This is a genomic window from uncultured Lactobacillus sp. (assembly GCF_945290125.1).
GTDB lineage: Bacteria > Bacillota > Bacilli > Lactobacillales > Lactobacillaceae > Lactobacillus > Lactobacillus rizhaonensis.
On sequence record NZ_CALYQV010000002.1, the window covers coordinates 1 to 85,009 of the forward strand.

General features: G+C 36.6%; 77 protein-coding genes and 1 tRNA gene. 16 read left to right on the plus strand and 62 right to left on the minus strand.

The window, feature by feature from the left end; genetic code table 11:
* Window positions 1-197 precede the first annotated feature (197 nt).
* Genes Q0K80_RS00525 through Q0K80_RS00535 form a run of 3 tightly spaced genes read right to left on the minus strand, consistent with a single transcriptional unit; the run spans window position 198 to window position 2,195 of the window.
* Window positions 198-806, minus strand: coding sequence for a hypothetical protein (locus Q0K80_RS00525; RefSeq protein WP_294601724.1), 609 nt, complete (start codon window positions 804-806; stop codon window positions 198-200).
* A gap of 17 nt (window positions 807-823) precedes the next feature.
* On the minus strand, window positions 824-1,879 hold the full coding sequence (locus Q0K80_RS00530) for an AAA family ATPase (RefSeq protein WP_294601726.1): 1,056 nt from the start codon (window positions 1,877-1,879) through the stop codon (window positions 824-826).
* Between the two features lies 1 nt (window position 1,880).
* The gene (locus Q0K80_RS00535; RefSeq protein WP_220220430.1) at window positions 1,881-2,195 is read right to left on the minus strand and encodes a hypothetical protein; all 315 of its coding nucleotides are present in this window, start codon (window positions 2,193-2,195) and stop codon (window positions 1,881-1,883) included.
* A 152-nt stretch (window positions 2,196-2,347) separates the two neighbouring features.
* Between Q0K80_RS00535 and Q0K80_RS00540 the strand changes: the two genes are divergently transcribed.
* Complete coding sequence (locus Q0K80_RS00540; RefSeq protein WP_294601727.1) at window positions 2,348-3,397, plus strand: hypothetical protein; 1,050 nt, start codon at window positions 2,348-2,350, stop codon at window positions 3,395-3,397.
* Window positions 3,398-3,460: 63 nt separating this feature from the next.
* Here the strand turns inward: Q0K80_RS00540 and Q0K80_RS00545 are convergent, their stop codons facing one another.
* From Q0K80_RS00545 to Q0K80_RS00605, 13 genes are all read right to left on the minus strand, one after another.
* Window positions 3,461-3,970 carry a hypothetical protein gene (locus Q0K80_RS00545; protein ID WP_294601729.1) on the minus strand — a complete coding sequence of 170 codons (510 nt, stop codon included), beginning with the start codon at window positions 3,968-3,970 and terminating at the stop codon, window positions 3,461-3,463.
* A 116-nt stretch (window positions 3,971-4,086) separates the two neighbouring features.
* Entirely contained in the window at window positions 4,087-4,308 is a 222-nt protein-coding gene (locus tag Q0K80_RS00550; protein WP_294601731.1) for a hypothetical protein, read from the minus strand.
* Between the two features lie 78 nt (window positions 4,309-4,386).
* Window positions 4,387-4,575, minus strand: a complete 189-nt coding sequence (locus tag Q0K80_RS00555) for a hypothetical protein (protein ID WP_294601733.1) — start codon at window positions 4,573-4,575, stop codon at window positions 4,387-4,389.
* Between the two features lie 581 nt (window positions 4,576-5,156).
* A tRNA-Thr gene (locus Q0K80_RS00560) sits at window positions 5,157-5,229 on the minus strand.
* A 62-nt stretch (window positions 5,230-5,291) separates the two neighbouring features.
* Window positions 5,292-5,630 carry a heavy metal-binding domain-containing protein gene (locus Q0K80_RS00565; RefSeq protein WP_294601735.1) on the minus strand — a complete coding sequence of 113 codons (339 nt, stop codon included), beginning with the start codon at window positions 5,628-5,630 and terminating at the stop codon, window positions 5,292-5,294.
* Window positions 5,631-5,712: 82 nt separating this feature from the next.
* Window positions 5,713-6,108 (minus strand): NUDIX domain-containing protein, encoded by a 396-nt coding sequence (locus Q0K80_RS00570; protein ID WP_294601737.1) that lies wholly within the window; start codon window positions 6,106-6,108, stop codon window positions 5,713-5,715.
* A 110-nt stretch (window positions 6,109-6,218) separates the two neighbouring features.
* Window positions 6,219-7,484 carry a tyrosine--tRNA ligase gene (tyrS, locus tag Q0K80_RS00575; protein ID WP_294601739.1) on the minus strand — a complete coding sequence of 422 codons (1,266 nt, stop codon included), beginning with the start codon at window positions 7,482-7,484 and terminating at the stop codon, window positions 6,219-6,221.
* A 271-nt stretch (window positions 7,485-7,755) separates the two neighbouring features.
* On the minus strand, window positions 7,756-10,728 hold the full coding sequence (locus Q0K80_RS00580) for an LTA synthase family protein (protein ID WP_294601741.1): 2,973 nt from the start codon (window positions 10,726-10,728) through the stop codon (window positions 7,756-7,758).
* A gap of 21 nt (window positions 10,729-10,749) precedes the next feature.
* Window positions 10,750-11,382 carry a glycerol-3-phosphate acyltransferase gene (locus tag Q0K80_RS00585; protein ID WP_294601743.1) on the minus strand — a complete coding sequence of 211 codons (633 nt, stop codon included), beginning with the start codon at window positions 11,380-11,382 and terminating at the stop codon, window positions 10,750-10,752.
* On the minus strand, window positions 11,382-12,506 hold the full coding sequence (locus Q0K80_RS00590) for an LCP family protein (RefSeq protein ID WP_294601745.1): 1,125 nt from the start codon (window positions 12,504-12,506) through the stop codon (window positions 11,382-11,384). The genes Q0K80_RS00585 and Q0K80_RS00590 overlap by 1 nt, the downstream gene beginning before the upstream one ends.
* A gap of 103 nt (window positions 12,507-12,609) precedes the next feature.
* The gene (locus Q0K80_RS00595; RefSeq protein ID WP_294601747.1) at window positions 12,610-13,176 is read right to left on the minus strand and encodes an aldose epimerase; all 567 of its coding nucleotides are present in this window, start codon (window positions 13,174-13,176) and stop codon (window positions 12,610-12,612) included.
* A 262-nt stretch (window positions 13,177-13,438) separates the two neighbouring features.
* Window positions 13,439-13,726: a type II toxin-antitoxin system HicB family antitoxin gene (locus Q0K80_RS00600; RefSeq protein ID WP_294601749.1), complete on the minus strand. Its 288-nt coding sequence runs from the start codon at window positions 13,724-13,726 to the stop codon at window positions 13,439-13,441.
* A 136-nt stretch (window positions 13,727-13,862) separates the two neighbouring features.
* Complete coding sequence (locus tag Q0K80_RS00605) at window positions 13,863-15,299, minus strand: MFS transporter (RefSeq protein WP_294601751.1); 1,437 nt, start codon at window positions 15,297-15,299, stop codon at window positions 13,863-13,865.
* A 343-nt stretch (window positions 15,300-15,642) separates the two neighbouring features.
* Between Q0K80_RS00605 and hflX the strand changes: the two genes are divergently transcribed.
* Window positions 15,643-16,923, plus strand: coding sequence for a GTPase HflX (gene hflX, locus Q0K80_RS00610; RefSeq protein WP_294601754.1), 1,281 nt, complete (start codon window positions 15,643-15,645; stop codon window positions 16,921-16,923).
* Window positions 16,924-17,004: 81 nt separating this feature from the next.
* Here hflX and Q0K80_RS00615 read toward each other — a convergent pair whose 3' ends face one another.
* The 4 genes from Q0K80_RS00615 to Q0K80_RS00630 form a co-directional block, all read right to left on the minus strand.
* Window positions 17,005-17,928 carry a C40 family peptidase gene (locus Q0K80_RS00615; RefSeq protein WP_294601756.1) on the minus strand — a complete coding sequence of 308 codons (924 nt, stop codon included), beginning with the start codon at window positions 17,926-17,928 and terminating at the stop codon, window positions 17,005-17,007.
* 152 nt (window positions 17,929-18,080) lie between these two features.
* A complete protein-coding gene (locus Q0K80_RS00620; RefSeq protein WP_294601758.1) occupies window positions 18,081-18,800 on the minus strand; it encodes a C40 family peptidase in 720 nt (239 codons plus the stop codon).
* 210 nt (window positions 18,801-19,010) lie between these two features.
* On the minus strand, window positions 19,011-19,502 hold the full coding sequence (locus Q0K80_RS00625; RefSeq protein WP_294601760.1) for an NlpC/P60 family protein: 492 nt from the start codon (window positions 19,500-19,502) through the stop codon (window positions 19,011-19,013).
* A 181-nt stretch (window positions 19,503-19,683) separates the two neighbouring features.
* On the minus strand, window positions 19,684-20,229 hold the full coding sequence (locus Q0K80_RS00630) for an AAA family ATPase (RefSeq protein WP_294601762.1): 546 nt from the start codon (window positions 20,227-20,229) through the stop codon (window positions 19,684-19,686).
* A 94-nt stretch (window positions 20,230-20,323) separates the two neighbouring features.
* On the opposite strand from Q0K80_RS00630, the gene Q0K80_RS00635 reads away from it, so the two are divergent.
* A complete protein-coding gene (locus Q0K80_RS00635; protein WP_294601764.1) occupies window positions 20,324-20,638 on the plus strand; it encodes a DUF2187 domain-containing protein in 315 nt (104 codons plus the stop codon).
* 108 nt (window positions 20,639-20,746) lie between these two features.
* A complete protein-coding gene (locus tag Q0K80_RS00640) occupies window positions 20,747-22,270 on the plus strand; it encodes an O-antigen ligase family protein (RefSeq protein WP_294601766.1) in 1,524 nt (507 codons plus the stop codon).
* Between the two features lie 156 nt (window positions 22,271-22,426).
* On the opposite strand, the gene lacG is transcribed toward Q0K80_RS00640, so the two are convergent.
* The 6 genes from lacG to Q0K80_RS00670 all read right to left on the minus strand — a co-directional run bounded on the left by lacG (window position 22,427) and on the right by Q0K80_RS00670 (window position 28,296).
* Window positions 22,427-23,851, minus strand: coding sequence for a 6-phospho-beta-galactosidase (gene lacG / locus Q0K80_RS00645; RefSeq protein ID WP_294601768.1), 1,425 nt, complete (start codon window positions 23,849-23,851; stop codon window positions 22,427-22,429).
* A gap of 11 nt (window positions 23,852-23,862) precedes the next feature.
* The gene (locus tag Q0K80_RS00650) at window positions 23,863-25,608 is read right to left on the minus strand and encodes a PTS lactose transporter subunit IIBC (protein WP_294601770.1); all 1,746 of its coding nucleotides are present in this window, start codon (window positions 25,606-25,608) and stop codon (window positions 23,863-23,865) included.
* Between the two features lie 19 nt (window positions 25,609-25,627).
* Window positions 25,628-25,981, minus strand: coding sequence for a PTS lactose/cellobiose transporter subunit IIA (locus Q0K80_RS00655; protein WP_122026486.1), 354 nt, complete (start codon window positions 25,979-25,981; stop codon window positions 25,628-25,630).
* On the minus strand, window positions 25,971-26,849 hold the full coding sequence (locus tag Q0K80_RS00660) for a PRD domain-containing protein (protein ID WP_294601775.1): 879 nt from the start codon (window positions 26,847-26,849) through the stop codon (window positions 25,971-25,973). The genes Q0K80_RS00655 and Q0K80_RS00660 overlap by 11 nt, the downstream gene beginning before the upstream one ends.
* Before the next feature lie 179 nt (window positions 26,850-27,028).
* A complete protein-coding gene (locus Q0K80_RS00665) occupies window positions 27,029-27,649 on the minus strand; it encodes an LVIS_2131 family protein (RefSeq protein WP_294601777.1) in 621 nt (206 codons plus the stop codon).
* Window positions 27,650-27,750: 101 nt separating this feature from the next.
* Window positions 27,751-28,296 carry a hypothetical protein gene (locus Q0K80_RS00670; RefSeq protein ID WP_294601779.1) on the minus strand — a complete coding sequence of 182 codons (546 nt, stop codon included), beginning with the start codon at window positions 28,294-28,296 and terminating at the stop codon, window positions 27,751-27,753.
* 357 nt (window positions 28,297-28,653) lie between these two features.
* On the opposite strand from Q0K80_RS00670, the gene Q0K80_RS00675 reads away from it, so the two are divergent.
* Both Q0K80_RS00675 and Q0K80_RS00680 read left to right on the plus strand, forming a co-directional pair.
* Complete coding sequence (locus tag Q0K80_RS00675) at window positions 28,654-30,231, plus strand: multicopper oxidase domain-containing protein (RefSeq protein ID WP_294601781.1); 1,578 nt, start codon at window positions 28,654-28,656, stop codon at window positions 30,229-30,231.
* A gap of 99 nt (window positions 30,232-30,330) precedes the next feature.
* The gene (locus Q0K80_RS00680) at window positions 30,331-31,041 is read left to right on the plus strand and encodes a C39 family peptidase (protein ID WP_294601783.1); all 711 of its coding nucleotides are present in this window, start codon (window positions 30,331-30,333) and stop codon (window positions 31,039-31,041) included.
* Window positions 31,042-31,216: 175 nt separating this feature from the next.
* On the opposite strand, the gene Q0K80_RS00685 is transcribed toward Q0K80_RS00680, so the two are convergent.
* The 5 genes from Q0K80_RS00685 to Q0K80_RS00705 form a co-directional block, all read right to left on the minus strand.
* Window positions 31,217-31,693 (minus strand): threonine/serine exporter family protein, encoded by a 477-nt coding sequence (locus tag Q0K80_RS00685; RefSeq protein ID WP_294601785.1) that lies wholly within the window; start codon window positions 31,691-31,693, stop codon window positions 31,217-31,219.
* Between the two features lie 3 nt (window positions 31,694-31,696).
* Window positions 31,697-32,473: a threonine/serine exporter family protein gene (locus Q0K80_RS00690; RefSeq protein ID WP_294601787.1), complete on the minus strand. Its 777-nt coding sequence runs from the start codon at window positions 32,471-32,473 to the stop codon at window positions 31,697-31,699.
* 8 nt (window positions 32,474-32,481) lie between these two features.
* Window positions 32,482-34,029 carry an ABC-F family ATP-binding cassette domain-containing protein gene (locus Q0K80_RS00695; RefSeq protein ID WP_294601789.1) on the minus strand — a complete coding sequence of 516 codons (1,548 nt, stop codon included), beginning with the start codon at window positions 34,027-34,029 and terminating at the stop codon, window positions 32,482-32,484.
* A 115-nt stretch (window positions 34,030-34,144) separates the two neighbouring features.
* Entirely contained in the window at window positions 34,145-34,504 is a 360-nt protein-coding gene (locus Q0K80_RS00700; RefSeq protein ID WP_294601791.1) for a hypothetical protein, read from the minus strand.
* Between the two features lie 26 nt (window positions 34,505-34,530).
* On the minus strand, window positions 34,531-35,712 hold the full coding sequence (locus tag Q0K80_RS00705; protein WP_294601793.1) for an LCP family protein: 1,182 nt from the start codon (window positions 35,710-35,712) through the stop codon (window positions 34,531-34,533).
* 149 nt (window positions 35,713-35,861) lie between these two features.
* On the opposite strand from Q0K80_RS00705, the gene pepF reads away from it, so the two are divergent.
* Window positions 35,862-37,667, plus strand: coding sequence for an oligoendopeptidase F (gene pepF, locus Q0K80_RS00710; protein WP_294601795.1), 1,806 nt, complete (start codon window positions 35,862-35,864; stop codon window positions 37,665-37,667).
* Between the two features lie 169 nt (window positions 37,668-37,836).
* On the opposite strand, the gene Q0K80_RS00715 is transcribed toward pepF, so the two are convergent.
* From Q0K80_RS00715 to Q0K80_RS00795, 17 genes are all read right to left on the minus strand, one after another.
* Window positions 37,837-38,586 carry an amino acid ABC transporter ATP-binding protein gene (locus Q0K80_RS00715; RefSeq protein WP_294601798.1) on the minus strand — a complete coding sequence of 250 codons (750 nt, stop codon included), beginning with the start codon at window positions 38,584-38,586 and terminating at the stop codon, window positions 37,837-37,839.
* Window positions 38,579-40,072, minus strand: coding sequence for an ABC transporter substrate-binding protein/permease (locus tag Q0K80_RS00720; protein WP_294601800.1), 1,494 nt, complete (start codon window positions 40,070-40,072; stop codon window positions 38,579-38,581). The genes Q0K80_RS00715 and Q0K80_RS00720 overlap by 8 nt, the downstream gene beginning before the upstream one ends.
* Window positions 40,073-40,240: 168 nt before the next feature.
* A complete protein-coding gene (locus Q0K80_RS00725) occupies window positions 40,241-41,470 on the minus strand; it encodes an alpha-hydroxy-acid oxidizing protein (RefSeq protein ID WP_294601802.1) in 1,230 nt (409 codons plus the stop codon).
* Between the two features lie 160 nt (window positions 41,471-41,630).
* The gene (locus tag Q0K80_RS00730) at window positions 41,631-42,428 is read right to left on the minus strand and encodes a metal ABC transporter permease (RefSeq protein WP_294601804.1); all 798 of its coding nucleotides are present in this window, start codon (window positions 42,426-42,428) and stop codon (window positions 41,631-41,633) included.
* Window positions 42,428-43,048 carry an ATP-binding cassette domain-containing protein gene (locus Q0K80_RS00735; protein WP_294601870.1) on the minus strand — a complete coding sequence of 207 codons (621 nt, stop codon included), beginning with the start codon at window positions 43,046-43,048 and terminating at the stop codon, window positions 42,428-42,430. Before Q0K80_RS00735 ends, Q0K80_RS00730 begins: the two co-directional genes overlap by 1 nt.
* A 54-nt stretch (window positions 43,049-43,102) precedes the next feature.
* Window positions 43,103-44,254 (minus strand): SLAP domain-containing protein, encoded by a 1,152-nt coding sequence (locus Q0K80_RS00740; RefSeq protein ID WP_294601806.1) that lies wholly within the window; start codon window positions 44,252-44,254, stop codon window positions 43,103-43,105.
* Window positions 44,255-44,267: 13 nt separating this feature from the next.
* Window positions 44,268-45,167 (minus strand): zinc ABC transporter substrate-binding protein, encoded by a 900-nt coding sequence (locus Q0K80_RS00745; RefSeq protein WP_294601808.1) that lies wholly within the window; start codon window positions 45,165-45,167, stop codon window positions 44,268-44,270.
* A gap of 260 nt (window positions 45,168-45,427) precedes the next feature.
* Window positions 45,428-46,873, minus strand: coding sequence for a glycoside hydrolase family 1 protein (locus Q0K80_RS00750; RefSeq protein ID WP_294601810.1), 1,446 nt, complete (start codon window positions 46,871-46,873; stop codon window positions 45,428-45,430).
* A gap of 42 nt (window positions 46,874-46,915) precedes the next feature.
* Window positions 46,916-48,175: a PTS transporter subunit EIIC gene (locus Q0K80_RS00755; protein WP_294601813.1), complete on the minus strand. Its 1,260-nt coding sequence runs from the start codon at window positions 48,173-48,175 to the stop codon at window positions 46,916-46,918.
* Between the two features lie 284 nt (window positions 48,176-48,459).
* Window positions 48,460-49,185 (minus strand): LrgB family protein, encoded by a 726-nt coding sequence (locus tag Q0K80_RS00760; protein WP_294601815.1) that lies wholly within the window; start codon window positions 49,183-49,185, stop codon window positions 48,460-48,462.
* A gap of 3 nt (window positions 49,186-49,188) precedes the next feature.
* A complete protein-coding gene (locus Q0K80_RS00765; protein WP_294601817.1) occupies window positions 49,189-49,620 on the minus strand; it encodes a CidA/LrgA family protein in 432 nt (143 codons plus the stop codon).
* 155 nt (window positions 49,621-49,775) lie between these two features.
* A complete protein-coding gene (locus Q0K80_RS00770) occupies window positions 49,776-50,513 on the minus strand; it encodes a LytTR family transcriptional regulator DNA-binding domain-containing protein (RefSeq protein WP_294601819.1) in 738 nt (245 codons plus the stop codon).
* A gap of 27 nt (window positions 50,514-50,540) precedes the next feature.
* The gene (locus Q0K80_RS00775) at window positions 50,541-52,226 is read right to left on the minus strand and encodes a LytS/YhcK type 5TM receptor domain-containing protein (protein WP_365934709.1); all 1,686 of its coding nucleotides are present in this window, start codon (window positions 52,224-52,226) and stop codon (window positions 50,541-50,543) included.
* Window positions 52,227-52,512: 286 nt separating this feature from the next.
* Entirely contained in the window at window positions 52,513-54,483 is a 1,971-nt protein-coding gene (locus Q0K80_RS00780) for a fructose-specific PTS transporter subunit EIIC (protein ID WP_294601823.1), read from the minus strand.
* Between the two features lie 16 nt (window positions 54,484-54,499).
* Complete coding sequence (gene pfkB / locus Q0K80_RS00785; RefSeq protein ID WP_294601825.1) at window positions 54,500-55,414, minus strand: 1-phosphofructokinase; 915 nt, start codon at window positions 55,412-55,414, stop codon at window positions 54,500-54,502.
* Window positions 55,414-56,169: a DeoR/GlpR family DNA-binding transcription regulator gene (locus Q0K80_RS00790; RefSeq protein ID WP_294601827.1), complete on the minus strand. Its 756-nt coding sequence runs from the start codon at window positions 56,167-56,169 to the stop codon at window positions 55,414-55,416. The genes pfkB and Q0K80_RS00790 overlap by 1 nt, the downstream gene beginning before the upstream one ends.
* Window positions 56,170-56,330: 161 nt before the next feature.
* Window positions 56,331-57,494: a GNAT family N-acetyltransferase gene (locus Q0K80_RS00795; protein ID WP_294601829.1), complete on the minus strand. Its 1,164-nt coding sequence runs from the start codon at window positions 57,492-57,494 to the stop codon at window positions 56,331-56,333.
* A 313-nt stretch (window positions 57,495-57,807) separates the two neighbouring features.
* Between Q0K80_RS00795 and Q0K80_RS00800 the strand changes: the two genes are divergently transcribed.
* Together Q0K80_RS00800 and add are read left to right on the plus strand one after the other, a co-directional pair.
* Window positions 57,808-59,163: a threonine/serine exporter ThrE family protein gene (locus Q0K80_RS00800; RefSeq protein WP_294601832.1), complete on the plus strand. Its 1,356-nt coding sequence runs from the start codon at window positions 57,808-57,810 to the stop codon at window positions 59,161-59,163.
* Between the two features lie 179 nt (window positions 59,164-59,342).
* Entirely contained in the window at window positions 59,343-60,362 is a 1,020-nt protein-coding gene (add, locus tag Q0K80_RS00805) for an adenosine deaminase (protein ID WP_294601834.1), read from the plus strand.
* A 56-nt stretch (window positions 60,363-60,418) separates the two neighbouring features.
* On the opposite strand, the gene Q0K80_RS00810 is transcribed toward add, so the two are convergent.
* From Q0K80_RS00810 to Q0K80_RS00830, 5 genes are all read right to left on the minus strand, one after another.
* Window positions 60,419-60,589, minus strand: a complete 171-nt coding sequence (locus tag Q0K80_RS00810; protein ID WP_294601836.1) for a hypothetical protein — start codon at window positions 60,587-60,589, stop codon at window positions 60,419-60,421.
* A gap of 50 nt (window positions 60,590-60,639) precedes the next feature.
* Window positions 60,640-60,948: a hypothetical protein gene (locus Q0K80_RS00815; protein WP_294601837.1), complete on the minus strand. Its 309-nt coding sequence runs from the start codon at window positions 60,946-60,948 to the stop codon at window positions 60,640-60,642.
* Window positions 60,949-61,002: 54 nt separating this feature from the next.
* Entirely contained in the window at window positions 61,003-61,893 is an 891-nt protein-coding gene (locus Q0K80_RS00820) for a glycoside hydrolase family 43 protein (protein WP_294601839.1), read from the minus strand.
* A 27-nt stretch (window positions 61,894-61,920) separates the two neighbouring features.
* Entirely contained in the window at window positions 61,921-64,140 is a 2,220-nt protein-coding gene (gene bglX, locus Q0K80_RS00825) for a beta-glucosidase BglX (RefSeq protein ID WP_294601872.1), read from the minus strand.
* Between the two features lie 62 nt (window positions 64,141-64,202).
* Complete coding sequence (locus Q0K80_RS00830) at window positions 64,203-65,459, minus strand: PTS transporter subunit EIIC (RefSeq protein ID WP_294601841.1); 1,257 nt, start codon at window positions 65,457-65,459, stop codon at window positions 64,203-64,205.
* A gap of 136 nt (window positions 65,460-65,595) precedes the next feature.
* Between Q0K80_RS00830 and Q0K80_RS00835 the strand changes: the two genes are divergently transcribed.
* On the plus strand, window positions 65,596-66,432 hold the full coding sequence (locus Q0K80_RS00835) for a helix-turn-helix transcriptional regulator (protein ID WP_294601843.1): 837 nt from the start codon (window positions 65,596-65,598) through the stop codon (window positions 66,430-66,432).
* A 103-nt stretch (window positions 66,433-66,535) separates the two neighbouring features.
* Here Q0K80_RS00835 and Q0K80_RS00840 read toward each other — a convergent pair whose 3' ends face one another.
* The 6 genes from Q0K80_RS00840 to Q0K80_RS00865 all read right to left on the minus strand — a co-directional run bounded on the left by Q0K80_RS00840 (window position 66,536) and on the right by Q0K80_RS00865 (window position 75,749).
* Entirely contained in the window at window positions 66,536-67,981 is a 1,446-nt protein-coding gene (locus tag Q0K80_RS00840; protein WP_294601845.1) for an FAD-dependent oxidoreductase, read from the minus strand.
* A gap of 69 nt (window positions 67,982-68,050) precedes the next feature.
* The gene (locus tag Q0K80_RS00845; RefSeq protein WP_294601847.1) at window positions 68,051-69,916 is read right to left on the minus strand and encodes an FAD-dependent oxidoreductase; all 1,866 of its coding nucleotides are present in this window, start codon (window positions 69,914-69,916) and stop codon (window positions 68,051-68,053) included.
* 28 nt (window positions 69,917-69,944) lie between these two features.
* Window positions 69,945-71,171 carry an MFS transporter gene (locus tag Q0K80_RS00850; protein ID WP_294601849.1) on the minus strand — a complete coding sequence of 409 codons (1,227 nt, stop codon included), beginning with the start codon at window positions 71,169-71,171 and terminating at the stop codon, window positions 69,945-69,947.
* A 30-nt stretch (window positions 71,172-71,201) separates the two neighbouring features.
* A complete protein-coding gene (locus Q0K80_RS00855; protein WP_294601851.1) occupies window positions 71,202-72,686 on the minus strand; it encodes an FAD-dependent oxidoreductase in 1,485 nt (494 codons plus the stop codon).
* A 202-nt stretch (window positions 72,687-72,888) separates the two neighbouring features.
* Window positions 72,889-73,800 (minus strand): LysR family transcriptional regulator, encoded by a 912-nt coding sequence (locus tag Q0K80_RS00860; RefSeq protein WP_294601853.1) that lies wholly within the window; start codon window positions 73,798-73,800, stop codon window positions 72,889-72,891.
* 146 nt (window positions 73,801-73,946) lie between these two features.
* On the minus strand, window positions 73,947-75,749 hold the full coding sequence (locus tag Q0K80_RS00865; RefSeq protein ID WP_294601854.1) for an FAD-binding protein: 1,803 nt from the start codon (window positions 75,747-75,749) through the stop codon (window positions 73,947-73,949).
* A gap of 205 nt (window positions 75,750-75,954) precedes the next feature.
* Here Q0K80_RS00865 and Q0K80_RS00870 point away from each other — a divergent pair, with 205 nt between their 5' ends.
* The 5 genes from Q0K80_RS00870 to lepA all read left to right on the plus strand — a co-directional run bounded on the left by Q0K80_RS00870 (window position 75,955) and on the right by lepA (window position 80,442).
* Window positions 75,955-76,368, plus strand: a complete 414-nt coding sequence (locus Q0K80_RS00870; protein ID WP_294601857.1) for a cupin domain-containing protein — start codon at window positions 75,955-75,957, stop codon at window positions 76,366-76,368.
* A gap of 2 nt (window positions 76,369-76,370) precedes the next feature.
* Window positions 76,371-76,688 carry a carboxymuconolactone decarboxylase family protein gene (locus tag Q0K80_RS00875; RefSeq protein ID WP_294601859.1) on the plus strand — a complete coding sequence of 106 codons (318 nt, stop codon included), beginning with the start codon at window positions 76,371-76,373 and terminating at the stop codon, window positions 76,686-76,688.
* A gap of 192 nt (window positions 76,689-76,880) precedes the next feature.
* On the plus strand, window positions 76,881-77,849 hold the full coding sequence (locus Q0K80_RS00880) for an asparaginase (RefSeq protein ID WP_294601861.1): 969 nt from the start codon (window positions 76,881-76,883) through the stop codon (window positions 77,847-77,849).
* A 90-nt stretch (window positions 77,850-77,939) separates the two neighbouring features.
* The gene (locus Q0K80_RS00885; RefSeq protein WP_294601862.1) at window positions 77,940-78,626 is read left to right on the plus strand and encodes a TetR/AcrR family transcriptional regulator; all 687 of its coding nucleotides are present in this window, start codon (window positions 77,940-77,942) and stop codon (window positions 78,624-78,626) included.
* 1 nt (window position 78,627) lies between these two features.
* Window positions 78,628-80,442 carry a translation elongation factor 4 gene (gene lepA, locus Q0K80_RS00890; RefSeq protein ID WP_294601863.1) on the plus strand — a complete coding sequence of 605 codons (1,815 nt, stop codon included), beginning with the start codon at window positions 78,628-78,630 and terminating at the stop codon, window positions 80,440-80,442.
* A gap of 76 nt (window positions 80,443-80,518) precedes the next feature.
* Here lepA and Q0K80_RS00895 read toward each other — a convergent pair whose 3' ends face one another.
* The 3 genes from Q0K80_RS00895 to Q0K80_RS00905 form a co-directional block, all read right to left on the minus strand.
* A complete protein-coding gene (locus tag Q0K80_RS00895; RefSeq protein WP_294601865.1) occupies window positions 80,519-81,715 on the minus strand; it encodes a nitrate/nitrite transporter in 1,197 nt (398 codons plus the stop codon).
* A gap of 26 nt (window positions 81,716-81,741) precedes the next feature.
* Window positions 81,742-83,229: an FAD-binding protein gene (locus Q0K80_RS00900; protein ID WP_294601867.1), complete on the minus strand. Its 1,488-nt coding sequence runs from the start codon at window positions 83,227-83,229 to the stop codon at window positions 81,742-81,744.
* 200 nt (window positions 83,230-83,429) lie between these two features.
* Window positions 83,430-84,317, minus strand: a complete 888-nt coding sequence (locus Q0K80_RS00905) for a LysR family transcriptional regulator (RefSeq protein WP_294601868.1) — start codon at window positions 84,315-84,317, stop codon at window positions 83,430-83,432.
* A 422-nt stretch (window positions 84,318-84,739) separates the two neighbouring features.
* Here Q0K80_RS00905 and Q0K80_RS10350 point away from each other — a divergent pair.
* Window positions 84,740-85,009: helix-turn-helix domain-containing protein (locus Q0K80_RS10350; protein ID WP_365934705.1), on the plus strand; the 270-nt coding region annotated here is incomplete at its 3' end.

An 85,009-nucleotide genomic window follows, 5' to 3' on the forward strand; every position in this document is an offset into this window, starting at 1 on the left:
TCATTCACGTCACCTCCTTTCTATTGTCTGCACAGTTGCACACTTCGTGACATTTTAATAACGAGCCCGTTAAATGTCACGACTGATACGGGATCTATGCCTGTTACACAATTAAGGGCCTATTAACTCTTTCATGCCTATTGTGGCGCTTTGCTGCACCTTTGCTTGACGCAAAAGCAGCAGCGCCACATTGGCAGTTAATAGCGAGTTGCTTCTATCCTGTAGAAATTGCCAATTCTTTCGGCTGGTGAGAAAGTGAAATTCGGATTGTCTTGCCTGATCTTGTTTTCAATCGTTGGTAATTTTTGATCGAAAATCACTTGAGAATCTGATGAGACCGGCATTAGTAACCACACTGTTAGTGCATCAGTACAGACATCTACATACCAGCCTTTAACGGCTTCATCGAAAGCACGATCACTCGGGTCATTGACCTTTTTATTTTTCATAGTATCGCTTTCTTTAACTTGAATATATTTTGCTGGAATCTTAGCAAAATTACGTAAATCAAATGTCTGAAACCAACTTGTCCAATAATTGCGAAAGTTATTACTATGCTGATATATCATAGTCATTACCAGTATTACTAGCCACCCAATTGTTATAAAGAGCATCAGTCCAACTAGAACGGGCTTTAACATTTTTAAAATTACGCTCAATAATCTAAATAAAAATGAATGTTTAAGCCATCGGCAAAGATATGGTATAGCAATGATTAATAGCACTGAAGCTAATTCTGCCAAACTCATAAACGGTAGGTAGTAACTAGCCTTTAGGCCAACAGTGGGGTAATTTTTATTATTCATAAAATTTTTCCTTTCTATTAATAAGTAGGAGCCAGGAATGGCAGCACATTGTCGAAATGTTGATCATCAATAATCTGGATGATGCCAACACCAGGACCCTGGGGAATCACGATGCCACTAGGGTCAAGATCTGGGAACAAAAATTGCACATTCTTGGTCGTAATATGACCTAGTTCGATCAATACGTTCATCTGATCGCGAATAGCTGTTGGCATAACTGTATGGTCAAAGCGCTGCGATACAAGTATCAGGTGGACACTAGTTGCCCGCCCGAGTAGTGAAATTTGACTTAATAATGATAAGAACGCGTCCTTAACATTTCTGTTAACGCCTATGGTCAGAGCCGCCAACTCATCGATGACGATACTCAGTGATCGAAACCGTTCATTTACATTCTGGAAAAGCGCCTGTTGACGTTGGTAGATAGTAGTCAGAGCCGATTCTAAAGCGTCATTAACTGCCGAAACGAAGTCCGACTTTGATGAATTGGAGCTTGGCGTAATTGCTTTCTCAGTGTGGTCACGAGCCCAACGTGCTGGCATATCGAACTTCGGATCGATTATAACTATCTGAGAAATCTGCCTTAATGCAGAAAGAAAATAGGTCAGCAACATTGATTTCCCGCTACCTGTTGAGCCAGCTATGGCAATACTAGTAACTTTTCCATAATCGACATAATAATCCTGCATTAAAGGAATCAACATTTTTTCCCGATAATCTTTACGAGAATTGAAAAAATTATCAAGATCATCAATGTTAAGCCTAGTTGGTGTGCCTTTAAACCAGGGATAAAATAGGCCACGCTCAACGGAGAAGATATGATTACCTAATGGCACGAAATAGATGCTAGACTGTTTCAACACTGTGTACTCAGGGTAGACAGCCGCGGCTGCAATCTCATAAATACGTTGGTAGAGGCTTTCATTAAGAATAAAACCGGCAGGAAACCTCGGCACAAATATGAAGCCGTTAGGCTTGACTTCAATTTCAAAGCTATTATTATAGCTGGTTTCGTTGCTACCAGCATCTAGCGCCATGTCGATGCACCTGGTTAGATATTGTTTCATGTCCATATTATTTTATCTCCTTAATTGCTTGAGCCCGGAAGTACACGTTATTCCTGACTTCACATGCCTCAAGGTTGTCAAAACTTACTTTTGATAAGTAGGATGGCAGTTTTACTTTACTTTCGAATTTGACTGCAAAAGGTTCTAGTCCCTTTTGACTGAACCATGCGCGATAACCGGTAATTTCTTCGGTCGGTTCGTTATTTTGCCATTTATGTTGCGGTTCAAGTTCTACACTAAGATTGTGGACTGGTTGACTTTGATTGATATAAGCGGCTGCTATATCAGCGGAATAGCCGCCTTTTCTTAATTTAGTTCTCATGATAGAGATCCTTTCTGGGCATGGGCCCTTAAAAAATTTTATGAAGTTCTATTCACCAAACTTCATAATTTCATTGTAAAATTAGATAAGAACCTACGATCGCACACTTTAATTTTTTTAAAGTACTAAAAATTATAAAGAGGAGAATGATCATGACTAAATCCAAACAATGCATCATCGATTGTCCAAATGAACTGCCTAGGTTCATTAGTAACTACATAAAAAGTAATAGCCTTTCACAAAACGACCTAGACGAGCAAATTAATAAAGAAATTCAAAAAATTACTGGCGATAAAAACTTAACTTTAATTTCAATCCCAAAAGATTATTTAACTCCTTCAAAACCAAAGCTCAGTGCTAATTCAGCAATCAAAAAATGGTACAAAAAAAATCCGACGACTCGTCTGGCGGATTATAGAATTCGATTAGCCCTTTCAAGGATTCTGGGCATCACTTATTTAGAAACATTTTTTATCACTCATCAGCAAATACTAGATTACACTATGGAAGTCGTTTATAGACTAGCATTACTATTTTCACGGGTTGCTATTAGATCCACAGAAATCCCTTTGTTACTAAATAGATATAATATAGCTGCTTACTTAGCTGGCGATAAAGAAGACAAAAATTACTGGAATCTAAATGAATTAATTCAACAACTAACAATTACATATGAAGATGCTCAGGAATACTCCATTCTTAATGAAAAACGAAATAAGGGAGACAAAAGTATCGGTATTTCTTTTTCAGAACAACCAAAAACTTTTTTACTGTTTTCGTTGGAGAATATGTATGTTATTGACGAAAAATCAACAAAAGTGCCTCATGAAGCTTATGAAATGCTAATGACAATATCTTCAGAACTGAATTCACTACTACTTTTATTCCAAGCAATGATTTTAAAAAGTAAAAATGATACTTCATCATCTTTCAATTCAGACTTTATTTGGAATTATTTCAAAATCAAATTAATAGTCACTAACAAGAATGAGGCTTTAACTGTTTGCACAGTTGCAATAGACTTAATTATTCAATGGCTAAAAGAACTAGATAACCATTATATTAAATTGTTAGAAAAACTTAGAATTATGCCCGAACTGCATCTTTCGACTATGCTAAAAAACAATTTATTTCGAACGATACGCTTCATCTTTAACAATCTTTGTCTTAGAAATAACATTACTAAATCTAGGCATGTGTGATTCCTTTCATAATACTGAATAATACGACTTATTGAATTATGAATTATCTTCCGTTACTGATAATTAAAGGTCTAACTTTTTATCTTCTGGCTTAAACTTATGAGTCTTAGTAATCGTACCTAACCAATTGTAAGTAACCGTAGCTGGCTCGAATTGGTCTAAATCTTCGGTCTTGATGTAGCTGACTACTAATTCCCTGGATGGGTCATAGTTGTACAATGGGGAGTAATCTTCGTAAGTGCTAGTACCATCAACTCTGAAAGTAATTGGTGTTTTACCAATCCAGAACCCTTGGTTCTTACCAGTATTTTGACCATCTTCATCCAAAGTTACCGTAAAAGTACCATAATCGTGGTTACTATAAATAATATTTTCTTTAGTAAAAATACCATCAGCAACACCAGAACCGTAATCATCCGTATAACGTTTCATACCATTCCAAGCATTGGCTAATGATCCTATATAGTCATGAACAACCTTATGGTTCTTTTTGAACTTATAAGCATATGGTACTTGACAATATGCTGCTGGAATAAGAAACTTTTCTTTACCATCACCTTCTTTATTATTCATAATGAAATAACCAGTACCATTTATATTTTTAGTACCAATACATGGCTGATAGTCATCTTTACCACGATCAGTTTTTGCGCCTGTTAATTTATATGACTTAAAGTAGTAAGCAGCTTCTACATTATTACCAGGAACAAAGCCAGTATACCATTTCCTTGTTTTAATATAATAGTACCAGGCTGTTTGGATAACTTCTGTAATTTGTTATAATCTTTCGTAGTGGCAACCGGTAAAGCATTAGCCTTTACAGTGTTATTTGTATAAGCTAAAGTACCAATACTAGTAGATAATAAGGTCCCAATAATAATTGCTTTCGTTAATCTTTTCTTGTTTCTCATGATAAAAACTTCTTTCTATAAATTAATTTATAATTTGAACTAACTATTTGTTCCTAATTAACTAAATAGCCAGTTTTTTTATTTTGCTACTTTAGTAAATTGATTAAAGCCACCATGATATGAAAGAATCAATTTTTTCCCACTCATTTGTAAATAATTATCGTCACGAAATGGACCATGGCCTTTTAATACTGGTTGGCCATTTTGTTTAGCAACCAATTTAATTGTATGTTTTTTTCTATATATAGGGTGCTGGAATATAGCCAATAAAATGCCATCTAACTTTTTTAGCAGTTACCTTCATTTTCATTGCGGGAACAGCCATATTCTTCTTAATATGTTTTGTTTCGAACGCGTAGATTGGTTTTGATTTCCAAGTTCCACGCATTTTTTTGGAATTGTGATACTTGAAGCTTGTACCTGATTAGTAATATTATTTTTGCTATGAGTATGCGTAGCAAATAAACCAAATAATAAAATTGTAAAAGCTATACTAATTGTACTTATTACTACCTTTTTTTATTCTATTATTACTCATTTGATTCATTTCAAATTTACTTCCTTCTATTTTCAAGTAATTCTCTTATAATTCAGTATACTATTAGAAATTCTAATTTTAAAACAATAATACAATATCAGTTTTGTGCACACTTTTGCACACGTAAAAGTGGCTAATAAGGTTGATATACCAGCTTTTATTTCTATCCAAAAGTTTTTTCCCAGCACACGCAAATTTGCGTGTGCATTTCTGTGTGCATAATTATTTTTAATTAACTGAAATTAGTATAATTCATTCTGTATAAATCCTTGATTTATTAAGGTTAATTAATATCAATGAACTATATTTAAGCCACTTCCCAGATTTGAACTGAGGACCTCCTCCTTACCACGGCGGTGCTCTACCTTCTGAGCTAAAGTGGCGAATTAAATTCAACAAAAAAGTATTCACTTTCATAAAGCGAATACTTCAAATAATACTATATCTATTCGTTGTCTGCAATAAATCTCACAGCGGTGCCATAAGCAACCACTGACTGCATGTCGCCACTGATTGAACCAGAATCAAAGCGCATCATCACAATTGCATCTGCTCCCTTATCCTCTGCAGCTTGACGCAGTCTATCTAAGGCTTGATTGCGAGAATCTTCCAGCATCTTGGTATAACTGCGAATTTCGCCACCAACTACGGATTTTAATCCAGCACCAAAATTTTTAACAAAATTTTTGGACTGGGTAGTCAGACCAAAGACTTCTCCGATAATTTCGTATTTTTTACCAGGTATATTTTCTGTGGTTGTTATTAAAATCTCTCTTTGTGCCATTTTGGCCCTCCTATCGGTATCATTAACATAATATATTACTAAATAAATAGTATGAAATCCTAAAACTTTTTTGTCAAATTAGTCAAATCAGATTTATTATTTTACCAGCAACTTCAGGGGGCATTAACTTAGTCTTAGTTAGCTCTTTAACAGCTACCCAACTAGGCTGGTATACATTTAAATTATTTGAACGCTCTTTTTCTTCTCCACTAATTTCTGGCGTAGCTATAAAGGGCATTTCAGCGTAGAAGAAATGTTCATTTTCTTGATTTTTGTATTCAAATAGATAGGTCAAGTCAGCTGGTTTTAGCTGAACATTCAGTTCCTCATCAATTTCTCTAATTGCGGTTTCAACTGGAGTTTCATTCCCTTTAGCTCCACCTCCTGGAATTACCCAGTAGTCCCGACCATTTTTTAATCTATGAATTAATAAAATCGCATCATTATCAGAATTATAAAGTATTACACGTGCGCGCATATCAAACACTCCCGCAGAAAAAATAATATGGTGTTATTATACTCTTTTGCCAACCAAAAATTGTTTTTAACAAAAAATCTGTTGCTTCAAATGCAACAGATCTTTCTTAACTAGTCTTCAATTGTTACCAAAGTATATTTTCTTTTACCTTTTCTAATAATAACGTATTTACCGTCAAAGGCTTTAGCAGGATCGACTTCAAAGTCAACTGATTGCTCGCGCTCACCATTAACATAAATTGCTCCGTTAACAACATCTTCTCGTGCCTGACGCTTAGAAGGTTCAATCTTAGTATCAACTAAGAAATCTACGATATTTTGGCTTTGAGAAGGTGCTAAGGCTGCAGGAGCACTCTTAAGTCCCTGCTCAATCTGTTTAACCGACAAATCTTTAATATCGCCGGAAAACAGAGCGTCTGTGATCATCTCTGCCTCTTTTAATCCTGCTTCGCCGTGAACAAATTTGGTTACTTCCCTTGCAAGTGTCTTTTGTGCTGTCCTCTTCCATGGTTCAGTCTTTACTTGTTCAGCCAGATCATCAATTTCTTCATGACTTAGGAATGTAAAGTACTTCAAATACTTAACCACATCACGATCATCCTGATTAATCCAGAACTGGTAAAATTCGTAAGGGCTGGTTTTTTCAGGATCAAGCCAAACAGCTCCACCTGCTGATTTACCAAACTTGGTGCCATCAGCTTTTAGCATTAACGGAATTGTTAAACCGAATGCCTGTCTGTCTGATCCCATTAACTTGTGAATTAAATCAATGCCAGCTGTAATATTACCCCACTGATCGCTACCACCAATTTGCATTTGAACACCATAATTTTTATTTAACTGGTAAAAATCAATGGCTTGTAAAATTTGGTAGGAAAATTCAGTAAAGGAAATACCATTTTCCAAGCGACTGGCAACTACATCTTTATTAATCATGTTATTAACTTGGAAGTGCTTGCCATATTCACGCAAAAATTCAATTAAGCTTAATTTATCAAGCCATTCAGCGTTATTAACAATTTGAAAATTGTCGGTGCCAAACAGCTTTTCCATTTGTTTAGTCAGAGCCACTTCGTTTTCATGCAATTTTTCTGCACTAAGAAGAACCCTCTCTGATTTACGCCCAGAAGGATCGCCAATTGTTCCCGTACCACCACCTATAACAATCACAGGATGATAACCAGCCAATTGAAATCTTTTTAATATCATGAAAGGAATAAGATGCCCGATATGTAATGAATCACCCGTGGGATCAGTACCACAATAAAGAGCTAAATCATCGTGTTCTTGCAAATATTTAGTCAGTCCAGCTTCATCAGTTTGCTGGTTAATCGCTCCGCGCCACTTTAAATCTTCTAAAATATCAAAGTTTGCCATCTTTTTTCCTCCAATAAAAAAATCCCCAGATTCGTTTTTGAATCTAGGGACGACTAATTACTTTTTCAGCCGTGGTACCACCCACGTTTACACTTAAATTACAAGTGCCTTAACTATGGTCTTTACGGGAACCACCCAACTAGTATTTCGCTACTCTTGACCTGTCTAGCTCACACTAACCGCTAGTTCTCTGAACGCTGAATCAAGGTGCTACTTAAAATTATTATAAATGATAATACTCATTTTTTCTTAATAAGTCAATATAATTTTATTACTTATAGAAGCCTTTAACCTTTAAGCAATATGCTTTGCCAGCTGTCATATCATATTGAATAGCTTCATAGTCAGCTAAAATTTCTTGTTGCTTTTTAGTGAGATATTTTGGATCAATTACTTGTCCTTGACGGCCAATTAATTCGAAGCCTTTATCTCCTTTAAAGTTAATCGTAATTGCCGGCAGTTTCTTATGAACTTCAGTTAGCAGTGCTTGGTACGGAGTAACTTTCGAATCAGTCTGTTCTAGCATCATAGCAATAAAATCACTTGAGCTGACAAAATTATTAGCCCTACGCGGCAATCTAGTCTTTGCGCCATGTTGGCGAGCATACTTGTTTGAGTAAATAAAGTAGCGCGTTGAATGCATTTGTACCGGATACTTAGCAGTATAACTTTGAGAAATAATACTTGGATAGTGATCTCCATAAAAGACCAAAGTAATAGGCTTTTGAATTTTATCAATCTGCTTGATAAATTGCTTAACTGCCTTATCAGTATATTGTGTACCCTTGACATAGGTAGCCATTTGATCACGCACTGCTGGAGACTTGAACAACTCTCCTGAAATCTTACCCATGTATTCGTTGTTAGGATACCAGTTATTGTATGGCATATGGTTTTGAATTGAAATCAAGTTGATAAACTGACCGCCGTTACGTGAATTGATTTCTTTCAGTCCGTTTGCATAGGTAGTAAAGTCAGAGTTATAACCACTCTTTCCTAATTTCTTTTGGTCAATAACTTTATATTTTGAACCGACATAGATAAACTTATCAAACTTAAATCTATGGTAGTCTTCCTGGCGTGAGTAATACGTACCGATAAATGGGTGGACCGCAGATTTATAATCAAAGTTCATCCCTATTGTTGGGTAGAAATCATAATTTGGCACAATCTGAACGTAAGGGGTCAAAGTAGACTTGAACATACCCATGTTCAAACCGGTTAAAGTTTCCCATTCCATGTTGGCAGTACCACCACCATAACCAGCACTCAACATATTACCGTAAGTCGAACGTGATTTCATCGACTGGATAAATTTAACTGGATTTGGAACATCACGGTCGAACCTAATAGTAGGGAAAGTACTTGGATCAACAAAACTTTCGCTCAGATTAAAGACAATTGTTTGATTCTTCAAGTCATTTTTACGTTTCTTATTAATTCTGGCAGCAACCTTCTCATACTTGGTATTTAGTTGCTTAATGCTTGTTTCTGAATAACCTTCAGGTTGATCCATAATTTGCAAGTCAATGTAATTCAAGAAATTAAGCACTGGACCATTAACCTGAATATCTCGCTCTGGATTACGGAATCTTTGCCTGTTATCAAAGCCACGATTAATATGATAGATTACGCCACCATCATGGTTAAAACGTAGTGGTGTAACAAATAGTAGCAGACTTAAGAGTGCCCAAATACCACGCCTTTTCCATGATCCGCGCTTTTTAATTGGCCACTTTAATTCCAAGAATATGTCTAGCGCAATTATCACAACTAATGCAATTAAAATTACAATGACAGTTGTTTTACCAATCATTGGAATCAAAGTTCTCCAATTAACTATCTCACTTAATTCAGTGGGATAGATTGGTTCACCACGAAGTAAAAGCTTAATCTTATTGGCAATAGCCCAGCCGATAGCTATCAGACTTACCAGAATATTTGAAGTCCAGTAACGCGTTGTTACGAAATAAAATACAGAGAATAATGCATCTAGAAAAATGGTAGTCAGAATCATGGCAAAAAACTTAGTGCCAAGAAGATAAACTATCGCATTAATCGTTGAAGCTGTACTAATCTGAATTCGTAAGTTATCAGATTCAATTAGGAAAGAACCAAAACTTAAAATGTAGAACCAGGCCCAGGTAAGTAAATTAACCCTGTTTTTAATAACAAACCTGGTAAATACTGCCCAAACCTTTTCACAAACTTTGGCCAGATTAGGTTCATGATCTAAGTAATTGATGATCTTGGCAAATGGATTTATTTGAAATAAATAGCGCTCAAGCAATTGATACCAGAAAACCACAATTATTGTCATCACTATCAGCAAAATCAGCTTGTCAATAATGGATGATCCTGTAAAGCTAAAAGCTCTCATAAATCTGGGTGAAATAGGTGCATCCATGATCATGATTACTGGAATAAAGTAGCGCATCTGCTTTTTATTAAAAGTTAAGATTAACTTCTTAAACAATAAAAAGACGGCTACCACCAATAAAAACATAAATGGTGACGTAGGATTATTTAAGAATTCCCTATTCCAGTCGCCGCCACCATTACCGGAAATTATCTGAGACCAGTAAACAGCATCAAAGCCGGAAACGCCAATTACTACAATGAAGAAGGACAAAAAGCCACTGATTAAAGATAACGTCAGCAACTTATTATTGATGGGAACATTGGCTAGAAACATGCCCCAAGCAAAGAAAAGCACTAAGTACAAGCCATAAAGCGAGTATTGAAAAGATAAATTACCAGCACTTAAAGCAAAACCTAGTAAAGTCAGCAAACTTAGTACTAAGAGATTTTGCTTAACAGTTAATTTATGCAAAAAGTCATATAGGTGTGGCTGAATTAGCAAACAGAAAACCAGTCCGGAAAACAAAACTGAAGTACTGGTAATGATGGGAAACAGCATTCCCCAAACGCGCCACATATTAAAACGGGTTGGAACTATAAAGAAAAAGAAAATGTAGTAAACGATTAAAGTGACACTGGCTAACAGCCAATATTTAAAGCTTTCACTAACACTTTGCTTTTTCTTACTGTAAACAGCACCGAATACCATAGGCACTATCATTAAAGTCGCGTTGTGCAACATGTTAGGCATAAAATGAATAAATGAAAAGTGTGCTCTGGCAGCAAATCCTTTCAAATTAAACATTTGCACTAGCATAAACAGAGTTGCCACCAGTAGGAAAATTATCTGAATAGCTTTTAAAGATTTCTTATTTTTATTCATATTCCTAAGTTATATTCCTCACTAAAAATGATGCTGTTGACTATCATGTCTTATACCCAATTTTTTCTTAATTGAGTATAAAACATCAACCTTTTTTCCGTTGCCAGTAAAAAAGTCACGTAGGTCATATCTAAATTTGAAAGCCATGACCAGAGTCATTATTAATAATACGATTCCCGCTTCTCTAACTTTAAAAAGTTCATACAAACTGAACAATATTATAAAAATTATCGGCGGAATCGTCAAATTTTGTAATAGTATCAGTAGTATTAAAGCAACTAGAAGTGTCACCGCAGCAGCAGGAGTATCATACAGCGCCGCTACAATCACGGCTACCGTTACGCCTTTTCCCCCGTCAAAATCGTTCCAAAAGGGAAAGCAGTGCCCCAGCTCCAAGCCTAAGCCCGCATACAAAAGAGCAATATTGTCTGAGAAAAGATAGTGTACGATAAGAAGACAGATGAGAGTTTTTAACAAGTCACCAATACAAGTTAATATACCCCATTTTTTCCCAAACACTGCTCCAACATTTGCCGTTCCTGGATTGCCTGAGCCCACCTTTGTGGGATCTTCGTGTAAAGCAAAGCGGCAAATTAAAACCGCAGACAGCAAGCAGCCAAATCCATATCCGATAGTGATTGACCACAAACGCATTACCAATTGTCGCCTTCTTCCTGGTAACTTTGATCTTGATAATCCTCGTAAATATGATAGTCTTGATTTTCAGGATTTTTAAAATCAAACCCTTGAATTTTGTTACGTTTATTTTGGTAGGTTTCGTTATTGTCTACTGGTACAATAGACAAGCCTAATTCCGTTCGTAAATAATCTGATACTCTCTGCAATTCCTTAGTTGATTGCACTTGATAAGACGCACCGTTAATTGTCGCATTGTGTCCGTGAAGATAATCATTTTTGACGTTCTTAGTAGAATCACGGTAGTTAAACGCAATTTGACGCAGCGCATCAAAGGGTAAATTAGTTTTAATGTTGTTAGAAATTGCAGACAATACTGAATCTAACCTGGCTAAAGTATTGATTGACACTGACTTCTTTATAATAGTAGTTATCACTTGACGTTGGCGTTTTTGACGACCATAATCACCTTCCGGATCATCATAACGCATACGTGAGTAAGCCAGAGCTCCGCCGCCACCCATGTGTGTCAACTGGTTTTTCTTAAAAATATAACCACCATATTCAAAACTCAAAGTAGGTTTGATATTAATGCCACCGATATAACGAATTAGCCGCATAATACCTTTCATATTTACCAAAACATAATATTTGATTGGCACATTAACTAACTTGGACACACTTGCCATGGACATGGCTGCTCCGCCGACAGGATAAGCAGCATTAATTTTTTTAACTTGAAATTTTTCTGCTCCTATCATTTGGGCCATTGTGTCTCTTGGTACCGACATCAGTGAATAACGCTTTTTCTGAGGATTAATGACAGCAATAATTATAGTATCAGTATTACCTATTTTTTCTTTACGATCAAGTGCTCCCGTATCAGTGCCCATTAGCAATACAGCAAATTTTTTTTTGCCATCAAACTCGCCATTTTTGATCTGCACACTGTTTTGATCATCGTAGGCATTATCTACTGCATCTTTCGTGCGCAAATAAATATATGCGGAATATACACCAACTGCCACAGTTAACAGGATTGCAATGCTTAACACCCAAGCTAAAATCCGCTTTCTTCTGTGGTAGTCCTTTGCGTGTAATTCGACCCGACTCTTATGCGGGTGATTCTCGTTGTGATCCATAACTTTTTACTTACCTAAAATCTAGTTACAATGAGTATATTATAGCAAAAAAACAAACCGACGACGGTTTGTCAATTTTATCTTATTAAAAACATTAATTTGTTTAACTCAATGTTAAGGTCAATTTGAATTCTTCATCACTATCACTGGCAAGACTGTACTGATCTATACTGGCTTTAACTTGTTCGTAATCAGTCGTTAACCCAAAATCAGCAGAGGCTAAAGTCAAAGTAGTACCGTCCCTACTCAGCTCAAGTTCATTTGCATTGGTAGTGATTGACCATCCTGTAAAAACAGGCATTAAGAATTTTAACAAAAATGGCAAATCTTTATGCGAATTATTTTTCAAATAAAACTTGATATCAATTCTATTTCCCTCCAAGGCATATGTAAGAATTGCCTCAAAATGGTAAGGAAATTTTTTATAGCTTGAGTTGTCGTCAATTAACGCTAAGCTTACTCTGGAATCTCCTTTATCTACAACTGTCCATGGCAGGATTTCAGCCAGGTTTTCCCCTTGACCTGCTCCCTTTAAAATAATCTCTAATTGTTTTTGCGCATCTTCATCTTTAAAATAATCAGTCTGATTATTTTGGGCAATAAAGTTAACTAACTTAGCACCTTTTTCAGAGATAGAAATTCGCAAAACAGAACTTTCAATTGTTTGCATAATTTACTCCCACACTTTTTTTCTTCCTCAAAAATAGCACTCAAATAATGTTATTGTCAATTTGCATCGAATATCTAAAATACTTTTATATAATTTAATTAGGGACTTATTTGCAAGCACTTTTTAGTAAAACAAGCTAAAAGTATTAGCAAAATTTAGTTAGATATATTATAATAGACTTGTTCCCGAGAATTAAAAGAAAGTTTTTGGAACAAGTTAATAAAAAGAGCATCCCAAGAAATTGGGGTGCTTTTTTTGTAAATCAAATTTCATAATTAATACGATCGCGCGACGCCTCAGTTAAATCTGCAGAAACCGGTGCAACAAAGGAACCATCATCTGGCAACTTAATATCACTAGTTTTGCTAGCCTTCGGCAATACCGCTTTGTTGTATAAACGACTCGCAAGTGTATCAGCTGCCATTTTCATTGCTTCACGCAGACCCTGCCCTTCGGTTATTCCCCCTTTAACATCAGGGAAACTAATTACATATATATCATTTTCCAGTGGCTTAAAAATGGCTGGATACGTCACAACTTTATGGTTCATCCTAAACCTCCTCGTTTTGCACTTTCCCATTATAATAATATACCCAAATAAGTAAAAAGAAGAAATAATTATTAAAAAATTATTTTTTAAAGCAAAAAAGTGTTGAAAATTTTTATTTTCAGCACTTATTTACAGCTTATAATTTATTATTTTTAAATAGTCTCCAGCCGCTTAAGATAACAGTAACTAAACAAATTATCATTGAAATAATGAAAACTACATGCATACCATAAATAAAAATTTCAGGATGCTTCGGTAAATATGCGGTAACTCTGGCTCCTTTTGCTTTGCTCATTGCCGCAAATAATACAGTAGTTGCACTGGAAATACCAATAACCATACCAAGATTACGGGATAAAGAGTTAATACTGCCAGCAACACCTAAATCTTTTTGTTCAACGGAACCCATGACAAGTGAATTATTAGGAGAACTAAAAATGCCACTTCCCAATCCCATTAAAGCGATGCTGATAATGAACAACCAAATTGGTGAATTTAAGTTGCATAATGTGTAACCCACCTGACTGATTAACAGTAAAACCAAACCAATAAATGTGATTAGTTTAGGACCAATCTTGTCAGAAAGAGATCCTGCAACCGGAGCAGCAAACAGCTGAACTACAGGCAAAATCATTAATATGTAGCCAGTTAGACTCGGAGACAGGTGCCGCGCATTTTCCAAGTAAAAAGGTGTGACCACATTGAAGAAAAAGTTGGTAATAAAAATTAATAATGCACAAAGCAGACTAACTGAAAAATCCGGATTTTTAAACAACTTGAATTGCAGCAGTGGATTGGCAGCATGATTTTCAACATAAACAAACCAAATAAAGCTTAAAAGACCAATTATTAGCATTAATAAAACTGGTAAAGAACTGAAACCTAACTGTTGGCCTAAAAAAATGCCGCCAAATAGAGTAATCATGCCTAAAGCAAAGCTGAATGAGCCCATTTTATCTAAAGGAGCTTTGGTAAAAGTAATGTCTTTGGGTAAAAATTTGGCGCCAATTAATGCAGCAATGATTCCCACTGGCACATTAAGCCAAAAAATATAAGACCAGGACAGGTGACTTAATATTAATCCACCTAAACCAGGACCAGCAATTGAACCCAGAGCAACAAAGGAACCGATAGTTCCTAACGCTTTTCCTCTTTCTGTAGTGGGAAAAATTTCAGTAATAATACCATTATTAGTAGCCATGGTCATAGCGGCACCAAATGCTTGCAAGGCCCTGGCGCCTAGCAAAAACAATAGATTGATTCTAAAACCTGATAAAAGTGACCCGGCAATAAAAAAGATTGCGCCTAAGCGAAAAATTTTAATTTTGCCCAAGATATCACTTAACTTTCCAAAAAACAAAATAAAGCTGCAGACTACAATTAAGTAGAGCGAAACTACCCATTCGGACTGGCTCATTGGAATCTGCAAATCTTTACTGATTACTGGCAAAGCAATATTAACAATTGTGCCATCTAAAGTTGACATAAACGTAAAAAGTCCCACGGCAACCAGAATCCACCAGCGATTCTGTTGTACCTTTTGATTAGTTTGATAGCTTATTCTTTGTGTCATTTTTACAAATATCTCCGTTTCAAAATTAGTTAGGTACCTTAATAGATTGAATTATACTCCTTTTTTTCTCTCTGCCAAGTAATAAAAACTACTAGCAATAATTTTTGCAAAACTTATTAGATAAAAAGAGCTGGCGCTAAGATAAATGAATTGGGTCAGTTATCCTAAAAAGCTTTATTTTGCCACCAAAATTGGCGGACAATTAATCTTCTTTTTGGTAAAGAGACATAGATGTATTAAAATTAAACTAATAGCAAAACAAAAGAGGTATGAATCATGAGGATTAAAAAATATTAATTTATAAGATCACTATTAATAACTTCACATATAGAAAGAGAATTAAATGATTGAAAATACTCCCCATAAGACAAAAGCATTTATTGCAGGAGTTAATTTAAATGACACTAATTTTGATTATTACATGAGTGAACTTGTCAATCTTGCAGAAGCCGCAAACATGCAGGTTGTGGGACAGGCGCGACAAAATGAGGAACACATAATAGCTGGTACTTATTTTGGCCTGGGAAAAATAAATGAAATTAAAGATATGGCACAAGGCCTAAAAGCAAAAGTATTAGTACTTAATGATGAGCTAACACCTGTACAAATTCGTAATTTAGAAAAACTGACCAAGCTGCGGGTAGTTGATCGTACTGAACTAATCTTAGAAATATTTTCAAGCCGTGCACGGACTAAGCAAGCAAAATTACAAGTGCAGCTGGCGCAATTACAATATGAATTACCGCGCCTGCATCCTTCAGAAAATTCTTTGGATCAACAACGCGGTAATGGCGGTTCCACCGGTGGTGGTTTTGCCAACCGTGGGGCTGGTGAAACGAAACTGGAATTGAATCGGCGCACAATTGGTAAACAAATTTCTGTTATAAAAAGGGAATTACAAACTATTAGTAAACAAGAAGAAATTAAAGCCAAAAGACGCAATCAAAATCATATTCCTAAAGTAGCACTAGTCGGCTACACTAATGCCGGCAAATCAACTACTATGAATGGGTTATTAACAGAATTCTCCAAACACTGTGCCAAACAAGTTTTTGTCAAAAACATGCTGTTTGCTACATTGGATACAAATGTTCGTCGTATCGACTTAGATAATAATTTTAGCTTTATCCTTTCAGATACAGTTGGTTTTATTTCTAAATTGCCCCATAACCTGATTGAATCTTTTAAAGCTACACTGCAAGAAGTAAAAGATGCCGATTTATTAATTAACGTCGTTGATGCTTCTGATCCCAATATGATTCAGATGATCCGCACCACACAAAATGTTCTTGATGAAATTGGCGTCAAAAACACACCGATAATTACTGCCTATAACAAGGCTGACAAGTCAGAGCGTAATTATCCGCAAATTGAAGGTAATGGTATTCTATATTCTGCAATCGATGCTAAATCTATCGCAACCCTTGCTGATTTGATAACTAAGCATATTTTTAGCAGTTATAAAAAAATCAATTTGCTTTTACCCATGTCTGCCGGAAAAATTTTGTCTTACTTGCATGAAAATGCTCAAGTATTAAAAGAAAACTATCAAAATGATGGTATTCATGTTGTTGCACGTCTTTCCCCCCAAGAACAAGCGCGCTTTGCTAATTATATTAACTAGAAAAAAGATCCTCACATATTTATTATTGTGAGAATCTTTTTCATTTACTCAAAGTATCTTAACCTCAAAACTACCATTTTATTATTGAATAACGCGCTTTGCTACACAAGGATAAAAATATGAACTGATTGTCTGCAATACTACCCCCTGTTCAGGCGTTGCAGCACAAACATACTGATTATTACCAACATAAATCCCCACATGATAAGGTGCATTTTCTGATCCCCAAAATAAGAGATCGCCTGGCTGCAGCTGGTTCATCGTTACAGTTACTCCAACTTTTACTTGGTCAGTCGTTACGCGAGGCAATTGCACGCCACCGACTTGATTATAAACATACTGAACCAGTCCCGAGCAGTCATAATTATCTGGACCATTTCCACCCCAGGCATAACCTTTACCAATTTGACTCTCTGCTAAGTTCACCACGTCTTGTGCACGTTTAGAAACATTATCAGCAGAAACTTTATTACTTAAACGTGTTATTGGGATTACATTAGCCGCACTCTTCGTTTGGATCGCATTATTAAGCTTAGGTACAACTATCTTTTGCTCCTGCGCCTTTGGCTTAGCTGTCTTCTGCTTATCCGGTTCAACTGCTATTTTTTTAATTTTGCTTTTAGCCTTTTTGTTCTTCTTTTTGGTTACAGCTCTCTTAACTTGTTCGTGCACAGTTTGGGTATTAGAATCCTGCGTTAAATCTTGCGTGTAACGTGCTTCAATCCATTCACTGTCGCCAATCATGTACCATAATTTACCTTTGCGATCAACAGCCGTTTTGGCAACATTCCATTTACTTTTATTTTTTGCACGAAAACTGATCAGTTGTCCGCCATTATAATTTGTCCATATTTTCACACTCTTATTTGGCAGACAATTGATTTGTATTCTTTTTATAGGTGTCTTAAACGTAGCAGCATCTACAGCTTTTTGTGGTGAAGCAGCACCAATTCCGGTTAATGTCAATGCTGCAGCAAGACTTATTTTCCAAAAATTACGCTTCATCAAATCATTTCTCCTTTGGTAGCATAATGTGACCAAAAACTAGTATTTAACTTCATTTTAAACGCTTCAGATTTTTAATCAAGTTACACCAATCAAATGGTACTAAAAAACACTTAGAAGATTTTCTAAGTGTTTTAATTTTTAGTATATTCCTATTCAAGAACACGTTTTGCAACTGAGGGATAGAAGTATGAGCTTAAACTATCTTTAACAACACCTTGTGAAGGAGAAGCAGCATGAACATATTGGTTATTGCCAACATAAATACCAACATGATATGGAGCACTTGCTGATCCCCAAAACAGAAGATCGCCAGGCTTTAAGTCTTGTATCGAAACCTGTTTACCTTGTTTAACTTGTGAATAAGTACTACGACTCAGGTTCACGTCAGTAGCTTCACTAAATACATACTGAGCCAAACCTGAGCAGTCAAATCCTTGAGGTCCATTGCCACCCCAAGCATATGCTTTGCCCACTTCTGCATTAGCCAAATCCACAACTTTTTCGGCTTGCTTAACAGATTTTTTGGGTTTTATAGACTTTATTTTAACACCTGGTTTGACGGTGTAACGTGCTTGAATCCATTGACCTTCACCAATTTGATACCAGGTTCTACCTTTCTTATCAACGGCACTGCTTAAAACATTAACCGTTTTACCGTGTTTTATCCGTTGGCCGGTAAAAGTAGGATTTTCATAGTTATCCCAAATATTGATGCCATAACCGGGAACATAATTGATTTTTACTTTACTAGTGGCAGCTTTAACATTAGCAGTTGTCAAATTATTATTTGCTAAACCGGCAACACCTATACCAGTAATGGTTAGCGCCGCAGCAGTAGTAAATTTAACTAAGTTACTTTTAATCTTCAAAATCAAAATCCCCCCGTATTCGCATCAAACTATTTATATTAATAAGCTCTACTTCTATATTACAAAATCAATTTTACACGCTTACTATTACAAAAAGGTTACAGAAATAATACCGGTACGTAAAAAAGCCCTTTCACAAATTTGGCAGTAAAAGGACGCTTAAATTAATTTTATTGTTTAGCAAATTTGGGGAAAATTAGAAAAGAGTTCTTAATCTAAAATACGTTTAGCAGCGGAAGGATAAAAATAAGCACTAATTGACTGCTTTAAAACACCCTGGCTTGGCGTAGCAGCATGTACAAACTGGTTATCACCCACATAAATACCGACATGGTTTGGGGCAGCTGAAGATCCCCAGAAAAGTAAATCACCTTTCTTTAATTTTTTTAGTGAAACCTTTTTACCTTGTAAAACTTGTGAATATGTAGTTCTTGGTAAAATTTTATTTCCAGCTGTCTTGTAGACATATTGTACTAAACCGGAACAGTCAAAAGAATAAGGACCCTCAGCGCCATATACATAGCCTTTGCCAACTTGCTTTTTAGCTAAATTAGCTACAGCTGTACGTTTCTTGGTTACACTACTAGCACTAACATCATCGGCAGTAGCAGCACTAACTACCGTTACGCTAGCTGCACCAGTGAAAAAGAGGACAATAACAATTATTAACTTAATTAATCCTTTCGAGTGTCCGTGTTTCAAAATTAAACTCTTTTCTAAATATATTTATTAATTTTAGCAAGCAGAGTTAAAACTACTTATCTATTTCTTCCGACATTTTCTATCTTACTCATTTAATGTTACACATTCGTGTCAAACGAGCTACAAAATGTTAAGAATTTTAATTTGAAACCATTTTTACAAAAGTAATTGCCCAGACAAGTTACTTACTTAGTTCTTTAACAATATCGTTCAGTTCACGTTTAGTCTGATTCCAATCATCATTAACTAAGATATGCGCGTATTTTTGCAGAGAAAGCGGCAGGACATTTAGTTCATTGCCAGTTAACCGTTCTTTAATCTTATTTGGATCATCTCCGCGCTTTATTAAACGTTCAGCCAGCATCTTTTTAGAACTAGCAGTAACGTATAAAAAATAGACCTGTTTTTTTAACTCCGCTAGGTAAGATTGCGCCCCCTTAATGTCGACAATCAAAGATACTAGATCATGATCCAGCCAAGCCTGATCTAGAGCTTCTTTACTTGAACCATACTGGTAGGAACCGTATTTGACATGTTCAAAAAAATGCAATTTTTTAAAACTGGCAGCACTTTCAAAATGATATGATTCCTTTGAGCTTTCTCCCGGCCTCATTGGCCGGGTTGTGTGGGTCAATACCCTGGGAATGGCGAATGTATTTGCCAAGTATTCTGAAATAGTAGTTTTACCAGCACCACTGGGGCCAGCAATTAAAATTAATTTTTGCAAAATCCGAGCTTCCTTTACTTGAAAACTATTCGCTTTTATAATAATATCTTTCTATTATAATGAAACATGGCTAAGAGAGGAAGTAAAATTTATTATGAAAAAAGCTGACGTCAAAGCAGATGACATTCTCAGTGCCAAGTCTGAAGAAGAATTGACTAAACCATTTGTGGGCAAAGTAGAAAAAATTTATGAAAATTCTGTTCTGTTAAAAATAATCGATTATGATAAAGCTGATAAAACTGCAGTTAGTGACCTCAATCAAAAAATAGTTGTCAACTTTAAGAACTTAAAGAGCGTCTCTAAAAAGAAAATGAAGGAAATTCAGGCTTTAGCAAAAAGTGACGTTAAAGTAGAAAAGATTAAAAAATCTGCCAAAGAAAAAACGACTGCTGACACAAACAAAGAATAATAACTATTTTTTAATTAAGAAACAGTGATTAATGTTCACTGCTCTTTTTTTTTGCCTAATTTTTGCCTAAAATTAAACCATGAAAATATTTATGATATGGAGAAAAAAGTGAAAGAAAAAGCAAGAACCATTTTATTTTGGTTCATTCTAATACAACCGTTTCTAGATTTATATTGGTTCTATCATGGCACTTTGGCTAATATTTTACCATTTACACTGCCAACAATTATCCGTATTTTTGCAGTGGCGACTCTGGTTTGCTTTTACTTTAGCTCGAAAAGTTCTTGGCAGAAACTATCACAGGAAAAATTGTTGCTAATTTATATTGTTCTGTTAGTCATCTATTCAGCATTACATTTAATGCATGTGCAACATTTTACCAGTGTGAGTCCGAACAATTATGGTTATTCTCCTAGTGGAGAAATCTTCTATTTAATTAGAATGATATTGCCCTTAACCGTGCTATATTTGACTGATGAATTAGATTTTGGGCCCAAGCAATTGCAAATGGTGATTGAAGGCATTTCGGGGCTTTTTTCCGGCACTATTGTACTTTCCAACCTTTTCGTTATTTCCCTGAAATCATACGAAACAGGAACTATCAGCGCCAACATTTTTGAATGGTTCTTTAATCCCAATATTGGTTATTCTCACATGGCTTCTAAAGGTTTCTTCAATTTTACCAACATGATTTCGGCCGTTCTCTTTATGTTGTTGCCACTTATGCTCTACTATCTTTTCACCTCTTTTAACTGGCATACCATTTTATTAAATGTGGTGCAGGCTCTGGCAATGATTGAGATCGGCACCAAAGTTGCTGCTATCGGTCTGACTGGTGGAATAATAATTGGCCTCATCCTGTTTGGCATACATAAATATCTGATTAAAGATGTGAAAAAGGGTGGCAAGGCGTTCTTAGTTGCTGTCTTAATAGAAGCAGGATCCCTAGTGATATTGCCTTTCGGCCCTGCAATTCAGCGTTATAATTATGAAATTTATCTGGCTAAACAGTCTGACCATGATTTATCGGACGAAAAAAGGGAATTAGCAGCTGGTTTACAAAAATATCCTAATGGCGAAAAAAGAAAAGAGTTTTTGCGTTACTTCATTAAGAAAAATTATCAAGAATATGCGCTTAATCCCAAATTTGTATTTAAAAGCTATCCTTACCAATATGACCCTGAATTTTGGCTCAACATTATGAATGAACCGGGTCAGTCGCGAATGGAAAACCGTCATATTGAAAAGGCTATGCTTAATCAAGTAATCAAAACCAATAACAACAAACTAGACAAGCTTTTTGGTATTTCTTACATCCGAGAAAATAATATTTTTAATTTAGAACGGGACTTTACTGCCCAAATATATTCCTTAGGCTGGCTGGGAATGCTCTTGTATGTTGGACCATATTTGGCAGTGTTAATTTATGGTGCTTACAGGTGGCTCAGGTATAAAGCAGCACGGACTTATTTAGTCAGTTCCTTAATCGTTGCCAGTGGTTTCATCCTACTTGCTGCTTTCTCTTCCGGTAATGTGGTGGACTTTTTGACAGCCAGCTTTATCTTCGCCTTTATTGAAGGAAATCTATTAGTTCAAGTTCGTAAAAAAGAAACAATAGAGATTGCCAATTAATGTAAAATGTAGCTTTATCATAGTTTCAATTTTAGACAAGGGACTAACTGCCACAATCAGACTTGTTCCCCTTATTTTTCAAAAAATTTACTGACCATTGGAAAACCCCGAAATTTATCCAATTTCGGGGTTTAAACTAAGTTAGTTGCTTAAATTTTATTCTTTATTCATTGTATCTGCTAATTCTTTAAACCATAAAGCACTCCTTTTAACATAACGCTTCTGAGTTTTGAAATCTACATAAAATAGACCATAACGTTTGTTGTAGCCATTTGCCCAGGAAAATTGATCTTGCAAAGACCATACAAAGTAGCCTTGGACATTCACTCCTTCACTGCGAGCTTTTAAAAGGGCAGCGACATGTTGATCAATGAAATCAATTCTTGGAGTATCATCAATAATCTTATCTGGTCTGACAAATTTATCCTTATAACCTAAGCCATTTTCAGTCACATAAATTGTCTTGCAGTTAGGATAATCATGACTGATACGTTTTAATGTGTCATAGAGACCCTGTGGGAAAATATTCCAGTCCCAATCAGTTGTCGGTACCCCTGGCTTTTTGACAGTTTCTCCTACTCCCTTAAACTTAAAGGAAGAAGTACCCTTGTCACCAGTACCGTTAAAGTGGTTTTCACTTTCGCCATGATACGCTTTAATAAACTGATTTTGATAATAATTTAAACCAAAAATATCATTTTGTGATGCAGCTTTAGCGAGAATATCCAAGTCACCGTCTTGAATATCCAAATGAGCGTCATTTAACTGCAATATTTCATTAATTGATGCCATGGTATCGTCTGAGTAATAGCCTAAGAACGTCCCGTCAAGCAAAAATTTATTCAAAAACGCATCTTGCAATTTAGCTGCATGTTTATCTTCAGTGCTGGTTGATATTGGATATACTGGTTGAACAACATGAATTAGACCAATTCTACCTGGTAAACCCATCTCTTTATATAAATTAACCACTCTGGCGTGTGCCACTAACTCGTTATGTTCAGCCTGAATTGCACTAGTAACGTCAAAATGATGGTTTGGTGGAAAAGTACCGGCAATGTACTGTGAATATGCTAAAGAAATTAGTTCATTAATTGTAAACCAGTTTTTTACTTCTTTAAATTCATTAAAGCAAAACTTGGCATAGTCCACAAAGTAATCAATATTCTTACGGTTTAACCAGTCACCATTATCAAATAAAGTTTTAGGACTATCAAAATGATGTAGGCTAACGTAAGGTTCAATGCCATTATCAAGACATTCTTTGAACAATTTATGATAATATTCCACACCTTTTTGGTTTACTTGACCGTAACCCTTAGGAAAGATTCTGGTCCAAGCAATTGAAACGCGCACAGCATTTAAACCATATTTTTTGGCAAGCCCAATATCTTCTGGATACCGGTTGTAAAAGTCACTAGCAGGATCTGGTGAAAATCTGCCTTGCTTTTCAAGGTAATCATCCCACATCGTTTTGCCTTTACCATCAACTTGAGTGCTACCTTCAACTTGATAAGCGGCAGTGGCACCACCCCACACGAAATCGTGAGGTAATTTTTGTACTCTATTTAGTAAAGTCATTTTATTCTCCTTTATTCAGAAATGTTAGCAATTATCAGGTCCAGACACTTGTCAGCATGTTGTGTCATATCTATATATTGCTTACCAGTAGTCGTAATCATCTTTGCGTTATTCTTATCACATTCCTTTTTCAGTTCATCTTTCATCGCATTCATTTGCGGTGCCAAAATAACGATGTCCATTCCTGAAAGCAAATCGTGGTGAGCACCAAATGAAGTAGCAGCCACTGCTAAAGGTAAATTGTTTTCAGCAGCTAACTTGTTTAAGGCTTTGGCTAAAATACCACTGGTACCACCACCAGCACAAAGTACGAGAACATTCAGACTTTTACCATCTTTTGTTTTAGCTAGTGGAATTTTGCTTTCACTTGCAGTTTTATTAGTATTATTTTCAGAAACAGAAGCTGCTGGTTCAGTACTGGTATTAGTAGCAGTTGCATTAGTAGATTCGCTTGTGTCATTATTTACTTTTGCAGCTTCTTCAGTACATTTTTGCATGTCATATGCTTTAAAGAATGGGTAGTACATTACAACATCAACTACTAGAAGCAATATTGCCAAGATAATTGACCCAATCGAAAAACCGGTACCCATTATCAAGCCGAGTGTTCCTGGTGTAGTCCAAGGAAGATTATAAATAAAGCCAGGCATGTGGAAGACATCAACAAATATTTTAAAAAGCCAGACATTGGCAATTGGTGTCAAAATGAAAGGAATAAAGAAGACTGGGTTCAAAATTAATGGTGCACCAAATAAAATTGGCTCATTAACCCCAAATAAAACTGGAATTGATGCAGCACGACCTACTGCTTTTAATTCCTTTGATTTAGACATGAAAGCAAACATTAATGTAATTACTAAAGTAGCGCCAGTACCACCTAAAGTAGCAACAAAGTACTGTGTACCTTGAGCCAAAATTCTGTTGGCACCTGCAATGTTACCAGCTTTCCAAGCAGACAAGTTTAATTCAACATTGCTTAAATAGATAGCAGTAACTGCTGGTTCAACAATAGATGGTCCCTGAATTCCGATAAACCAGAAGAAAGCCATCGCACCATATACTATTGCCAGACCAAAATAACCGTCTGCTGCGGTAAACAACGGAGATAAAACTTGAATAATCCAAGCAGCTAAATTTGTCCCGGTCGCAGCTCTAAAAGCTAATGAAAAGATCCAGAAGAAAAACGTACTAAATGCAAAAGGAATAATGTTTTTAAAGGCTCCTGCAATATTTTGGGGTACAGCATCTGGCAATTTAATCGTAATATTATGTTTAAAACATTGGTAGTACACATTGGGAACTATAAATGCTACCAGAAAGGCACAAATTAATCCTTTGGTACCAATCATTGCAACTGCAAAATACAGGTTGTTCATTTTATCAGTTAAAGTATCAACAGCTACCAAGACAAAAGAAACCTGTGCAGTAAACTGCACACCTACAGTTGGAATCTGATCCGTTTTCGGTAAATCCAAATTAAACGAATCAGTTAAGGCCTTAGCAACCGATGAAGAAGCCATTAATGCTAAAACTCCCATGGACATGTTGTAAAACATGTTTAATGCATTAGCCACTTTGGTTGGCCAGGCAAAGTGCCAAATCAAAGGCACGTTAGCTATCAGTAAAAATATACTGGAAAAGATAATTATCGGCATTAAAGCAATAAAGCCATCTCTGACCGCGCGCAGATATTTATTAGCGGCGACTTTTTGAAAGAATGGCTGTGCTTTTTCAATTTGCTTAATTACAGCATTCATTTTTAAACTCCTTTTTCATTTACTTATTTTTTAGTTCATCCAATTCCTTCAAAGCGGAATTATACTTTTCATACAAATCTATAAAGTATTTAGCTTCATCCCTTAACAACATCGTAGTCATTAAAGTATCCTGCCCGTGTGACATGATAAATGTGGTTTCCATTTCTTCACCACTAGCTTCTTTACTCATTAGTTTTGTTTGTGCATTATGAGCATCGTTTAAAGAGCTGTCTGCACTTTTAACCAGCTCTCTGGCCTTGTCATAATTGCCTTTTTTAGCTTCATCAAGTGCTGTGATTAACGCAGTCTTCGCATCGCCAGCATAAGCGACTATTTCAAAGCCTGCCATTGAAATTTCTTCTTTAGTTGCCATCTTTTTTCTCCTTTTCTTTTGGTCCTAAAATTTGATGAATGTGAATGATAAAATAAACTCTTTCTGCGTCTGACGGATGAAAATTAAATTCAACATTAAGAGCCTGAAAAATTTCTTCAGTTATTTTGTAAGATCGCGGATATGCTTTGATCATGTCACATTCAATCTTTTTATCGATAGATTCATTTTTTTCTGGCGGACGCCAGAGCCTTTTGGCCAGATACTGCAAATGAATTAGAAATCGTCTAAAGCTGTCCCGATTTTTGCCATTTTGATAAATGTTATTGTTATCCAGGACATTAAGAACGACATTAATTAATTTAGACGTGTTAAAAATATATTTCGATTTACCCTCGTGCTTGGCAATACCCGTAGGAATCTTGCTGTTGATAAAATGAAGCGCTATACTTTTGACCTCTGAAGGTGGGAATTCAACGCCTAATTTATCGTTAATAATTCCAAGAGCTTCGTCTGCAATTTGATATTCTTTTGGATATTTTTCACTTAAATCCGGAATTTCATTTTCCCGATATTTTCCTGCTAACAGTAATTTGTAGGCGCCATTGACATGTTCACTTAAGGTGAGATAAATCGAATCATAAACCTGAAAATGATAATTGATTCGCGCATTTTCAATAACCGCAAAAACTGCTGAAATAATATCTGCAGGAATATTATGGAAAAGGTAATTAAACGACTCTTTATCCTTCTTATTGTCTAAATAAAATATTTTCTGAATTTTTTTAGTATCAACTAGTCTATTTTTGCCCTGTTCAAACCCCACTCCCTTACCGAAAACAATAGCTTCCTGTCCTTTCCCAACATCAACTAAAATGCTGTTATTATTAAAAATTTTTTTAAGGCGCATAACATCTTCCTTTTTTGCAGAAAAAAAGAGACTACTAGCAATAGCCGATGAACAATAAAAATTCATCAGTTATACTAGTAGTCTCGCCTAATTTGATAGTAACAATCTACTTAAATTTTCAATACAGATAAAGCATATCACACTTTTAAAATTATGCAAACGCTTTATTTAATTTCTTTCTATTTCTCCTTGATAAACGATGAATCCGGAATCCTAATTAAGTAATAACGAGTAGCATTATGCCCTGCATGCATGCCAATACCATTTTGCCAGACTTTTTTATAGTTAGCGGTGTATATAGCAACGTAAGCTCGTTGATATTTGCGGTCCATTGTCTGCAGTTGCTTTTTGTCGTAGGGAATTTTAGCCGCATTAAGATCCAGAGGACTTTTACCATAAGCCACCGTAGCAAAATCACTGGATACTTTAATTTTTTTACCTGGCCTGTAATAAGTGAAAGTCTGGGTACTAATTCTTTTCTTTTTCGAATCAATTGTAACGTAACTTGAGTTGCCTTCTCCCGGGTTCATGACAATCGGTTCATAGGTAATATGAGACTTAATCTTAGTCGTATCATCAAGATCCGGGTTATCCAGCATAGTCTTGCCAAATAACCAGACAATCCCAACTAACAGAGCGGCTACTTCAATAATATCTATTAAAAAATTGGGCCAGCTAAATTGCCGGTGCTTCTTAATAATCATTGTGATGCGGCGCTTACGAATGTTTTGCACAACAAAAACAAAATAAAGAATAACTACTACCCATAACAATACTCCAAGTAGATTCCAGCTAATCATAATGGACCTCCTGCATCTTCTTCCATTATATGGTAAAAAACACCTTTTGAATAGTTACGTTCAAATTTGAATTAATTTTCACCTACTAAGTCTCAGATATTTTATTTCTTAGTCTTTGTTTCTTTTTGTGACTTTTTTGTTTTAGGCTTTTTAACAATGGTCTTCTTTTTAGCAGAAGCAGCAGGCTTTTGGTATTCACGTACTTGTTTTATTTTTTCCTGCATAGCATCTGTTAATTTGGCAATAACTTCGGCTTCATTTTGCTCAATTTCTGCTTCTGTCGCGATTTGATCAATTCGAAATCCTGATGCATTCAAATATTCCGACTGCGTTTCAAAGTATACTGCAACCGGATATTCATTACCTTCCTCGAAAAAATTGGCATTCTTTTTATAATTACTATATGGCAAGTTGATCATATTGGTCTCTAATGCAAAAGTTATAGGTCTTTGACCGCTAATTTCAAGAGCAATATGACTCAGTGAATTATGCTTAAGGGCAGCTTTAGTTTCCTTAACTAATTTAGTTGCCTGCTCACGTAATTTGGTTTTGGACTTGCTGATATCAGCGTATTTAGTAGTTTCTAAGTCTTCAATATAATCTTGCTTTTCTATTTTAGTAGTGAAATCTGTTAAGCTTATTTTCAAGTTAAAAATCCTTATCTAATTTATCAATTTTTATCATCTTTTATACGATACTCAAATTTTTGTTCAAAAACAATTTATTTTATTTCTTTTAAAAATAATTTTTAAAAAACATTTTTTCTGCTCAGGGTTATTTTATAATATTTTTGAAATTATTTAGTTTAAAGAAAACGAAAGCTACGCACTATTTTTGTAAATATTAAATAACGCTTTAGCCCTTAAAATTTTGCAAAAGCGCTTTTATAAAAATTTATCAAAAAAACATAGACTTATCTACTTTACAAGCGCTTTCACATAGAGTAAATTTAACATGTAACTAAAAATTTTTCACTAAATTTTTTAACTGAAAGGTAGACGAATATGTCAGATAAAGTTTACACAGATTATTTCTATAATTCTGAAGATTTTGATAAAAACCACCAAATGGGATACAAAGATCTTCATATTCCTGAAGGAGTTGAAGCTCAGCCTTTGATTGTTCCTCCAGTATTAGAGCCTGATAAACAAGAAAATAACGATGTTTGGTATACAATCGATTCTCAAGAAGGCGACTTCCAATTTTTGCCAGGGAAAAAGACTCACACATGGGGCTACAACTTCCCAGTTCTTGGTAAGACTATGGTTTTAACCAGAGGTCAACACGTTCATGTAACTTTGAAGAACAGCTTACCAGAATTGACTACTTACCACTGGCACGGTATGGAACTTTCAGGTCCCGGTAACGATGGTGCTTGTCACTCACCAGTATACCCAGGTGAAGAAAAGCAAATTGACTTCATAGTTAAACAACCAGCAGCTTTAACTTGGCTTCATGCTCACCCATGTCCATCAACTGCCATGCAAGTTTGGATGGGATTAGCTATGGGCGTTGTTATTACTGATGCCAACGAAGCTAAGTTGCCAATTCCTAAGACTTACGGCAAGGATGAGTTCCCAATTATTTTGCAAGACCGTATTTTCCACGAAGACAACCAATTTGACTACAAGGCAGACTACAACGCGATGGGCATCTTTGGCGACACTCCAATCATCAATGGTGTTGTTCGGCCATACGTTGATGTCACTACTCAAAAAGTACGTTTGCTCTTCTTAGGTGGTTCTAACCGTCGTGAATGGCGCCTGCACTTTAGTGATGACTTGGTAATGACCCAAATCGCCGGTGATGACTCATTCTTGGAGCACCCAGTTAAATTGACTAAAGTCTTAATTGGACCAGGTGAACGTCAACAAGTAGTTGTTGATTTCAGCAATTATAAAGAAGGCGATGTTGTCAATCTTTACACTGACGACTTCAAGTTGGTTGAATTTAGAATTCACAGTTATGAAAAAGATGACAGCGTAATTCCTGATACTTTATTTAAACCATATGATCCAGTTGTTAACCCTAACTCACCAGTTCCTCATGTTACTATGGATAACCACAACATGATCAACGGTAAGTTGTTCTCAATGAAAAGAATTGATATGAAGCAGGAATTGATGAATGCTGAATATTGGGATGTAACTAACACTAACGATAAAGTTAACGGCATGTTGCACCCATTCCACACTCACGGTGCTCACTTCCTTGTTGTATCACGTAACGGTAAAGAACCATATCCAAACGAAAGAGGAGTATACAAGGACACTATCGAAGTAGCACCTCAAGAAACAGTTCGCATAAAGGTTTACTTCCAAAATACTGGTGTCTTCATGTACCACTGCCACATTATCGAGCACGAAGATGCCGGTATGATGGCGCAAATTCAAATTGTTGATCCAAAAGACCCAGACAAGAAATTTCATTTGATGGACATGGAAACTCTGACTAAAGCTTTTGCTGAAGAAAGAGGCGTTCCAGAAGATGAAGTCTTCTGCCCAGGTATGGACGTTGAAGGTATGGCAGTTAAAGGTGAAGACCACAGTCTTGACGCTCTGTCAGGCGCAACTCACCACTAATTATTACTTTCACTAAAGAATTAGTTAATTTTACAAAAATCGTTCATTAATTTGAACGATTTTTTGCTTTTAAGAAACAATCTATGTTTAAATAGCTTTATGAAAAAGAAAAGATTTTCCATTAAAGCTATTTTATTTATATTCCTAGGTCTCGTTCTCTTAGGTGCAGTTTTTGGTGCCCTTAATTCTAATAGTTTTAAAGATCGCTATGACTGGGTTACCCTGAAATCCTCTCAAAAACTGGATGTTCCACTAGAAAACCAGTACCCAGAACTACCAAATGGTTGCGAAGTAACTTCCTTATCAATGCTGTTACAGTATTATGGTATTAAGGTAAATAAACTAAACTTATCCGAAAATATTAAGCATGTATCTTCTTATACGGATGATGGCAAATATCGAGGCAATCCCCATGTAGGCTTTGTCGGTTATATGAGCCAGGCAAATGCTGGCTGGTGCGTTTATAATGAGCCTTTAGAACAAATAGGACTAAAATATACTAATCGGATTAAAAATTTTACTAATCATGATTTTATTCAAGTAATGAAATTAGTTTCTGATGGTCATCCTGTGCTAATCATAACTACCACAAACTTTAATCATGTTAGCGATATGCAAACATGGCAAACAGCTCAAGGTGAAGTTCATGTAACACCATCTTCTCATGCTTGTGTTATTACTGGCTTTGACAAAAAAGCTCATGTTGTTTATGTTAATGATCCTTTTGGCCATAAAAATAAAAAAATTCCGTGGCAAAACTTGGAGAAAAGTTATAATCAGCAAGGAAAACAAGCATTATATCTAGAATAGAAAAAAGAGCAGATTCAATTAAGAATCTGCTCTTTTTCAAATCGAGGCTCGTTATTAATAACAAGTGACTACTTCTGTTCACATCAGGTTGGTCAACCACCAGCACTTCCCGCGCCTGCCACTTAAGGCGAGTGTCCTCACACAAATACGCATCTCGCGTTTTTGTCGACTCGCATTAATTATTATACTTATTCGAATGACGTTTGTAAAATTTTTTTATCCTGAAAAAGATTTCCACACACATACTTGATAAAAGCATCCCGAGAGCAATTGACCCTGTTACTATTATTACTCTTATAACCGCATCATTAGCTCCACTCAGGTTGCCCGAGGTTAATTCTCGCACTGCCTGATAAGCAGGAACCCCGGGTACTAGAGGCACAATTGCCGGAATATAAAAAACTGTAGCCGGACATTTTTTTATCCTGGCAAAAACTATTCCTAATATACCAATGGCAAATGAACCAAGCAAGTTTGAGAGCAGCCGTCCCATTGATGCTCTCATTGCCAGCCAATAGATGATCCAGCTAATAATACCGCTCATACCAGCTAAATTAAGCACTCGGCGCGGAACATTAATTGTTAGGGCAAAGCCAACAGAAGCTAAATAAGCAAAGGCAACGTTAATTACTATTTCTAACCAAAAAGGCATTTTTTAAGCTCCTAAAAACTTTAACACAATACCAACTCCACCGCCTAACGCAAAGGCTGTGAGCAAGGCCTCACAAATTTTCGCCATTCCTGAAAGAATATCGCCCTTAAACAAATCCCGCAGAGCGTTAGTCAAAGCCAAACCAGGTACTAACGGCATCAACGCACCGGTGAGAATGTTATCAATAATCATTTTGGGAAAAAGATTAACTAAACCAGCTGCTACAATAGTCATAACCAGAGCAGCAACCAGTTCAGCCAAAAACTTGACGTTGGTAAAACGTTTAAAATAATAAAAAGAGAGAAATCCGATTGCTCCAACGAAAGCTGCGGCCGGAAAATCAACCCAATCATAATTATTCATAAACATTACCATCAGCGTGGCACTTAAAACCGCAGCACCAATAGTTTGCAACCATAAGGGAAATGTGGGAAAACCACCGTGGGCAATTTTATCTACTTCCCGTTTAACTTCTTGCAAAGTGATTTTTTTATCCGCAAAAGCTCGCGATAATGAGTTAATCCGGTCAACCAACTCAAGATTAATATTGCGTTCATGTACTAAAATACTCTGACAATAATTGCCGTGGTCGAGACTCATAAAAACGCCTGTTGGTACCACAAAGACTCGCGGATCGGGTTCCCCGGCACTTTTAGCAATACGCAGCATTGTATCTTCAACCCGATACATTTCACTGCCCCCTTCTATCATTAGCTCACCGGCAGTTAAACAGGTATCAAGTAAATCCTGGTAAAACAGTTCACTTTGTTCAGCACTCATTTTTCACCTCAAAGTTTATTCATCGTTTCAATATCAATAGTTTTATTAACCCAGTTACCTTGGAAAAAGTCTCGTTCGTGACTAACGATAATGACTCCGCCAGGAAACTTAACGATAGCTTGCCTAAGTGCATCTTTAGCATCGCGATCCAAATGATTGGTAGGCTCATCTAAAAACAATAAATTAGCAGGTTCAAACAACATTTTAGCCAGTTTAACTTTTTCTTGCTCACCACCCGATAATTTTTTCAAAGGACTCATTGCCTGCTGAGCGGTAACACCTAATTTCGCCAGAGCGCCTCTTAATTCTTTAGGCTTAATCTGTTCAAAATTTTCCTGCAGATATTGCAGAGGAGTCATATTATTATTAGGCCAGGTCAACTCCTGCTTAAAGTAAGCAATCTTGGCAGTTTCTGATAATTTATAGGTGCCGAAAATGGGTTCTAATTGCCCCAGCAACGTTTTTAATAACGTGGTTTTACCAATCCCATTAAAGCCAGTAATAGCAACTTTTTCATTATTTCCAACTGAAAAATTAAAAGCTTCTTTTACCAGCGCCTGGTCATAGCCGATAACCAAATCCTGTGTTTGTAGAAGTAAATTGGCTGCTGTTGCTACATAAGGAAATGCAAAATGCGGTTTTTGATTGCTTTTGGGTGGATTCAGCACTTCCATCTTTGCCAACTGGCGCGCCCGTGATTTGGCAATTTTCGACCGGGTTCCAGCCTTATTTTTACGTATATATGCTTCCGTTTTAGCAATTTTGCGTTGCTGGTTAGTATAAGCCTTCATGTAAGTTTCCCGATTAGCTTCTTTTTGCCTCATTGCCTGCTTTAATGTACCGGTATAACGCGTGATTGTGCCCAGATCAATATCAATAATGCAGTTGGCAATTCTGTTTAAAAAGTCATAATCATGACTAACAACAATAAAAGCACCCTCAAAATCATTCAAATAATCAACCAGCCAGTCAATATGAACAACATCTAAGTAGTTGGTTGGCTCATCTAACAGTAAAACAGCCGGAGTTTGCAGCAGCAATTTAGCTAAAATGATTTTTGATCTTTGACCACCTGACAATTGGCTCACATCATGATCATACCCTAACTCAGCCAGGCCTAAACCAGAAGCAACACGTTCAATTTCTGTATCAATATTATAAAAGTTGTTTTCCTCTAAGTAAGTTTGCAGCTTACCCGCTTTTGCGAGTAGAGAATCAGCTCCTTCAGTTGCATATTGCTCATAAAGTGAGTTTAATTCTTGTTCTTTTTGATAAAGGGGAGCAAAAGCTGTGCGCAAAAACTGCCGAATCGTCACGCCTTGCTGCAATTTAGCATACTGATCGAGATAACCAACTGCTACCTTATTTTGCCATTTAATTTGACCTTCATCAGGCAGTATTTCACCAGTTAAAATTTTAATCAAAGTGGATTTGCCAACCCCATTTTGGCCAGTGACTCCCATATGGTCTTCTTTATTAAGGACGAAACTGGCATTTTCATACAAAGTTTTATCCTCAAAGCCTTGTCCTAAATTTTTAACTGTTAATAAACTCATTATGCATCTCCCTAGATAGTAAGATAAGTAGTACTGTAAAAAGTAAAGCAGTTGTTTTGTCTATCAGTTTAATTTGTAAACGCATGCAATAAAAAAGTGGGCAATTTGCCCACTTTTACATTCTTTCTTGTTCATATTTCTGCAAGGCATCCAATATTTTTGGCCAATAACGCTTAGGCAAAATTAATTGCAACTTGTTGTTATATATTGGAAAATCACTTGCTTTCATTCCCGTAATTTCGGCTAAATCCTCATCGGATAAGTGATATTTACTTGCGATCCGCTTTATTTCAACGGAAGCATGACCCCGAAACCATGAAAGAGCAAAGAAAAATAAGGCAAATATGCTAGCCACTAAAACAGCAACCGGTAAAGACCAGTGCAATGTGCGTAAGCAGATGAAAATTACGGCAAGAAAAGCAATAAAAGCTGATATCACACCATAAACAATTAGAAATACAGATTGCTTACGCATATTTTATCCTCCTTTGCTAAGAACACTTATTGACCAGAATTAGTCCCACTTGAAATAGTTCCACTAGAACTGCTATTTGACTCATCAGTTACTACTGAACGGTAAATTTGATAGTTAGTAAACGGACTTGGATCCTGCCATTTAATGTTATTGTTCTGCTCATTTAGCCTGTTGAGCTTCGTTTCATCATTATCCAATATTTTTTTATCCAAGTCAAGATTGGTACGGATCTTGTCAGAAGCCTTCTGTAGTTCTTTGGTAGATGCTACCTGAATAGAAGAACCGTTAATCCAAGCATCATGTCCTTGAATATAACCGCTTGAAATATTTTGGGAGCAACCACGATATGTCAAAGCTAATGCTAACATATCATTAAAGGTAAGATTGGTTTTAACATACTTCGAAAAAATCTTAACCAGCTTACGGTAATTAGTTATTGAATCGACAGAGATAGCCTTGTGGACAACTGCGGTAATTACTTGCCTTTGGCGCATTTGTCTGCCATAATCGCCTCGAGGATCATCATGGCGCATTCTAACATAAGCTACAGCATGACGTCCGTTTAGGTGTTGCTTTCCTTTATGGAAATCACACCAGTCATACGAAAACTTAAACGGTACTTTGACATCAACCCCGCCAACAGCATCAACTAAGCTTTTTAACGCCTTCATGTTAACTTCTACATAATAGTGAATAGGAACACCGATTAAAGCAGAAACAGTTTTCATGGAAGCAGAACTGCCGCCAATTCCATAAGCTGAATTAACCCGAAACATATTGTACTTGTTTCCCGGATCACCTAAAATATTGGCAAGGGTATCACGAGGAATAGAAGTCATTGTTGCTTTATTCTTAGCCGGGTTAGCAGTAGCCAAAATCAAAGTATCCGAGTTGCCCTTATCATGTCTGCCTTCAAGTCCTTGATCAACTCCAAGAATCAAAACTGAGATTGGTTGTCTGTTGGCAATACGAGCAGAGGTGGCATAATTGCCACTATCACCATCAATTGCGCTGTGCAAAGCAAAATACATGTGAGCTGCCCAAGCCAGACCCAGGCAAACACACAAAACAGCCACAATACCACAAATCCGTGCGAAAACGCTGCCCTTGAATGCTTTAGTTGGTTCTGCTAAAGCAAGATTACGTTGAAGATTTAGAGAAGAATGTTCTTTATGGTAATCTTCTCTGCGTTTTGAATTTGGATTCATTCCTCTATTTAATCCCTTTCGTATTTTTCCATCTATTATTTTTAACACTTTCAAACTTGAATTAAAATAATATCAATTATAATTAATAATATCTTATTTTTTATTCTTTAGTATAATTTAATTATATATATCAAAAAAGGAGATTTTAAATGTCAATTCCTAAACGAAGTGAAGTTCCCGCAAATCTAAAATGGGATCTAACTAGAATATTTAAATCAGATACTGACTGGGAAGACGAATATACACGTCTTAAAAAAGAAATACCAGTTTTAAACACCTTGAAAGAAAATTTTGTTACATCAGGTACATCATTATATAATGGAATAACTAAAATTTTAGCACTTAGCAGAAGGCTGGAAAAAGTTTACTCTTATGCTACTTTAGCTAGTGATGTTGACACTGGAAACGCACACTATTTAGGTTATGTTGCTCAAGTACAAGGATTAGCCAGTCAATTTGAAGCAGCCACCGCTTTTATGAACCCTGCAATTTTAAGTGTTTCTACCGCAAAATTAGCAGCATTTAAGCAAGAAGAACCAAGATTGGTCAACTATAATCATTTACTTGATCAGATTACCAGAATGCGGCCTTATACTCTATCCGCCAAAGAAGAAAAACTGATTGCAGATGCTGGAGATGCTTTGTCTGCTTCTGACAATACTTATAATGTTTTGACCAACTCGGACATGAAGTATGGTTACACTCAAAATGATAACGGAGAAATGGTGCAGCTTTCTGACGGATTGTATTCTTTATTGATTCAATCTCAAAAGCGTGAAGTAAGAAAAGGTGCATTTGATTCAATGTACGCCACATACGGTCAGTTTGAAAATTCTTTGGCTGCTACCCTGTCTGGTGCTGTAAAAGAACATAATTACAATGCCCGTGTTCATCATTACCAATCAGCACGCGAATGTGCAATGAATGAAAATAGTGTACCAACAGTTGTTTACGATACTTTAATTAGCGAAGTAGACCAGCATTTAAACCTTCTTCATGACTATGTAGCTTTACGCAAACAAATTTTAGGCTTGAACGATTTACAAATGTGGGATATGTATGTTCCTTTAACTGGCAAACCGGCTTTATCTTACACATTTGATGAAGCCAAAAAAGAGGCTAAAAAAGCTTTACGACCATTTGGCGAGGATTATTTAAAGCAAGTTGATTATATTTTTAATAATCGGGTAATCGATGTAGTTGAATCAAAAAACAAGGCTACCGGTGCATATTCTGGCGGATGCTACGATACGGATGCGTATGAACTACTTAACTGGGAAGACAATGTTGATTCATTGTACACATTGGTTCATGAAACAGGTCATTCCGTTCACAGTATGTATACAAGACAAAACCAGCCATATGTTTATGGCGATTATCCTATCTTTGTTGCTGAAATAGCTTCCACAACTAACGAGAATATTCTAACAGAATACTTTTTAGCACATATCACTGACCCTAAAACCCGCGCTTTTGTTTTAAATTATTATTTAGACTCTTTCAAAGGAACTTTATTTAGACAAACGCAGTTTGCAGAGTTTGAACAGCGCATTCATGAACTAGATGCTGAAGGTGAACCTCTAACTGCTGATCGTTTAGATGATATGTACGGTAAATTAAACGAGCGCTATTATGGTGATGCGGTCGAGCCAGGGGGAGAAATTGCTAAAGAATGGGCCAAAATTCCTCATTTTTATTATAATTTCTACGTTTACCAGTATGCTACAGGATTTGCTGCTGCCACTGCTCTGGCCAATAATGTCGTGCATGGTACTGCTGAGCAAAGAAAAGCATACATTAGCTTTTTGAAAGCTGGTTCCAGCGACTACCCAGTTGAAATCATGAAAAAAGCAGGAGTTGATATGACTAAGCCTGATTATTTGGAAGAAGCCTTCACCACTTTTGCCAATCGTCTAGCTGAATTTAAGAAAATTGTCCAAAATAATCTTAAATAACACTTGCAAGTTTTGCTTACAAATAATATAACTGATATGTAAATTATAATTTCTTACATCAAAACCCACTTTCTCTTTAACTGAAAGTGGGTTTTAAATTGTAAAATTTTTTACGCTTTACTTTTGTTACTAAGTTATTGGGCTAAATTGCCAGCAGGTAGGTTAATTTTTATGCTTCCAATACTCTGGCTAAAAAGTCCTGGGCACGCGGAGTTTGCGGCTGTGCAAAAAATTGTTGTGGTGCAGCTTTTTCCTGAATATAGCCGTCTGCCATAAACCATACTTCATCCGCAACATTTTTGGCAAAGCCCATTTCGTGAGTCACAACGACCATTGTCATCCCTTTTTGGGCCAAATCCTGCATTACCTTCAATACCTCGCCTACCATTTCTGGATCAAGCGCCGAAGTTGGTTCGTCAAAGAGCATTACTTCGGGATCCATTGCCAAAGCGCGTGCAATAGCAACCCTTTGCTGCTGTCCACCGGAAAGGCTGGTTGGAAAAGCATCTGCCTTGTCAGCTAAACCTACTTGATCTAACAGCTCAAGCCCTTTAGCTTTAGCATCACTGTCACTCAGCCCTTTTACTTTCATAGGTGCCAATTTGATATTTTCAATAATGCTCATATGAGGAAACAAGTTAAACTGCTGAAAAACCATTCCCATTCTCTCGCGTAATTTATCAAGCTGGTCTTCGCTTAAAGCAGTTAATTCTTTATCTTCAAAAATCACTTTGCCGGAAGATGGCTGATCTAGCAAATTTAAGCACCGTAAAAATGTACTTTTACCAGCACCTGAAGGACCAATTAAGCAAATAACCTGGCCTTCATTGACTTGAGCGTTGATATCTTTTAGAACTTCATTACTACCAAATTTTTTCTGCAAGTGTTCAACTTTAATTACGGGTTTTGCGTTAGTCATGATTCATTTTCCTTTCAATTACTTTCATTAGACTGGATAAACCAAAAGTAATGATGAAGTATAAGATCATTGTGATTACCAATGGCATAACTCCACGATATGTATCAGCCTGGACTACCCGTGACTGATAAATCAAATCTTTGACGCCTATTACCGAAACTATAGAGCTTTCCTTGATTAGAGAAACAAATTCGTTTCCCAGAGCCGGCCAAATATTTTTCATTGCCTGCGGCATAATGACGTAACGCATAGTTGCTGTCCGTGACAAGCCTAAAGAACGAGAAGCCTCTGTCTGGCCAACAGCAATCGAATTAATGCCTGAGCGAATTACCTCCGCTACATAAGCTGCAGAGTTAAGAGAAACAGCAATTATACCGGACAGTAAAGCCGGAATATTTATCACTAATCCTAAGCCAAAATAAACAAAGAGTAATTGTACCATTAAGGGCGTACCACGGATAAATTCAACATATGCTGTCGCAATCGAACGGGCAATTTGATTATGTCCTAACCGCATAAATGCCAATATTGCACCTAATAAGAATCCAAAAAAGACAGAAATTGCGGAAATAAATAAGGTATAGCCAACTCCTGCAATAAAGAAGTCTTTATAGGCCCACATTGAATTGGATGCTTTAACTTCTTTTTTCGTTTTACCACTTGTTAAGTATTTGCCTGCTTGCGGTAAATACTTTTTATTGATTAAATCTTTCTGCTTAATTTCTGCAATTGATTTGTTAGCAGATTTGACTAAACTATTAGCTCCCTTATGAAAAGCAACTGATGTAGCAGATGACTCGGTCTTTAGACCTGCTGGAATCACCATTATGCCATCAGTATTTTGAGCAAAAGCCTCAGCTGTTGCCTTGTCAACAGATACCGCATCAACCTTGTGCGTTTTTAATCCTAAAACCAAGTCGTTGTCTTTATCCATGGTTTTCAGTTTGACATTTTTGGCCTGTTTCTTAAGCATTGTTGCTTGCATGCTACCAGTTTGAGCACCAATTGACTTGCCGGCAAAAGACTTATAATTATGATATTTACCCTTATCTTCTGTTCTTATCAGTAATTTTTGTTCACTTCTATAATATGGTTGACTAAAGGCGACACTTTGAGCCCTTTTAGGTGTTGCATTCATTCCGGCAATGACCATGTCAACTTTTCCAGTTTCAAGACCTACTAAAAGAGAATCAAAGTCCATGGACCGCACTACAAGCTTAACACCCATATCATGGGCAATTTTTTCTCCTACTTCAACATCCATACCTACTATTTTAGATTTGCCGTTAATGTTTTTGACAAATTCATAGGGAGGATAATCTGGACTGGTCCCCATGACTAGCTCGCCTTTTTGTCGGACTTTTCGTAGATAATTGTCAGTTCTTTGTTCAGTTTGTCCTTTATCAGCTGCTGCAGTTTGGGGTAACAGAGTTAACATCAAGACTGCTATCAACAAAGTTTCAAGCAATTTCCACGGTTTCTTCATAATTTTCCTCCATTATTTGTTTTTATTATGACAATTATAAAGATATAAAAAAAGAATTACAACTATTACTTAATAACAATATTTTTTTAAGTAATAAAAAAAGGCTCTATTTATTAGTAAGAACAACTAGTATATAGAGCGATTTTACTATTTAAATTTCCAAATTAATTAAGCTTGAGAAGCACCGGTTACGGCATCTGAACCATTATTTTTCAATTGGTTTTCAGCAGTCACAGGATATGGCTTAACTCTTGAAGGATCAGTATTTGACTTTAAGTTATCAGCCGTATAATTAATATGAGTAATCTTAGCATGTTTAACATCGTCAATTGTCTTGCAGCCGGTCAATTGCATGTCAATTAACAGTTCTTGATTAAGTTGTTCAATAACTGATTGAACACCCTTGGCACCACCCAGTGCTAGACCATATAGATATGGACGGCCAATACCCACCATATCAGCACCAAGAGCCAAAGCCTTAAAGACGTGCGAACCACGGCGAACACCAGAATCAAAGACAATCGGAACCCGATGATTAACAGCTTTCGCAATTTCTGGCAACATGTCAATTGTTGCAGGGCCACAATCTACCTCACGACCACCATGGTTAGTGACATAAATACCGTCAGCACCAGCACCCATAGCGATATAAGCATCCTCAGCACAAACAACACCTTTAACGAATACAGGTAAGCCAGACATTTCCTTGATACGTCTAACATCTTGTGGGCCAATCTTTTGGGCCGAAGAAGCATACATTTGAGCTACAGTTTGGCCTTCACCTTTAGCTCCTTGGTAGCGGGTAAAGAAATCTAAAGGTACAGGATAAGCAAAGTTAGTTCTAAGATTAGCTTCACGAAAGCCAGAAATCAACGCATCTACTGTCAGAAAAATTCCCTTATAGCCGGCTTTCTTAACTGCATCAAAGACCATTTTATTAAAGTCCCAGTCTTTACTAAGGTACAGCTGGAAAAAGCGTGGTGCATCTGGAGCTGCTGCAGCAATATCTTCAACGCTCTTATTTGCATATGTACTGGATGAAAAGAGTGCACCAGCTGCTGCTGCGCCCTTTTGGGTAGCAATTTCTGCATCCTTATGAGCAATTCCGTGACAAGCAATAGGTGAGATCATCACCGGTGTTTTCAGTTTCATGTCCATAAATTCAGTATCTAATTGCGGATGATCCATATTAGTCAAAGCACGCGGTACAATTTGAAAATGGTTGAAAGCTGTAGTGTTGTTACGCCAAGTCCATTCATTTTCAGATCCCGAAGCAATATAATAATATGCTCCTTCAGGCATAACTTCCTTTGCCCGTTCCTCAAGTTCATCGAGGTTGACCATATTTAAAGCTTCATTACGTTCGCTTTGAGGAAAACCGTTATAATAGTATGTCATTATTAAGACTCCTCTTCTTTATTATTATTTCCGCTTTTTATTATACATGTAAATGCATACAAAAGTTAGTGAAATTTTAAAAGGAATGTTTAAATTACAAGATTTATACTATAATTTTTTCACAAAAATAATAGCAGTTTTATCCTTTTAGCCAGCCTTGCTATAATTTATGCTTAATGATGTGAGTGAAATAAGTAACAAGATAAATCGCTACTTCAATTACAGCTATAAAAAAGGTTACAGGCAAATTAGTAATGTAGCCCAGATATAATCCGAGCCAAACGCCAATTAAAGCGAAAAAGACAGACCAAGCGATCATTGACGGAATAGTTTTGCCGAGATAATTAGCAGTAGCAGGTGGCAAAGTCAACAAAATAAACACTAAAAGAGAGCCAACTATTTGTGCGCCGATTGAAACAGACATTGCTAAAGTTATTAAAAAAATCACGCTGATTGCTCCGGTTTTTACCCCATGAGCAAGTGCACCAATGTGATCAAAGGAATCAAAGTTTAGGGGCCGTTGAATACTAAAAATCATTAGTAGCACTATTACGGACAAGACTATTAGTTGAATTACGCCTTGATGGTCAACTCCGATAATACTACCAAACAAGATGTTAGTAGCATAATTGCTGTTTGCACCGGATATTGCCAGAAAAAGAACGCCCAAGCCAGTAAATAAAGCTGAAATTGCACTGATTGAGGATTCTTTTTGCTCGCTATGAAGCGATAGTTCTCCCACACTAATTGAACCAAGCAGCGTAAATAGCAGCATGCCCCACAGAGGGCCAATTCCAAGCCAAACTGCAAACGCAGCTCCAGCAAAACCAATTTCCGACAATGTATGTGCTAAAAAACTAAAATTGCGCGCAACTACATAGACGCCTACTGTACCACAAGTTATGGCAATAAAGGTGCTAGCTAGAAAGGCATTACGCATAAAACCATAGGCAAACATTATTCATATGCCTCCTTAAATTGAGACATTTCACCATGCTCAATTTGACCATGGTTTAAATATAAATAATTCTGCATATATTTGTGAGCTAATGACACATCATGAGTCACAAATAAGACTGTTATTTTATGTTTTGCATTCAAATGCTTGATTAACTTCATCAATTCATCCTTAGCCATAGGATCAAGACTTGCTGTAGCTTCATCTAAAATAATCATGTTCGGATTATCCAGTAAAGCTTGCGCTAAATAAGCTCTTTGTTTTTGACCGCCAGAAGCCTCCCCCATCCGAGTATTTTTAATTTGATACAGGTTGGTTTCTTCTAGTTGCTTTTTTATTGCTTTCTTGACAGTACTACTTTTGATAATAGGGGCATTTAACCCTACAAATGCTTCGATTGATAACGGATATTCAGCATCTATGTTGCGAAACTGAGGCACGTACCCCAGCCGAACATCATCCGCAAACTTAAATTCACCCGCACTAGGTGTCAACATACCCATTAGAATGTTAATTAGAGTTGTTTTTCCTGTACCGTTCGGACCTAGAAGAGCCGTAAGCGAGCCCTTTTCTAACTTAAAATTCAAATTATTGAAAATAGTATTTTTGTCAAATCTCATTGCGAGATTAGTGACTTCTAAAATATCAGACAATTTACATTATTCCCACTTTTATTATTTAAAATTGCCCACTTTGACAAATTGATTAACATCAATCGGGTAATATTTGCGGCCCATAATTTTTACACGACCGCCATACGTACGGACATAGTTGCCACGATACAATTTATTGGTACCAACTCGCTGACCGTTACCATCATAAATATAAGCATTATGACCTAAACATTGAAGTTTACCTTCTACGTTGCTGGCAACGACATATTCATTAATACCTATTTGTAAATATTTGCGCTTTTGAATAGTTAGATCACCATAAATGGTTAGCTTGGAGCCAGCTTTTTTAGTTGGTAAATCCGTTGCTACCCCATTTTTATCATAAACAAGCGCATTATGCATCAGAGTCCTAGTAGCGACCGGTTTTGGCAAAACAGCAGGTTTTTTAGCGGGTACAACAGGTGTTGTAGGTGCTGGAACCTGTGTAACTATCGGATTACTACCAACAGGAGCAGTTGGTATTGCTGAAGCCCCTTGATCATAATAATACTTAACCAGATCAAAGAAGTCATCCATGGAGTAACCCCATTTTGCAAAATAACCATCCGGATCAGTGTGATCAGTTCCGCCTAAAAATTTAGATACAGCATGATGAGACCAAATCGTACCTTTACCATCATGAACAGCATTATCCGGTACTAAATTATACTTGTGCAAAAGCTGCGCAACGTAAACAGCATCATTGTTGACACCTTTGGCAAAATCAGCAAGATTATTTTCCTCACATAATTCCACTTGAATAAAACGATTATTGGCTACAGGGCCTGCACCCCAAACGCCATAATCAGGAGTTGTCATCTGAATAACTCCAGTCTTATCCACAAAAGCATGAACATAGGAATAAATATTCATCCATTCACGATTAAAATAAATAGCTTCATTGTGTGCTGTAGCATTAGGCGTAGCAGTCTCGTGAATAACCACACCTTCGGGCTTGCCGTTGCGATAATTAATTGGATTGGCAGCAGTAAAGTCATTATATTTAATGCCTTCTTGCGCCAAAATTTGTTCCGCAAATGTTACACCGCTATAACTATTTTGTTTTGCAGTGTCATTAATTGTACCAGCCTGAACTGTTACCGGTTGTGGCACTGCCATGGTTATAACAGTTGCCCCCAATGCCAAAACAGCAATCAATTTCTTCATTTTCATCGCCTCATAATAACTACTTTCGGGCTACTTCAGCCAAGTTTTGATAATTATCCTTCATCCAATCTAAATAATTTGTATTATCAGGAATTGTTTCCCTTACTTTTAAAATAGGAATATTTTGTTTTTGAGCCAATTTCAAAAAATTAGTAACAGTTGAACTAGATGTCTGTTCATTGTCCACAAAAAATGCAATTTTTTGTTTTTTAATCCCTTCGGTCATTTTTTGAACGGAGACCGGACTGGGATCAGTATTGTTTTGAATTGCTTTCTCAAAATCTTTATTTGCCACTTTAATATTAACAGATTCTAAGGCATAATCAAAAACAGGTTCACTAACATAAATCGGTTTTTTAACATGATGATTTAATTTAGCAGCAGATCTCTGAATTTGAGCAATCTGGGCTAAATACTTTTTCCCATTTTTACGATAATAACGAGCATGCTCCGGATCTTTTTTACTGAGCCGCTTAACTAAGTAATTAACATACTTAGTAGGCATAGTCAAATCAAACCAGATATGAGGATTATCACCCTTTTTTAATCCCATTAAGTCTTCACCAACGCGCACCGGTTTTTTATCAACTGAAGAAGCCAATTTGTCCATCCAGCTGTCATAACCTAACCCATTTTCCACTACTATGTCAGCATTTGATAATGCTTTAGCATCATTAGTGGTAGGCTGAAAGTCATGAGGATCAACAGATGACTTGGTAATTATTGCTTCTGCTTTACCGTACTTACCCACTACATTTTGAGCAATGTCAGAATAAATATTTGTAGTGGTCATAATAGTAATTTTATTACTTTTATGTGGTTTCTGAGAACAAGCACCTAACGTCAAAAGAACTAAACCCAATAGGGTAATTGCAGTAAATATCTTTTTTAATCTAGTAAATTTCACTAATGTTGTCATTCCTTTTCATTTTGAAGTGCTATTTTAATTAACACGGCAACTTTTTAATTAATTGCAGTAAAAAACCAAAGTTACTTACCATTAATAACCATTATACACTAAAGACGAATTGCTTTAAAATAGCGTACTATTATAGTTATATTACAGTTTTATTGCTAGAAGTAGATAGCATTGTTGTTTCCACTAATCTAAAAAGCGTGCGAAATTTTCGCACGCTTTTTAGATTAGTGGAAACAATTAAACCTTGTAGTGTACTTTCATCACAAAATATTTCCATTAGATTCAATTACCCGCTTGTACCAATAAAAAGAGTCTTTGGGAATTCTTTTTAAAGTCCCGGTACCATCGTCATTCAAATCAACGTATATACAACCATATCTTTTAGACATTTGGTCTGTAGAGGCACTTACCAAATCAAACGGACTCCACATTAAATACCCAATAACGTTTATTCCATCTTTTATTGCTTCAAGAATTTGAAGAATATGTTCTCTCAAATATTGAATTCTATAATCATCATGAATTTTGCTGTGTTCCAAAGTATCCTTAGCTCCTAGTCCATTTTCAACAATGAACAAAGGTACCTGGTATCTGTTCCAATACTCATTCAAGGTAATTCTCAAGCCCAAAGGGTCAACCTGCCAACCCCAGTCAGTTGCTTTTAAATAAGGATTTTTACCACCCACAGCCATATTGCCGTGTTCTTTTTTAGCATTACGAGAACTAGAAATAGTTAAAGATGAATAATAGCTAAAAGATAAAAAATCACATTTCCCATTAGCTAAAACTTTCTCATCACTTTGTTTCATTTTTATCTGTATACCATGCTCTTTAAAATACCGGTTCATAAAACTAGGATATTTGCCTAAAACTTGAACATCTGAAAAGAACAAATTAAAGTTATCTCTTTGCAAAGCAGTCAAAACATCTTGAGGGTCGCACGTTAAGGGATACACCATATCTCTAGCAACCATACAGCCAATGTGAGCTTCGGGATCAATTTTATGCAGTTGCTGTACCGCTATGGCACTGGCAATAAACATATGATGCAAAGACTGAAAGCGAACATTCTTTTTCTCATTTTCGGTCATGTTTTCTTCTATTGCCCCTGTTCCAATAAATCCCCAGGTTGCGGAATTTATTTCATTGAAAGTAATCCAATATTTCACTTTTCCCTTATATCGTTCAAAAACAGTTTCAGAATACATAGTAAAGTTTTTTATGGTTTTTCTGCTCAACCAGCCGTTTTGATTTTTCACTAGTCCTAATGGCAAATCAAAATGATGTAAAGTAATTACCGGTTCAATTTGATACTTTAAGCATTCAGAAATTACTTTGTCATAAAATTCCAAGCCCTTAATATTCGGCTTATCTTCAGTACCATTAGGAAATATTCTGGCCCAAGAAAGTGAAAATCTAAATGCCTTATATCCCATTTTAGAAAGCAATTTAATATCTTCTTTATAATGGTAAAAGAAATCAATGCCTTTTCTTTTTGGATACCTTGAATCATTTAAATCTTTTACTGCAAAAGCAACTGAATCTTTCGTTACAGTGGGCAAAGTCAATTTTTGATTCATTTTTGGCCTAGGTACTACTTCAGTAATTGTAGGTCCTTTATTACCAACATTCCACGCACCCTCAATCTGACTAGCAGAAGTAGCTCCACCCCATAAGAAATTTTGCGGAAAATTTGCTGAATACATTATTTTCCCTTCCAATCTTAAGTCCTAAAAATATTTTAATAATTATTTATTGCTTTTTGGTTCTGAATCAATTTTATTGAAGAAAGGCAGATAAATAAAATAGCTTAAAACACAAATTAAGAATTCATATATTGCCCAAGCAATACTACCTCCACCTGCTAAGAACCCGTGAACTATTATTGGTGTACCTGTAGGGACACCAATTCCAGGAAGTATGGGTAAAATACCAACTTTTATCCCTAAAATGGCAATTATAATGGCAATTAATGGTGTAAGAATGAAAGGAATTGCCAAAATAGGATTCATGACAATAGGAGTACCAAACACTAACGGTTCGTTAATTCCAAATAAATTTGGAATTATAGATAGTTTACCTAAAGTCCTATATTGCTGTTTGTGTGCCCTTAGCATTGCAACACATAAACCGATTGTTAGCCCGGAGCCAGCAAAAGTTGACATGCCATAAATAGCTCCAGTATAAATATTAGGAATTACATGTCCAGCATTAAATGCTGCAAGATTGGCGGCATCTAGTGGCATCCATATTCCTATAAATACTGAGACTACAATCATTACACCATGAATTCCAAAAATCCATAATAGATGAGTGATTAAAACTAACAAAATCATTGTAAATGCATTATTACTTAGTAATGTTAATGGAGTGGAAATAATGGTGAAAATAAAATTATGCAGACTTTGAAATTTAGTTAATGAGAATAAATACCGGATTGCTAGAAAGACAAAAGCAATTATGAATGATGGTATTAATGCTGTGAAAGAGTTCGAAACAGTTGGTGGCACCCCTTCAGGCATTTTGATTGTCCACCCTTTATTTTTTAGAAAAAGATATAACTTAGCTACTATTAATGCTACTAAAAACGATGTAAATAGTCCCTTGGCTCCCAGCCATTCTGAGGGCAAAGAAACTATTGAAGCAGATTTATCTGTATTAAATGGAGTGACAATTAAAAAACTAACTAATGCGATAATACCGGCTTCAATACCATATTTTTTGTTTTCTTGTCCACTTAACTCACAAAATTTATTTGCCACTAAAAAGACCGCATATAAACTAAGAACATTGATAGTAATGTTAGCAGGAATACTAAGTATTGACTTAAGATTTAGTGAAACTAATAATTTTTGATAGGCAGGGATTTGAAGATTATTTATTAAACTTCCAATCGCACCTAAAATAATAATTGACATTGACGATAACAGACCATCAGAAATAGATTTAACATAAATATTATTTTGAATTGTCTGTGCACCTTTTAAAAACTTATCTTGTATTTTCATCTATAAACCTCCAATGTTTTTAGATAAAAGCTATTTAATTGCTATTAACTGATCAGCTATAAAATATTATTATCTATAAACAGTTAACGTTCTATATGCAAAAACCAGAACTTTTCTAACCATTTCACAGATTAATAATTTTGTATACTTTTAATTCAATTAGTATAAAATGATACTAAAATCGACGGACAATTCTTTAAATAATGACAACCTAAAAAGCGTGCGAAATTTTCGCACGCTTTTAGAGTAAGTAAACAATTAAACATAAAACTAATAATTATAAACTATAACCCAACTAGGTGGGCAAATACCGGCACTAACAGATTATCAACTAAAGCTGTAGCAACAACCGCTACTGCAGCAGTAGCTCCCTGAACGGAACCTAATTCTAAAGCAAAAGCAGAACCAATAGTATGTCCTGCAGCTCCCAGTCCTAAGCCTGTACCTAAAGGATCACTGTTCAAGTTAAACCACTTAACCAATTGCTTTCCTAAGGCATAAATAACTACAGCATTAAGTATACATGCCATAGCAGTTACTGAAGCATTACCGCCAATTGCGTTTGTTAATGGCATTGCTACTGCTGTTGTAGCAGACTGACTGAGCATTGACTTTATTCCAACCGCATCCAGTCCGACCGCTTTAGCAACAAGAGTTATTAAAGCCATTGAAATTAACGTTCCAAAAACTAAGCCCAAAAGAATTACTAACCAGTTTTTCTTTACGACATCGTTACGCTTATACAATGGCACTGCGAAAGCAATTGTAGCTGGAGTGATGAACCAGAAAATGATATCACCTCCGGGTTTATAGGCTTTAGTATAAATAGTGGCAGTTGTAACGTTGAAATACTTCGCCAGAACAATTAAAACTGCTATTCCTAAAACCATGGCTACAAATAACGGTTGAAAAAGGAAAAAGCCTTTAGACTTCTTAAACAACCATTGACCAATTAAAAATACAATCAGAGATAAGAAAACGCCAAATAGTGGATTGGTAATGTATTTCATTATTTAACATCCCCCTACTTTTTTATGGTCAATAACGGTTAATTGGTTATTGGTTATTTTTTCTATAACCCAGCTAAAAAATTTAGTAGTATATGCAGTAACAACCAATAAAATAATGGTAGAAGCTATTACTACTATAATTAATTGCAAGCCCTGTGCTTTCATAATCTTTAAATTTCCGGCCAGTGAAATTCCAGAGGGAACAAACATAAACCCAATTAGAGAAATTAATGCGCTGCCGAAAGAATCAACCCACTCAACCTTAATTACATGAAATGTCAGTAAAACGTAAAGCAGGACTAATCCTATTACCGGAGTAGGTACTGGAAAAGTTTTAGGCATCAGGTCAGAAATTATCTGGGCAGTAAACAAAATTGCCGCATAAATAAACATCTGAACTAAAATTGGTGCTGATTTTGTCTTTTCTTTTTTCATAAAAATCGCTTTCCTTTCTCATTACAGCTTTCTTGCTTTCAAGTACTAAGATAATAGCTAATTTGAGTTCTGTAAGCGATTTAACTGCGAAATGCAAAAAATGACCTGTGAATTACACATGAGCAAACTCACAAGCCATTGTTATCAGATTAAATTTACATACCCAGTTGTGCATTTAATTCTTTGCGATAAGATCTGCCAACTTGAATTTTAGAATTGTTGTCCATGATTAATAAAGAAGTATGATTAAACCAAGGTTGAACTTCTTTAATATTTTCAATATTTACTATTGCATTGCGATGAACTTGCATAAAGCACGAGTCAGTTAAACGCTCCTTCAGCCAAGATAATGTTTTACGCGTTTCGTATTTTTGCTTTTCAGTTTCAATTGTTAGTACACCGTTATTGACTGTTGCTGCTATTATTTCAAGTTTTTTAACGACAACGTTACGATCCTCAAGCTCAATACTTAAAACTTCACTTTCTGCTTTTTCATGTTGCACAACACTGTTACTTTTAGTTTTTAACACCTTTTCTGCTTTTTGCAAAGCTTGGTCAATTCTTTCCTGCTCAAATGGTTTGAGAACATAATCTAGTGCTCCCACATCAAAAGCTTTAACTGCATAGTCATCATATGCCGTTGCAAAGACTATCATGGGTGAATAATTTAACTGTTTAAGCTCATCTGCTAATTCAAAGCCATTCTCTTCATTAAGTGAAATATCCAAAAATAACAAGTCAATTTCATGTTTGAGTAAAGTTCCCTGTGCTTCTTTAATATCTTCTGCTTGATAAAGTTTTACACTTTTTTTATTTAAAACCGGACTCTTTTTAATCAAGTAAGATAATTCAGCGCGAGCTAATGGCTCATCGTCAACTATCAGGATTTTCATTTTAAGCATCCCCTCTAACTTCTAAATTCATTTTTTGGCATTTTTCAACGGTATCTCAGCTTTAAAAGCAGTACCATTCTCACCAGTTTGGATTTGTAATTGACTATTAGTACCGTATAAGCCTATCAGACGTTTATTTAAATTATAAAGTGCAGTACCGCTGCCACCGGATTCACCAATTGGTTCTTTACCCAGTCTTTTTAAAATATTTGGTTTAATACCAATACCATTGTCTTTAACCAAAATTATAAAATATTCATTTTTAGAGCTTAAATTTATAATGACTTTATTACCAGTTTTTCTGCCCTTAAATGCATGTTTAATGGCATTTTCCACAAATATTTGTAAACAAAATGATGGTAATAATGTATTATCCGGTACAGTTATTTGATAGTCAACCGTGAATTTATGAGGAAAACGCAGCTCTTCAATTCCAATATATGCACTGACATACCTTTTCTCCTGCTCAAGAGTGATTTCTTTTGCCTGCCCATTTTTTAAACTTAGTCTAAAAAATGTGCTAAGTTCCATTAATGCTCTGTGAGCTTCATCAACATTTACTCTCATTAACGCACCAATAGTATTAATAGCATTAAAGAAAAAGTGCGGATTTATTTGAACTTGCAAAGCTCTAATTTCTGCTTCATTCACTAAACTTGTCTGCTGCTCAGCAATCCCAATGGCCAATTGACCTGAAAAAATCATGGCTAGTCCGCGAACTAAATTTTCTTCAACTACTGTCATTTCTTGTTCTGCACAAAAATAGAGTTTTAATGCACCAATAGTTTTTTTATTCACCTGTAAAGGACAAACAATTGCGGAAGTTAAGGGACAGTCTTGATGAGGACAGCCAATTTCATTTTTGGAATGTGCCAATTTTTCTTTGCCGGTAGCAATAACAGTCTTGGATAAGTCGGTAATTACTGGTTCTCCAGCTATGTGATGGTCTTGGCCTGCACCAACATGAGCTAAAACATTAACTCGATCAGTTAGACCCACAGCATCAAAATTAGTGTATTTCTTGATGATTTTACAAACATGTTTAGCAGAATCAGAATCAAGGCCATGACGAAAATAAGGCAACGTTTTGTTCGCCAGTTCCAGAACATCCTTGGTCTGAACAACACGAAGTTGACGCTCATTAGACAAATAAGTCTTCAAAATTTCAATGAATAAACAAGACCCAACCGTATTCAGCAAAATCATAGGTACAAAAATTAATTTGATTAAACCAAATCCATGAAAAGCAAAAATAAAAATCATTTGAATTAATTCTGCTAAAAAAGACAAGATAGCCACCCAAAATGTTGATGGGTATAAATTATTTTTCTTAACCTTATCACCTAAAATTCCGATTAAATATCCAATTAAGACTGAACTTACAATATAAAAATAGTCAGAAAAGCCACCAAAAATGACTCGATGCAATCCACCTACTAAACCAACTAAAAGTCCTACATAAGGTCCCGCGGTGAGACTGGCAGTAGTAATAACTAGCATTCTTGTATTAGCAATCGAGTCGGTTTGGGGTAAGCCCGTAATAATCAAAGGAGTAAAAATTTCTTTTGAACTCGAAATTTCTACACCAGTGAGATTCGCAATTACCACAAAGAGCGAAAAAATAATGAATAACCAAATTTGTGATTTTAGTGTCCTTTTCTCAATTAAATCCCTAAAAAAACGCATGTTAACAAGGAGAAACGCCAGTATCATAATAATACCAAGGCGTTCTGATAATAATATGAATAGATTGAACACGTCTTTCTCCAATCTGCAAATCAAGTCGGAATTAACCTTTTATATCATATTAGTATGGCAAATTTTTCAGTTTAAGCAATAGAAATCGCATTCAACTGCTCAAAATAATGTTTGAAATGATAAAATTAGGGGTTTAAATTTTTTCAGTATACTTAAACTAATTTTTAGTCAGAAAAAAGCACTAAGCCAACTAACAGCTTAGTGCATATTTTTTAACTCTCAATAGCATCTAAAATTGAATTTATTTTTGATCTTGGTTGTCAACAGGCTTTTTCCACAAACCTAAGATTACACCTGCAACAATGGAGCCAATGATAGTAGCAACAAAGTACAGTAAAATGTGGTTAGCAAGTGGAGATACCCAGAGACCACCGTGAGGTGCAGGAACACCAATGCGCCATAGACCTACTAAGGCACCGCCAACGGCAGATCCAATAATACATGAAGGCAAAACGTGTCCTGCATCAGCTGCAGCAAACGGAATAGCACCTTCAGTAATGAATGAAAAGCCTAGAATCCAGTTGGTTAAACCAGCGCGCCGTTCATCCATAGTGAACTTGTTCTTAAAGAAAGTTGTACCGATTGCAGTCGCAAATGGCGGTACCATGCCTCCAACCATTACGGCAGCCATCATTACTGCGGCAACCGTTGAATGAGGGTCATTAGCAAAAGCACCGGAAGCAAAAACGTAAGCGGCTTTGTTGAAAGGTCCACCCATATCAATTGACATCATGGCAGCTAAGATAGTGGTTAAAACTACTAAATTGCCAGTGCCCATTTGGTTTAAGAAATTAGTAATCGCAAAGTTAACGGCACTAAAGATTGGGTTAACAATGTAGTACATAATAAGGGCAATGAAGAGCAGGCCTAAGATTGGGTAAATCAGCATCGGCTTCATTCCTTCAAGAGACTTCGGCAACTTGGCGAACAATTTCTTTAAGCCGACTACTAAATAACCAGCAATAAATCCAGAAGCAAGTCCGCCTAAGAAACCGGCAGGAGATTTGGCATTAGTTACCACATTGGCAACATAAGCACCACCATAGGCACCACTATAAACTGTGGCCATGAAACCACCGACAAAACCAGGCATTAATGCCGGCAAGTCTCCGATTGATTCGGCGATGTAACCTGACAAAATCGGCACCATGAAGGCAAAAGCCATGTTTCCGGCATTATTTAAGAAAATAAAGGCAGGAGATTTAGGACCACCAGCGTAGTTTTCCACAATAAAGGAAATTGCCATTAAGATACCGCCACCGATAACAAATGGCAACATGTGAGAAACGCCGTTCATGAGGTTCTTGTAAATTGAACCCCAAATACCTTCTTTAGCATTGCCACTGTCATCGCTACTCGTTTCACCGTTTGAATGGTAGACACTGGCTTTAGAAGCCAAAATGTCATCAATCAATTCATCAGGTTTGTTGATACCGTCAACAACGGGACGAGAAATTAACGGCTTGCCATCAAAACGAGGCATGTCAACTTTCTTGTCTGACGCAATAACAACCCCTTGAGCACGGCTAATCTCATCGGCAGTCAATTTGTCCTTGACGCCTTCTGAGCCGTTGGTTTCGATACGTACATCAACACCACGCTTTTTACCAGCTTTAATTAAAGCTTCTTGAGCCATATAGGTGTGGGCAATACCGTTAATACATGCGGTAACACCGACAATTAAAGGCTTCTCTACCTTATTAGTTTCACTGGTACTTGCAGCTTGTTCTTTTTCGGCTTTTTTAGCTTCATCCTTTTGCTGTTCCGCATCTTCAAAAAGTTGGATCACTTCTTCAGGAGTTTGCGCTTTTTTAAGAGCATTAACCAGATCAGGGTCAATTAATAAGCCGGACAATTTAGCTAAAGCTTGTAAGTGAGTATTGTCAGCGCCATCTGGAGCAGTAATCATAAAGAATAAATGAACTGGTTGACCGTCAAGCGAATTGTAGTCAATCCCCTTTTCACTTTTAGCAAAAAGCACGCGCGCTTTGTTAATTGTCTTATTCCGAGCATGTGGCATCGCAATACCATCGCCAATACCCGTGGTAGATTCGTTTTCACGAGCCCAAATTGACTTAATGAATTCATCTTCGTCATTGACGATGCCGGTTTTGACTTCTAAATCAGCCATTTCTTTAATAGCATCTTCTTTGTTAGTCGCTTTAAGCGCCATAATCATGGATTCAGGAGCCAAAATATCTTTAATTTTCATTTAAATTCTCCTCAATTTACGAAATTTCTTCAACATTAATTTGTGGCAGCACCGCATCAATCTGACTTTTAACGGCAATATCTTTAGTAAAAGCTGTGGCAGCACCACAGGCCATACCGATACGGAAACTTTCTGCTGGATCATTTGTTTTCACATAAGTACCAACAAAACCAGCTATCATAGAGTCTCCTGCACCAACCGAATTGACTGCAGTTCCAACAGCTGCTTTAGCATGATAAAAATGCTTAGGGGTTATCAAATAACCACCCTTACCAGCCATGGAGACCATAACATTTTGTGCACCCAAGTTAAGCAATTTGCGTGCACATTCAAGCATCTTTTTGTCAGAATTAAAAGTAGTATTAAATAAATCAGCTAGTTCATGATGATTGGGTTTAATTACAAGTGGTTTGTAGCTTAAAGTATCGAGTAATGCCTGACCGGTAGTATCAATCACAAAATCTGCTTTGGCCTCTTTTATAGTAGGCAAAAGTTTTTTGTAAAAATCTACTGGTAAGCTGGGAGCTAATGAACCACTTAAAACTACTATGTCACCTTTTTGCAAGTCATTTAGTCGCGCTTTAAAAGCAGTTATTTCCTGCTCTGTAATATTAGGCCCGGCAGCATTAATTTCTGACTCCTGCTCTGCGTGCACCTTCACATTAATGCGGGTCACATCAGAAATAGTAACAAAATCGTTAACAATGCCGCGCTGATTAAGTTGGCGTACCAGCTCTTTGCCAGTAAAGCCACCCACAAAACCCCAGGCAGTATTATCAATATCCAGCTGATTAAGTATTTGTGAAACGTTAATCCCTTTACCGCCCGCCAAAAACGAGCAGTTATTAGCGCGATTAACTTCACCACGGTTAACCTGCTTTAATTGAATTACATAATCCAAAGCAGGATTAACGGTAACCGTATAAATCATTAGCAAATCTCCTTCAGTTTAATTTTGACAGGCAGTAATTTTTTCTCTTTTGCACTTAACGCAGTAGTGAGAACTGTGACGTTTTTGACTTGCGCAAAAGTAGCAAAACTGCACTCGCCAATTTTAGAAGTATCGGCCAAAATATATGTCTGATTAGCTTGAGCAATTGCTGTTTTTTTAATTGCGGCTTCTTCAGTATCAGGTGTGGTTAGATTGCCACGGTCATCAAGTCCATTTGTGCCTACAAAACTGGCGGAAAAGTTCATCCTCTGCAGTTGTTGCAGAGCAGCTTGTCCCACTACCGCATGTGTATTTTCTTTGATTCGGCCACCCAAAAGTATAGTCTCAATCCCATGGTTAATAGCACAAAGTGCAGTTTCTAAACCATTAGTCACAACGGATACTCGTGGAATATCAGCAATAAAAGGAACCATCTCATATGTTGTTGTTCCTGCATCAATAAAAATATAGTCATATTGATGCACAAAATTCTTAACAGCATATTGAGCAATCAGCTTTTTATCATTATGGTTCATAGATAACCGAATATGTTGCGACACATCATGAGTAAAACTTTTGACTGACTGGGCACCGCCATGCACCCGTTTAATCAAACCTTTTTCTGCCATTTGATTTAGATCTCGTCTAATGGTTGACTCTGAAGTTGAAGTTATTGAGCAGAGATCACTAACACGGCATAAACCATGCTGGTTAACGAAATCCTCAATCACTTTTTGCCTTTCAGGCGTTAACATATATTTCACCCCAGCGAGTATTTTATGCGCTTTAATAATTAAAAGCAATCATTTTCAATCATAGTTTGTCACTTTCCTGCAAAATCGTTCATTTTCAGCAAAAAAAATAGAAATCGCATAAATTATGCAACTTCTATTATGCTAATCAAAACAATTTCCAGTTAAAAATAGTCATAAAAACTTACTTTACCGTTTAAAAATTCCAATTTACTGGAACTCAGTTTTTTTATTAATCCTAAATTTATTGCTTGCTTTAAAGTTAAATGGCCTAGTAAAACCTTTGTCCAGTTAGTTATTGACCCATTAAAATCAGGTTTGGCACTGGTTTTAACGCAACTGGTTTCACCAGAATTATTCACCAGATGCCAAACCCCAGCGTTCCACGGACAAATGTCATCCTCTGTAACTTCTAAATTGGCAGTTCTTTCACCAACAAACTTCACGGCAGACGCAATTTCCCCAAAGTCAACAATTCTTGACATCATGTAAGGCCGAATACTAATGCTTAAGCCACTTTGATCAGGAAAATATTCCTCAAGCAATGAATCTTCTGGTGCTGTAATTTCAAACTCGGTACATGAAGATATGTGACCACCAATAAAATTAAGCAATGCCGTGATGGCAGTGGCGTTTGTATAATATATTTCGTCAACCTTAAATTTTTTGTTTGCAAAACGATAAAACATATAGGCCTGAGGAGCTTGATTTTCATCAACATAAATAACAATGTTTCTATCAGGATAATAAGTTTCCAGTCTGTGCCACCACCATTTTGCTCTAATAACTGTATTACGTTCCTCACCTGCATTAATTTGCTTTTGGTATAGCTTTTTTATCAAACTGCTTAATGTCGGATTGCTCCAATTACCTCTTACAATTTTGCCAGTCTTGGGTAACTTGAAATACTTAAACATTGTAGGTTTAATACTATATGTTTTTTGATAAATACTATTTTCATAACCATATTGCTGATAAAATGTTTCGGACCACGGTGCTAAATTAGATAGTGAAACACCTTCGTCATGAAGATCTTCCAGTATTTCTTTCATTAGTTTGGAAATATCTCCACGGCCGCGATTTTCCGGATATGATGAGACATAGCCAATTCCTGACATTTTAATTTGATGATCAAAAATCTGACTTGCAAAATGGATCGCCATAATATAACTTGCAAGTTTACCATCATGAAAAATGCCATAACTGTCACTGTGCCGATAACAACTCATAAAATTATTATCTTTTTTCAGATCATTAGTTTTTAAAAAGGCATATTGAATTAAAGGGACAACTTCATCTAAAATTTCATTAGTTTTATCTAGTTTCATTAGTTTTCATTTCCTCAGCTAATATTTATTTTTACGCGCTTTAAAGAACGGTTCAATGCTTGCCAGTCAATTTCTAACTATAATCAATCAGCAATTTTATAATACCGTTTTCATAAAAATTGATCTAGCTTAAATTAATTGGCCTATGCGTCTTTAGCTATACTCATAATTATATGAACAGAATAATATTATTTTGGTCTAACGTATAAGCCGATTGATATTTTTGCCACAATATACCTTGTCAAATTGGTCCAGCCACTAATATGGTAAAATTAAAACACTATATTAATAAAAGAAAGGTCAAAAAGCAGTTATGAAAGACGAACAATCTCCAGCATCATATCCCAAGATTTCTAGTAAGCATCACATGAGAATTCACTGGAAACAGTTTTTTAAAAGTTCAGATAATACTTTAGTCAAGGATATTACCCTGGTAGAAAAAGGATCTTTAGTCGGTAGAATAGGTATAATGCTGCTGCAATGTGGCACTGGAGCTTGGCGTGTCCGCGATTCGATGAATACCATTGCACGTGCACTTAAAATCACTTGTTCAGCCGACATTGGTTTAGTAACTATCAGTTATACCTGTTTTGATATTGATAACAAATCATATTCGCAGACACTTTCTTTGCCAACTACAGACGTAAATATGAATAAGTTAAATGAAATGGAAGATTTTGTCCGCAAATTTGAAACTGAAAATGATCACTGGACAATTGGCGCAGTTCATCATAAATTGAATCAAATTGAACGCCATACTCAAAACTATCCCCTAATTATTTCCGCTTTGAGTGCAGGTTTAGCATGTGCCAGTTTTATTTTTTTACTTGGTGGTGGCTTGCCAGAAATGTTTTGTACATTTTTAGGTGCTTTTGTTGGTAACTATTTACGTCAACTAATGGGTAAAAAGAAAATTACACTTGTTGCCAAAATAACTGTCGGTGTGGCGGTTTCCTGTGCTGTATATTTCCTATGCTTTAAATTAGGAGCAATAGTTTGGGGCTGGAGCAATAATCATGCCTATGGCTATATCGGCTCAATGCTCTATGTCATTCCCGGTTTTCCTTTTATCACATCTGGTCTTGATATGTCTAAACTTGATATGCGGTCAGGACTTGAAAGACTGGCCTATGCGATATTAGTAGTTATGATTGCTTCAATGGTAGGCTGGGGCATGGCTACCTTACTTTCTTTATCACCAGGTGCTATGCCAAAACTAAATCTTAATCCGGCTTTATTAACAATGCTTAGAATAATTGCTAGTTTTTGTGGCGTTTTTGGCTTTTCAATTATGTTTAATGCTAAATTATCAATGGCAACAGTTGCTGCCGTAATTGGTGCCCTGGCAAATACTCTGCGTTTAAGTCTAGTTGAATTTAACCATGTTCCAGCCGCTCTAGCAGCATTCATCGGAGCTTTATTAGCAGGACTAATTGCCAGTTTCGTACGTGATAAAGTTGGCTTTCCCCGTATTGCAATTACTGTTCCCGCAATTGTCATAATGGTTCCTGGCTTATACATGTATCACGCTGTCTTTAATTTTGTCATTACTAACATTAATGTCGGTGCTTATTGGATTATGGATGCTTTGATGATTATTACTGCCCTGCCGATCGGCTTATTAACAGCCCGCATTTTAACAGATGCAAAATGGCGCCATTGTGACTAAAATACTTAACTGGAATTTTTAATTATTTTACCTAACTAGATTCTTAGTTAGGTATTTTATTAGGAACATATACACTTATCTTCCTTAATTTGTTCGCTTTTTACTCTATTTTTATTATTAAAATTGTGCTAAACTAAAATAACAAGTAAAAATCAAGAACATTATCTAAGGAGGATTACATGAGTTCAGTCGTCACACCAGAATTTACACGGGGCTTGCCTAAAGCCGAATTGCATTTGCATATCGAAGGAACATTAGAACCTGAATTGAAGTTAAAGTTAGCCAAGCGTAATCATGTAGATATAGGACAAACTACAATTGAAGATGTCCAAAAGACTTATAATTACCATGATTTGGCATCATTTCTATCTGTCTATTATCCAGCAATGAATGTTTTACAAACTGAAGAAGACTTTTACGATTTGGCTTGGGCCTATTTAACTAAGGCTGCCGCCAACAATGTTCGGCATGTAGAATTATTTTTTGACCCCCAAGCTCACACTAGCCGCGGTATCCCATTTGAAGTTGTACTCAATGGCCTTTATCAAGCTACTGTTGATGCACGTGCATTAAACGTTGACGCTCACCTAATCATGTGCTTTTTACGCGACTTTTCTAAGGAATCTGCTAGAAAGACCTTGCGAGAAGGTCTTAAGTACCGTGATAAGATAATTGGCATTGGACTTGACTCTGATGAACATAACAATCCGCCATTAAAATTTGCTCGCCAGTTTGAAGACGCAGCTGCGGCTGGACTGCACATCACTACTCACTGTGACATTGATCAAAAAGATTCAATTGAACATATTCGTCAGGCTTTAGAAATTATGGAAGTTGAGCGACTTGACCATGGTACCAACATTGTGGAAGATCCAGACCTGGTTGAATTAGCCGCCAAAAGACAGATTGGCTTAACTTCCTGCCCGTTATCTAACAGCTTTGTTTCACCAGAAATGAAGGGTAAAGAAGTAATCGATCTTTTGAATGCGGGAGTAAAAGTTTCTATTAATTCAGATGATCCTGCTTACTTTAAGGGCTATATCAGTGATAATTATTATGCTTTGGCACAAAAATTTGATCTTTCACGAGATCAAGTTGTACAACTTGCTAAGAATTCTTTTGAGACCTCTTGGATTAGCCAACGCCAAAAGCAATTATATTTAGATGAAGTAGATCAATTTGTAGCACAATTTAATTAAGTTTTCGACTGTAAATATCACACAAAAAAGGTAGAATTTTTCTACCTTTTTTATTACTACAGATTTTCATACATTAAACTAATCGAATGAAATTTAACGCTATTTTGACCAATTGCTCTTAAACCGATTACTACACCTGTAAAAGGCGAATCACTAACTTCATTAGTAAAATGTCTGGTCAGCATACTGGTTTTAGCAATTTCAGTTTCATCATCCTTTAAAATCACACAATAATTTTCTTGTCTCATTTTTAAAATAAATTTGATTGTAGTGCCTCTTATTTTACCTTTAAATTCTGCTCAATTTTCAAGTCGCTGTCTCGTTTGCTTATTTGAATTATATTTTGCTCATTATTATACAAAACTGCAAAATAATGTGCGTCATCTTTATAGACAGTTAATCCAGCTAAATTATTACTCAGCCCTTCAACCTTTAAGCAAAAGGAGAATTCACCCTTAAATTCAGTTTGCGCAAAACCAATAAAAGAAGGTGCAAGTTGGCTCACCTGAGACACTTTAAGAGGCAGCATATTAGCCTTTAATGTTAATTTGTTTTTTACAAGCTGATAATCAGGTAATCCTGCCACAGAAAGCAAATTATCTGCACCAAAGTACTCCTCACTATGCGATTGTAAATTAGTTTATAATGGCGCGGTCACATTAACCGTTGCCTTGCCAATTTTTTCTTTTTTATTAACTTCAATTTTGTTGGCATCCCAATTGACAGGAAATAAAATTGTCTCACGTCCTAGTAAGGTGCGATGAATATGGGGCGGCTGTCTGGTCGTAAGTGCAACTAGACAGAATCTTTCTTCATCTATTTGAACTATATCCGCGTGACCAACGCACTGAAGCTCATTTTTGTAATCACGGTTTGTCAAAATGGGATTATTAAGGACGCTGTGGTAAGGCCCATCAATGTTATCAGCAACTTGCATTGTTACCATATGCCCTGAACGAGTTCCTCCTTCTGCTAAAAGAAGCCAGAACTTGCCAAATTGATAATAGTTATGCGGTCCCTCAGGATCGCGGCCACCAGTGCCACAACTAATTATTTTTTCTTCACTTAATATTCTTCCAGTGTCCGGATCTAACAAAAATTGCATTATTTTACCGGCTTCTGTTATTTGCAGATAACACTTATCATTCAAAAATGTTAAGGAAGGATCGATGCCCATTCCCTCTTTTATCCAAATAGGCTGCGACCAGCCTTGACTGGGATTTCGGGTTTTGACAATAAAAGTGCCTTTGGGTATAAAAGCACAAACGATATAAAAAACACCATCATGAAAACGAATAGTAGGAGCAAAAGCGCCAAGAGAGTTTTTAAGATTGCCATACGGATAATGTTTTGCAGTGCTTTTATCTATCACGTGACTTACCAATTGCCAATTTAGCAAATTTTTGCTTTGATAGACCGGTAATCCGGGAAGAAACTCAAATGTTGAGGTAACTAAATAGTAGGTATCGCCAACTTTACAAATACTGGGGTCAGGATGAAAACCTCTTAAAACTGGATTTTGATATTTCATAGTTATTCTTTCTTAATTAAGTTTTTACTAATCAACTAAGGTAAAATCCTGTGCCAAACAGTCCCGTGAATTACTGCCGATATATAGAGTAAATTCCCCGTTTTCTAAGACTTTTTCACCTGTATTATCAAAGAAAGTCAATTGCTTAGGACTAATATTAAAACTGACAGTTTTCTCTGTATGAGCTTTGATATTTATCCTCTTAAAATCAATTAACCTTTTTACCGGCTGAACAATCGTGGCTACTTTGTCGTGCATATAAAGCTGAACTGTTTCCTCACAGTCCCAGTCACTGTCATTTTTTAGCACCACTTTAGCTACAATTTGTTCAGCATGATGCAGTTCTTTTTTATCTAAACTCATCTTTTCGTAACTGATATGACCATAAGATAGGCCATAGCCAAATGGATATAAAGGTTCAGCAGGAGCATCCAAATATTTTGATAAAAAGCGACCAACATGTTGCGAATCATGAACGGGACGGCCAGTTGACAAGTGATTATAATAAAGCGGTTCTTGTCCTGAACTGTACGGAAACGACATTGTTAATTTTCCAGAAGGATTGGCTTTGCCAAATAAAATATCTGCGATTGCTGCCCCACCTTCAGTTCCAGGGAACCAGCATTCAAGAATACTGTCAACTTTGTCTTTGACATTTGTTAACACTAGTGGGCGGCCACTAATAATTAGTAGAACTACTTTTTTACCTAATGCAGAAATTTTATCAATCAAATCTAACTGATTAGCTGGTAAAGAAAGATTCGTTTTTGAACCTGCTTCTCCGGCTTCAAGGGTACTTTCTCCCATTGCCAAGATCACAACATCTGATTCTCGGGCTGCTTGAAGTGCTAATTTGTTATTATTCTTTTCTTTCTCTTCAGTTGAAATGACCTGAGAAATTGCTTCATCAGACGGAAAACCCATTTCTTTCAGCATCTGGCGACTACGGTTAATATCTGTCCCCTTGGCGGTTTTAATATCAGGCACATAGCGTTTTAGTCCCTCATAAATTGAAATGCTGTCTTTAGATTCACCATGTACAGCCCACATTCCCAGCAAAGAATGTTCGGTACTGTACGGTCCTATCAACGCAAATTTCTCATTTTTATTAAGGGGTAAAACATTATTTTTATTTTGGAGCAATACCACGGCTTCTGTGGCAATTTTTCTGGCCAGATTCCGTTTATCTTCGGATAAAACACTTGCCTTTTCTCTAGCTAGCGATGTTCCCCGATAAGGATCTTCAAACAAACCAAAGTCATTTTTCAATGATAAGACACGCCAAACGGCTGCATCAATTTTCTTTTCGTCTAATTGACCATTAGTTACCAGCTTCTTTAAACCGTTAGCATAACACGGCGATTTCATATCTATGTCGACAGTAGCATCCAAAGCTTTATAGGATGCCTCAACTGTATTTGCAGCAAATCCATGTTTAACCAGTTCATAAATTGAAGCATAATCGGAGATAATAATACCCTTAAAGCCCCAAGCTTTTCTGAGCAAGTTATCCAACAATTTCTTATCTGCAGTCGATGGAACACCATTTAAAGCTGCCAAAGAAGTCATTGCTAATTTTGCACCAGCTTTTACCGCTGCTTTATAAGCAGACAAATAATTCTGATAAAGGTTGCTAATTGACATATCAACAGTATTGTATTCTCTGCCAGATTCAACCCCACCATAGCCAGCAAAGTGCTTAAAGCAGGCTGCTACTCCTTTATCGTCCTCTATTTTTTCCTGAAAACCTTCAACCATTGCCTCAGCATATTTAGAATTAAGGTATGGATCCTCACCGGGAGATTCTAAGACCCTACCCCATCTGGCATCATGTACGGTATCAAGCATAGGAGCATAAGCAACCTGAATACCAGCAGCTGAAGCTTCATCCGCTGCCGTAGCAAAGGCCTTTTTGATGATTTCCGGGTTCCAGGTTGCACCTAAGCCTAAGGGAATTGGATAAATTGTTTTATAACCATAGATTACATCGGACATAAACATCACAGGAATATGATGTGGCTGTCTTGCCATCTGTTGGTCCTGTACTTTTCGAGTAGCCTCAGCTCCAGCAACGTTGAGAACCGATCCGGTTAAGTCAACCATTTTCTGTGAAATACCTAATTTATCTCGCGGACCGTATGAAATATCGTTTGCTTGAAAAAATTCCCCTGATAATTGGATTAACTGTCCAATTTTTTCGTCAAGGCTCATTTCCTTCAGTAGTAGTTTTAATTGTTTTTCTTCCATAATATATACCATATACCTCCTAATGAAAAAGAGGTTTATTGCAACCTCTTCTATTATATAGTCTATTTAGCTGCATTTTGTTCTTGTGCTAAAGCTTTCTTGTCTGCTCTTCTAAACCATGGATACCATAGAATTGGTGAAATCACTAACTGGATCAGCAGAACTAAAATAACAATTGAGATATGTCCCCCTAATAATGCGTGCACTCCTAGTGGCAATCCAAATACTGCCTGAGCACCCGTACATCTAGCAACTATGCCTAGTTTAGTTAACAAACCAGCTATCATGACAACAATAGCATTATTTGTCACAAACGGCACAAAGAAATCAAAATTAAGAACTAATGGAGTACCGAAAATTACAGGTTCAGTAATTCCAAACAAGGCAGGAACAATTGAAATTTTACCTAAAGTCTTATATCTCTGACTCTTAGCAATAAAAAGCATTAGTAAAACCAGACCTAAAGCTGTTCCGCCCCAAGTGTAAAAATTAAAGAAGGCATAGCCATAAATGTTAGGAACAGAACGACCGGCTTTGTATGCTGTTAAGTTTTGCATATCAAGTGCCATCCAAATAGGAACAACAATTGGTGTTATTACGTTTGTACCATGAATACCAAAGAACCAGACTAATTGTTCAATTAAACAAATTAGAACCATAGCCCAGAATGAACCACCAATATTTTGTAAAGGTGCTTGAATGATAGTAAAAATTAGTTGATGAAAACTGCCAAATGGAGTAACACTAAATCCTAAGGCAACAATCGCAAAAAATACACCTAATAGTAAAGTAGGTATTAAAGCGGCAAAAGTATCAGATACCATTGGCGGAACACCAGCCGGCATTTTAATAGTCCACTTGTGCTGTTTCATGTAAACATATGATCTACCCACAACAATACCAACTATGATTGCTGAAAAAAGACCATCAGCACCAATCCAGGTAACTGGAATTGCTGTAACATTTTTGATACTTCCAAGTGGTGTAATGATCAAAAATGACATTAACGAAATAATACCTGCACTGGTGCCGTCATCATCTTTGAGAAACATCCCCGCAATATGTTTAGCCATTAAAAAGGCAACATACAAAGCAATAGCACCAATAGTGACTGAGTTGACAAATCCCATAATTTTTGCCAGCTGCAACATTTTCCACTTGCTGGCGTAAACCGCAATTAAAGTAGCAAAGGATCCGATGATCATCGGCCCTAAGGTGGCCATCATTGCACCCATAACTGCTTGCAGGTATTTATTATTTCCTACCCTGTCAAACCACGGTTGCATTCTTTGAAAAAACTTTGTCATTTTTTCTTTCATAAAAAACTCCTCCTTTTTGCTCCCGTTATTTCATTAAATATAGTAAAGCGATTTCAGATGTGTTAAAATACATTTTCCAGAGGAAAAAGCTGTAAAATAATGACCTTCCATTATAACATTATGCGAGGTGATAACAATGTCCTATATCCAACATGAAAAAATCAGCAATTCAAAAAAGTTACCTTTCAAGATTTTTAATTTTCACGCCCACAATTTGAACAGAGTAATTCCCTTACATTGGCATCAAAGCACTGAATTACTATATTGTGCTCAGGGTAAACTTGAAGTGAAACTAAAAGATCAAAGTTATTTGCTATGCAAAAATGATTTTGTAGTAATTAATCCGTATCAAATTCACTCAACTCAAAGCCCACAAAAAAACTGGGTATTATGTATTCAATTACCATTGCCTTTTTTAAGCGAGATGACTAATAGCAAGTTTTTACATGAATATGTTTTTAACGCTAATTCATGCATTGAAAAGTCAGAAAATGATCAAGAACTTATTTCAACATTTGCCAGCATTATTAGCTTACAAAATAAAGAAACCAACTTGGTGACTAACCTCAAAATTATGACAGAGGTGATAAATGTCATTCGCATATTAACTGAATACTACGCTCAAGAAAGTAAAACTATTGAAGAAGAGAGTAATATCAATTTTATAGAAGAACTCACCAAATTTGTATTAAAGAACTATCAGCATGAATTGCGAATTAACGATGTTGCACAATACTTTTGCTATTCAAATGGTTATACCTCACGATTAATCAAGAAAAGCCTAGGCTCCTCTTTTTCCGATCTTCTAAGATTAGTCAGAATCAATAAGGCAATTGATCTGATGAATTCTTCTTCCAAGTCCTGGGTAAAAATCTCTGAATTAACAGGCTTTATAACATATCGTAATTTGTATAATGCTTTTTATTCCGTCTATCACATGTCGCCTAATCAATTTAAAAAACAAAATAAGTAATATAGTATTTCGGCTAAGCAAAAAGACTAACTCTCATCAAAACGGAAGTTAGTCTTTTAACTTGGGATATTATTTTGTTATTTTAGGAATTATTTTTTGCTTTTTATTCCTTAGCTGCAATTGCTTTAATTGCATTACGGCCTGAAAAAATACAATAGCCTGCATGTGTTCCAGGAACATTAACACCATAAGTATCACCATACAGAACAGCAGAACCGTCACCGCCGATAGCATATAAGCCTGCAATAGGTCTGCCTTTAGTATCTAGCACCTCATTATTGGTATTAACACGAAGGCCGTCACCAGTAGTATAGGCACCAACACCTAATTCAATAGCGTAAAATGGGCCCTTGCCATCAACTGGCAACAGATATTTGGCTGGTTTATGAAAGTCGGTATCTTCGCCGTTTGCCACCATCTCATTATAGTGCTTAACGTAAGCAACTAAATTAGGAGTATCAATTTCTTGAGCTAATTCTTCCAGCGTTGCAGCCTTGTGCAGATATTGGCGCCCTTCTTTTTCGGCCTTGGCAATATCATCACGCAAAGTTGGGTACCTGTCTTCTGGAACAAATGGCTTCATTGATCTTGGGTATGATTTATCAGTAAAGTCATCCAAAATCTTTTGACTAAAGATGCAGAAGACCCGATCTTGGCGATTCATTGAATTGCCTTCGTTAGCCCAGTTCACAACAGCTGCACTTTCATCAACAAAGCGCTCGCCTAATTCATTTACCCACATTTGCGGCTGGTCACAAACTGAACTCCAGATAGCTGTACCCCATAATTTGAATGACGGGACAGTCTTATCTTTTAGTTGGCCTCCAAACATCATTGCCATTCCTGTGAAGTATTTTTTAGCACCCAACTTCCAGGCCAGTCTCAAACCGTCTCCAGTATTTTTACCAGAGTTAACGGGAATAATGTTATCAGGATTTTGGTGAGGTGTACTTTCTAATAACTTTTGGTCGTTCAGATAACCACCTGTAGCCAAAACCACATTCTTAGCATTAACAACTTTAGCAGTTTTTTCTACAACATTAGTCAGAGTAACATCATAAGTGTGGTCAGCATTTTGCTTTAGATCAGTTACTCTAGTTAAAGTAAGAATCGTAATGCCCTTATTCTTAGCATATGGTTCTAAGCCATTATGAATAGCATCATGACCCTTGCCTTTAAACAAGTGCCAGGTTCTTGCACCGGAACCCAGGTTTGCTACCATACCAATTTCAGCACCATGGTTTTCAAGCCAAGAAACATTTTTACCGGCATTGTCAATATATTTTTGCCACATTTTGCCATCTGCCTTGTAATGCGAATAAGTCAGTTCTTCTTTAAGTAAATCTTCCTTATTAAGAACCGCGTTATCCTTTTTTTGCAATTCTGAATCGGCAGCAAAAACACCTTCAACATAATTGCCAGTGCCGCCAGTTGTTTTACCTTTTTCAACCAGCAAAGTTTTTAAATTATTGTCAACAGCTTCATCTGCAGCAGCAAAACCAGCAAGACCAGCACCAACAATTACTACATCGTATTTTTCTTGTGTCATATTTCTTCCTCAAGTAAAAAATCATGTACAAATCAATTTTTAAAATTTAATACATGATTTTAAATAAAACTACTTACCGTCTTTAGCAGTTTCAGCTGCATCAATTCCGGCTAATCTACCAGAGATATAAGCAAAGCCTAAAGTACCACCTTCAAAGTCGACATAAGCCTTACCGTACATTCCAGATGCATCGGCACCAGCTACGTAAAGGTTAGGTACAGGTTCACCTTTTGGATTCAAAGCATGCATTTTTTCATCAATTGTGGCACCGCCAAGAGTTCCTAGGTTCCGGGCAATAAATTTCACAGCGTAAAATGGTCCGTTTTCTACTGGAATCATTCTCTTGGTATCGGAGAAGAACAAATCATCTTCACCCTTCTTCTTAGCATCATTGTATTGCTCAACTGATTTTACCAAGTTTTCCTTGTCAACACCCATCTTTTCAGCCAATTCTGCAATTGTATTACCAATAAATACAACGTTAGTTGAAGCAAGCTTATTTAATAGTGCAGTAAAGTCTGTCTTCTCGTGTTCATGCTTAATATTTTCTTCAGTATCTGTTGGATAATTAAATTCCATGTAAAATTCACGGTGATTCTTCCACTTGCTATAGTGATCTTCTATTGCAACCGTACCGCCTTCTTTGATCTTATCCAGCATTGCCTGATCTAAAACAACGAATTCAGTTTGTTGTGGTTGTTCTGACAATTCGGCTCCATGCACAGCAAAATCTAACGCGTGAGTTTCACTGGCATAACGCTGGCCACGATTATTAACGCGCAAGTTTGGAAAGTCTGCCAAAGCATTAACAGGCATCCAGTTGGGGCCGACAAGTTTAGCCATATCGCCAATATCTTTATTGCTAAATGTTTGCCAGAAGTAATGGGTTGAGCCGTTAATATGATGAGCAGTTCCTGCATCCCAGGCCATGTTCAAACCGTCACCGGTGTTTTGCAAAACCTGTCCTTGTGTGCTGACATCACCCAAGTATTCCTTACGCATTTCAGGGTTACCGCCAAAACCACCTGTGGCAATAACAACTTTCTTAGCATTAACATGGAGCGTTTCTTCATCACTTTCAGCAATTAAGCCAACAACTTTGCCGTCATCATCTTGCAGTAATTTTTTACCAGCAAAGCCAAAGTACATCTTGCCACCAATTGACTTGAACTTCTCAATCAATTTAGTTACTGCCTTAGTACCGCCTTCTTGATAGCCATGAAGAGTAGCCGGCATACCGATATGGTCATAACTGCCGCCAGTACCTGCGTCAACTAATTTCATAATCGCGCCGTTTTCATTTAACCAATCGACGGTTTTACCTGATTCATCGATGATGCGCCGAACAAGAATTGAGTTCATGTAGCCTTGAGAAGCGTCCATGTATTCGTCATAAAGCCATTTCTTGGAAACGACTGCATCTTGATCCTTTTGTTGTTGACTGTCGCCAGCAAACATACCTCCGGCAAACGTACTTGCACCAAGTGGAGAAATGGTTTTTTCAAATAAAGCAGCGCTTGCACCATGTTGACGAGCAGCTAAAGCAGCTGCTACACCAGCACCACCGGCACCAACTACAGCGACGTCAACGTTAATAATCTCTTCTTTCTTACCGGTATTTTGACTGCCATTTTCTTTAAGAGCATCGTAGTCAACATCAGCTTTATCAAGGGCTTCTTTTACACCCGCAATAATACCACGAGAAGTTTCGGAAGCTCCAGAAACGACGTCAACATCAACTGATTGCTGGTCAACAATCTTTTGGGCCATTTTCTTAAATGCATTGTCAGCTAAACTGTCTGGCGCATATTTATCCAATGGTTTAACATTAACGATTTTATCTGTGTTTACCTCAACTTCAAGGTTAATTTGGCTTTCTTTGCCTTGACCCGAGCCAGTGTATTTGCCCGGATTTGCAGTTATTTTTTTGGTCATTACAAAATTCCTTTCAAAATCAAATCAATTACTTACCACGCGGAGCATTTTTAGCAACATTAGCATCAGGTAAAATGCCAATGAAAATTGCTGTCATCATTAAGACAATACCCTGAATGATAAAAGTCAACATAAAGTTACGTCCAGCAATCATTGAAATAATAACTGGGATACAATATGAAAATAGTAATGAAACAGTACCGATCAAACCACCTGCTGAACCTGCATATTTGGGACCAATTTCAGGGAATGAGATTGGCATTGCCTGCATCAATGGGCCGGTCATCGCACCGAATAATCCACCAAGTACTAAAGAAATGGTTAATGGCAATCCTAATGGAATGAACCAAGTAAGTGCAATTAATAGACCGGCAATCAGGGTTACTGTAATCATGATTGGCTTAGCCTTTTTAGCTTTGCCAATTAGTGCAGGACCAAATAATGAACCACAAAGACTACCGATGGTAGCTATAGCAGCGATATTATTTCCTTGAATGGTAGACATTCCTCTTGCGGCAAAAGCTGGTGGCATAATATTAGAGAAAGCCTCACTTGCTCCCATTCCGACACCAACACTGATAGCGACAATCCAAGTCTTTTTACTGTGTGCAGCTTCTTTAAAGAAATCAAGGGATGATTCAGCTTTTCCTTGTTTTACTTGAGGTTGTGGAATTTCTTCACCCTTAGGGGCATCTTTTATAAATAGCAGCCAGCAAACTGTCAGAACTAGTAATAAACTTGCTGAAAATGTAAAGGCTGCCTTTACACTTGGAAATAAAGGACTGGTGATACGGGTTAAGATAATACCTACACTAGCCGATGCGAAGAAAACTCCCATAGCTAAATTAGTATCTTGCTTAAACCAAATACCAAAAATCTTGATAGTATTTGCATTTAAAAGTGCCATATACACGCCAAACAATAACAACATGATCATCATGGTGACAAAATTAGTGGCAATTATCCGGCCATAAGCACCGAGTAAAGAAATAATTAGTCCTACTGAAACAATTTTCTTAGCACCAAATTTATCTGCAAGTGAGCCAGCAGGAATACTTAAGAAAACTGCGACCAACATTGGTGCCATTGCCAAACTTTGAAACTGTGCTGTTGACAGATGCAAAGCCGGAATAATTTGAACAGCTAATGTTGAAATTTGAAACTGAATGTAATTGCTCGTTGCATCAAGCAAAGCTACAATCGCTAAGATTACCCATCTATAGCTGGAAAGCTTAGGTAACTGTTTTTCATCCATAATAAATTAAAACTCCTTTTGTGATTAAAATTAATTTTCAGCGGCATATTGCCCAGCTAAACGGCCAAATGTTTGAGCATGACTGCAAGTAAGACCTGGAACACGGTCTGGGTAACTACCCCAGAAGAAACCACCACTGGCATTACCGGCCGCATACAAATGAGGAATTGGCTTACCCATCTTATCAATTACTTCCATCTTGGTATTAATACGCAAGCCATCTAGTGTTGCTAGAAGGCGACCACCCATAATAACGCCATAGTATGGTGCTTTATCAACTGGGAATAATCTGAATTTTTCTTTACCAAAATCAGTATCAACGCCCTTGGCACACATCTCGTTATAACGTTTAACACTGTTAACCAGGTTATCTTTTGGTAAGTTCAATTTCTCAGCCAATTCTTCAATGGTATCTGCTTTTTGAACCATGCCATCATCAATTCTGCGTTGAATCTCAGCCTTATTTTCTTCAGTATTATAAATACCGGGCCAGCCTAAGCGTGAGCAACCTTGAGTCTTAAATTGTGCCAAGTGATCCATAGTATCTTCTGACCAAATTTGTGCTTCTAGGTATCCCGGTTGTTTAGACATTGCATTAATATCAAATTGGTAAGGGACACTCTCGTTGCCAAAACGTTCGCCGTTCAGGTTAACTTTTAGCATTGGGTATGCACCCATCCAGAAATAACCAGGACCTTTAAAGTCAATTTGATAATGTTCTTCAGCGTTGGTACCAACAGGAACAGCACCGCGGTCAAAAATAATCTCAGCTGGCTCTTCATCACGAGCTGCTCCCACTTTAAGTCCTGCCAGAATACCGGAACCATCATCACGCGGACCATCAGAATAAACGTTCTTCTTGTAGCCAAGTGGATCCCACTTCTTCATTAATTCAACGTTGCCGCCATAGCCACCTGTACAAATGATGACACCCTTGGTAGCCTGATATTTTGTTTTTTCACCGCTATCACGATCGCTGGTAATGACACCGGTAACCGCACCACTATCATCAGTAACGAGTTCTTCAAGCTTAGTATTGTATTTAAGAGTTACTCCTAACTCCTTAACTTTATTAATTACCCAATCACCATAGTGAGCCCAGCCGTTGTCAGGCGTAGCAATTGCAAGTTCAGTGTTAAAGGCTGTGTTAACAACTGTTTCATAGTACGCATCTTTTTGTGGTCTCAAGACTCCACCATTCGGCTTTAGAATGTTATCTTCAAGCCAGTTAGCTGTTTCATCAGCATGGTTAGCCCAGGTCCAAAGTAATCTTTCATCAACATTATCTTGGAAAAATAAGGTTAAAAAGTTCATTAATTTAGCTTTATCCACCTTAATACCTGCTCGTTTTTGAGCATTACTATTTAGAGCGGCGAAGAAAGAACGGTAGAGAAATTGTGAACTACCCTGTTTATCAATTAACAGAACTTTAGCTCCTTTTTCTGCCGCGGTACATGCTGCCATACCACCGGCATTGCTGGCACCGGCGATAATTACATCATAAGTATTTTCCATTTTTGTCCCTCACTTTTTAAAACTAATATCTCAATCGCTTACATGATACTATGAATCTAGTGATTCTTTTCACGCGTTTCAGAATTGAAGATTACAAAATGGAATGCAGCCATTAAGCCTTTGAAATTAAGCAAAAAAAGCTTGCAGTATCAACATTTATATGTTGACTGCAAACTCTGCAAAAATCACTTTCAGTTGTGAATTACTTATTTTTATTTTCAAATAAATATTCGTTTATTGCTGATTTCAATGTGCCTACCACTTTTTCAAGTACAGAATCATTGGTAAAGCTTTCCATATATGCAATACCGTAAGGCGAAATATCATGATAATCAATGGGAATATATTTAATCCCCTCTGTTTGATAATCTGCAATGAAATTAGGTAAGATGCCATAACCCCAGCCTCCCCGAACATAAATATCCATTGCCAAAAAGTCTTGTACAAATTTAATATGATCCATCCCTAATTTATTGATTAGGGCAGTTTGAAAATTTAATTGCACATTTAATGAGCTATTTGGATCAAGTAAAAACAAATCCTGATCGACCAAATCAGAAATATTAATCTTAGACTTTTCAGCCAATTTTGAGCCTTGAGGACATGCTATAACTACTTTACCCTGAACCATTGGTTCAAAATTGATGTCTTCAATGATATCAACATCTTCTCGAGCAATTGCACATAAGTCTACATGATGGTTGAGAAGTTCACCGATTGAATTATTAAGAACAAAAACAAATTGAATATTTAGATTGCTACCAGATTCCCGTAATTTACGCAAAAAAATTGGTAAGATTTTTTGCTCAAATGGTGTATCACAAACTCCTATTCGCACAAGGGTTTCTGGATCATTCTTCTTACTCTGTAAATAGGCAACAGTATAATCCATATCATCTACTACATTTCGTGCCACACGATAAAAATATTTGCCGGCACTTGTCAGTGAAATACGATGATGCGCACGATTAATTAAAGTTACCCCGATGGTATTTTCAAGATCTTTAATATTTTTGGAAACTGCTGATTGGGAAAAATTTAACTGCTCAGCTGCGATAGTAAAACTTGAATTATCTATAGCCTTGATAAAACAACGTAATTGAGTAAAATTCATTTTTATCACCTCATTAAAAACCTTAAATTAATTTCTGTATATATTATAATAAAAGCTTTTAATATAAAAACATAGATTTGTATTGTCCAATTTGATTTAGTGTATACAAAAAGACCATTTATCGCAAATGGCCTTTTTAAAAATAGTTACTTTATCTTACTTAACGCATCGTTAACAGCATCTTTTAGACCGCGTGACGAACTTGAGGCACCACTGACTGCATCAACATCAACGGTATTTTCTTGAACCATTTTGGCAGGTAAAGTCTTGATAGCTTTCAAGCCGTAGTCATCTGACTCAGCTTGTTTCAAAACTTCAATATTCTTTAAGTTCTTTTGCTCATCAACAGTTACCCGGACGACTATTTCATCACCCATACCTTTAGTTGATTTACCAATATATTGATTTTCTCCGGTTTCATAGCTTTCGTGTTTAAGATCCGAAGTCAAGTGCTTTTCAGGCACAGTAGCGCCACTTGCTGCATCAGTTGTTGCAGCAACTTTTGGTTTAGCAGCATTTTCTCCCGCAATCTTGCCCCAAATTAAGCATTCTGCCAGGTTATTACCCCCTTGGTATTGGTTAGCGCAGATTCCACCTAACTCACCAGCAGAATAAAGATTAGGAATCGCTTTACCTCTGGTATCCAAAATTTCGGCATTCTTATTTCTTCTAGGACCACCTTGTGTATTAAGCATAGTTTGTTCCAGTCTGACAGCATAAATTGCGTTACCAGTAAATGCACGTAAAGTTGCCGGCTCTCTTCTAAATTCTGGATCATCCTGCTCTTGACATGCTTTATTGAAACGATTAAGGGTGTCAGACAATACAGAAGGTTCAACCCCAATTTTCTCGGCTAATTCGGAAACAGAGTCAGCCTTGATAACATTTTCTGTGTATGGCTTGTAATCACCGATAATTTTATCATTATCTAATTCATGCTTTTTGGTTTCATCAAAAATCAAATACGGGTGCTCTTGATTTAGTGGCACTTTCCATTGACCATGATTCTTAATATGACCGTGGCGGTTTTCTTCAGTTTCATTAAAGTATCTGGTACCATCATCACCGACAACAAACGAACTGCCGGTAGCAACCGCTTCATTTTGAGGCCCTAACATTAAACGGCCACGTTGTCCTGCTGGTACCGCAAAAGCCATGCCATGAAGTAAACCTAAAGATTCATAATTATGTAAATGCCAAAAATCAGCGCCAACCTCCTGAGCCATTCTCAGACCATCACCTTTGTTGTAAAGGGTACCTAAAGGTGCCAGTCTTTTGGCGCCAATAAAGTCTTCAATCATTCTTTGGTTATTTTCAAAACCACCGGTGGTCATAACAACACCGTTTTTAGCCTGAACTTTGAGTAATTTGCCATCACGCTTAATTACTACACCGTAAATCTTTTTGGTTTCCGGATCTTGAATTAGTTCTTGAGCAGGTGTGCTGTACAAAACATCAATTTTGTCTTGCCGTTTCACTACCTGCTCTTTTAAAATCTGCCATAAGGAAGCATCAAACCAATGTTTAGTTACAGTGGTGAAATCATAGGACTCTGAACCTGGAAATTCCGGAAATTCCCTGAAAGCATAGCTTTTATCAGGGGCATATTCCTTAGCACTATTTGGTTTGACACCCAAATATTTAGAAACATATTCAGGAATGTGCACCATCCCGTCGACATAGGTGTTAATCATCTTTTCGTCAAGTTCCATTGGCGCCGTTAGTTTCTGATAATACTTTTTCAACTCATCAAAATCATTGCCAGTACCAATTAATTGGGCAGAATAACGGGTATTACCACCTTCGTGCCCTTCGGGAGCTGCATCAACCAGCAGCACTTTGACATCATGATCAGCCGCAAACCGTGCGGCAGTGGCTCCAGCACCACCAAATCCTAAAACAACAACATCATAATTTGCATCCCATGCAATATTCTTGTGATAAATCATGGTAATCTCCTTAATATAAATCGCTTTCATTAGTCAAATTAATTTTATCACATTATATTTTTTCAATATATATTATTCAGAAAAACAATAATCAATTATTAATAAATATCAATTAGCTTACGTTTACTGTTAAAATAACTTGACTTAAAGTTCACGTTAAGGATTAAAGTAATCTTATTAAATCAAATATAAAGGAGTTAAAAAAATGGACGACCATAAAAGTGATGTGCAAAATGGTATTTTTGCTTTAGGCGAAAAAAATAATGCTTATCAAAAATATTTTAAGGGTCAAAGCTACCTGCGAAGTTTAGTCAGTGATCCTAATATTAATGTTAGCGTCTCAAATGTTAGTTTTGAACCTGGTTGTCGCAACAACTGGCACCAGCATATCGGCGGCTTTCAAATTTTATTAGCTACTGCCGGTGAAGGCTGGTATAAAGAAGAAGGCAAGCCGGCACGTAAACTGCACCCAGGGGATGTAGTCGTAGTTCATGACAGTGTCAAACATTGGCATGGTGCTACTAAGAACAGTTGGTTTGCACATATAGCTATTACTGCGGGTACACCCAAATGGCTGGAGCCTGTTACAGAGGAAGAATATGAGAAACTGGAGGACTAAAAATGAAAAAACAAACTGCTGGTAGAGATAAATTAGGTGATTTTGCTCCTAAGTTTGCGGAATTAAATGATGATGTTTTATTTGGCGAAGTTTGGTCAAGAGAAGATAAATTATCTGCGCGCGACCGTAGTATGATTACCTGTGCTGCATTAATGGCACAAGGAGCTTTTCCCCAGCTTAAATCACATATGATTATAGGAAAAAAGAACGGTATTACCAAAGACGAAATGGTGGAGTTGATTACTCACTTGGCCTTTTATTGTGGCTGGCCTAAAGCATGGTCTGCGTTTGGCCTGGCGCAAGAAGTTTTCACTGATTAAAATTTTTAACTAAAACGGCTGGTCTGTTTTGCTCATATAATCTCCAAACTTGTCCTAAATTTGAGGGTCATATCACTGCTTCGTCCGGCTGCTTTTTTATGTCTAAAAACTTTGACCTTTAAAGGTATCAGCAGCTGAAAATTTATGTTACTCTTGATGGGTATTAAAAGAAATTACGGGAGTAAAACGATCATGAGCAAAAAAATTTTAATTTTACACACTGGTGGTACCATTTCAATGTCAGAAGATGAAAATGGCAAAATTAAGCCCAACAGTCAAAATCCATTGGCTGATTTGTCTTTAAACGTTGATGATGACGTTCAATTAGTTACAGAAGAAATTTTTAATTTACCCTCACCCCATATGACTCCTGAACGCATGTTGCAACTTTCTTTGCGTATCCGCCAAGCTGAAGCAGAAGGCTTTTTTGGCGCAGTTGTAACTCACGGCACTGATACTTTAGAAGAAACAGCCTTATTTTTAGATCTAACCATCTCCAGCAAAATGCCTGTAGTAGTAACCGGGGCCATGCGTTCTTCTAACGAAATTGGCAGCGATGGCCTGTACAATTTCAGGACTGCAATTATGGTGGCAAGCTCTGATGCTTCCATTGGTAAAGGTGTTGTAGTAGTCATGAATGATGAAATTCACCCGGCACGCTATGTCACTAAAACTCATACCACAAATGTAGCTACTTTTCGGACAGCCACTTTTGGTCCAATTGGCGTTGTTTCAGAAGGTCACGTCAATTATGTGCAAACTATTAATCCGCAACAGCACTTACCTATTGATCATGTCGTTTCAAATGTCTATCTGGTGAAAGCATATGCAGGAATGGGACCAGAAATTTTTCAAGCCTTGGACAAACCAACAACTAATGGAATAGTTATTGAGGCTTTAGGTGCCGGCAACATGCCACCACAAACACTGCCAGCATTGCAAAAATTGCTTGATAACGATATTCCGTTAGTATTAGTTTCACGCTGCTTTAACGGTATCGCTGAACCGGTTTATGACTACGAGGGCGGCGGTGTCGGTTTAGCCAAAATGGGTATTATCTTCTGCCGCGGCCTTAATGGCCAAAAGGCCAGAATTAAACTCTTAGTGGGACTAAGTGCCGGACTTCATGGTGAACAATTAAAGAAATACATTAACAAATAAAATATGTGTTAAAACCAGCTGCATAGGTAGCTGGTTTTTTGCTTGCAAAAATTGACAATTATTTGTAAAATGACCGTTGGTCATTATTGAATGAAAGGAGTAGAAAATATTATTATGTATGTCTTGACTCCCAAAGAAAAAGAAGCCAAAAAGCAGCTAATAGCAGCTGCTGCCAGTAAATTATTTCAAAAAAATGATTTTAACCAAATATCGATGGCGCAAATTGCGCATGAATCCGGTGTAGCCAAAGGCACACTATTTAATTATTTTAAAACCAAAGAAAACATCTTTATGTATCTGCTGCTTTCCGGTTATCAAGACTACCTTAAGGAAGTGCTCCAGCGTTTCCAAAAAGCTGAAAATATCACTTCTTGGAATGATTTTGCTGCTTTTTTACTAGAACAAAATCACTTGTTAATTCATCAAAGGCCCGATTTATTACGGCTTAACGCATTACGGGGGCCAATTTTAGAAGCAGCGGCAGACAGAGAACAAACTTTAGCTGGTCGGGAAAAGTTATATGAAATAAATCGGCAATTGGGTCAGGCAATTTCTGAAAGAATTATTCTATTAGATGTTAAACAGGCCAGTCACCTTTTTATTATTCAAAGCGCCATAATTAGCGGACTCATGAACATGATGAATCTGGACGAATTTCATCATGATCAGTTACCAGTTGATTTTAAAGGATTTCAAATTGATCTCGAACAAGAAGCCAATCAAATAATGTTATTTTACTTGCAAGGATTACAACAAAAACTGGAGGGAACCAAATAAAATGAAACTTGCGAATATCAGAAATTTTGCCATAATTGCTCATATTGATCATGGTAAATCGACCTTAGCTGACAGAATTATGGAACAAACTGATACTGTGAGCAAAAGGCAATTAAGTGACCAACTACTCGACAGCATGGAAGTTGAACAAGCGCATGGAGTAACAGTTAAGTCACGATCTGTACGTAACTTTTATCAAGCAGACAATGGTCAAGAATATGAATATAATCTAATCGATACTCCGGGACACGTTGATTTTTCTTACGAAGTTTCTAAAAGTCTGGCTGCCAGCGATGGTGCTATTTTATTAGTTGACGCAACCCAAGGCGTACAAGCACAAACGGTAGCTAATTTACGTTTAGCTTTAAAGCATAACTTAACAATCATTCCAGTTATTAACAAGATTGATAATGCAGCTGCCGACGTAGCAGCAACAGAAGCTCAAATACGTGCTTTGCGCCCAGAATTTGCGCATATGGACATTTTAAAAATTTCTGCTAAAACCGGGGAAAATGTTCACCAGGTCTTAGAAGCTATTTATCAAAAAATCCTGGCTCCTCAAGGAAACCCAGATGCACCCCTTAAGGCCTTGATTTTTGACTCGCAATACGATTCCTATCAGGGAATTATTGCCGATGTCAGACTAATCGACGGCCAGTTAAAAAATCAGCAAAAATTGGAATTAATGCAGGGCGTGAGTAAATTTAATGCTCAAGCAGTGGGAATCTTCACGCCAGATATGAAGCCGGTAAAGGAATTAAATGCGGGAGAAGTCGGCTATATTGTGACTGGGATTAAGGATGTTGCCAGCGTTCAGGTTGGCGATACCTTAACCGCTGCAGAAAATCCTACTAAAAATGCCATTCCGCACTTTAAGCCAGCGCAGTCAATGGTTTATGCCGGTTTTTATCCTAAAGGAAATACCAGCTATGAGGCTTTAAAGCAGGCTATTAGTAAGCTAGCTCTCAATGATTCAGCTTTTCATTACACCCCAGAACAGTCTGAAGCTCTCGATGCCAGCTTTCGTTGCGGCTTCTTAGGTATTTTCCATTTGCAAATAATCCAGGAGCGACTGCGCGATGAATATCATGTAGAAGTGTTGACAACCGCACCGAATGCCACCTACCACGTTTATCTCAAGCAGCCTCAGCCTAAGCAGGAATACCTCACCATCACTAACCCGGCGAAATTTCCTAATTTTTCTGAAATTGATTATGTTACCGAATCTTATGTTAAGGCAGTAATCACTACCCCAAATGAATACTTGGGTGCAGTCATGAAATTATGTGACCAGCATTTTGGGGAAATGGTAGACTTGGACAATCAACAAGATTTAGTCACATTAACGTACAAATTGCCTGTGTCTGAAATTGCCTATGACTTTTTCAACAGCTTAAAATCAATTACTCACGGCTTTGCGACTCTTGATACTGAATTTTTGGATTACGAACTAGTGGATGTAGTTAAAATTCAAATTCAGATTAATTATGCCGCTGTTGATGCTCTCGACATTATTGTGCCACGGCAAAAAGCCGATTTAATTGCTCATAAGTTAGTTAAAAAATTAAAATATACGGTTCCGCGTCGTTTATACCCAATGCCTGTGCAGGCAGTGGTGGAAAACAAGTCAATTGCTAGAGTTGACGTGCCACCTTTACGTAAAAATGCGGCTGTTAATGGCGAAAAAAGAAGTATCTCGAAGAAACAACAACTTTTACGCAGACAAAGTTTAAATAAGAGACAAGCCGTTAAAAGTGACATTAAGTTGCCGCAAAGTGTCTTCGATGCTATCTTAAATATTAATGAACCGGATTAAATTAAAGCCTTAAGCAAACTAAAAACGCGAAATTTTAAAATATTTCGCGTTTTATTTTGTTTATTTTATTTATTGTTTATTTTCTTTTTGCACTATTAGCATCTGGCAGTGCCAAAACAAAAAATGCTGTTGTGAAGGACAAACCAGCTTGAATCATAAATGTTAAGCCATAATTTTGTCCAGCAATTGAAGAAATGACAACTGGTAAAATATATGATAGCAAAGTAGATGTCATACCAACAATACCACCAGCACTACCAGCATATTTTGGCCCTATTTCTGGAAATGAAATAATCATTGATTGCAAAATTGGACCAGCTGAAGCACCAAACAATCCACCAAGTACTAAGTCTACAATTAAAAGACCGTTACCAGATAAGTATGCAACCATAAACATTGCTAAGGCCGAAACGGTGACAAAGACTACCATTATTGGTTTAGCTTTTTTCATCTTGCCAATAATTGCTGGCCCAAGCATAGCCCCAATCAGACTACCAATCTCTGCAACAGATGCAATTGCATTAGCACCAGTTGGTGTCATTGCTTTGCCATTAATTAAAGCCTGTGGCAAAATCCCTGTAAATGACATGGAAGCAGCTTGACCAATACCCCCGGCAATCGCAACTAACCAGGTCTTTTTACTTTTAACAGCAATATTAATATATTTTGTTACTGGTTCTGAAGGAGGAATTTTTTCTCCTTTAGGAGCATCTTTAATAAACAGCACCCAGCAAATTGACAAAACGAGTAACAATGTTGAGGAGAACATATAAGCTGCTCTAACACTAGAAAATAACGGTCCCGTTAATTGCGAAAGAATAATTCCAATGCTGGCTGAAGCAAAAAACATGCCCATTGCTAAATTAGTATCTTGTTTAAACCAAATACCAAAAATTTTAATTGTATTGGTACTTAAAATTGACATGTAGACGCCAAACAGCAATAGCATAACCATCATCATAGCAAAATTAGTTGCTATTAAACGACCATAGGCACCAATAATTGAAATAATGCATCCTACAGTTACAACCTTTTTAGCACCAAATCTATCTGCCAAAGATCCTGCTGGTAAACTTAAAACTACAGCCACCAACATGGGAGCCATTAGCAAACTTGAAAATTGAGCAGTTGAAATGTGTAAAGCAGGCATAATTTGTGTTGCCAGTACAGAAACCTGAAATTGAATATAGTTACTAGCCACGTCCATTAAGCATACTATTGCTAGAATAACCCAACGATAACTAGAAAGACGAGGCATTTGTTTTTCTTCCATATTTACTTTCTCCTTCTAAAAGCAAATTAATTTTCAGCGGCGTTTTTACCAGCTAGTCGTCCAAAAGTTTGAGCCCGGCTACATGCTAGACCCGGGACACGATCAGGATAACTACCCCAGAAAAAGCCACCACTGGCATTACCTGCCGCATATAAATGAGGAATTGCATTACCCTTTTTATCAATAACTTGCATGTTAGTGTTAATCCGTAATCCATCAAGAGTAGCTAATAAGCGACCGCCCAAAATTATGCCATAGTATGGACCCTTTTCAATTGGAAACATTCGATAAGGTTCCTTACCAAAATCGCTATCTTCTTTGTTTTGGCATAGCTGATTGTAGCGCTCAACACTTCTGACTAAGTTATTTTCCGGTAATTGCAGTTTAGCGGCCAATTTTTTAATACTATCTGCTTTTTGTGCTGTCCCATCATCAAGTCGGCGCTGAACTTCAGCTTTAGCACCCTCTGTATCATATATTCCTGGCCAATTTAGTCTTGAACAGCCTAATGTATGAAACTGTTCTAAATGATCCATTATTTCTTCATTCCAAATAACAGCTTCTAAATAACCGGGTTGTTTTGCTGCACTATTGATGTCAAATTGATATGGTTCACTTTCATTTCCGAATCTTTCACCCTGTAAGTTAACTTTTAAAAACGGGTATGATCCGAGCCAAAAGTAGCCAAACCCACGATAATCCACTACATAGTGATCTTCTGCATTTGTACCTACTTTGACACCGCCTCGATCGAAAATGGTTTCTGCTGGTTCTTCATCACGGGCTGCTCCAATTTTAAGACCAGCGATGATACCTGACCCGTCATCACGTGGGCCATCAGAATAAACATTCTTCTTTAGTCCAAATGGATTCCATTTCGCCATCAGACTCTTGTTTCCACCATATCCGCCAGTACAGATAATAACGCCTTTATTAGCATAATATTCCGTTTTTTGGCCGTTGTGACGATCACTGGCAACAATGCCTATAACTTTACCTTCATCATTAGTAATCAAATCTTCCAACTTGGTATTATATTGTAAAGTCACCCCTAATTCTTGAGCTTCATTAATTACCCAAGAACCATAGTGAGCCCAATCAGTATCATCCTCATTTGCAATCACATTTTCGACTGGAAAAGCAGTATTGATAAGAGTTTCATATCTCGCATCCGGTTGAGCCATAATGTGACCGCCATTAGGTTTTAAAACATTATCTTCAAGCCAATTTACAGTCTCAGCACTATTATTAACCCATTTCCATAAAAGACGTTGATCAACATTAGACTGAGCAAATAAAGTTAAAAAATTAATCAACTTTGCTTTGTCTATTTTTATGCCAGCCTTTTTTTGTGCATTACTGTCTACTGCAGCAATTGATGAGCGATATAAATATTTTGAATCACCCATTTTATCAATTAACAAAACTTTCGCACCTTTTTCAGCTGCAGTACAAGCAGCCATTCCACCAGAATTGCTTGCTCCCGCTACGATTACGTCATAATTGCTTTCCATTTTTACCAACTCTTTCTTTAAATATATTTTGTGCACACTCTTAAAGTAGCATGTTAATTTGGTAATTAGGCAAGCACATTAAAATGTAAAATAACAAACTGGAATGCTTGAAATATTTCGGTTTTTAGCAGCAAAAAAGCTCGTCAACCTTTTGCCAATAGATTAACGAGCTACTTTTAATCTTCAAACTATTTATGGAATTAAATAGTCCATTTTACCGCATTTTTAAAAACTTGAATTACTTTGTCAATATCAATATTTCTAACAGCAGACTTCATATAAGCAATGCCATATGGCGGTATTTTGTGGCAGTCAAGTGGTAAATATTTAACTTCATTTGCATTATAATCTGCAATAAAATTGGGTAAGATACCATACCCCCAATTTGCTTTAACATATATTCCCATTTTAAAGAAATCACTGACAAACCTTATATGCTTCACATTCATATTTGCAATTAATTCATTTTGCGTTTGAAAGCTTAACGAATTTGTCGGATTAAATAAAAATATATTTTGTTGCTGTAAATCTTTTAAAGTAACTTTTTCTTTTTTACTTAGTATAGAATTTGAAGGACACATCACTACAAAATGTCCCTCAATTAAGGGCTCAAAACTAATATTCTTAATTGCCTCTACACTATCACGCGAAACAAGACAAATGTCTACATGATGATTTAAAATTTCAGAAATTGAATAATTTAATACATCGATAAAGCGTATATCAAGACTTTTATCAATTTTATGCAATTCATGCAAAACAACCGGCATTAGGTCTTCTTCTAACGGAATATTGCAAACCCCTATTCTTAAAGAGTTTCCAATTTTATTTTTATTGCTTCTAAGGTAATCCTTGGCATAATCCATGTCATCAACCACATTACGGGCTACTTTATAAAAATATCTGCCCGCATCTGTTAGTGAGATTCGATGATGCTCACGAACTATTAATGTCACTTCAAGCTCGTTTTCTAGATCCTTAATATTTTTTGAAACAGCTGGTTGAGTAAAATTCAAAGCTTCTGCTGCAATAGTAAAACTCGAGTTATCAACCGCTTTAACAAAACAATGTAATTGTGTAAAATTCATTTTATAATCCTATTTATAACTATATTTAAACTAATTATATAACTATTGTAAGGCTTTTTAAAAAGTATCTTGTGTTTATAAAATGAGCTATTAACTCGACAGATATAATTGTCTAATTTTTATTTTTCCTAATCCACAATTATTCAATTAACACTAATTTCATTTATTAAAAATATATAAAAATCAGGATAGTATAAATCAATTTAAACCTGATAGCATATATGCTACTATGCTAAAGAAACAGAGAAATTATGATTAAAGAAGTTATCTTTGGATATTATGATAAAAAGAGTTTAGAAAATTTTTACAGGTAAATTGTAAAATGAAGTTGAACACTTGCCCTGATTAAAAAATAAAAAAAGTCCATTGGACTTCTCTGATAGAATGTAATTAACCCAATCAATTCTAGAAAGAAGTTTCCAATGAACTCCCTTAATTCTACCATATCTACTCACCAAAAGGGCCAACATCTTGCTTTGCAAGACCGCGTAATTATTCAAGTTTTACGCAGCCAAGGCCAGTTCTTGCGTCAAATTGCCCGTGCCCTCAACTGTTCGCCCACCACGGTCAAGTACGAGCTTGAACGCGGCCAGATTTCTTTGTATCACGGCAAACGTTACCGCTACGATGCCCAGAAAGCGCAAAGACGCTACCAGATAAGCCGCTTAAACTGCGGCCGTAAGCAAGCTTTT

What these genes read in the sequence shown, in the direction of transcription:
- Q0K80_RS00525 (WP_294601724.1), bottom strand. Translation starts at nt 806, where the DNA reads ATGAATAATAAAAATTACCCCACTGTTGGCCTAAAGGCTAGTTACTAC.
- Q0K80_RS00530 (WP_294601726.1), bottom strand. Translation starts at nt 1,879, where the DNA reads ATGGACATGAAACAATATCTAACCAGGTGCATCGACATGGCGCTAGAT.
- Q0K80_RS00535 (WP_220220430.1), bottom strand. Translation starts at nt 2,195, where the DNA reads ATGAGAACTAAATTAAGAAAAGGCGGCTATTCCGCTGATATAGCAGCC.
- Q0K80_RS00540 (WP_294601727.1), top strand. Translation starts at nt 2,348, where the DNA reads ATGACTAAATCCAAACAATGCATCATCGATTGTCCAAATGAACTGCCT.
- Q0K80_RS00545 (WP_294601729.1), bottom strand. Translation starts at nt 3,970, where the DNA reads ATGAATAATAAAGAAGGTGATGGTAAAGAAAAGTTTCTTATTCCAGCA.
- Q0K80_RS00550 (WP_294601731.1), bottom strand. Translation starts at nt 4,308, where the DNA reads ATGAGAAACAAGAAAAGATTAACGAAAGCAATTATTATTGGGACCTTA.
- Q0K80_RS00565 (WP_294601735.1), bottom strand. Translation starts at nt 5,630, where the DNA reads ATGGCACAAAGAGAGATTTTAATAACAACCACAGAAAATATACCTGGT.
- Q0K80_RS00570 (WP_294601737.1), bottom strand. Translation starts at nt 6,108, where the DNA reads ATGCGCGCACGTGTAATACTTTATAATTCTGATAATGATGCGATTTTA.
- tyrS (WP_294601739.1), bottom strand. Translation starts at nt 7,484, where the DNA reads ATGGCAAACTTTGATATTTTAGAAGATTTAAAGTGGCGCGGAGCGATT.
- Q0K80_RS00580 (WP_294601741.1), bottom strand. Translation starts at nt 10,728, where the DNA reads ATGAATAAAAATAAGAAATCTTTAAAAGCTATTCAGATAATTTTCCTA.
- Q0K80_RS00585 (WP_294601743.1), bottom strand. Translation starts at nt 11,382, where the DNA reads ATGCGTTTGTGGTCAATCACTATCGGATATGGATTTGGCTGCTTGCTG.
- Q0K80_RS00590 (WP_294601745.1), bottom strand. Translation starts at nt 12,506, where the DNA reads ATGGATCACAACGAGAATCACCCGCATAAGAGTCGGGTCGAATTACAC.
- Q0K80_RS00595 (WP_294601747.1), bottom strand. Translation starts at nt 13,176, where the DNA reads ATGCAAACAATTGAAAGTTCTGTTTTGCGAATTTCTATCTCTGAAAAA.
- Q0K80_RS00600 (WP_294601749.1), bottom strand. Translation starts at nt 13,726, where the DNA reads ATGAACCATAAAGTTGTGACGTATCCAGCCATTTTTAAGCCACTGGAA.
- Q0K80_RS00605 (WP_294601751.1), bottom strand. Translation starts at nt 15,299, where the DNA reads ATGACACAAAGAATAAGCTATCAAACTAATCAAAAGGTACAACAGAAT.
- hflX (WP_294601754.1), top strand. Translation starts at nt 15,643, where the DNA reads ATGATTGAAAATACTCCCCATAAGACAAAAGCATTTATTGCAGGAGTT.
- Q0K80_RS00615 (WP_294601756.1), bottom strand. Translation starts at nt 17,928, where the DNA reads ATGAAGCGTAATTTTTGGAAAATAAGTCTTGCTGCAGCATTGACATTA.
- Q0K80_RS00635 (WP_294601764.1), top strand. Translation starts at nt 20,324, where the DNA reads ATGAAAAAAGCTGACGTCAAAGCAGATGACATTCTCAGTGCCAAGTCT.
- lacG (WP_294601768.1), bottom strand. Translation starts at nt 23,851, where the DNA reads ATGACTTTACTAAATAGAGTACAAAAATTACCTCACGATTTCGTGTGG.
- Q0K80_RS00650 (WP_294601770.1), bottom strand. Translation starts at nt 25,608, where the DNA reads ATGAATGCTGTAATTAAGCAAATTGAAAAAGCACAGCCATTCTTTCAA.
- Q0K80_RS00655 (WP_122026486.1), bottom strand. Translation starts at nt 25,981, where the DNA reads ATGGCAACTAAAGAAGAAATTTCAATGGCAGGCTTTGAAATAGTCGCT.
- Q0K80_RS00660 (WP_294601775.1), bottom strand. Translation starts at nt 26,849, where the DNA reads ATGCGCCTTAAAAAAATTTTTAATAATAACAGCATTTTAGTTGATGTT.
- Q0K80_RS00665 (WP_294601777.1), bottom strand. Translation starts at nt 27,649, where the DNA reads ATGATTAGCTGGAATCTACTTGGAGTATTGTTATGGGTAGTAGTTATT.
- Q0K80_RS00675 (WP_294601781.1), top strand. Translation starts at nt 28,654, where the DNA reads ATGTCAGATAAAGTTTACACAGATTATTTCTATAATTCTGAAGATTTT.
- Q0K80_RS00680 (WP_294601783.1), top strand. Translation starts at nt 30,331, where the DNA reads ATGAAAAAGAAAAGATTTTCCATTAAAGCTATTTTATTTATATTCCTA.
- Q0K80_RS00685 (WP_294601785.1), bottom strand. Translation starts at nt 31,693, where the DNA reads ATGCCTTTTTGGTTAGAAATAGTAATTAACGTTGCCTTTGCTTATTTA.
- Q0K80_RS00690 (WP_294601787.1), bottom strand. Translation starts at nt 32,473, where the DNA reads ATGAGTGCTGAACAAAGTGAACTGTTTTACCAGGATTTACTTGATACC.
- Q0K80_RS00695 (WP_294601789.1), bottom strand. Translation starts at nt 34,029, where the DNA reads ATGAGTTTATTAACAGTTAAAAATTTAGGACAAGGCTTTGAGGATAAA.
- Q0K80_RS00700 (WP_294601791.1), bottom strand. Translation starts at nt 34,504, where the DNA reads ATGCGTAAGCAATCTGTATTTCTAATTGTTTATGGTGTGATATCAGCT.
- Q0K80_RS00705 (WP_294601793.1), bottom strand. Translation starts at nt 35,712, where the DNA reads ATGAATCCAAATTCAAAACGCAGAGAAGATTACCATAAAGAACATTCT.
- pepF (WP_294601795.1), top strand. Translation starts at nt 35,862, where the DNA reads ATGTCAATTCCTAAACGAAGTGAAGTTCCCGCAAATCTAAAATGGGAT.
- Q0K80_RS00715 (WP_294601798.1), bottom strand. Translation starts at nt 38,586, where the DNA reads ATGACTAACGCAAAACCCGTAATTAAAGTTGAACACTTGCAGAAAAAA.
- Q0K80_RS00720 (WP_294601800.1), bottom strand. Translation starts at nt 40,072, where the DNA reads ATGAAGAAACCGTGGAAATTGCTTGAAACTTTGTTGATAGCAGTCTTG.
- Q0K80_RS00725 (WP_294601802.1), bottom strand. Translation starts at nt 41,470, where the DNA reads ATGACATACTATTATAACGGTTTTCCTCAAAGCGAACGTAATGAAGCT.
- Q0K80_RS00730 (WP_294601804.1), bottom strand. Translation starts at nt 42,428, where the DNA reads ATGTTTGCCTATGGTTTTATGCGTAATGCCTTTCTAGCTAGCACCTTT.
- Q0K80_RS00735 (WP_294601870.1), bottom strand. Translation starts at nt 43,048, where the DNA reads ATGAGATTTGACAAAAATACTATTTTCAATAATTTGAATTTTAAGTTA.
- Q0K80_RS00740 (WP_294601806.1), bottom strand. Translation starts at nt 44,254, where the DNA reads ATGAAAATGAAGAAATTGATTGCTGTTTTGGCATTGGGGGCAACTGTT.
- Q0K80_RS00745 (WP_294601808.1), bottom strand. Translation starts at nt 45,167, where the DNA reads ATGACAACATTAGTGAAATTTACTAGATTAAAAAAGATATTTACTGCA.
- Q0K80_RS00750 (WP_294601810.1), bottom strand. Translation starts at nt 46,873, where the DNA reads ATGTATTCAGCAAATTTTCCGCAAAATTTCTTATGGGGTGGAGCTACT.
- Q0K80_RS00755 (WP_294601813.1), bottom strand. Translation starts at nt 48,175, where the DNA reads ATGAAAATACAAGATAAGTTTTTAAAAGGTGCACAGACAATTCAAAAT.
- Q0K80_RS00760 (WP_294601815.1), bottom strand. Translation starts at nt 49,185, where the DNA reads ATGAAATACATTACCAATCCACTATTTGGCGTTTTCTTATCTCTGATT.
- Q0K80_RS00765 (WP_294601817.1), bottom strand. Translation starts at nt 49,620, where the DNA reads ATGAAAAAAGAAAAGACAAAATCAGCACCAATTTTAGTTCAGATGTTT.
- Q0K80_RS00770 (WP_294601819.1), bottom strand. Translation starts at nt 50,513, where the DNA reads ATGAAAATCCTGATAGTTGACGATGAGCCATTAGCTCGCGCTGAATTA.
- Q0K80_RS00775 (WP_365934709.1), bottom strand. Translation starts at nt 52,226, where the DNA reads ATGATACTGGCGTTTCTCCTTGTTAACATGCGTTTTTTTAGGGATTTA.
- Q0K80_RS00780 (WP_294601823.1), bottom strand. Translation starts at nt 54,483, where the DNA reads ATGAAAATTAAAGATATTTTGGCTCCTGAATCCATGATTATGGCGCTT.
- pfkB (WP_294601825.1), bottom strand. Translation starts at nt 55,414, where the DNA reads ATGATTTATACGGTTACCGTTAATCCTGCTTTGGATTATGTAATTCAA.
- Q0K80_RS00790 (WP_294601827.1), bottom strand. Translation starts at nt 56,169, where the DNA reads ATGTTAACGCCTGAAAGGCAAAAAGTGATTGAGGATTTCGTTAACCAG.
- Q0K80_RS00795 (WP_294601829.1), bottom strand. Translation starts at nt 57,494, where the DNA reads ATGAAACTAGATAAAACTAATGAAATTTTAGATGAAGTTGTCCCTTTA.
- Q0K80_RS00800 (WP_294601832.1), top strand. Translation starts at nt 57,808, where the DNA reads ATGAAAGACGAACAATCTCCAGCATCATATCCCAAGATTTCTAGTAAG.
- add (WP_294601834.1), top strand. Translation starts at nt 59,343, where the DNA reads ATGAGTTCAGTCGTCACACCAGAATTTACACGGGGCTTGCCTAAAGCC.
- Q0K80_RS00820 (WP_294601839.1), bottom strand. Translation starts at nt 61,893, where the DNA reads ATGAAATATCAAAATCCAGTTTTAAGAGGTTTTCATCCTGACCCCAGT.
- bglX (WP_294601872.1), bottom strand. Translation starts at nt 64,140, where the DNA reads ATGGAAGAAAAACAATTAAAACTACTACTGAAGGAAATGAGCCTTGAC.
- Q0K80_RS00830 (WP_294601841.1), bottom strand. Translation starts at nt 65,459, where the DNA reads ATGAAAGAAAAAATGACAAAGTTTTTTCAAAGAATGCAACCGTGGTTT.
- Q0K80_RS00835 (WP_294601843.1), top strand. Translation starts at nt 65,596, where the DNA reads ATGTCCTATATCCAACATGAAAAAATCAGCAATTCAAAAAAGTTACCT.
- Q0K80_RS00840 (WP_294601845.1), bottom strand. Translation starts at nt 67,981, where the DNA reads ATGACACAAGAAAAATACGATGTAGTAATTGTTGGTGCTGGTCTTGCT.
- Q0K80_RS00845 (WP_294601847.1), bottom strand. Translation starts at nt 69,916, where the DNA reads ATGACCAAAAAAATAACTGCAAATCCGGGCAAATACACTGGCTCGGGT.
- Q0K80_RS00850 (WP_294601849.1), bottom strand. Translation starts at nt 71,171, where the DNA reads ATGGATGAAAAACAGTTACCTAAGCTTTCCAGCTATAGATGGGTAATC.
- Q0K80_RS00855 (WP_294601851.1), bottom strand. Translation starts at nt 72,686, where the DNA reads ATGGAAAATACTTATGATGTAATTATCGCCGGTGCCAGCAATGCCGGT.
- Q0K80_RS00860 (WP_294601853.1), bottom strand. Translation starts at nt 73,800, where the DNA reads ATGAATTTTACTCAATTACGTTGTTTTATCAAGGCTATAGATAATTCA.
- Q0K80_RS00865 (WP_294601854.1), bottom strand. Translation starts at nt 75,749, where the DNA reads ATGATTTATCACAAGAATATTGCATGGGATGCAAATTATGATGTTGTT.
- Q0K80_RS00870 (WP_294601857.1), top strand. Translation starts at nt 75,955, where the DNA reads ATGGACGACCATAAAAGTGATGTGCAAAATGGTATTTTTGCTTTAGGC.
- Q0K80_RS00875 (WP_294601859.1), top strand. Translation starts at nt 76,371, where the DNA reads ATGAAAAAACAAACTGCTGGTAGAGATAAATTAGGTGATTTTGCTCCT.
- Q0K80_RS00880 (WP_294601861.1), top strand. Translation starts at nt 76,881, where the DNA reads ATGAGCAAAAAAATTTTAATTTTACACACTGGTGGTACCATTTCAATG.
- Q0K80_RS00885 (WP_294601862.1), top strand. Translation starts at nt 77,940, where the DNA reads ATGAAAGGAGTAGAAAATATTATTATGTATGTCTTGACTCCCAAAGAA.
- lepA (WP_294601863.1), top strand. Translation starts at nt 78,628, where the DNA reads ATGAAACTTGCGAATATCAGAAATTTTGCCATAATTGCTCATATTGAT.
- Q0K80_RS00895 (WP_294601865.1), bottom strand. Translation starts at nt 81,715, where the DNA reads ATGGAAGAAAAACAAATGCCTCGTCTTTCTAGTTATCGTTGGGTTATT.
- Q0K80_RS00900 (WP_294601867.1), bottom strand. Translation starts at nt 83,229, where the DNA reads ATGGAAAGCAATTATGACGTAATCGTAGCGGGAGCAAGCAATTCTGGT.
- Q0K80_RS00905 (WP_294601868.1), bottom strand. Translation starts at nt 84,317, where the DNA reads ATGAATTTTACACAATTACATTGTTTTGTTAAAGCGGTTGATAACTCG.